The sequence below is a fragment of the Xanthobacter sp. 91 genome (assembly GCF_000702385.1).
Lineage (GTDB): Bacteria > Pseudomonadota > Alphaproteobacteria > Rhizobiales > Xanthobacteraceae > Xanthobacter > Xanthobacter aminoxidans.
In genome coordinates this window covers 3,033,235-3,148,577 of sequence record NZ_JNIB01000001.1, presented here as the reverse complement: position 1 = coordinate 3,148,577, position 115,343 = coordinate 3,033,235, and the positions used below count along the sequence as shown (strand labels likewise).

General features: G+C 68.6%; 93 protein-coding genes, 3 tRNA genes and 2 pseudogenes (1 of these 98 running past the window's edge). 51 read left to right on the top strand and 47 right to left on the bottom strand.

Features of this window, described 5'->3' with window-relative positions; genetic code table 11:
* Nucleotides 1-208: 208 nt before the first annotated feature.
* The 6 genes and pseudogenes from A37E_RS0114825 to A37E_RS0114800 form a co-directional block, all read right to left on the bottom strand.
* A pseudogene (locus tag A37E_RS0114825) lies at nt 209-490 on the bottom strand (MFS transporter); the annotation flags it as partial.
* Complete coding sequence (locus A37E_RS0114820; protein WP_051679047.1) at nt 469-1,878, bottom strand: NAD(P)-binding protein; 1,410 nt, start codon at nt 1,876-1,878, stop codon at nt 469-471. The pseudogene A37E_RS0114825 and the gene A37E_RS0114820, both read right to left, overlap by 22 nt.
* A 54-nt stretch (nt 1,879-1,932) precedes the next feature.
* A complete protein-coding gene (locus A37E_RS0114815) occupies nt 1,933-2,253 on the bottom strand; it encodes a metalloregulator ArsR/SmtB family transcription factor (protein WP_029557311.1) in 321 nt (106 codons plus the stop codon).
* 58 nt (nt 2,254-2,311) lie between these two features.
* Nucleotides 2,312-3,364, bottom strand: a complete 1,053-nt coding sequence (gene arsB, locus A37E_RS0114810) for an ACR3 family arsenite efflux transporter (protein ID WP_029557310.1) — start codon at nt 3,362-3,364, stop codon at nt 2,312-2,314.
* A gap of 24 nt (nt 3,365-3,388) precedes the next feature.
* Nucleotides 3,389-3,928 carry an arsenate reductase ArsC gene (locus A37E_RS0114805; RefSeq protein ID WP_029557309.1) on the bottom strand — a complete coding sequence of 180 codons (540 nt, stop codon included), beginning with the start codon at nt 3,926-3,928 and terminating at the stop codon, nt 3,389-3,391.
* Nucleotides 3,921-4,283 carry a metalloregulator ArsR/SmtB family transcription factor gene (locus A37E_RS0114800; RefSeq protein WP_029557308.1) on the bottom strand — a complete coding sequence of 121 codons (363 nt, stop codon included), beginning with the start codon at nt 4,281-4,283 and terminating at the stop codon, nt 3,921-3,923. Before A37E_RS0114800 ends, A37E_RS0114805 begins: the two co-directional genes overlap by 8 nt.
* A gap of 268 nt (nt 4,284-4,551) precedes the next feature.
* On the opposite strand from A37E_RS0114800, the gene A37E_RS0114795 reads away from it, so the two are divergent.
* The 6 genes from A37E_RS0114795 to A37E_RS0114770 all read left to right on the top strand — a co-directional run bounded on the left by A37E_RS0114795 (nt 4,552) and on the right by A37E_RS0114770 (nt 13,469).
* Nucleotides 4,552-5,265 carry a response regulator gene (locus tag A37E_RS0114795; protein ID WP_029557307.1) on the top strand — a complete coding sequence of 238 codons (714 nt, stop codon included), beginning with the start codon at nt 4,552-4,554 and terminating at the stop codon, nt 5,263-5,265.
* The gene (locus tag A37E_RS0114790) at nt 5,262-6,584 is read left to right on the top strand and encodes an ATP-binding protein (protein ID WP_029557306.1); all 1,323 of its coding nucleotides are present in this window, start codon (nt 5,262-5,264) and stop codon (nt 6,582-6,584) included. The genes A37E_RS0114795 and A37E_RS0114790 overlap by 4 nt, the downstream gene beginning before the upstream one ends.
* A gap of 78 nt (nt 6,585-6,662) precedes the next feature.
* Entirely contained in the window at nt 6,663-8,312 is a 1,650-nt protein-coding gene (locus A37E_RS0114785; protein ID WP_029557305.1) for an HlyD family efflux transporter periplasmic adaptor subunit, read from the top strand.
* Nucleotides 8,313-8,321: 9 nt separating this feature from the next.
* The gene (locus A37E_RS0114780; RefSeq protein WP_029557304.1) at nt 8,322-11,453 is read left to right on the top strand and encodes an efflux RND transporter permease subunit; all 3,132 of its coding nucleotides are present in this window, start codon (nt 8,322-8,324) and stop codon (nt 11,451-11,453) included.
* An 11-nt stretch (nt 11,454-11,464) separates the two neighbouring features.
* Entirely contained in the window at nt 11,465-11,854 is a 390-nt protein-coding gene (locus A37E_RS0114775; protein ID WP_029557303.1) for a hypothetical protein, read from the top strand.
* 70 nt (nt 11,855-11,924) lie between these two features.
* Nucleotides 11,925-13,469 carry a multicopper oxidase domain-containing protein gene (locus A37E_RS0114770; RefSeq protein WP_029557302.1) on the top strand — a complete coding sequence of 515 codons (1,545 nt, stop codon included), beginning with the start codon at nt 11,925-11,927 and terminating at the stop codon, nt 13,467-13,469.
* 212 nt (nt 13,470-13,681) lie between these two features.
* Here A37E_RS0114770 and A37E_RS0114760 read toward each other — a convergent pair whose 3' ends face one another.
* The 3 genes from A37E_RS0114760 to A37E_RS0114750 are packed head-to-tail and all read right to left on the bottom strand — an operon-like array spanning nt 13,682 to nt 16,050.
* Entirely contained in the window at nt 13,682-15,214 is a 1,533-nt protein-coding gene (locus A37E_RS0114760; RefSeq protein WP_029557301.1) for an IS66 family transposase, read from the bottom strand.
* Nucleotides 15,215-15,256: 42 nt separating this feature from the next.
* The gene (gene tnpB, locus A37E_RS0114755) at nt 15,257-15,613 is read right to left on the bottom strand and encodes an IS66 family insertion sequence element accessory protein TnpB (RefSeq protein ID WP_029557300.1); all 357 of its coding nucleotides are present in this window, start codon (nt 15,611-15,613) and stop codon (nt 15,257-15,259) included.
* The gene (locus A37E_RS0114750; RefSeq protein ID WP_029557299.1) at nt 15,610-16,050 is read right to left on the bottom strand and encodes a transposase; all 441 of its coding nucleotides are present in this window, start codon (nt 16,048-16,050) and stop codon (nt 15,610-15,612) included. The genes tnpB and A37E_RS0114750 overlap by 4 nt, the downstream gene beginning before the upstream one ends.
* 54 nt (nt 16,051-16,104) lie before the next feature.
* On the opposite strand from A37E_RS0114750, the pseudogene A37E_RS0114745 reads away from it, so the two are divergent.
* Nucleotides 16,105-16,503, top strand: a pseudogene (locus A37E_RS0114745) (DMT family transporter); the annotation flags it as partial.
* Between the two features lie 453 nt (nt 16,504-16,956).
* Here A37E_RS0114745 and A37E_RS0114740 read toward each other — a convergent pair.
* The 7 genes from A37E_RS0114740 to A37E_RS0114710 form a co-directional block, all read right to left on the bottom strand.
* Nucleotides 16,957-17,033: transfer RNA gene (locus A37E_RS0114740), tRNA-Arg, on the bottom strand.
* Between the two features lie 177 nt (nt 17,034-17,210).
* Nucleotides 17,211-18,695, bottom strand: coding sequence for a HAMP domain-containing sensor histidine kinase (locus tag A37E_RS0114735; RefSeq protein ID WP_081837602.1), 1,485 nt, complete (start codon nt 18,693-18,695; stop codon nt 17,211-17,213).
* Between the two features lie 183 nt (nt 18,696-18,878).
* Nucleotides 18,879-19,178, bottom strand: a complete 300-nt coding sequence (locus tag A37E_RS0114730) for an HPr family phosphocarrier protein (RefSeq protein WP_029557296.1) — start codon at nt 19,176-19,178, stop codon at nt 18,879-18,881.
* 52 nt (nt 19,179-19,230) lie between these two features.
* Nucleotides 19,231-19,632, bottom strand: a complete 402-nt coding sequence (locus A37E_RS0114725) for a PTS sugar transporter subunit IIA (RefSeq protein WP_024277703.1) — start codon at nt 19,630-19,632, stop codon at nt 19,231-19,233.
* 109 nt (nt 19,633-19,741) lie between these two features.
* Nucleotides 19,742-20,197 carry an HPr kinase/phosphatase C-terminal domain-containing protein gene (locus A37E_RS0114720; protein ID WP_029557295.1) on the bottom strand — a complete coding sequence of 152 codons (456 nt, stop codon included), beginning with the start codon at nt 20,195-20,197 and terminating at the stop codon, nt 19,742-19,744.
* Between the two features lie 2 nt (nt 20,198-20,199).
* The gene (locus A37E_RS0114715) at nt 20,200-21,960 is read right to left on the bottom strand and encodes a sensor histidine kinase (RefSeq protein ID WP_051679044.1); all 1,761 of its coding nucleotides are present in this window, start codon (nt 21,958-21,960) and stop codon (nt 20,200-20,202) included.
* 31 nt (nt 21,961-21,991) lie between these two features.
* Nucleotides 21,992-22,690, bottom strand: a complete 699-nt coding sequence (locus tag A37E_RS0114710; RefSeq protein WP_029557293.1) for a response regulator transcription factor — start codon at nt 22,688-22,690, stop codon at nt 21,992-21,994.
* Nucleotides 22,691-22,994: 304 nt separating this feature from the next.
* Here A37E_RS0114710 and A37E_RS0114705 point away from each other — a divergent pair, with 304 nt between their 5' ends.
* Nucleotides 22,995-23,711, top strand: coding sequence for a DUF2470 domain-containing protein (locus A37E_RS0114705; protein WP_029557292.1), 717 nt, complete (start codon nt 22,995-22,997; stop codon nt 23,709-23,711).
* A 185-nt stretch (nt 23,712-23,896) separates the two neighbouring features.
* The gene (locus A37E_RS0114700; RefSeq protein ID WP_029557291.1) at nt 23,897-25,510 is read left to right on the top strand and encodes a phosphoenolpyruvate carboxykinase; all 1,614 of its coding nucleotides are present in this window, start codon (nt 23,897-23,899) and stop codon (nt 25,508-25,510) included.
* Nucleotides 25,511-25,588: 78 nt separating this feature from the next.
* Here the strand turns inward: A37E_RS0114700 and A37E_RS0114695 are convergent, their stop codons facing one another.
* A complete protein-coding gene (locus tag A37E_RS0114695; RefSeq protein ID WP_024277697.1) occupies nt 25,589-26,002 on the bottom strand; it encodes a MucR family transcriptional regulator in 414 nt (137 codons plus the stop codon).
* Between the two features lie 513 nt (nt 26,003-26,515).
* Here A37E_RS0114695 and msrB point away from each other — a divergent pair.
* From msrB to rsmA, 8 genes are all read left to right on the top strand, one after another.
* Complete coding sequence (gene msrB, locus A37E_RS0114690; RefSeq protein WP_029557290.1) at nt 26,516-26,956, top strand: peptide-methionine (R)-S-oxide reductase MsrB; 441 nt, start codon at nt 26,516-26,518, stop codon at nt 26,954-26,956.
* Entirely contained in the window at nt 26,946-29,042 is a 2,097-nt protein-coding gene (locus tag A37E_RS0114685; protein ID WP_029557289.1) for a S9 family peptidase, read from the top strand. The genes msrB and A37E_RS0114685 overlap by 11 nt, the downstream gene beginning before the upstream one ends.
* Before the next feature lie 138 nt (nt 29,043-29,180).
* Nucleotides 29,181-30,518, top strand: coding sequence for an LptF/LptG family permease (locus A37E_RS0114680; RefSeq protein WP_029557288.1), 1,338 nt, complete (start codon nt 29,181-29,183; stop codon nt 30,516-30,518).
* Between the two features lie 2 nt (nt 30,519-30,520).
* Entirely contained in the window at nt 30,521-31,618 is a 1,098-nt protein-coding gene (gene lptG / locus A37E_RS0114675; RefSeq protein ID WP_024277693.1) for an LPS export ABC transporter permease LptG, read from the top strand.
* Nucleotides 31,619-31,728: 110 nt separating this feature from the next.
* On the top strand, nt 31,729-34,158 hold the full coding sequence (locus A37E_RS0114670) for an LPS-assembly protein LptD (protein ID WP_245279336.1): 2,430 nt from the start codon (nt 31,729-31,731) through the stop codon (nt 34,156-34,158).
* A 97-nt stretch (nt 34,159-34,255) separates the two neighbouring features.
* A complete protein-coding gene (locus tag A37E_RS0114665) occupies nt 34,256-35,164 on the top strand; it encodes a SurA N-terminal domain-containing protein (protein WP_029557286.1) in 909 nt (302 codons plus the stop codon).
* A 91-nt stretch (nt 35,165-35,255) separates the two neighbouring features.
* Nucleotides 35,256-36,341, top strand: coding sequence for a 4-hydroxythreonine-4-phosphate dehydrogenase PdxA (gene pdxA, locus A37E_RS0114660; RefSeq protein ID WP_029557285.1), 1,086 nt, complete (start codon nt 35,256-35,258; stop codon nt 36,339-36,341).
* Complete coding sequence (gene rsmA, locus A37E_RS0114655; RefSeq protein ID WP_029557284.1) at nt 36,338-37,216, top strand: 16S rRNA (adenine(1518)-N(6)/adenine(1519)-N(6))-dimethyltransferase RsmA; 879 nt, start codon at nt 36,338-36,340, stop codon at nt 37,214-37,216. The genes pdxA and rsmA overlap by 4 nt, the downstream gene beginning before the upstream one ends.
* A gap of 15 nt (nt 37,217-37,231) precedes the next feature.
* Here the strand turns inward: rsmA and metH are convergent, their stop codons facing one another.
* The 3 genes from metH to A37E_RS0114640 all read right to left on the bottom strand — a co-directional run bounded on the left by metH (nt 37,232) and on the right by A37E_RS0114640 (nt 43,045).
* On the bottom strand, nt 37,232-40,996 hold the full coding sequence (metH, locus tag A37E_RS0114650; protein ID WP_081837600.1) for a methionine synthase: 3,765 nt from the start codon (nt 40,994-40,996) through the stop codon (nt 37,232-37,234).
* A gap of 88 nt (nt 40,997-41,084) precedes the next feature.
* Complete coding sequence (gene metF, locus A37E_RS0114645) at nt 41,085-42,026, bottom strand: methylenetetrahydrofolate reductase [NAD(P)H] (RefSeq protein ID WP_024277687.1); 942 nt, start codon at nt 42,024-42,026, stop codon at nt 41,085-41,087.
* The gene (locus tag A37E_RS0114640; protein ID WP_029557282.1) at nt 42,026-43,045 is read right to left on the bottom strand and encodes a metalloregulator ArsR/SmtB family transcription factor; all 1,020 of its coding nucleotides are present in this window, start codon (nt 43,043-43,045) and stop codon (nt 42,026-42,028) included. The genes metF and A37E_RS0114640 overlap by 1 nt, the downstream gene beginning before the upstream one ends.
* 237 nt (nt 43,046-43,282) lie before the next feature.
* On the opposite strand from A37E_RS0114640, the gene A37E_RS25380 reads away from it, so the two are divergent.
* Both A37E_RS25380 and A37E_RS0114630 read left to right on the top strand, forming a co-directional pair.
* Entirely contained in the window at nt 43,283-44,476 is a 1,194-nt protein-coding gene (locus A37E_RS25380; RefSeq protein WP_051679043.1) for a L,D-transpeptidase, read from the top strand.
* Nucleotides 44,477-44,663: 187 nt separating this feature from the next.
* Nucleotides 44,664-45,245, top strand: coding sequence for an HdeD family acid-resistance protein (locus tag A37E_RS0114630; protein WP_024277684.1), 582 nt, complete (start codon nt 44,664-44,666; stop codon nt 45,243-45,245).
* Between the two features lie 124 nt (nt 45,246-45,369).
* On the opposite strand, the gene A37E_RS0114625 is transcribed toward A37E_RS0114630, so the two are convergent.
* From A37E_RS0114625 to A37E_RS0114615, 3 genes are all read right to left on the bottom strand, one after another.
* Nucleotides 45,370-48,489 carry an efflux RND transporter permease subunit gene (locus tag A37E_RS0114625; RefSeq protein ID WP_051679042.1) on the bottom strand — a complete coding sequence of 1,040 codons (3,120 nt, stop codon included), beginning with the start codon at nt 48,487-48,489 and terminating at the stop codon, nt 45,370-45,372.
* Entirely contained in the window at nt 48,486-49,718 is a 1,233-nt protein-coding gene (locus A37E_RS0114620; protein WP_051679041.1) for an efflux RND transporter periplasmic adaptor subunit, read from the bottom strand. Before A37E_RS0114620 ends, A37E_RS0114625 begins: the two co-directional genes overlap by 4 nt.
* A 102-nt stretch (nt 49,719-49,820) precedes the next feature.
* Entirely contained in the window at nt 49,821-50,438 is a 618-nt protein-coding gene (locus tag A37E_RS0114615; protein ID WP_029557278.1) for a TetR/AcrR family transcriptional regulator, read from the bottom strand.
* A 158-nt stretch (nt 50,439-50,596) separates the two neighbouring features.
* Between A37E_RS0114615 and A37E_RS0114610 the strand changes: the two genes are divergently transcribed.
* Together A37E_RS0114610 and A37E_RS0114605 are read left to right on the top strand one after the other, a co-directional pair.
* Complete coding sequence (locus A37E_RS0114610) at nt 50,597-51,682, top strand: sialidase family protein (RefSeq protein ID WP_029557277.1); 1,086 nt, start codon at nt 50,597-50,599, stop codon at nt 51,680-51,682.
* A gap of 3 nt (nt 51,683-51,685) precedes the next feature.
* The gene (locus tag A37E_RS0114605; protein ID WP_029557276.1) at nt 51,686-51,967 is read left to right on the top strand and encodes a MoaD/ThiS family protein; all 282 of its coding nucleotides are present in this window, start codon (nt 51,686-51,688) and stop codon (nt 51,965-51,967) included.
* A 60-nt stretch (nt 51,968-52,027) separates the two neighbouring features.
* Here the strand turns inward: A37E_RS0114605 and A37E_RS0114600 are convergent, their stop codons facing one another.
* Complete coding sequence (locus tag A37E_RS0114600; RefSeq protein WP_029557275.1) at nt 52,028-53,014, bottom strand: phosphoglycerate dehydrogenase; 987 nt, start codon at nt 53,012-53,014, stop codon at nt 52,028-52,030.
* 225 nt (nt 53,015-53,239) lie between these two features.
* Nucleotides 53,240-53,725 carry an Hsp20 family protein gene (locus A37E_RS0114595; protein WP_029557274.1) on the bottom strand — a complete coding sequence of 162 codons (486 nt, stop codon included), beginning with the start codon at nt 53,723-53,725 and terminating at the stop codon, nt 53,240-53,242.
* A gap of 265 nt (nt 53,726-53,990) precedes the next feature.
* Here A37E_RS0114595 and A37E_RS26005 point away from each other — a divergent pair, with 265 nt between their 5' ends.
* Nucleotides 53,991-54,500: a hypothetical protein gene (locus tag A37E_RS26005; protein ID WP_051679040.1), complete on the top strand. Its 510-nt coding sequence runs from the start codon at nt 53,991-53,993 to the stop codon at nt 54,498-54,500.
* An 87-nt stretch (nt 54,501-54,587) separates the two neighbouring features.
* On the top strand, nt 54,588-55,529 hold the full coding sequence (locus A37E_RS0114585; protein ID WP_029557272.1) for an alpha/beta hydrolase: 942 nt from the start codon (nt 54,588-54,590) through the stop codon (nt 55,527-55,529).
* A gap of 37 nt (nt 55,530-55,566) precedes the next feature.
* Here the strand turns inward: A37E_RS0114585 and hisN are convergent, their stop codons facing one another.
* Nucleotides 55,567-56,352 carry a histidinol-phosphatase gene (gene hisN / locus A37E_RS0114580; protein ID WP_029557271.1) on the bottom strand — a complete coding sequence of 262 codons (786 nt, stop codon included), beginning with the start codon at nt 56,350-56,352 and terminating at the stop codon, nt 55,567-55,569.
* Here hisN and A37E_RS26940 point away from each other — a divergent pair.
* Nucleotides 56,320-56,580: a hypothetical protein gene (locus A37E_RS26940; RefSeq protein WP_156026325.1), complete on the top strand. Its 261-nt coding sequence runs from the start codon at nt 56,320-56,322 to the stop codon at nt 56,578-56,580. The two genes, hisN and A37E_RS26940, sit on opposite strands and share 33 nt — an antisense overlap.
* A 947-nt stretch (nt 56,581-57,527) precedes the next feature.
* Here the strand turns inward: A37E_RS26940 and A37E_RS0114575 are convergent.
* Entirely contained in the window at nt 57,528-58,415 is an 888-nt protein-coding gene (locus A37E_RS0114575; RefSeq protein WP_029557270.1) for an N-formylglutamate amidohydrolase, read from the bottom strand.
* A 190-nt stretch (nt 58,416-58,605) separates the two neighbouring features.
* On the opposite strand from A37E_RS0114575, the gene A37E_RS0114570 reads away from it, so the two are divergent.
* The 3 genes from A37E_RS0114570 to hemH all read left to right on the top strand — a co-directional run bounded on the left by A37E_RS0114570 (nt 58,606) and on the right by hemH (nt 60,365).
* A complete protein-coding gene (locus A37E_RS0114570; protein WP_029557269.1) occupies nt 58,606-58,968 on the top strand; it encodes a response regulator in 363 nt (120 codons plus the stop codon).
* A gap of 86 nt (nt 58,969-59,054) precedes the next feature.
* Nucleotides 59,055-59,129: transfer RNA gene (locus A37E_RS0114565), tRNA-Val, on the top strand.
* Between the two features lie 177 nt (nt 59,130-59,306).
* Nucleotides 59,307-60,365: a ferrochelatase gene (gene hemH / locus A37E_RS0114560; RefSeq protein WP_029557268.1), complete on the top strand. Its 1,059-nt coding sequence runs from the start codon at nt 59,307-59,309 to the stop codon at nt 60,363-60,365.
* 23 nt (nt 60,366-60,388) lie between these two features.
* On the opposite strand, the gene A37E_RS0114555 is transcribed toward hemH, so the two are convergent.
* Nucleotides 60,389-61,291 (bottom strand): bifunctional helix-turn-helix domain-containing protein/methylated-DNA--[protein]-cysteine S-methyltransferase, encoded by a 903-nt coding sequence (locus A37E_RS0114555; protein WP_051679434.1) that lies wholly within the window; start codon nt 61,289-61,291, stop codon nt 60,389-60,391.
* 112 nt (nt 61,292-61,403) lie between these two features.
* Nucleotides 61,404-62,177, bottom strand: coding sequence for an SDR family NAD(P)-dependent oxidoreductase (locus A37E_RS0114550; RefSeq protein ID WP_029557266.1), 774 nt, complete (start codon nt 62,175-62,177; stop codon nt 61,404-61,406).
* A 301-nt stretch (nt 62,178-62,478) separates the two neighbouring features.
* Between A37E_RS0114550 and A37E_RS0114545 the strand changes: the two genes are divergently transcribed.
* Entirely contained in the window at nt 62,479-63,039 is a 561-nt protein-coding gene (locus A37E_RS0114545; protein WP_024277667.1) for a protease inhibitor Inh/omp19 family protein, read from the top strand.
* Between the two features lie 38 nt (nt 63,040-63,077).
* Here the strand turns inward: A37E_RS0114545 and bluB are convergent, their stop codons facing one another.
* From bluB to A37E_RS0114510, 7 genes are all read right to left on the bottom strand, one after another.
* A complete protein-coding gene (bluB, locus tag A37E_RS0114540) occupies nt 63,078-63,752 on the bottom strand; it encodes a 5,6-dimethylbenzimidazole synthase (protein WP_029557265.1) in 675 nt (224 codons plus the stop codon).
* Nucleotides 63,753-63,825: 73 nt separating this feature from the next.
* Nucleotides 63,826-65,313: a glycerol kinase GlpK gene (glpK, locus tag A37E_RS0114535; RefSeq protein WP_029557264.1), complete on the bottom strand. Its 1,488-nt coding sequence runs from the start codon at nt 65,311-65,313 to the stop codon at nt 63,826-63,828.
* Between the two features lie 21 nt (nt 65,314-65,334).
* Nucleotides 65,335-66,843 (bottom strand): glycerol-3-phosphate dehydrogenase, encoded by a 1,509-nt coding sequence (locus tag A37E_RS0114530; RefSeq protein WP_029557263.1) that lies wholly within the window; start codon nt 66,841-66,843, stop codon nt 65,335-65,337.
* 112 nt (nt 66,844-66,955) lie between these two features.
* Nucleotides 66,956-67,711, bottom strand: a complete 756-nt coding sequence (locus A37E_RS0114525) for an SDR family NAD(P)-dependent oxidoreductase (RefSeq protein ID WP_029557262.1) — start codon at nt 67,709-67,711, stop codon at nt 66,956-66,958.
* Nucleotides 67,712-67,737: 26 nt separating this feature from the next.
* Nucleotides 67,738-68,499 carry an SDR family NAD(P)-dependent oxidoreductase gene (locus A37E_RS0114520; RefSeq protein ID WP_029557261.1) on the bottom strand — a complete coding sequence of 254 codons (762 nt, stop codon included), beginning with the start codon at nt 68,497-68,499 and terminating at the stop codon, nt 67,738-67,740.
* 41 nt (nt 68,500-68,540) lie between these two features.
* Complete coding sequence (locus A37E_RS0114515; RefSeq protein WP_029557260.1) at nt 68,541-70,160, bottom strand: acyl-CoA synthetase; 1,620 nt, start codon at nt 70,158-70,160, stop codon at nt 68,541-68,543.
* A gap of 26 nt (nt 70,161-70,186) precedes the next feature.
* Nucleotides 70,187-71,071, bottom strand: coding sequence for an IclR family transcriptional regulator (locus tag A37E_RS0114510; protein ID WP_245279335.1), 885 nt, complete (start codon nt 71,069-71,071; stop codon nt 70,187-70,189).
* 221 nt (nt 71,072-71,292) lie between these two features.
* Here A37E_RS0114510 and A37E_RS0114505 point away from each other — a divergent pair, with 221 nt between their 5' ends.
* Nucleotides 71,293-72,324, top strand: a complete 1,032-nt coding sequence (locus tag A37E_RS0114505) for a TRAP transporter substrate-binding protein (RefSeq protein ID WP_029557258.1) — start codon at nt 71,293-71,295, stop codon at nt 72,322-72,324.
* 51 nt (nt 72,325-72,375) lie between these two features.
* On the opposite strand, the gene A37E_RS0114500 is transcribed toward A37E_RS0114505, so the two are convergent.
* The 5 genes from A37E_RS0114500 to A37E_RS0114480 form a co-directional block, all read right to left on the bottom strand.
* A complete protein-coding gene (locus A37E_RS0114500; RefSeq protein WP_156026324.1) occupies nt 72,376-74,007 on the bottom strand; it encodes an alpha-amylase family glycosyl hydrolase in 1,632 nt (543 codons plus the stop codon).
* Between the two features lie 111 nt (nt 74,008-74,118).
* Nucleotides 74,119-75,090 carry a HEAT repeat domain-containing protein gene (locus tag A37E_RS0114495; RefSeq protein ID WP_029557256.1) on the bottom strand — a complete coding sequence of 324 codons (972 nt, stop codon included), beginning with the start codon at nt 75,088-75,090 and terminating at the stop codon, nt 74,119-74,121.
* Nucleotides 75,091-75,095: 5 nt separating this feature from the next.
* Nucleotides 75,096-75,329, bottom strand: coding sequence for a ferredoxin family protein (locus tag A37E_RS0114490; protein WP_024277657.1), 234 nt, complete (start codon nt 75,327-75,329; stop codon nt 75,096-75,098).
* A gap of 31 nt (nt 75,330-75,360) precedes the next feature.
* Complete coding sequence (locus A37E_RS0114485; protein WP_197022979.1) at nt 75,361-77,109, bottom strand: fumarate reductase/succinate dehydrogenase flavoprotein subunit; 1,749 nt, start codon at nt 77,107-77,109, stop codon at nt 75,361-75,363.
* On the bottom strand, nt 77,106-77,447 hold the full coding sequence (locus A37E_RS0114480) for a DUF971 domain-containing protein (protein ID WP_051679039.1): 342 nt from the start codon (nt 77,445-77,447) through the stop codon (nt 77,106-77,108). The genes A37E_RS0114485 and A37E_RS0114480 overlap by 4 nt, the downstream gene beginning before the upstream one ends.
* A 130-nt stretch (nt 77,448-77,577) precedes the next feature.
* Here A37E_RS0114480 and A37E_RS0114475 point away from each other — a divergent pair, with 130 nt between their 5' ends.
* Nucleotides 77,578-78,681: an NAD(P)/FAD-dependent oxidoreductase gene (locus A37E_RS0114475; protein WP_029557253.1), complete on the top strand. Its 1,104-nt coding sequence runs from the start codon at nt 77,578-77,580 to the stop codon at nt 78,679-78,681.
* A 224-nt stretch (nt 78,682-78,905) separates the two neighbouring features.
* Here the strand turns inward: A37E_RS0114475 and typA are convergent, their stop codons facing one another.
* The gene (typA, locus tag A37E_RS0114470) at nt 78,906-80,735 is read right to left on the bottom strand and encodes a translational GTPase TypA (protein WP_029557252.1); all 1,830 of its coding nucleotides are present in this window, start codon (nt 80,733-80,735) and stop codon (nt 78,906-78,908) included.
* A gap of 268 nt (nt 80,736-81,003) precedes the next feature.
* On the opposite strand from typA, the gene A37E_RS0114465 reads away from it, so the two are divergent.
* The 12 genes from A37E_RS0114465 to A37E_RS0114410 all read left to right on the top strand — a co-directional run bounded on the left by A37E_RS0114465 (nt 81,004) and on the right by A37E_RS0114410 (nt 97,002).
* Nucleotides 81,004-81,429, top strand: coding sequence for a potassium channel family protein (locus A37E_RS0114465; protein WP_024277652.1), 426 nt, complete (start codon nt 81,004-81,006; stop codon nt 81,427-81,429).
* Nucleotides 81,430-81,600: 171 nt separating this feature from the next.
* Nucleotides 81,601-82,896 carry a SpoIIE family protein phosphatase gene (locus A37E_RS26000; protein WP_051679038.1) on the top strand — a complete coding sequence of 432 codons (1,296 nt, stop codon included), beginning with the start codon at nt 81,601-81,603 and terminating at the stop codon, nt 82,894-82,896.
* Between the two features lie 63 nt (nt 82,897-82,959).
* Nucleotides 82,960-83,280, top strand: a complete 321-nt coding sequence (locus tag A37E_RS0114455) for a hypothetical protein (RefSeq protein WP_029557249.1) — start codon at nt 82,960-82,962, stop codon at nt 83,278-83,280.
* A 90-nt stretch (nt 83,281-83,370) separates the two neighbouring features.
* The gene (locus A37E_RS0114450; RefSeq protein WP_029557248.1) at nt 83,371-84,507 is read left to right on the top strand and encodes an FIST N-terminal domain-containing protein; all 1,137 of its coding nucleotides are present in this window, start codon (nt 83,371-83,373) and stop codon (nt 84,505-84,507) included.
* A 388-nt stretch (nt 84,508-84,895) separates the two neighbouring features.
* Nucleotides 84,896-87,103, top strand: a complete 2,208-nt coding sequence (locus A37E_RS0114445; RefSeq protein WP_029557247.1) for an FAD-dependent oxidoreductase — start codon at nt 84,896-84,898, stop codon at nt 87,101-87,103.
* A gap of 141 nt (nt 87,104-87,244) precedes the next feature.
* Nucleotides 87,245-89,407, top strand: coding sequence for a heterodisulfide reductase-related iron-sulfur binding cluster (locus tag A37E_RS0114440; protein ID WP_029557246.1), 2,163 nt, complete (start codon nt 87,245-87,247; stop codon nt 89,405-89,407).
* A 3-nt stretch (nt 89,408-89,410) separates the two neighbouring features.
* Complete coding sequence (locus A37E_RS0114435) at nt 89,411-90,814, top strand: hypothetical protein (protein WP_051679037.1); 1,404 nt, start codon at nt 89,411-89,413, stop codon at nt 90,812-90,814.
* An 8-nt stretch (nt 90,815-90,822) separates the two neighbouring features.
* Nucleotides 90,823-91,617 (top strand): electron transfer flavoprotein subunit beta/FixA family protein, encoded by a 795-nt coding sequence (locus tag A37E_RS0114430; protein WP_029557244.1) that lies wholly within the window; start codon nt 90,823-90,825, stop codon nt 91,615-91,617.
* Nucleotides 91,617-92,588 carry an electron transfer flavoprotein subunit alpha/FixB family protein gene (locus tag A37E_RS0114425; RefSeq protein WP_029557243.1) on the top strand — a complete coding sequence of 324 codons (972 nt, stop codon included), beginning with the start codon at nt 91,617-91,619 and terminating at the stop codon, nt 92,586-92,588. Before A37E_RS0114430 ends, A37E_RS0114425 begins: the two co-directional genes overlap by 1 nt.
* Nucleotides 92,589-92,776: 188 nt before the next feature.
* Entirely contained in the window at nt 92,777-94,492 is a 1,716-nt protein-coding gene (locus tag A37E_RS0114420) for an APC family permease (RefSeq protein ID WP_029557242.1), read from the top strand.
* A gap of 19 nt (nt 94,493-94,511) precedes the next feature.
* Nucleotides 94,512-95,651, top strand: a complete 1,140-nt coding sequence (locus tag A37E_RS0114415) for an aminomethyltransferase family protein (protein WP_029557241.1) — start codon at nt 94,512-94,514, stop codon at nt 95,649-95,651.
* A gap of 271 nt (nt 95,652-95,922) precedes the next feature.
* Nucleotides 95,923-97,002 (top strand): helix-turn-helix transcriptional regulator, encoded by a 1,080-nt coding sequence (locus A37E_RS0114410; RefSeq protein WP_029557240.1) that lies wholly within the window; start codon nt 95,923-95,925, stop codon nt 97,000-97,002.
* 14 nt (nt 97,003-97,016) lie between these two features.
* Here A37E_RS0114410 and A37E_RS0114405 read toward each other — a convergent pair whose 3' ends face one another.
* The gene (locus A37E_RS0114405) at nt 97,017-97,811 is read right to left on the bottom strand and encodes an IclR family transcriptional regulator (protein WP_051679036.1); all 795 of its coding nucleotides are present in this window, start codon (nt 97,809-97,811) and stop codon (nt 97,017-97,019) included.
* Nucleotides 97,808-98,818, bottom strand: coding sequence for a 3-hydroxyacyl-CoA dehydrogenase (locus A37E_RS0114400; protein ID WP_081837597.1), 1,011 nt, complete (start codon nt 98,816-98,818; stop codon nt 97,808-97,810). Before A37E_RS0114400 ends, A37E_RS0114405 begins: the two co-directional genes overlap by 4 nt.
* Before the next feature lie 409 nt (nt 98,819-99,227).
* Here A37E_RS0114400 and A37E_RS0114395 point away from each other — a divergent pair, with 409 nt between their 5' ends.
* The 6 genes from A37E_RS0114395 (at nt 99,228) to pcaD (ending at nt 103,805) form a co-directional block, all read left to right on the top strand.
* Nucleotides 99,228-100,451, top strand: coding sequence for an ABC transporter substrate-binding protein (locus A37E_RS0114395; protein ID WP_029557237.1), 1,224 nt, complete (start codon nt 99,228-99,230; stop codon nt 100,449-100,451).
* 122 nt (nt 100,452-100,573) lie between these two features.
* Entirely contained in the window at nt 100,574-100,849 is a 276-nt protein-coding gene (gene catC / locus A37E_RS0114390; protein ID WP_024277638.1) for a muconolactone Delta-isomerase, read from the top strand.
* 23 nt (nt 100,850-100,872) lie between these two features.
* Nucleotides 100,873-101,181: a YciI family protein gene (locus A37E_RS0114385; RefSeq protein ID WP_029557236.1), complete on the top strand. Its 309-nt coding sequence runs from the start codon at nt 100,873-100,875 to the stop codon at nt 101,179-101,181.
* A complete protein-coding gene (locus tag A37E_RS0114380) occupies nt 101,178-101,897 on the top strand; it encodes an SDR family oxidoreductase (protein WP_029557235.1) in 720 nt (239 codons plus the stop codon). The genes A37E_RS0114385 and A37E_RS0114380 overlap by 4 nt, the downstream gene beginning before the upstream one ends.
* Nucleotides 101,898-101,953: 56 nt before the next feature.
* A complete protein-coding gene (locus A37E_RS0114375; RefSeq protein WP_029557234.1) occupies nt 101,954-102,988 on the top strand; it encodes a cyclase family protein in 1,035 nt (344 codons plus the stop codon).
* Between the two features lie 19 nt (nt 102,989-103,007).
* The gene (gene pcaD / locus A37E_RS0114370) at nt 103,008-103,805 is read left to right on the top strand and encodes a 3-oxoadipate enol-lactonase (protein WP_029557233.1); all 798 of its coding nucleotides are present in this window, start codon (nt 103,008-103,010) and stop codon (nt 103,803-103,805) included.
* 958 nt (nt 103,806-104,763) lie between these two features.
* On the opposite strand, the gene A37E_RS0114360 is transcribed toward pcaD, so the two are convergent.
* Nucleotides 104,764-104,837 (bottom strand) — tRNA-Gln (locus A37E_RS0114360).
* Nucleotides 104,838-105,093: 256 nt separating this feature from the next.
* Between A37E_RS0114360 and A37E_RS0114355 the strand changes: the two genes are divergently transcribed.
* Nucleotides 105,094-105,300 carry a hypothetical protein gene (locus A37E_RS0114355; RefSeq protein ID WP_029557232.1) on the top strand — a complete coding sequence of 69 codons (207 nt, stop codon included), beginning with the start codon at nt 105,094-105,096 and terminating at the stop codon, nt 105,298-105,300.
* 116 nt (nt 105,301-105,416) lie between these two features.
* Here the strand turns inward: A37E_RS0114355 and pbpC are convergent, their stop codons facing one another.
* Both pbpC and A37E_RS0114345 read right to left on the bottom strand, forming a co-directional pair.
* Entirely contained in the window at nt 105,417-107,504 is a 2,088-nt protein-coding gene (gene pbpC, locus A37E_RS0114350; protein ID WP_029557231.1) for a penicillin-binding protein 1C, read from the bottom strand.
* A 5-nt stretch (nt 107,505-107,509) separates the two neighbouring features.
* Nucleotides 107,510-112,828: an alpha-2-macroglobulin gene (locus A37E_RS0114345; RefSeq protein WP_081837596.1), complete on the bottom strand. Its 5,319-nt coding sequence runs from the start codon at nt 112,826-112,828 to the stop codon at nt 107,510-107,512.
* Nucleotides 112,829-113,391: 563 nt separating this feature from the next.
* Here A37E_RS0114345 and A37E_RS0114340 point away from each other — a divergent pair.
* Both A37E_RS0114340 and A37E_RS0114335 read left to right on the top strand, forming a co-directional pair.
* On the top strand, nt 113,392-114,453 hold the full coding sequence (locus tag A37E_RS0114340; protein ID WP_029557229.1) for an HAD family hydrolase: 1,062 nt from the start codon (nt 113,392-113,394) through the stop codon (nt 114,451-114,453).
* Nucleotides 114,454-114,805: 352 nt separating this feature from the next.
* Nucleotides 114,806-115,343, top strand: partial view of a phosphate acetyltransferase gene (locus A37E_RS0114335; protein ID WP_197022978.1) — the 5' portion only. 455 nt of this gene lie beyond the right edge of the window; only the first 538 of its 993 coding nucleotides appear in the window; its start codon is at nt 114,806-114,808; its stop codon lies beyond the right edge, outside the window.

The following is a 115,343-nucleotide window of genomic DNA, read 5'->3' as shown; positions in this document are numbered from 1 at the left end:
CAATCGCGTCGCTCTCCCGAAGGACACTTACCGTCATCGCCTCACTGAAAGAGAATACACAGCATGCCCAACGCCGGTCGCTGCTCACTTCAGTTCGGCTTTGCGCGTTGATGAGTGACTGCAAGCATCTCTTTTGCTCCCTCGCGACCAACTCCGCCCGGCGAGATCGTTAGGCAATGCCGCCGGGACCGACGTTCACCGTCCTTGCCAGACCGCAAGCCAGCAGCGCGCATCCACCCGCCAGCACCGGCCGCCCGCCGCGGGCGTCGATCAGCGCGCCCACCTTCGGCGAGACCAGCCCGGCCACCAGAAGCCCGACGGAGAGGCTGCCGACGATCCATTGCGGCGGCCAGCCCGTATCCCTAGAAGTCGGCCCAGCCAGCACCGTGAGCAGATAGAAGGACGAGCCCGAGGTGAGGATCTGCACCACGCCCAGCGCGGCGATGACCACCGGAGACGCCTGATCCTTCACGTCGCGCTTGCGCAGCAAGTGCGCGCAGGTGCCGGCATTGGTTCCGCAGCAGTAACTCGGCAGCACCCGCTCTTTTGGTCAGGTACTGCTCCGACTTCGCTGACGGCGGGAGGCGGCAGCGAAGAGGCGCTGTCGCAACAGGCGGCTGCAGCGGAAGGGTTGGCCCGACATACGCCGGTTTCCGGAAGGACGAGCCGAACATCGTCGGCAGCGTCCATGTCTCCGGCTATGGCGGCCACGACCGAGCGCACCTGCTCATAGCCCGTCAGCATGAGGAAGGTCGGGGCACGGCCATAGCTTTTGATCCCGATGGTGTAAAAGCCGGGCTCCGGATGAGAGACCTCGCGGTGCCCATGAGGGGGCACGGACCCGCATGAATGAAGGTTCGGGTCGATCATCGGGCCCAGTACCCGCACGCTTTCCAGCCAGGGGTCCAGATCAACGCGAATCTCGCGGGTGAGAGCAAGGTCTGGCCGCTGGCCGGTGCAGACGACGATGCGGTCGGCCGGGCCAATCGTCTGCCGGCCATACGGCGTAGTGCCCTCCACGTGGAGCCGGCCGCCTTCCTCGCGGATGGTCTCGGCAGCAAAGCCCGTGATGAGCGGAATCTGGCCGCCTTCAACCTGCTCCTTCAGGCACTGCCCGAGATCCGCCCGGCCGGAGAGCTGATCGTTTGAACCGCCTCCGTAGACACGAGAGAGGTCCGACCCGCGCGTGACCCAGATGGCCTGGGTGCCCGTCGCTTCCAGAGACAACGCTTGGAGGTCCAGGAGAACATTGGCGGCCGAATGGCCGGCGCCGAAGACCAGTGTCGTGCGCCCCGCATAGTCGGAGCGGTTCCGCCCCAGCACATCCGGTATCCCGTAGGCAATTCGCTTGGCGTGCGTGGCCTCTCCATCCGCAGGCAGCCCGCTTCCGCCGAGAGGGTTGGGCGACGTCCAGGTCCCCGAGGCATCAATGATGGCGCGTGCGAGATCACGCCGAACCACACCCGCACGGCTGGCAACACTGAGCAGGAAAGGGTTCCCGCTGCGGTCTCGGCTGGAAATCTTGTCGATGCCGCTCCGACCGATTGCGGTCACCCGGGCGCCGAACTCGATGGCGGACGCCATGGCGGGCACCTGCGACAGGGGCTCCAGATAGTCCGCCACGAGGTCGGCGCCCGTCGGGCACATATCCGCGTTCGGTTCGCGCCAGCCTGTGCCCACCAGGAGCATCCGGCTCACCGGATCGATATTGTAGCGCCACGGCGAGAACAGATGCACATGGCCCCAATCGCGGATGTTGGTCGCAACCGCATCGCCGGCCTCGTAGACCCTGACCGCGATGCCCCGATCGATGAGATGGGCCGCTGCAGCGAGCCCAATGGGGCCTCCGCCAATGACGGCAACTGGCATGTTCTCCATTTCATTCCTCCGATTATTCTAGAATTTTCGAATAATTGGGCAGAAAAAGGCCGTTCAGACGGCCCTTTCGGATGCTTCGGCAGCGCAGCCTTCATCAGCGCAGCACTCGTCTGCGAGGAACCCGATCAAGGCATTCATGGCCGGGTAGACGGCCCGGCAGATCAGAATCGTCCCGTGCCGCTCCTGTGACACCAGACCATTCTGAACCAGCCGTTGCAGGTGGTGCGAGAGAGTCGATGCGGGGATGCCAAGGTGCTCCTGCACCTGATTGACCGGGAGGCCGCCACGCCCTGCGCGGACGACCGTCCGATAGACCTTGAGCCTCGTCGGATTTCCAAGCGCCTCAAGCTGCTTGGCGGCTAATTCGATATTCATGGAATTAACCTATGGCCCGCCCCACTGCGGGTCAAGGGTTATTTCGGCAATTGTCGAATTAGTCGGCGGGACGGATTTTTCCGGTCGCGGCCGTTCGCTCGTACCAGCCCTTGGAGCGGTTCACGATCCACACCACCGAGAGCATCACGGGCACCTCGATCAGCACGCCCACCACCGTGGCGAGCGCCGCCCCCGAGGTGAAGCCGAACAGGGAGATGGCTGCGGCCACGGCCAGCTCGAAGAAGTTCGACGCACCGATCAGAGCCGAGGGCCCGGCGACGCAGTGCGCCTCCCCGGTTGCGCGGTTCAGCAGATAGGCGAGGCCGGCGTTGAAATAGACCTGGATCAGGATCGGCACCGCAAGCAGCGCGATGACGAGCGGCTGCGCGATGATCGCCTCGCCTTGGAAGCCGAAGAGCAGCACCAGCGTCGCCAGCAGCGCCACGAGGGAGAGCGGTCCGAGACGGGCCAGCAGGCCGTCCAGCGCCGCCTGCCCGCCGTGCGCCAGCAGCCGGCCGCGCAGCAGTTGGGCGACGATGACCGGAATGACGATGTAGAGCACCACGGACAGCACCAGCGTGCCCCACGGCACCGTGATGGCGGACAGGCCCAGCAGCAAGGCGACGATGGGCGCGAAGGCGACCACCATGATGGCGTCGTTCAGCGCCACCTGCGACAGGGTGAAATGGGGCTCGCCCTTGGTGAGGTTCGACCACACGAAAACCATCGCGGTGCAGGGCGCCGCGGCGAGGATGATCAGGCCGGCGATGTAGCTGTCGATCTGGTCCGCCGGCAGCAGGGGCCGGAACAGCCAGCCGATGAATAGCCAGCCCAGCAGCGCCATGGAGAAGGGCTTCACCGCCCAGTTGACGAACAGCGTCACGCCGATGCCGCGCCAGTGCCGGCCCACCTCGCCGAGGGCGGCAAAATCGATCTTGAGCAGCATAGGAACGATCATCAGCCAGATCAGCACGGCCACCGGCAGGTTCACCTGCGCGATCTCCACGGCGCCGATGGCGTGGAAGACCGACGGCGCCAGATGGCCGAGAAGCACGCCAGCGACGATGCACAATCCGACCCACACGGTGAGATACCGTTCAAACAGGGACATTTCCGATCTCCGTACTCAGCCGCCTCAGGCCACGTCAGAACGCGGATCGGTGCCACCTTCGAGGCGGCCGATCTCGCGCAGCCGGGTGCCGAGGGCGAGGCGGTCGAGCTTGGTGATCGGCAACGCTGTGAACACCGAGATGCGGTTCTTGAGATAGCGGAAGGCGGCGTTGAAGGCCGCTTCCCTAGCGATGTCGCTGCCCTCCACCGCGGCGGGGTCCTCGATGCCCCAATGGGCCGTCATCGGTTGCCCCGGCCAGATGGGGCAGGCTTCGCCGGCCGCGTTGTCACAGACGGTGAAGACGAAATCCATCACCGGCGCGTTCGGCTCGGCGAATTCGAGCCAGCTCTTGGAGCGAAAGCCATAGGTCGGGTAGCCGAAAGCATTCAGCGTGCGGATGGCGAGCGGGTTCACCTCGCCCTTGGGGGCGCTCCCGGCCGAGAAGGCGCGGAACCGACCGGCCCCGTCCTTCGACAGGATGCTTTCCGCGAGGATCGAGCGGGCGGAATTGCCGGTGCACAGGAACAGCACGTTGAACACGTGATCGGAGCTCGTGTCAGGCATGGGTGTCCTCGGTCTTGGGTTCGCAGGCGCAGGACAAGGCAGCAACGGCGGGGGCGCAGACCTCAGGATGCCCGTTGCAGCAATCGCGCATCAGGAAGGCCACGAGGTCGGAGAGGGCGGGGTAGACGGCGCTGTAGATGATGGACCGCCCGTCCCGCCGCGAGCGCACCAGCCCGGCCTGCTCCAGATGGTTCAGGTGGAAGGACATGCGGGAGGAGGAAGCGCCGCCCATGGCCTCGCCGATGGCGCCCGCAGGCAGCCCCTCCGGACCGGCCTGCACGAGAAGGCGCACCACGCGGAGACGGGTTTCCTGAGAAAGCGCGGCGAAGGCAGAGAGGGCATCGGATTCATCCATGAGTCAATATCTCAAGATTTATTGAGATATTGACTAGCCTAGTTCGCGGGAGCCGACAACTGGATTGTGACTGGAAACGGCCTGAGCTCTGGATGCCCGTCTAGCCTGTCCACGCACGATGGGGGGCAGACAGGAGCCGGGCGGCCGGCCCCATAGGTCGCCCGGCTCACCCGTCATACCCGCGGACGCCCTCGCTGATCGCCGGCCTGATGGCGGTTGCGCGGCATCGTCGAAACTATAGAAATGCGGCTCCGAGGAGCGAGCGACCGTGTCTCCTGAAGGCCACATCCTGATTGTCGACGACGACGCCGAGATCCGCCGGCTCGCCGGCAAGTTCCTGCGCGAGCACGGGCACAAGGTGACGTCGGCGCAGGATGCCCGCGAGATGCGGGAGGCCATGGCCGCCGGCCCCGTGGACCTCATCATCCTCGACATCATGCTGCCGGGCGTCAGCGGCCTCGATCTGTGCCGCGACCTGCGCCGTAGCTCCAACGTCCCCATCATCATGCTCACCGCGCGCGGGAGCGACGTGGACCGGATCGTCGGGCTGGAGCTGGGCGCCGACGACTATCTCGCGAAGCCCTTCAACCCGCGTGAGCTGCTCGCCCGCATCCACGCCGTCCTGCGGCGGACGCGGCCCTCGGACGCCGTCCCGACAGTGGGCGGTTCCAGCCTGAAGTTCTCCGGCTGGACGCTCGATACCCGGCGGCGGGAACTGACCAATCCAGAAGGCGCGGTGGTGGACCTTTCCACCGGGGAATACGACTTGCTGCTGACCTTCCTCGAGCACCCCCAACGCGTGCTGAACCGCGACCAACTGATGGACGCCGCCAAGAACCGAACCGCCACGGGCTTCGACCGCGCCATCGACATCCAGGTGAGCCGGCTGCGCAAGAAGCTCGAGTCCCACGGCGGTCTGGAGATGGTGAAGACGGTCCGCGGCGCGGGCTATTTCTTCGCCCCGGAGGTGGAGCGCTCGTGATCCGCGCCCTCGACAGCCTCGCCATGCGCACCGCCGTGGTGGCGGTGGTGGGCATCGTCGTGGTGCATGTGCTCAGCCTGTGGACCTACGAGCACGCCATGGAGCGCCAGCGCCACGCCGCCCATGCGGTGCGCCTCGCCGACCAGTTGATCTCTCTGCGCCGGTCGCTCGCTGCCGTGGCACCGGAAAGCCGCGAGGATGTGGCCCACGATCTGTCGGGCGGCGCCATCGACGCGCATTGGAGCCGGGAGGCGATGGCTGCCGCCGGTGCCCGCGCGACCGAAGCGGCCCAGCGCCTCGCCGAGGAGGTTCGCACCCTGGCGCCCGAGCTTCAGGCCGGCGATGTGCTGGTGAGCGCCGGGACCGATCCGCATCTCAGTCTCGTGGCGGTGCGCCTGCCGGACGGCAGCTGGCTGAACGCCCGCCTGTTCGCCTCCGCCCCGCAGGCGCCGGGGGCGCATGGATCCCTGCTCTCCACCACGCTCATGGCGGCGGGCGTGCTGCTGCTCTCGCTCGCCATCGCCGCGTGGCTCACCCGCCCGCTCCGGGCCATGGCGCGTACGGTTGCGGCCTTGCCGCCCGCCGCCCCCCTCGTGCGACTGCCCGAGACCGGCCCCAAGGAGGTTCGCGAGCTGGCCCACGCGTTCAACGGGATGCAGGCGCGCATCGCCGGGCTGGTGGAGCGGCGCACGCAGGCCCTGGCCGCCGTCTCCCACGATCTGCGCACGCCCATGACGCGGCTGCGCTTCCGACTGGAGGATGTGAGCGATCCGGCGCTGCGCCACGCCATGGCCGAGGACATCGCGGAGATGGAGCAGATGGTGGATGCCACCCTCTCCTACCTGCGCGGCGAGGCCAGCGACGAGCCGGTGCGGCCGCTCGATCTGGTGGCGCTGGTGGAGACAATCGTGGACGGGGCGCGGGACCGCGGCCTTTGCGCTGATCTCTCCGCCCCGCCGCGCTTCGTGGTGGCGGGACGGCTCGTCAGCCTGAAGCGGATGGTGTCCAACCTCGTCGAGAATGCCCTCACCTATGGCGGCTCCGCCCATGTGACGCTCACGGACGAGGGCGCCGCCGCCGTGCTGGGGGTCCGCGACCACGGCCCCGGCATTCCCGAAGACCAACTGGCCGCCGTGCTTGAGCCGTTCGTCCGGCTCGAGGCCTCGCGCAGCCGCGCGACCGGCGGCGTCGGGCTGGGCCTCACCATCGCGCGTACCGTGGCCGAGGCGCACGGCGGCACTCTGACCCTCGCCAACGCTCCCGATGGCGGCCTGATCGCGACGGTGCGCCTGCCCAAGGTCCAGGCTGAAACAAACTGATACAGAAGCGATACGCGGCGTGACGCGCCGCCCGCTATCGCTCACCCGTACCGGCATCACGAGCGGACGGGTTGAGGCATGGGGTCCCATTTCTTGCGGAACGTCGTGTCTGGCCTGCGCGGGCTTCTCGCCTGCGCGGCGCTGTCCGGCTCCGCTGCGGCCCATGGAGGCCACGACCATGGGACGCCACCGCCCCCTCAGGTGACGACGCTCGCTCCCCGCGTCGAGGCCGCCTCCGCCGATTTCGAGCTGGTGGCGGTGCTGCGCGACGGACTCCTGACGATCTATCTCGACCGCTTCGCCGACAATGCTCCGGTGGAGGGCGCTGCCGTCGAAGTGGACACGCCGGAGGGCTCACAGCCCGCAAAACCCGACGGCCCGGGCACCTATGTGTTGCCCGCGCCGTTCGCGGCGACGCCGGGCGCGCACGATATCGCCTTCACCGTCACGGCTGGCGACACGGTGGACGTGCTTGCCGGCACTCTGACCATTGGGCCGGCCGCACCTTCATCCGATGCGAGGCCGCCCGCGCCGGCGACGCTGGCGCTGATCGGCGGGACACCGTCCGGCGCGCTCGCGGGCGTTGCCGTGGGCCTCCTCATCGGTTTTCTCGCCGGGGCGCTTGTCGTATCGCGGCGGCGGGCGGGGAGGCTCCTCCTCCTCCTCCTTGGAGCGGTCGGCCTCGCGCTTGCCGGCCCACGCGACGCCCGGGCGGACGCGCCGAAGCCCGCTCCGCGCGACATGGCACAGCGCCTCCCCGACGGTTTGGTGATCGTGCCCAAGCCGACCCAGCGCATCCTCGGTGTGCGCACGCTCGTCACGGCTTCGGGCGCCTTCGCCGGCACGGTGGAATTACCCGGCCGCGTGGTGCCGGACGCCAATGCGAGCGGCCTGGTGCAAAGCGCAGTGGGCGGCCGCCTCGCGCCGCCCGAGGGCGGCTTCAAGCCGCTCGGAACGAAGGTCGCGGCAGGCGAAATCCTCGCCTACGTGCATCCGCCCATCGGCGCCTCCGACCTCAAGGACCTGGAGCAGCAGGGTTACGAGCTGGACCAGCAGATCGCCCTTGTGAAGCGCCGCTACGAGCGGCTCTCGGCCATTCCCAATGCCGTGACCCGCCGCGAGGTGGAGGAGGCCGAGATCGAGCTGAACGGCCTCAAGACCCGCCGGGCCAAGCTGGAGCGGGTGCAGCGTGAGCCGGAGGCCCTCCGCACGCCGGTCGCTGGGATCATCGCCACCGCCGATGCCGTGGCGGGGCAGATGGCGGACCCGAACACGGTGGTGTTCCGCATCGTCGACCCCGCCCGGCTCTGGGTGGAGGCGCTCGGCTTCTCGCCGGACGCAGGGCGATCGGGCGCCACCGGCCGGCTGCCGAACGGACGCACGGTGGACCTCAGTTTTCTGGGGGCGGGCATATCCGAACGCGCGCAGGCGCTTCCCCTCCTGTTCTCGGTCGCCTCGGATACCGGGGAGCTGCGCCCAGGCCAGTTCCTGACGGTATTCGCCGAGGCCGGCGCCCCGCGCATTGGCATCGCGATCCCCCGCTCTGCGGTGGTGCGCGGGGCGAACGGCCAATCGATCGTCTATGCGCACATCAGTGCCGAGCGCTTCGCCTCGCTCGAGGTGAAGACCCTGCCCCTCGACGCCTCCCGCGTGCTGGTGGTGGCGGGTCTCTCCCCCGGCCAGCGCATCGTCACCGATGGCGCCGAACTCATCGACCAGATCCGCTGAGGCCGGCCGATGTTCACCGTCCTCGTCACCCAGTCCCTGCGCCACCGCCTGCTGGTGCTGGCGCTCGCCGCCGTTCTGGTGGTCTACGGCGCCTATGCAGTGACGCGCTTGCCGGTGGACGTGCTGCCCGACCTCAATCGTCCCACCGTGACCATTATGACCGAGGCGGATGGGCTCGCCCCGGCCGAAGTCGAGCAACTCGTCACCTTCCCGCTCGAGACGGCGATGAACGGGCTGCCGGGCCTCATCCGCCTGCGCTCGGTGTCGGGCGTCGGCCTCTCCGTCCTCTATGTGGAATTCGACTTCGGCACCGACATCTTCCGCGACCGCCAGCAGATCGCCGAACGCCTTGCGCTGGTGCGGGACCGCCTGCCCGCGAACGTCTCGCCGCAGATGGGGCCGATCAGCTCCATCATGGGGCAGATCCTGATGTTCGCCGTGACCAGCGACACGGCCTCCCCCATGGCGGTGCGGGAGGCGGCTGATTTCGTCATCAGGCCCCGGCTCCTCGCCATTTCGGGTATCGCCCAGGTCATTCCCATGGGCGGCGACGTGCGGCAGTTCCGCGTCTCTCCGGACCTCGCCGCCATGCGGGCCAACGGCATCACGCTCGATGCGCTGGAAAAGGCACTCGCCCAGTTCGGCACCAATTCGGGCGGCGGCTTCGCCGACCAGAGCGGACGTGAGTTCCTGATCCGGAACATCGCCCGCACGCTCAGCCTCGACGACCTGAAGACCCTCGTGCTGCCCCGCCCCTCGGGAGGGAACGTCTTCCTCCACCAGATCGCGCAGGTGGACTACGCCGCGCGGCTGAAGCGCGGCGATGCCGGCTACATGGGGCGGCCGGCCCTGATCCTTTCGGTGGAGAAGCAGCCGGAGGCGGACACCCTCGCCCTCACGCATGCGGTGGAGGAGGCGGTAGCCGATCTCAACCGCACGCTGCCCGACGGCATCCGCATCTCCCCGCCCGTGTTCCGGCAGGCGGACTTCATCGCAGCCTCCATCGGCAATGTGGAGAAGGTGCTGATGGAAGCCATGGCGGTGGTCGCCGTGGTGCTGTTCGCGTTCCTGCTCAACTGGCGCACCACGCTCATTTCGCTCACCGCCATCCCGGTGTCGATCCTCACCACCGCCATCGTGTTTCACGCCTTCGGCCTCTCCATCAACACGATGACGCTAGGCGGCCTCGCCATCGCCATCGGCGAGTTGGTGGACGACGCCGTGGTGGACGTGGAGAACATCTTCCGGCGTTTGCGCGAGAATGCCGCCGCGGTCGCGCCCCGCCCCGTCTTCGATGTGGTGGTGGCGGCGAGCCGGGAGGTGCGCTCGGGCATCGTCTACGCAACGCTCATCATCGTGCTGGTGTTCGTGCCTCTGTTTGCGCTGCCCGGCATCGAGGGACGGCTGTTCGCCCCGCTGGGGCAGGCCTACATCGTCTCCATCCTCGCGAGCCTCGCCACCTCCATCACGCTGACGCCGGTGCTCGCCTTCTACCTGCTCCCGGCGATCAGCCGGCAGGCCGAGCGGGACGGCGCGCTGGTGCGCATGCTGAAGGGTGGGTACGCAGGGGTGCTCGCAAGCGCTTTCCGCCACCAGCGCCTCGTGATGGGAACGACGAGCCTGCTCTTCGTCGCAGCTCTCGCCGCTGCCGCCGGCCTGCCGCGCGCCTTCCTGCCGCCGTTCAACGAGGGTTCGCTGACCATCTCCATGTCGTTCCGTCCGGGGCTCTCGCTCGCCGAGAGCCACCGCATGGGGTTCATCGCCGAGGGCCTCATCCTGGAGGTTCCGGAGGTGAAGGCTGTCGGCCGGCGCACCGGGCGGGCGGAGCTGGACGAGCACGCCGAGGGCGTGCACGCCTCCGAGATCGAGGTGGACCTTTCCCCCTCCGCCCGCAGCCGCGCCGAGATCACCGCCGACATCCGCGACCAGCTCGCGGTCCTGCCAGCATCCTTCAACATCGGCCAACCCATCTCGCACCGGCTCGACCACATGCTCTCCGGCGTGCGGGCCGAGATCGCCCTGAAGCTGTTCGGCGAAGACCTCGACACCCTGCGCGCCACAGCGGACACTCTGCGCCAGCGCCTCGCCGCCATTCCCGGCCTCGTCGACCTGCAGGTGGAGCGGCAAGTGCGCGTGCCGGAGGTGACGGTGCGCGTGGATTATGGGCGCGCCGCCCTCTACGGCCTCCAGCCCGCCCAGGTGACGGACGCACTGGCGCGGCTCTCGAACGGTCGCGTGGTCTCGATCCTCGTGGACGGCAACCGGCGCTTCGACCTGATCATCCGCCTGCCCGACGCGACACGCAGCGCCGACGGACTGGCCGGCCTCCTCATCGAGACGCCTTCAGGCTGGATCCCCCTCTCGCAGGTGGCCGAAGTGAAGGAGACGGACGGGCCGAACCAGATCCTGCGTGAAGGCGGTCGGCGGCGCATCGTGGTACTGGCCAACACCTCCGGCGCACGGGACACGGCCGCCATCATCGCCGACATGCGCCGCGTCATCGGGGAGACGGCCCTTCCGACCGGAACTTCGGCCAGCCTTGAAGGCACCTTCGCCGCGCAGGAGGAATCCATGCGCACGATCGGCGGCCTTGCCGCTGTGTCCTTGCTGCTGGTCTTCGCCATCCTCTACAGCCGCTATCGCTCGGCGCTGTTCGCGCTGGTCATCATGGGCAGCGTGCCGCTGGCGCTCATCGGCGCGGTCCTCGCCCTGTGGCTGGCGGGTCAGCCGCTCTCGGTGGCGAGCATGATCGGTTTCGTCACGCTCACCGGCATCGCTGCGCGCAACGGCATCCTGAAGATCAGCCACGTCATCAATCTGGCCATAGCGGAGCGCCAGCCCTTCGGCCCCGCGCTCGTCATGCGCGGGAGCCTCGAGCGGCTGACCCCGGTGCTGATGACCGCGGTGTCCGCCGGAATCGCGCTGCTGCCGCTCATGAGCGGGGCCGAGGTGCCGGGCAAGGAGATCCTCCACCCTGTCGCCATCACGATCTTCGGCGGCCTCGTCAGCGCCACGCTGCTCGATGCGGTGCTCACCCCCGTGCTCGTCCTGCGATACGGCAGCCGTCCGCTCGAACGGCTGGTGACGGGCGCAGGCGAGACTTCCCCCATCCCCGACGCCGCCCGTGCGGACGCCTTCTGACGGAGCCTGCCATGATTTTCCGCCGCCTCGTTCCCGCAGCCCTCGCCCTTCCTCTTCTCGCCCTTCCCTTGCTTGCCACCCCTGTGTTCGCGCACGAGCCCGGTGCCGGAGCCAATGGCGGGGTGCGGGTGGATGCCGGGCGCTATCACGCCGAACTGGTGTCAGACGGTACCGCCACCGTCGCGCTCTATCTCAGCGACGGGTCCGACAAGCCCGTCGCGGCCGACGGCTTCAAGGCCAATGCCATCCTCGTGGTGGACGGCAAGGCCCAGCGCTTTCCGCTCGCTCCTGCTGGCGGCAACCGGCTGTCCGGCACCGCCGCCGTTGCCGTTCCCAAGGGGGTGAAGGGCGCCGTCCAGATCACCGCTCCGGACGGCTCCTCCGCCCAGGCCAAATACTGAAGACACCGTATCTCCCGGCCCGCCTTGTCTGCCCGGCGACGCGCCTAGGAAGCTGATCCAGAGGCTGACCATGACCCGACCGATTGCCTCCTCTCTCACTCGCCGCTCCTTCCTTGCGGGCAGCGCGGCAATGGGCGCGCTCGCCGTTTCCGGCGGGTGGAACCGCGCTCTCGCGGCTCCCCTTCTCAGCGTCGAGAGCGTGACGCTCGACGTGAACGGCAAGGCGGCCAAGGTGTTCACGGTGAAAGGCCCGGCTGGCGAAGGGATCTTCGCGAAGGAGGGCGAGCGCCTGACCGGAGCGGTCCTCAACGCCTCTGACACGCCCGCAGTGATGCATTGGCACGGCCAGCTCTTCGCTCCGGCGGACCAGGATCGCGCCCGTCCCGGCGGCGGCGAACTGGCGCCCGGTGAAACGGATCAGGTGGACTTCCTCCTGACGCCCGGCACCCACTGGATGCACTCCCACACGCTCAGCGAACAGCTGCTTCTCGCCGCCCCCCTCGTGACCCGGGAAGCCGATGCCGGGGATGTGCAGGATGTGGTGGTGATGCTGCATGACTTCTCCTTCCGGAGCCCGGAAGAGATCCTCGCCGATCTCGGCGGGAGCAGCACCCATGGCGGCCACGGCATGGGTGGCGCAATGCAGGGAATGGCCATGCCGGGAATGGGCCATTCAGGCCATGGAATGGGCGGCATGGGAGCTATGGGCGGGGGAGCTATGGGCGGCGGGATATCCGCGTCACCGCCCGCCGGCCAGATGAGCCACGGCATGGGTGGCGGGATGCCCGGAGGAATGGCCGGCGGCATGATGGCCCACGCCAACGATGTCGATTACGATGCCTTCCTCGCCAACCGGCGCACCCTCGCCGATCCGGAGATTGCGCAGGTGGAGAAGGGCAGCCGGGTGCGCCTGCGCATCATCAACGGCGGCACAGCCACCGTCTTCTTCATCACCGTGCCCGGCCTCAGGCCCAGATGCATCGCGGTGGATGGCTCGCCGTGCCTACCCGTTGAGGCGGATGTCTTTCCCCTGGCCCAGGGCCAGCGGATCGATCTCATCGTGGATATACCCGCGGGCGGCGGCGCTTTTCCCGTACTGGCCCATGTGGAGTCTTCGCCGCGCCGCACCGGCCTCGTCCTGGCGACCGCCGGGGCCTCCGTGGCGCGTATCGCCGAGAGCGCGGACCGGCCGCAGGGCCTTGTCGATCTCGCATTCGAGGCGCGCCTCGCGGCTGCGAAGCCGCTCGTGCCGCGCACAGCGGACCGGGTCATTCCCATCATGCTCGGAGAGGAGGCCGGCTACCGCTGGACCATCAACGGCCACATCTACGGCGAGGCCAAACCATTCCAGGTGAGCTCCGGCAAGCGGGTGGAACTGACGTTCATGAATCCCACCACCATGAGCCATCCCATGCACCTGCACGGCCATCATTTCCAGGTGGTCGGCATTGGTGGGAGGCGCTTCCCCGGGGCGGTCCGCGACACAGTGATGGTGCCCCCGCAAATGTCCGTCACGATCGCCTTCGACGCCGGGCCGAAGGGCGAATGGTTCCTCCATTGCCACCACCTCTACCACATGGCCACCGGAATGATGGCGGTAGTGAAGGTGGCCTGATCCCGCAGAGGAGAGACCGTCATGCACTACGATCAGATGATGAGCGGCGGCATGTGGGGGATGTGGCTCTTCGGCCTTCTCGTTCTGGCGCTTGTCGTGCTCGGCATCGCCGCGCTCATCAAGTATCTCGGGCGCTGAACGCGAAGCGCTGCCCGGAAAGGGCAGGGTCGAATTGTGAAGCTCGGAATTGTCTTCGCACGTAACCGTCGTTTTCAGGCCACGTTGCTGAGGGCGGGCTGTGCTGGGTAGGCCCATGGCATGAGGTCGTCGATGCGGCTGTTGGGGTGGCCGTTGAGGATGCGGGTGATAACGTCCGCGAGGTAGGCTTGGGGGTCGATTCCGTTGAGCTTGCAGGTCTCGACGAGCGAGGCGATGACGGCCCAGTGTTCGGCGCCGCCGTCGGAGCCGGCGAAGAGCGCATTCTTCCGGGTCAGAGCCAGAGGGCGGATGGAGCGCTCGACGATGTTGTTGTCCAGTTCGACGCGGCCGTCGTCGAGGAACAAGGTGAGGCCCTCCCAGCGCGAGAGCGCGTAGCGGATCGCCTCCGCGAGCTTGGTCTTCTGGCTGATCAGCGCCAGCTTCGCCCGCAGCCACGGCTCGAGAGCCTCGATGATCGGCTTGCTCTTCTCCTGGCGCGTGGCCCGGCGCTCATCCGAGGTTCGGCCACTGATCCCGACCTCGACGTGGTAGAGTTCCGCAATGCGCTGCAGGGCCTCGCTGGCGATCGGCGCGGGACCGCTCTGGGCGAGCTCGTAGAAGCGGCGCCGAACATGCGCCCAGCAGAACGCCAGGCTCACGGCGTTGCGTCCGGCCAGCGCCTTGTACCCGCCATAGCCATCGACCTGGAGGATGCCGCTGAAGCCGTCGAGGTGGGCGACGGGCCGCTCGCCCTTGCGGTCAGGGGCATAGACATAGGCGACGGCGGGCGGATCGGTGCCGCCCCAGGGCCGGTCGTCGCGGGCATAGGCGAAGAGCTGCCCGGTCTTGGTCCGGCCGCGTCCGGGATCGAGCACCGGCGCCGTGGTCTCGTCGGCGAACAGCTTGGGCGAGGTCTTGAGCACCGCCAGCAGCCGGTCATGCACGGGCCGCAGCAGGAAGGCCGCGCGCCCGACCCAGTCCGCCAGCGTCGAGCGGTCGAGCGCGATGCCCTGGCGCCCGTAGATCTGGGCCTGGCGGTACAGGGGCAGATGGTCGGCATATTTGGAGACGAGCACATGGGCAACGGTTGCCTCGGTCGGCAGTCCGCCCTCGATCAGCCGTGCCGGCGCCGGGGCCTGCACCACCACATCCGCGCAGGACCGGCAGGCATATTTCGGCCGGCGCACCACCAGGACGCGGAACTGGGCCGGCACCATGTCGAGCCGCTCGGCCACATCCTCGCCGATGCGGTGCAGCTTGCCGGAACAGCACGGGCAGAGGTCGCTCTCGATATCGACCACGGTCTCGATCCGCGGCAGATGGGCGGGCAGCGCTCCGCGGTTCGCACGGCGTTTGGCGACCCGCTCGGCCTTCTCGGCCGGCACCTGCGCCTCGGACGCAGCGAAGCCGGCGGCCTCGATCTGTTCGGCCTCTTCCAACGCCAGCAGCAGCTGGTCCTCAGGGAGGCTCTCCGCCCGCCGTCCGAAGCGGTGCCTCTGCAGCTCCTTGATGATCTGGCGCAGGCGCTCGATCTCCGCATCCCGCGCGATCAGCATCGCCTGGAGCGTCTCGGGATCACGGGGAAGCTCGGTGGAGAGCGAAGCCATGACCCGCAATGAATCATATTCGCCAGGCCCCTGCGAGCCTCTTCAACTGGCGGCGACCGGTGTCGTCGTACGCTGTGCCTCATGCACCCGCCGCCAGTCGAGGCCCTCGAGCAAAGCCTGGAGCTGGGCCGATGTCAGCTGCAGGATGCCGTCCTCTACCTTGGGCCAGCGGAACTCACCGTCCTCCAGCCGCTTCGCCACCAGCACGACACCGGTGCCGTCCCAGAACACCAGCTTCACCCTGTCGGCGCGCTTGGCCCGGAAGACGTACACCGTGCCGGAGAACGGATCGGCGCCCATGGTCTCACGCACCAAGGCCGCGAGCCCCTCCGCCCCTTTGCGGAAGTCCACCGGCCGCGTCGCCACCATGACGCGGACCGCGCCGCTCGAGCCGATCACGACCCGGCCTTCTGCGTGCCGATCACCGCCGCTATGGTGGCCGGCGAGGCCCCGTTCTCGATCATCACCCGGACCCCGGCGACGCCGACCTCGATCGTCGCCGCGCGACGTTGCCGGCCTCGCCGCTTCGGCCGTGACGGTGGGGCGGACGGCTCAGATGCGGGAGCCGGTTCCGGCGTGACAACGGCCGGCACGAACGCCGGGATCCTCTCGCTCGCCTTGCGCACCTCACGACGCCAGGTGAACAGCTGCTGTGGCGACAAGGCATGGCGCCGCGCCACGTCACTCACCGTCGCTCCAGCCTCGAAGCTCTCGGCGACAATCCGCGCCTTCTCCTCGAGAGCCCACTCCCGGCGACGCCCCGCTCCGGTGAAAACCTCGAATCGCCGCACCGGCTCCTCGGCACTCGATTTAAGCGTAAGCTCTGAAATCGTCATATGTCCAAGCCCTCCAGGCTCGGAACATCGCCCCCTCAGCCTCGACGGCGAAAGGTGGGCTCAGGGCTCCGCTTACCTTCGCACTCGTCTCGGCCGGGTCATTTTGGCGCCAGCACGCAGCTCGCCATGCTGCTCCTTGGCGCCATCGATCCGTGGATGATGGCCGGCCTGCTCTACCTCGGGGCAGGTGCTGGCCTCGCCGCCGTGCATCTGTCCCGGACCGCGCTCCGGCTGCCGGCGGTGGAAGCGCCGCTGCGGCGGACCGACGTGCCGTGGCTCGCGCTGGTGATCCTCACCGGCGGCGTCCTCGGCCCGCTGCTGCTCATGTTCGGCCTCGCCCGGACCGACGGCGCGAGCGCATCCCTTCTCCTCAAACTGGAAGGTGTGGCGACCATGGCCATCGCCTGGCTCGCCTTCCGCGAGAATGTGGACAGGCGCCTCCTTCTGGGCGCGTGATCCATGTCGCCTTTCGGCAGGTGGTGAGCCTGGACTGGGCACGGCATCGGGCCGGACCTGCCTCTGCTCTCCTCCACCGACTGGCGTGCGGCCGCGCTCTCGGCGATGACGCGGCTGGCCATGTTCAGGCTCGGGCTCGGGATGCTCACCACGCTCGCGGCCTTTGGCTTGCGGGCCGGCGGAGGTGGTGCTTTCGATATTGGGCTGAGGCCGCGCCCGATTGGCACGGCGGCGGCGTCCGCAGGAGAGGTCACGCTCGCCCCGCCCTGCCTCCCGATCGAGCGCGGGAGGAGAAGCGAGAATCTGTTGGCGTCTGCACGCCCAGTGTCATCCAGGAGAAGCCGACAGCCCGCCCGCGCGCACGCTGGTTCTGGTGATGACCCGACATCACGAATATGCTTTCCGCGACTCGACGGACGGCCGATTATCGTGTGTTTTCTTGGATTTAGGTGGCGCGCCGGGGAAGATTCGAACTCCCGACCCCCAGATTCGTAGTCTGGTGCTCTATCCAGCTGAGCTACCGGCGCCTGTGCCCGTGACCGGCGGACCGGTCGGGAAAGCGAGGAGCTTTCCGGGGCGTTCGCGGCTTGGAATTCCGCGAGGCCCGTCTGCTACCCCTTTTTATGGGAGGGTGCAAGGCCCCCGGCCCGCATCGCTCATGAGACCGGCCGGAAAGAGCGCGCCTTGTGGAAAACTCGGCCCGCTCACGCCCGGATGCGTTCCCGTCGGTGATGCCGGCTCTCCGGCTGGTCGGGGATGGTGATGCGGAAGGCGGTGCCGATCTTGGTGTCGAGCAGGCGGATGTGGCCGCCGTGGGCCCGCACCAGTTCGTCGGCGATGGGCAGGCCGAGCCCCGTGCCGCCGCGCCGGGCAGAGGAGACGAAGGCCTCGAACAGATGCTCTCGCCGCGCCGCGGGAATGCCCGGCCCGGTGTCGCTGAGCTCGATCTCCACCACCGGCCCCTTGCGGCGGGCGCGGACGCGGATCTGGTCGCGCTCGGGATCGAGCGGGGCGCGCGCCTCGAGCGCCTGGAGGGCGTTGCGGGTGATGTTGAGGATGACCCGGAACAGTTGATCAGGATCGGCATCGGCGGTGAGTCCGCGCTCCACGTCTGCCACCCAGCCGACCCCCGCGCTGCCACCGGGCGAGAGGCCGAGGGTTTCGCGCACCTCCTCGAACAGATGGGCGAGTTCCACGTCGCGCCGCTCCGGCAGGGGCTCCTTGGCGCGACCGTAGGACAGGGTCTGCTCGCAATAATGGATGGCGCGGTCGAGGGCAGCGAGCAGCTTCGGCGCGAAGCGCTGCACGGTCGGATCCGGCACCGATGCAAGGCGGTCCGAGAGCAGCTGCGCCGAGGACAGCAGATTGCGCAGATCGTGGTTGATCTTGGACACGGCAAGGCCCAGCGCCGCGAGGTGGCTCTTCTGGTGCAGGGTGTGGGAGAGCTCGCGCTGCAATTCCTCGAGCGCCTCCTCGGCGGTGCCGATCTCGTCGGAGCGGCCGGAGGGCACGATGATGCGCGAGGCGTCCTCCGGATCCTCGCGGAAGGCGGACATGCGCTCGGTGAGGCGGCGCATGGGCCGCACGAACAGCCAGTTGAGGCTCACATAGACCAGCACGCCCGCCACGACAGCCACGGCGAGCGAGATGAGCAGTACGGTCGCTGCGAAGCGCAGCAGCGCCACGCGCAGCGGGGTCTCGCTGAGCACGATCTCGATGAAGTCGGCCCCCCGCGGCGGTTCGCCGACGATGCGCAGGATGCGGCCGTTGTCGGCGACGAGCGTGTCGAAGGCATCATGCACCGCGCCCCAGAGCGTGGTCTCGCGCATGTCGATGTGCACGTCCGCCTCGGGCGGCATGTCGGAGGCAGCAAGGAGGCGCCGGGTGCCCTCCCGCTTCACCACGATCACCTTGGCGCCCACGCTGTCGAGAAGCTCGCGGGTCATGTCCACCGTCACGCCGTCCTGTGGCGCGGCGTCGAGCACGAGGGCGGCGGTGCGGGCGGCGGCGAGGCGGTCGGACAGCCAGGCGATGCGGTAATTGGCGATGGTGGGCACCAGCACGGCGATTTCCGCCGTGGCCACCACGGCCACCGTCAAGGCGAGCAGTTTTGCCGACAAGCCGAGGCTCCACCGGCGGCGCTTGGGCGCCGGTGCCTCCTCGGGCTTATGGCTCCTCGGCTCGAACATCGTATCTGATACGGGGGGAAGGCCCGTCCCGGATCCCTCGGGCCCATTGCACGAAGGGATCAGCGTTAAGACATAGGCAACCATCGGGGAACGGGCCAGAGCAACCTCAATTTGAGGTAAACGGCCGAAACGGCAGCGCTTTCGCTTGCCAGCCCGTCAGCATACGGGCGCGAGGCTTTCGCCCTACTCTTCCTCGCCGAACCGGTCGCCGACGAGGGTGCCGAGGGCGTCGAGCACGTCGGACGCCTCCCGGCCGGTGGCGGTGACGGTGACGCAGGTGCCGGGCCCGGCGGCCAGCATCATCAGGCCCATGATGGAATTGCCGCCCACCGCCTCGCCGCTGCGGCACACCGTGACCATGGCGTCGAAGCGCTCCACGGTCTGTACGAACTTGGCGGAGGCGCGGGCGTGGAGGCCGCGTTTGTTGATGATGGGAAGCACGCGCACCAGCGCCTCGGGCGCGATAGGCCGGCCGCAGGCGATGGCCGGATCGTCGGAACAGCCGCCCGCCGCGCAACCGGCGTCGGCGAAAAGCTCAGTTACCGGAGAGGACGCGGCTTGCGACATTGATGTATTTCCTACCGGCTTCCTGGGCGACGTCCACGGCCTGGGCCAGCGGCATCTCCCCACGCACCTTGGCGAGCTTGACCAGCATGGGCAGGTTGATGCCCGCGACCACCTCGACATCCGGCGTGTTCATCACCGAAATCGCGAGGTTCGAGGGGGTTCCGCCGAACATGTCGGTGAGGATCACCACCCCGTCGCCGGTGCGCACGCGATCCACCGCCTCGATGATGTCCTGGCGCCGCCGCTCCATGTCGTCTTCGGGACCAATGGTGACAGCGGCGATCTGGGCCTGCGGGCCCATCACGTGCTCCAGAGCGGAGCAGAATTCGTCTGCCAGACGGCCGTGTGTGACGAGGACGAGACCGATCATGCTTCCTCCGCCCTCATCTTCCCCCTGATGAAGGCCTCCCGCGCTGCGGGACGGCCATATTCAGAGCGGCTCAAAAATTACGCAAGGGGTGCAACGCACAAAAGCACATTTAGTTTTCGTAAGCTCGCGTCTTGAGAATGCAAGCGATTACGACAGGCGCCAGGTCCAGGCTGAAGATCGGAGTTCTAGGGATTTCAATGCCTTGAATCTGTTCCCGAAGCTCGGCCGGGTCGGGCATGCGGACCATTTCCGATGCCGCCAGATCGACCACATGCCGCACTGCGACGGAGGGACGGTGTTCCATCCGCCTCACACCAATACCGCGCAACTCGATCAGGCCTGCAAGTAAAGGAGGCGGTCGGGCGATCAGCATACCATCCTCCACCGCAAGCACCACCCGGTCGTCCGCCACCAGCTCGGCCGGCGGCAGGGCGCGGGGGGCATCGAGGATGAGCCTCAGCGCCAGCATGGACTTGCCGGAGCCCGAGGGGCCGCGGATGAGAAGCCCCACGTCCCCCACGGCGACGCAGCTTGCGTGGATGGTGGGTGGCGCGGCCCCGGTCACGGTCAGCTGGTGGGCAGGCGCACGACGAAGCGCGCGCCGGTGACGTGGGGGGTGCCATCGGGATCGGTGGCGGTGCGGTTCTCGGCCCAGATGCGCCCGCCGTGGGCTTCCACGATCTGCCGCGAGATGGAGAGGCCGAGGCCGGAATTCTGGCCGAAGCCCTGGTGCGGGCGATCCGTGTAGAAGCGCTCGAAGATGCGCGAGAGCGCATCTGGGCGAATGCCCGGCCCGTCGTCGTCCACGGTGATCTCCGCCCCGTCCTTGAGGCGGCGGCAGGTGACGCGCACCGAACCGCCCTGCGGCGAGAAGGAGCGGGCGTTGGAGACGAGATTGTCCACCACCTGGCCGAGGCGCGAGGAGTGGCCGGCGATGTTGTAGTCCTGCGGCGCCCCCGCCGCGCGATCGAAGGCGAGGGAAACGCTGACCCCGTCATCCTTGCGCACGTCCTGGGCGAGGCCCACCACCATCTCCAGAAGCTGCTTCAGGTCCACCGTAACCGCTTCCTGCCGTTGCAGCTCCGCGTCCAGGCGGCTGGCGTCGGAGATGTCGGAGATGAGGCGGTCGAGACGCTTCACGTCATGCTGGATCACCTCCAGCAGGCGCGAGCGGGAGGAATCGGTCTTCGCGAGGGGCAACGTCTCCACCGCGCTGCGCAGGGAGGTGAGCGGATTCTTCAATTCGTGCGCCACATCCGCCGCGAAGCTCTCGATGGCCTCGATGCGGTTGTAGAGCGCGCTCGTCATGTCGCGCAGGGCGCCGGAGAGGTGGCCGATCTCGTCGGCGCGGGCGGTGAAATCGGGAATTTCCACCCGGGTCTTGATGCGCCGGCGCACCCGCTCCGCCGCGGCGGCGAGCTTGCGCACCGGATCGGCGATGGTGCCGGCCAGCAGCACGGAGAGCAGTACCATCACCGCCGCCGCCACCAGGAAGACGCGGACGATGACGAAGCGCTCGGCCTTCACCGCCGCATCGATCTCGCCGCTCTGGGTGGAGAGCAGCAGCACGCCCAGGATGGCGCGGAAGCGCTGGATGGGCACGGCAACCGAGACCACCACCTGCCCGCGCTCGTCCACCCGCACCTCGCTGGCCTTGGTGCCGAGCGCGGCGGAGGCGACCTCCGGATAGTTCTTGCCGGCCTGCGGCCCCATCTCGCGGTAAAGCGGCAGGTCGCCACGGCCGAGCCAGAGCTGGATGCCGAGCCACGCGCGCTCCAGGAAGCCGGGCTTGGGCTCATTGGGCGAGGGCAGGTCGAAGCGCAGGATCTCGCCGCGGGAATAGAGCGAGCGCGAATCCAGCAGCAGTTGGCCTTCCCGGTCATAGATGCGGGCGCGGGTGCGGGTCGGGCCGACGAGGCGGCGCAGCACTGGGGCCACGCGCTCGGGATTGATGGGGAATTCCAGCGGCGCGAAGCCGTCCTCGGGGCCGTAGCTCTCGCCCGCCTGCAATTCCAGCAGGCGGTCGGGGTCGAGCGTGATGGCGTTGGTCTCGACCTGCGCGGAGGAAGCGATGGCGGCGGCGATGATCTCGCCCTGCACCAGAAGGCTCTGGATGCGCGCGTCGATGAGGCCGGAGCGGAATTCCGACAGATACAGGATGCCCGACACCAGCGCGCACAGGCCCGCAAGGTTCAGGAGCACGATGCGCCGCGTGAGCGACGAGAAGCCCTTGAACGCCACGAAGCGGCGCACGCGCCGAACGGTGGCGAGAATGCCCGCCGGCTCGCTCGGACGCTCCAGCGGCGCCTCGTTGGTCTCGACCGTCATGTGGTGCCGAACCTGCCGCGCGCGGCCCGGATCACTCCTTGAACCGGTAGCCGACGCCGTACAGGGTCTCGATCATCTCGAACGAATCGTCCACCGACTTGAACTTCTTGCGCAGCCGCTTGATGTGGCTGTCGATGGTGCGGTCGTCCACATAGACCTGATCGTCATAGGCCGCGTCCATGAGGGCGTTGCGGCTCTTGACCACGCCGGGACGCTGGGCGAGCGCCTGGAGGATCAGGAACTCGGTGACGGTGAGCGTCACCGGCTCGGCCTTCCAGGTGCAGGTGTGGCGCTCGGGGTCCATGCGCAGGTTGCCGCGCTCCAGCACCTTGGCGCTGTCCACCTCGCGCGGGGCGGCACCGTCCTTGGCGCCGGCGCGGCGCAGCACCGCCTTCACCCGCTCCACCAGCAGGCGCTGGGAGAAGGGCTTCTTGATGAAATCGTCGGCGCCCATCTTGAGGCCGAACAGCTCGTCGATCTCCTCGTCCTTGGAGGTGAGGAAGATCACCGGCATGTCGGTCTTCTGGCGCAGGCGGCGGAGCAGCTCCATGCCGTCCATGCGAGGCATCTTGATGTCGAGGATGGCGAGGTCCGGCGGGTTGGTCTTGAACCCGTCCAGGGCCGAGGCGCCGTCCGTGTAGGTGTCGATGCGGTAGCCCTCCGCCTCCAGAGCGATGGAGACCGAGGTCAGGATGTTGCGGTCGTCGTCGACGAGGGCGATCGTGGGCATGACACCTCTTTAAAGCCGTCCGGAAAGCGGACCGTTGAACACGGGCCTTCAAGCCAGCCATCTGTTGCGGCCTCTCACTGCGGTGAACCGCGTTCGCGTGGCCGAAATGTGACACACAAGACTCGATCGATGCAAAATAGCGGGATTCTCCACCGACACCAAATGGCGGCCGCCGAATACCCTTAATCAAGCTTTCCCTTTCCGTGTGTCCCTTACGGAAGGTTCGGGCGTCCGGTTGCGCCCCTCCCCTTGCGCCCGCCCGCCGCCCCGGAGCATCGTGGCACCGCCCCGCAGGAGGAGCCCCATGACCAAGCCGTCCGCGACCGCCGTCCGCCACCTCGTGCGCGAGGCCCGCTTCGGCGCCCTTGCAACGCTGGAGGGTGACGACGCGCCCTACGCCTCCCTGGTGGCAATCTCCACGGACCCGGAGGGCCGCCCGACCCTGCTCATCTCCCGCCTCGCCCGGCACACCCGCAACATCGCGGGCGATGCCCGCGTCTCCCTCCTTGTCTCGGCGGCCGGCGCCGAGGACCCGCTGAACGCGCCCCGCGCCAGCCTCATCGGCCGCATCGTCCCCGCCCCTGCCCCGGAGGTCCGCGCGCGCTATCTCGCCCGGCACGAAGCCGCGGCGGGATATGCGGATTTCACGGATTTCGCCTTTTACGCCATCGACATCACCGAGGCGCACCTGGTCGAGGGCTTCGGCCGCATCGTGGACGTGCCGGGGGAAAAGCTGCTCACCGGCTGGCAGGGGGCGGAGGCACTGGCCGAAGGGGTGGACGGCGTGATCGCGCACATGAATGCGGACCATGCCGATGCCGTCCGCCTCTACGCCACCGTGCTCCTCGGCGCGCCGGAGGGCGACTGGCGCCTGCTCTCCCTCGATCCCGAGGGGTGCGAACTGATCTGCGGCGATCTCGTGCGCCGGCTCGACTTTACCAGACGGGTGGAAGACCTTGCTGCAGTGCGGCAAGAACTGGTGAAGCTGGTGAACGACGCACGGCGTGGAACTGCGGCCTGAATTTAAACGTTTAGCCTCCGTTTGTCGGAGTTTCCTTGGCGCTCAACTCCCTCTAGCGTGCGCGACGCGGCTTCGAGGGATGCGCAAAGACGTCCCCGGCCCGACACCGCCCGCATAACTCTACGAGAGCGGGACGGCGGATGAATGCCGGCGTCACGCCGGCGGGAACTGTGGAGGAATCTTCCGTGCTCGAAACCGGTCACCGGAACAGCGCCTGCGGCGCGGACACTTTCGGCCTCAAGCATCTTACGGCGGTCCACTGGAATCTGCTCGAGCCCGAGCTCTACGAGCATGCGCTCGCGCACAAGGAAGGGCACCTGTCCTCCGGCGGCGCGCTGATGGCCGAGACCGGCGCCCACACCGGCCGCAGCCCCAAGGACAAGTTCGTGGTGCGCGACGCCACGACCGAGGGCGAGGTCTGGTGGGACAATAACGGCGCCATCACGCCGGAGCAGTTCGAGACGCTCTATCAGGACTTCCTGAAGGAGGCCGAGGACAAGACCCTGTTCGCGCAGGACCTCTATGGCGGCGCAGATCCGGCCTCCCGCATCAAAGTGCGCGTCTATACCGAGTTCGCGTGGCACTCCCTGTTCATCCGCACCATGCTGCGCCGCCCCGAACGGGCCGAGCTGGACGGCTTCGTGCCGGAGATGACCATCATCGACCTGCCGTCCTTCAAGGCCGACCCGGCGCGCCACGGGGTTCGCTCGGAGACGGTGATCGCGGTGGACTTCACCCGCGGCATCGTGCTCATCGGCAACTCGTCCTATGCGGGCGAAATGAAGAAGTCGGTGTTCACCGCCCTCAACTACATCCTGCCGAAAAAGGGCATCATGCCCATGCACTGCTCGGCGAACGTAGGCGACGCGGGCGATGTCTGCCTGTTCTTCGGCCTGTCGGGCACCGGCAAGACCACGCTGTCCGCCGATCCCAACCGCACGCTCATCGGCGACGACGAGCACGGATGGAGCCAGGACGGCGTGTTCAATTTCGAGGGCGGCTGCTACGCCAAGACCATCCGCCTCTCCGCCGAGGCCGAGCCCGAAATCTTCGCCGCCTCCAACCGCTTCGGCACGGTGCTGGAGAATGTGGTGCTGGACAAGGTGACGCGGGTGCCGGACTTCGACGACGGCAGCCTCACCGAAAACACCCGCTCCTGCTATCCCCTCGCCTTCATCCCCAATGCCAGCCCCACCGGCCGCGCGGGCCAGCCGAAGAATGTGGTGATGCTCACGTGCGACGCCTTCGGCGTGCTGCCGCCCATCGCGCGGCTGAGCCCGGCGCAGGCCATGTATCACTTCCTCTCCGGCTACACCGCGAAGGTCGCGGGCACCGAGAAGGGGGTGAAGGACCCGGAAGCCACCTTCTCCACCTGCTTCGGCGCGCCCTTCATGCCGCGCCATCCCTCCGTGTATGGCAATCTGCTGCGCGATCTCATCGCGGAACATGGCGTGGACTGCTGGCTGGTGAACACCGGCTGGACCGGCGGCAAGTTCGGCACCGGGCGGCGCATGCCCATCAAGGTCACGCGCACGCTCCTCACCGCCGTGCTGGACGGTTCGCTCAAGGGCGCCTCGTTCCGCACCGATCCTTATTTCGGCTTCGAGGTGCCCACTTCCGTGCCGGGCATCGAGCCGCACATCCTTTATCCGTCCAAGACCTGGGCCGATAAAGCGGACTTCGACGCCACCGCGCGGCGGCTGGTGAACATGTTCCGCGAGAACTTCGCCCGCTTCGAGACCCATGTGGATGCCGCCGTGCGCGACGCCCAGCCCCAGGTGCGCATCGCCGCCGAGTGAGCGGCGGTCTTCGCAGGCTCCAGACGCAAAAAGGCCCGGCGCGCTGCGCCGGGCCTTTCCGTTTGAGAGGGAAATGTTTCAGCCGCGACGGCGCTGCTGGCCGAGGCCCATCTGCTTGGCGAGCTCCGAGCGGGCGGCGGCATAGTTGGGGGCGACCATGGGATAGTCGGCCGGCAGGCCCCACTTCTCGCGATACTGCTCGGGGGTCATGTCGTAGCGCGTGCGCAGGTGGCGCTTCAGCGACTTGAACTTCTTGCCGTCCTCCAGGCAGATGATGAAGTCCGCGTTCACGGAACGCTTCACCGCCACCGCCGGCTTGAGCGGCTCGGCGTCGGCCGGCGCCTCGCCGGTGCCGAGGCGCGTGAGCGCGTTGAAAACGTCGTTGATGAGGGCCGGCAGCTCGGCCGCGGCAACCGTGTTGTTGCCGACGTAGGCGGAGATGATATCCGTCGCGAGCTCGATGAAGGCCGTCTGTTCCGTGGTGTCGCTCATGGGACCTGCTTCGCGTTGAGATGGCGTGAGATGACGAATGCGCGGTCGGTCAGGTTTCGCGCTTCCGAACAATCAGGACATGCAATCGGCGGGCGGATCGGGAGAACTCGGCGTATGCGATCAAGGTGGGGTCCAGTGCTGCCAAGGCGTCACCAAGACGCAAGGCACCACCAGGACGCTTTCGCCGCGCCCCGCTGCGCTCGTCCGCAGACACACAGTGTACGAACCTCGGACAGTGTACGTACCCTGAACAGTCGCCCGCGCACGGATGCTGCGAAGACGGCTATAAGTCCGTGTTAGTTTCGTGTTTTCAACTTTGCAACCGATATTTCCGCAATACGGCTCGTCTTCTTGATTTGTCGCAATATCGCAAATCTGCACTACCGGCCCGGCGTGCTGCCGCCCGGGCCATCCCGTCCCTCGATCCAGCCGCGCGCATGTGTGATCGCATGCAGCCTTGCCGTCGCCATATGGAATGCCTACCTCTGCGACAAATCAGACTGGGGTTCTTCCATGTCCACCTCTGCCCCTTCCGACGCGGACCACACCAAGGTCGTGAAGAGCGAAAGCGAATGGCGCTCCTGCCTCACGCCCGAGCAGTTCCGAATCGCCCGTCAGGCTGGCACCGAGCGCGCCTTCACCGGCCCCTACTGGGACGAGAAGCGCGCCGGCCTTTATTCCTGTGTCGCCTGCGGCACGCCGCTGTTCCGCTCCGAAAGCAAGTACAATTCCGGTACGGGCTGGCCGAGCTTCTTCCAGCCGGTGTCGCCTGAGGCGGTCGTGACCCATGAGGACGTCTCCCACGGCATGCGCCGCATCGAGGTGCGCTGCGCATCCTGCGACAGCCATCTCGGCCATGTCTTTCCGGATGGCCCGGCGCCGACCGGCCTGCGTTTCTGCATGAACGGCACCGCCCTCTCCCTGAAGCCGGACGAGGCAGACCGTGGCGTCTGAGCCCCCGCGCGCCCCTCGCCGTCCGTCGACCCGCACCGTCCACGGCCTTTCCCTCACCGATGACTACGCCTGGCTGCGCGCCGACAACTGGCGCGCCGTCATGCGCGACCCGTCCGTGCTCGACGGCGACATCCGGGCCTATCTCGAGGCCGAGAATGCCTATGCGGACGCCTGGTTCGCTCCGCTTGGCGACCTCAAGGGAAAGCTGGTCGCCGAGATGCGCGGGCGCATCAAGGAGGATGATTCCTCCGTGCCCGCGCCGGACGGCCCCTTCGCCTATTATTCCCGCCACCGGGAGGGGGGCCAGCATCCCCTCGCCTGCCGCAAGGCGCTGCCGGACGGGGCGGAGGCCATCCTCCTCGACGGCGACAGGGAAGCCGCGGGCAAGGCCTATTTTCACTTTGGCCACTGGCGGCACAGCGCCGATCACCGCCGCCTCGCCTATTCCGCCGACACCTCCGGCTCCGAACTCTATTCCCTTCGCGTCCGCGATCTCGCGACCGGCGCCGACCTTCCCGACGCCATCGAGGAGACCACCGGCGACCTGCTGTGGAGCGCCGACGGCAGCGTGCTCTATTACATCCGCCGGGATGCCGAGCACCGCCCGTCCCTCGTCTTCCGCCATGTCATCGGCACTGCGCCGGAGACGGACACGCTGATCTACGAGGAGCCGGACAAGGGCTTCTTCGTCTCGCTGGGGGAAACCCAGTCCCGCCGCTACGGGCTGATCGCGTGCGGCGACCACGAGACGTCCGAGGTCCACCTTCTGGACCTTCAGGACCCGAACGCCGCCCCGCGCTGCATCGCGCCGCGCACCGAGGGCGTGCGCTACGAGGTGGAGCACCACCCCGACCTTGGCGGCGTCGATACCCTGATCTTCCTGACCAATGCGGACGGCGCCGAGGATTTCAAGATCACCACGGCCCCCGTCGCCACGCCGGGGCGGGAGCACTGGAGCGATCTCGTCCCGCATCGCTCGGGCTGCATGATCCTGAGCCACACGGTGTTCAGCGGCCACATGGCGCGCCTTGAGCGCGAAGGCGGACTGCCGCGCATCGTCATCCGGGCGCTGGCCGACGGCGCGGAACACGCCATCGCCTTCGACGAGGAGGCCTATGCGCTGGGCATGTCGGCGGGATACGCCTTCGACACGACGCAGTTGCGCTTCACCTATGCGTCCATGACCACCCCGTCCGAGGTGTGGGACTATGACATGGCGAGCCGCCGGCGGGAGATGCTGAAGCGGCAGGAAGTGCCCTCCGGCCACGACCCGGCGCATTATGTGACGCGCCGCCTGATGGCCCCGGCGCCGGACGGCGAAACCGTGCCGGTCTCCCTGCTCTACCACAAGGACACGCCGCTCGACGGCTCCGCCCCGTTGCTGCTCTACGGTTATGGCGCCTACGGAATCACCATTCCCGCCGGCTTCGCCACCAACCGGCTGTCGCTGGTGGATCGCGGCTTCATCTATGCCATCGCCCATATCCGCGGCGGCACGGACAAGGGCTGGCGCTGGTATGCCGACGGCAAGCTGGCGAAGAAGACCAACACCTTCACCGACTTCGTCGCCGCGGCCGAGCATCTGGTCGCCGAGGGCTTCACCCGGCCCGAGCGCATCGTCGCCCAGGGTGGCTCGGCAGGCGGAATGCTGATGGGGGCGGTGGCGAATCTCCGGCCCGACCTGTTCGCCGGCATCGTCGCCGAGGTGCCGTTCGTGGACGTTCTCGCGACCATGCTGGACGACACCCTGCCCCTCACCCCGCCGGAATGGCCGGAGTGGGGCAATCCCATCGCCGACGAAGCGGCCTTTCACCGAATCCGGGGCTATTCGCCGGTCGATAATGTGAAGGCGCAGGCTTACCCCTCCATCTTCGCCCTCGCCGGGCTCACCGATCCGCGCGTCACCTATTGGGAGCCGGCGAAATGGGTGGCGCGGCTGCGGGCGGCGGATACCGGAGCCCGGCCGATCCTGCTGCGGACCAACATGGATGCAGGCCATGGCGGCGCCGCCGGGCGGTTCGACCGGCTGGACGAGGTCGCCCTCGTCTACCTCTTTGCCCTGAGAACGGTTGGCCGCGCCGGCTGAGGCGTGGCCATTCACAGGGGAAGAGCGAGCCTTTCCCCAAGGACATTTGCGCGGCGGACGGCTTCCGGCTATCCAGAGCGCGCTGTCGATCGACATGCGAGTGAGGGGGCGGCTCCGCGCATTTAAAGGCATGCTGTGATGGGCCGTCTGGATCGCTACATCTTCTCCACGGCGGCTGTCGCCTTCCTGGGGGTCGTGGTCGTGCTCGCCGGGATGATCTGGGCGACGCAGGCGCTGCGCCAGCTCGACCTGGTGACCAGCCAGGGCCAGACCATCATCGCCTTCATCGCCATCACCAGCCTCACCATGCCGACCCTGGTGCTGGTGATCGCACCCGCCGCTCTGTTCATCGCCACCGCCTACACGCTGCTGAAGCTCAACGGCGACAGCGAGATCGTGGTGATGGCGGCCGCCGGCATGGGGCCGTGGCGCCTGCTACGCCCGCTCATCCTGCTGGCGATTCTCGTCTCCCTGTTCTGCTCCTCCCTCGCCGTCCATGTGGTGCCGGCCAGCCTCACCAGCTTCCGCGAGCAGGTGACGAAGGTGCGCGCGGACGTGGTGTCCTTCGTCGCCCAGCCCGGCCGCTTCGTGAACCTGACGCAGGGCCTCGTCTTTCACGTGCGCGAGCGCTCCGCCAACGGCGTGATGCGCGGCATCTTCATCAATGACGCCCGCGAGAAGGAGGTTTCCACATACCTCGCGGATCGCGGCCAGATCGTCGAGAGCAAGGCCGGCATCTTCCTGGTGCTGGAGAACGGCTCCATTCACCGGCGTGGCGGCGACCTCTGGAAGACCGAGGCGACGCCCCAGCCGACGCCCGAGGAGGCCCGCGCCGCCGCCCGTGCCAAGCTCGCCGCCCGGAACGGGGGGGGACAGGCCACCAAACCCGCCGATTCGTCCGCGCCCGCCCCGGCGGCTCCCGCAACCCCGGCCGGTGACCAGAAGCAGGGACGCTCCGACAGCAAGGCCGCCAATTCCTCGGTGGTGGAGTTCCAGCGCTACGCCTTCGATCTGTCGTCGCTGGCGCCGGACAACAAGGGCGTGGACATCAAGCCCATGGAGCGGCCGCTGTCCTATGTGATGAACCCGCCGGCCGAGGACATGTATGTCCGCTTTTTCCCCGGACGATATCGGGAGGAGCTGCACAAGCGCCTCTCGGCGGGGCTCTATCCCATGGCCTTCTTCGCCATCGCCGCCGCGGCGCTGGCCCAGCCGCGCACCACCCGCCAGAGCCGGGGCGCGGCGCTCACCTCCATCATCCCCGCCATGGGGCTGGTGCAGATCGGCAATTTCGCCATCGCCGGTCAGTTGAAGGCCAACGCCGCCGCGGTGCCGCTGATCTATGCGCTGCCCATCGTCACCGTCATCATCTGCGCCATGGTGCTCCAGGGCTGGATCCGCCTCGCCCCGCCGGCGGCGCTGACGGCGCTCGGCGCCTCCATCCGCGCGCGATTCTCGCGGCGGGCAGCGGCCTGACGATGATCGGACGCATCCTCGGCTTCTATTTCGCGCGGCGCTTCGCGCACGCAGTGGCGGTCATCTTCCTGTCCTGCGTCACGCTGATCGTGCTCGTGGACTTCCTGGAGATGGCCCGGCGCACGGCGGACCGCGAGCAGGTGACGGTGAGTCTTCTCGCCCTGCTCACCCTCTACCGCGCCCCCGCCTTCACCGAGCAACTCCTGCCCTTCGCCGTGCTGTTCGGCGGCATGGTCACCTTCGTCATCCTGTCCCGCCGGCTCGAACTGGTGGTGGCGCGGGCGGTGGGGCTTTCGGTCTGGCAGTTCATCACCCCGCCGGTTCTGGTGGCCTTCCTGGTGGGCGTCTTCGCCACCTGCGTGTTCAACCCCATCTCTGCCGACTTCAAGGAGCGGGCCAACCAGATCGAGGGCGACATCTTCGCCAGCGGCGGCGGCACCCCCGGCTTTACCCAGGGGAAGAAAGACTTCTGGATTCGCCAGCAGAGCGTGGACGGCCAATCCATCATCCAGGCGCAGTCCTCCCGCCAGGGCGGCCGCGTGCTGTCGGGCGTGGTGATTTTCGAGTTCGATCCGGCCGGGAACTTCATGGAGCGTGTGGAGGCGAAATCTGCAACCTTGGGAGATGGTGCATGGATTCTTACCGGCGCCAAGGTGCTCGTTCCGGGCCTCGACCTTGCTTCCTATGATACCTACCTGATCGCCACGAAGCTGGACCCGAAGCAGATCCAGGATTCGCTGATCGCCCCGGAAACCGTGTCGTTCTGGCAACTCCCGTCGGCTATTCGCAGTGCAGAACAATCCGGCTTCGGCGCGGAAAAATACCGCTTGCAGCTCCAGAGCCTTCTCGCAAAGCCGTTTCTGCTGGTGGCAATGGTCCTCATTGCCGCGGTCGTGGGCCTCCGCGTGTTCCGCTTCGGCGGGGTGGGCCAGACGATTCTCGGTGGCGTGCTTGCGGGCTTTCTGCTTTATGTTGGGACCAAGCTCGCCGAGGATCTTGGTGAGGCTGGAATCGTTCATCCCGTTGCTGCTGCGTGGTTTCCTGCAGTGACCGGGATTTTGTTGGGGGCGCTCATTCTGTTGCACCGGGAGGACGGATGACGGTCGGGCATCCCCCCGCCGTAGGGATGACTGCCAAGGGCCTTCGCGCAGCTGCGCGGGGAACGGGTGGTCGCGCGTCTCGACGCGCCTCCTCGGCTGCCGCCTTCAGCTTGATCTTTGCCGGCCTCGTCGCCCTCCTCGCGCCGATGGGGAGCGCCCGTGCGCAGACCGCTCAGCCTGCCGCCAGCCAGAACACGGCGCCGGGCAGCAATCTCCTCGCCGCGCGCCAGCTCGACCCGAACCAGAAGATGCTGGTGACGGCCGACCAGCTTGAATACGACTACCAGAAGGACACCGTCGCGGCGGTCGGCAACGTCCAGATCTATTACGACGGCTCCTCCCTCGAGGCGCACCGCGTGGTGCTGGACCGCAAGGCCAACACCCTGCGCGCGGAAGGCAATGCCCGCCTCAAGGACAAAGATGGCAAGATCATCACCGCCGACACCCTGCAGCTGACGCAGGACTTCAAGCAGGGCTTCATCGATTCCCTGCGCCTCGACACGCCGGACAACACCCACTTCGCCGCCATCCGCGCCGACCGGACCGATGGCAACATCACGGTGTTCCAGAACGGCATCTACACGGCCTGCGAGCCGTGCAAGGACGACCCTTCCAAGCCGCCGCTGTGGCAGATCAAAGCCAAGAAGATCATCCACAACGACGACGAGAAGATGGTCTATTACGAGGACGCCTGGGTCGAGTTTTTCGGCCTGCCGGTGGCCTATTTCCCGTACATGTCGTCGCCGGACCCGACGGTGAAGCGCAAGACCGGCTTCCTCATGCCGGAGTTCTTCTCCTCCAGCCAGATCGGCTACGGCGTCGCCGTTCCCTTCTTCTGGAACATCGCGCCCGACCGCGACCTGACCCTGACCCCCGCCTTCCTGACCCAGCAGGGCGTGCTGATGCAGGGCGAGTGGCGCCAGCGCCTGATCAACGGCAGCTACACCATCCGCGCCGCCGGCATCGTGCAGCAAAACCCGCAGGACTTCATCACCACGTCCAACGGCATCACCGAGATCCTGCCCGGCTATCGCCAGGACCGCGGCTCGGTGGACAGCTCCGGCGCCTTCGCTCTGAACAAGTTCTGGACCTTCGGCTGGGACGGCACCATCGTCTCCGACCGCACCTTCCTGCGCGACTACAACCTGATCCCGGACACCACCACCACCAAGACCTCCACCGTCTACCTGACGGGCCAGGGCGACCGGTCCTATTTCGACCTGCGCGGCCTCTACTTCCTCGGCCTTGGCGTGACGGACGATCAGGCCCGCCAGCCCATCGTCGGCACGCTCAACTACGACAAGGTGTTCAACAACGCCCTGTGGGGCGGCGAGGCCGGCTTCAAGGTGAACCTCACCAGCCTGACCCGCCAGCAGGCCGACTTCATCGGCACCTCCGAACTCACCTCCGCCATCGGCAGCGTCGGCGTGCCCACCGGCGCGTGCACCCTGTGGAGCCCGAACGCCAAGGAATGCCTGCTGCGCGGCGCGCCGGGCGACTACACGCGCCTGTCCGGCGACGTCTACTGGAAGAAGACCATCACCGATCCCCTCGGCCAGCAGTGGACGCCGTTCGTCACGGCGCGGGTGGACGTGGCCTCGGTCAACACCTCCTACCTGCCCGCCAGCTACCAGTTCGGCCCCACCTTCCCCGGGCAGAACCCGCTCCAGTCCGGCAGCGACGACCTCATCCGCGCCATGCCTGCGGTCGGTCTCGACTACAAATATCCCTTCATCTCGGCCGAGAGCTGGGGCACCCAGACCATCGAGCCCAGGGCGCAGGTCATCATCCGCCCGAACGAGAGCAACATCGGCAAGTTCCCGAACGAGGACGCCCAGAGCCTGGTGTTCGACGACACCAACCTGTTCGAGGTGAACAAGTATTCCGGTTACGACCGGGTCGAGGGCGGCAGCCGCCTGAACCTCGGCGTGACCTACACCGCTGCCATCAACGGCGCGGGCCTGTTCACCGCCGTGGTCGGCCAGTCCTACAACCTGTTCGGCAAGAACTCCTACGCCTACGGCGACATGGCCAACACCGGCCTCGAATCGGGCCTCGAGACCTCGGCCTCGGACTACATCGCCAAGTTCGGCTACTCGCCCACCAAGTATCTCGAATTCGTGACCCGCTTCCGCTTCGACGAGCAGAACTTCTCCATGCAGCGCTTCGAGCTGCAGGCGCGGGCCGAGATCGACAGGTTCAATATCGCCGTCACCTACGGCCGCTACGAGGCCCAGCCGCTGCTCGGCTATTACGACCCGCGCGAGGGCATCTACACCAACGCCTCCTACAAGCTGAACGACAACTGGGCCATCCGCGGTGCCCTGCGCTACGACTTCGCCGCGGGCGAGGTGGACTATACCCTCGTCGGCCTCAGCTACATCGACGACTGCTTCACCCTCGCCCTGAACTACATCTCCGACTACACCCTCAACGGCCCCAACGCGCCGCCGGTGACAAAGGTGATGTTCCGCATCGGCCTGCGCACCCTCGGCGAAGGCGGCTTCTCCACCAGCTTCGGCTCCGAATCCTCGAATTGATGCCGGCTGCGGCGGCGAACGTTACGGCCACGCTCGCGAAGCCGCATTGCCGCCACAGGATGAAGACAAAAGTCGCAGGCAGCCCCCGGACAGGACCATGCCGCTCGTACGCCTTCTTCTCCTCGCCATCGCCCTCCTCGTGCCCGTGCTCACCTTGGGTACGCCGGCGCTCGCGCAGCAGGTCGTGGTCATCGTCAACGGCGATCCGATCACGAACTACGACGTCTCGCAGCGCCAGCTCCTCCACAGCCTCATCGAGCGCAAGCCCATCGGCGCAAAGGAAGCGCTGGAAGAGCTGATCGACGAGCGGCTCAAGATCCAGCAGGCCAGCCGCCTGAAGCTCGACGTGGATCAGAAGGACGTGGACCGCATGTTCGCCTCGGTGGCCGAGCGGTCGGGCCGCACGCCCGAGCAATTGTCCTCCGGCTTCAAGCAGCAGGGCCTCGACGACCGCACCTTCAAGCAGAAGCTGCTCGCCGATTATGTCTGGGGCCAGTATGTCCGCGCCCGTTCCGGCACGGTGAACATCCGCGATGCCGACGTGATCGCCGCCTTGCAGAAGCGTGGCGAGACCCAATTGGTCGCCACCGAATACACCCTCATGCCCATCGTCTTCGTGGTGCCGCGCAACGCCAGCACGCATCAGGCGCGACTGGCCGAAGCCAACGCCCTGCGTGCCCGCTTCACCGATTGCGACAGCGGCGCCCAGATGGTGAAGTCCATGAAGGAGGTGGTGGTGCGCCCCAAGGTGACGCGCCTGTCCTCCGAAGTCCCCGCCCAGCTCAAGCAGATCCTGGACAAGACCGAGATTGGCCGGCTCACGCCGCCGGAGGTCGCCCAGGCCGGAGTCGAGACCTTTGCCATGTGCGGCAAGCGGGAGGTGCGCGGTGAGAGCTCGCAGAAGCGCGAGATCAAGGACGAGCTGACCACCAGCCAGTTCACCGCCGAATCGAAGAAGTTCATCGCCGAGCTGCGCAAGCAGGCCCTGATCCAATACCGTCGCTGATCCGCGCGGCGGGACTTCGCGCCAGTTCCCGCGTGCTATGGTCGGCCCGCGCTCGCACCCGGCGCAGAACCGTACTGCTGACGAATCGCTGATGCCCGCCGTCTCCCCCCTTGTTCTCGCCCTCGGCGATCCGGCCGGCATCGGCCCCGACGTCACGCTCGCCGCCTTCCTGCGCCGTCGCGCGGCAGGTGGCGCGACAGGTGGCCTGGCAGGTGGCACCGCGGCCGTCCCGGCCTTCATCGTCGCCGGTGATCCCGCCGCGCTCGCCGCCCGCGCCGACCTCCTCGGCCTCGACGTTCCGCTTGTCGAGACGACACCCGAGGGCGCAGTCGCGCACTTTGCCAATGCCCTGCCGGTGCTCCCCGCCGGCCCTGCCTTCACCGGCCGGCCCGGCCGGCCTGACGCCTCCTCCGCCGCCTGCGTGGAGGCAAGCCTTGAGGCCGCCCTCGGCCTTGTGACAGCCGGGCGCGCCGCGGCCCTCGTCACCAATCCGCTCGCCAAGTCTGTCATGTACGAGGCGGGCTTTCCCTTTCCCGGCCATACTGAATGGCTCGCCGACCGCGCCGCCGCGCCGGGCCGGGCAGCGCCGCATCCGGTGATGATGATCTGGTCGGAGCAGCTCGCGGTGGTGCCGGCCACGATCCACGTGCCCTATGCCGAGGTGCCCGGCCTTCTCACCGTTGACCTGCTGGTGAAGACCGGTCGCATCGTCGCCCGCGACATGGCACGGCGCTTCGGCATCGCCCGCCCCCGCCTCGCCTTCTGCGGCCTCAATCCCCACGCAGGCGAAGAGGGAACGCTGGGCGGCGAGGACGAGGCCATCGTGCGGCCGGCTGTGGAGGCGCTGAAGCGCGAGGGCATCCTCGCCACCGGCCCCCTGCCCGCCGACACCATGTTCCATCCCGAAGCGCGGGCGCGCTATGACGTGGCGGTGGGCATGTATCACGATCAGGTTCTGATCCCGGCCAAGACCCTCGCCTTCCACGATGGGGTGAATGTGACCCTCGGCCTGCCCTTCATCCGTACCTCGCCGGACCACGGCACGGCCTTCGACATCGCCGGCACGGGCCGGGCCGATCCCTCCAGCCTGATCGCCGCCCTGAGGCTCGCCCGCCGCCTCGCCGACGCCGAGAGGGCGACGAGCCAAGCCCCGGCTCCTGCACTGGCGCGCGCATGAGCGCGCTCGACGATCTGCCGCCGCTGCGCGACGTCATCCGCAAGCACGGCCTCTCCGCGCAGAAGTCGCTGGGGCAGAACTTCCTGCTGGATCTCAACCTCACCGGCCGCATCGCCCGCGCCTCCGGGCCGCTGGAAGATGTGACGATTGTGGAGGTCGGCCCCGGTCCGGGCGGCCTCACCCGCGCGCTGCTGGCTCTGGGTGCGAAGCGCGTCATCGCCATCGAGCGCGACCGGCGGTGCATGGATGCGCTGGCCGAGGTCGCGGATCACTATCCGGGCCGGCTGGAGGTCATCGAGGGCGATGCGCTGAAGGTAGACGTGCGCCCCCTCCTCGGCGAGGGTGAGGCGCGGGTGGTGGCGAACCTGCCCTACAACATCGCCACCGTGCTGCTGGTGGGCTGGCTCTCCACGGACCCATGGCCGCCGTGGTTCTCCTCCCTCACCCTCATGTTCCAGAAGGAAGTGGCGGAGCGCATCGTGGCGGAGCCCGGCTCGAAGGCCTACGGCCGCCTCGCGGTGCTGGCCGGCTGGCGCACCAAGGGACGGATCGCCTTCGACGTCGCCCCCTCGGCCTTCGTGCCGCCGCCCAAGGTGACGTCCTCGGTGATCCACCTCGTGCCGCGCGCGGAGCCCCTGCCCTGCGCGCTGTCCGCTCTGGAGAAGGTGACGGAAGCCGCCTTCGGCCAGCGCCGCAAGATGCTGCGCCAGAGCCTGAAGACCCTTGGCGTCGATGCGATGGCCCTGCTCGCCGCCGCCGGCGTGGAGGAAACCGCCCGCGCCGAGGAAATCGACGTCGCCGGCTTCGTCCGGCTGGCCAACGCCTTCTCCGAAGGCATCGGCCGTCCGTTCGGCGCGCTGTCCGCGCTCAAGTGAGATGATGCGGCGGCGCTACTCCGCCGCCTCCACCCGCGCCGGATCATAGTTGAGGATGGGGGCGAGCCAGCGCTCGGCCTCCGCCACGGTCCAGCCCTTGCGCTTCGCGTAGTCCTCCACCTGATCGCGCTCGATGCGGCCGACGCCGAAATAGGCGCTCTGCGGATGAGCGAAATAGAGGCCGGACACCGCCGCGCCGGGCCACATGGCGAAGCTCTCGGTGAGGTGGATGCCCGCCTTGTGGGTGGCGTCCAGCAGCTCGAAGATCGTCGCCTTTTCCGTATGGTCGGGCTGGGCCGGATAGCCCGGCGCCGGACGGATGCCGCGGTAGCGCTCGGCGATGAGGTCGTCGTTGGGGAGCGCCTCGTCGGCCGCATAGCCCCACAGCCTGGTGCGCACCAGATGGTGCAGCCGCTCGGCGAAGGCCTCGGCGAGGCGGTCGCACAGGGCCTTGAGCAGGATGGCGGAATAATCGTCGTTGGCCGTCTTGAAGGCCGCCACCCGGTCCTCCTCGCCGATGCCCGCCGTCACCGCGAAGCCGCCCACATAGTCGGAGACGCCGCTCTCCAGCGGGGCCACGAAATCCGCCAGTGCCAGATTGTGCCGCCCTTCCCGCCGCGCAAGCTGCTGGCGCAGGGTGTGCAGGGTGGCGAGCGGGGTCTTGCGGCTGTCGTCGCGGAACAGGAGGATGTCGTCGCCCACGGCGTTGGCCGGCCAGAAGCCCACCACGGCGCGGGCCGTCACCCACTTCTCCGAGACCATCTTCTGCAGCATGGCTTGCGCGTCGGCGAACAGCGCGCGCGCCGGCTCGCCCACCACCGCGTCCTCCAGGATCGAGGGATAGCGCCCGGTCAGCTCCCAGGACTGGAAGAAGGGCGTCCAGTCGATATAGGGCACGAGGTCGGCGAGGTCGTGGTCCTCGATCACATGGGTGCCGAGGAAGGAGGGCTTTTCCGGCGCGTGGGCCGAGAAATCCAGCTTCAGGGCGTTCTCGCGCGCCTTGGCGAGCGTGAGCCGCTGCTTGTTGGCGTCGGCGCGGGCGTGGGCCTCGGCGAGCTTGGCATATTCCGCGCGCACGTCGGCCACATAGGCGCCGCGCGTCTCGGCGTTGAGCAGGTTGGAGACGACGCCCACCGCGCGGCTCGCGTCGGTGACATAGACCGCCTGACCGCGGTCATAGCGCGGCGCGATCTTCACCGCCGTGTGGACCCGCGAGGTCGTGGCGCCGCCGATGAGGAGCGGCACCGAAAATCCCTCGCGCTCCATCTCGGAGGCGACGTTCACCATCTCGTCCAGCGAAGGGGTGATGAGGCCGGAAAGGCCGATCACGTCCACCTTCTCGTCCTTGGCCACCTGCAGGATCTTCTGCGTGGGCACCATCACGCCGAGGTCGATGACCTCGTAATTGTTGCACTGGAGCACGACGCCCACGATGTTCTTGCCGATGTCGTGGACATCGCCCTTCACCGTCGCCATCAGCACCTTGCCGGCGGCCGAGGCGGAGGTGATGCCCATCTCCTCCTTTTCCTTCTCCATGAAGGGCATGAGATAGGCCACCGCCTGCTTCATCACGCGGGCGGACTTCACCACCTGGGGCAGGAACATCTTGCCGGCGCCGAACAGGTCGCCCACCACGTTCATGCCGGACATCAGCGGGCCTTCGATGACGTGCAGCGGGCGCGCCACCTGCTGGCGGGCCTCCTCCGTGTCGGCCTCGACGAAATCGGTGATGCCGTTGACCAGGGCATGGGCGAGGCGCTTGTCCACCGGCCAGGTGCGCCAGGCGAGGTCGGCCTCCTTCTTCTCCTTGCCGGCGGCTCCCCTGAAGCCCTCGGCGATCTCCAGCAGGCGCTCGGTGGCGTCGGGACGGCGGTTCAGCACCACGTCCTCGCACGCCTCGCGCAGCTTGGGCTCGATCTCGTCATAGACGGCGAGCTGGCCGGCATTGACGATGCCCATGTCCATGCCCGCCTTGATGGCGTGATAGAGGAACACGGCGTGCATCGCCTCGCGCACCGGCTCGTTGCCGCGGAACGAGAAGGAGAGGTTGGAGACGCCGCCCGAAACATGGGCATAGGGCAGGCTCTGGCGGATGAAGCGGGTCGCCTCGATGAAGGCGACGCCATAGCCCGAATGCTCCTCGATGCCGGTGGCCACCGCGAAGATGTTGGGATCGAAGATGATGTCTTCCGGCGGGAAGCCCACCTGTTCGGTCAGGATGCGGTAGGCGCGCTCGCAGATGGAGGTCTTGCGGGCATAGCTGTCGGCCTGCCCCTCCTCGTCGAAGGCCATCACCACCACCGCGGCGCCATAGGCGCGCACCAGCCGGGCCTTTTCCAGGAAGGCTTCCTCGCCCTCCTTGAGGGAGATGGAATTGACAATGCCCTTGCCCTGCAGTCGCTTCAGCCCCTGCTCGATGATCTCCCACTTGGACGAGTCGACCATCACCGGCACCTTGGCGATGTCCGGCTCGGCGGCGACGAGGTTGAGGAAGGTGATCATGGCGGCCTCGCTGTCGAGGAGGCCTTCGTCCATGTTGATGTCGATCACCTGCGCGCCGCTCTCCACCTGATCGCGGGCCACCGCGAGGGCGGCGGGGAAGTCGCCGGTGGTGACGAGCTTGCGGAAGCGGGCGGAGCCGGTGACGTTGGTGCGCTCGCCCACGTTCACGAAGGGGATCTGCGGCGTCAGCTCGAACGGCTCGAGGCCGGAGAGGCGCAGGCGCGGCTCCAGCTCCGGAACCTCGCGCGGGGCCTTGCCCTTCACCACCTCGGCGATGGCGCGGATGTGGGCGGGCGTGGTGCCGCAGCAGCCACCCACCACGTTCACGAGGCCGGAGGCGGCGAACTCGCCCACGAGGGCCGCCATGGCCTCCGGGCTCTCGTCATACATGCCGAATTCGTTGGGCAGCCCCGCATTGGGATAGGCGCAGACGAGGGTGTCCGCCACCCGGCCGATCTCGGCGATGTGGGCGCGCATCTCGCGGGCGCCCAGAGCGCAGTTGAGGCCGATGGAGAAGGGCTTGGCGTGGCGCAGCGAATACCAGAAGGCGCTCGGCGTCTGGCCCGAAAGCGTGCGGCCGGAGAGATCGGTGATGGTGCCGGAGATCATCACCGGCAGCCGGAAGCCCCGCTCCGCGTACAGCTTTTCGATGGCGAAGATGGCCGCCTTGGCGTTCAGCGTGTCGAAGATGGTCTCGACGAGAAGGATGTCGGCGCCGCCGTCCACGAGGCCGCGCGCCTGCTCGAAATAGGCGTCGGCCAGTTCGTCGAAGGTCACCGCGCGGAAGCCGGGGTCGTTCACATCCGGCGAGATGGAGGCGGTGCGGTTCGTCGGGCCGAAGGCGCCGGCGACGAAGCGGCGGCGGCCATCCTCCTTCTGGGCGATGTCGGCCGCCTCGCGGGCGAGCTTCGCGCTCTCGAAGTTCAGCTCGTAGACGATCTCCTCCATGCCGTAGTCGGCCTGGGCGATGGAGGTGCCGGAGAAGGTGTTGGTCTCCACCATGTCCGCGCCGGCGCGGAAATATTCGAGGTGGATGGCCCGAACTGCGTCCGGCTGGGTGAGGCTGAGAAGGTCGTTGTTGCCCTTCACGTCCCGCGGCCAGTCCTTGAACCGCTCGCCCCGATAGCCTGCCTCGTCCAGCTTCAACTGCTGGATCATGGTGCCCATGGCCCCGTCGAGCACCAGGATGCGCTCGGCGGCGGCCTTGGCGAGATCGGCGAAGATGGTGTCGGCGTGGGTTGAAGAGGCGGTGTTCGGGGTGGTCGTGGGCGCGGTCATGGGGCGGTCTCAAGGCTCGGGGCGACGCACGCGCGCGCCTCCGTGAAGGACAGGCCGGCGCACCGCGCCGGCGGGAATGGCGGCGCGCTCAGACCGCCATCGCCTGCACCGCCGGCGCTGCGTCCGGGCGCAGCCCGAGCAGGTGGCAGATGGCGTAGACGAGGTCGGCGCGGTTCAGGGTATAGAAATGGATATCGGTGACACCGCGATCAACGAGGTCCGTCACCTGCTCCGCCGCCACGGCCGCGGCGATGAGCTTGCGGGTCTCGGGATCGTCGTCCAGCCCCTCGAACCGCTTCAGCAGCCACGCGGGCACGCTCGCTCCGGTGCGGGTGGCGAAGTTCGACGCCTGCTTGAAGTTCGTCACCGGCAGCAGGCCGGGCAGGATGGGGATGTCGATGCCCCTGGCGCGCACCTTGTCGAGGTAGCGGAAATAGACGTCGTTCTCGAAGAAGAACTGGGTGATGGCGCGGGTGGCGCCGGCGTCCACCTTGGCCTTCAGATAGTCGATGTCCGCATCGAGGCTGGCGCTTTCCGGGTGCTTCTCGGGATAGGCGGAGACCGACACCTCGAAATCGCCGATGCGGCGGATGCCTTCCACGAGGTCACAGGCATATGGATAGCCGTCCGGATGCGGCTCGTACTTCGTCCCGACGCCGGTCGCCGGATCGCCGCGCAGGGCGACGATGTGCTTGACGCCGGCATCCTTGTAGGCGCGCACCACGTCGTCGATCTCGGCCCGGCTGGCCCCGACGCAGGTGAGGTGCGCCGCCGGATGAAGGTCCGTCTCCTTCACGATGCGCGCGACCGTCGCATGGGTGCGCTCACGCGTGGAGCCGCCCGCGCCATAGGTGACGGAGACGAAGCTCGGGGACAGGGGCGCCAGCCGGTGGATGGAGGCCCAGAGGGTCTTTTCCATCTCCTCCGTTTTGGGCGGGAAGAACTCGAAGGAGACATTCACCGGCGGCCGGTCCATCTCCCGGCTGGCCCGCACGGGCGCCGCGGCGGGACTGGGAGCGGGGGTGGTCATCAGGCAATCTCCCTGTGGGCGAGGTCGGCGTCGGCCACCACGTAGCGCGGATCGCGGGCGAGCCAGAGCGAGACGGTGAGGCCGTCGCCGGCGCCACCATCGGGGGTGAGGGTATCGAAGGAAACGAGCTCAAGGCCCGCGGCGGCGAGCCAGCCCTCCACCGTCGCCCGGTCGAAGCCGAGGTGGCGATGGGCATGGGCCTCGCGCAGGAATTCGAGGCCGTGGGGGGCGAAGTCCACCACCAGCAACCGGCCGCCTGGCGCCAGCACCCGCGCCGCTTCTTTCAGCGCGCGGCTGCCGTCGTCGAGATAGTGCAGCACCTGATGGACGATCACGGCGTCGAACGCGTCGCGCGGGACCGGGACGGCATAGATGTCGCTCTGGCGCAGCAGGCAGTTGCGGACGCCCGCGCGCTCCAGATTGGCACGGGCGACGCCCAGCATGTCCGGGGAGAGATCGACGCCCATGCCGCGCTCGATGTCGGGCGCGAACAGCTCCAGCATCCGCCCCGTGCCGGTCCCAAGATCGAGCAGCGCGCGGACGGGCATACCCGCAAACGCACGGCGCACGGCGGCTTCCACCGCCGCCTCGGGCACATGCAGGCGGCGAATCTCGTCCCACTGGCGGGCATGGGCCGCGAAATAGCCCTGCGCGGCCGCGGCGCGGGCGGCGCGCACCGCCTCCAGCCGCGCCCGATCGCCGACGAGAACCGGATCGTCCCGGTCGAGCAGGTCGAGCAGGCTCCGGGCGATTCGCCCGCCCGGCCCCTCCGACGCGCGGCGGTAGAAGACCCAACTGGCCTCCCGGTGACGATCCACCAGCCCGGCATCGGCCAGGAGCTTGAGGTGGCGGGAAATGCGCGGCTGCGACTGGCCAAGGATTTCAGTGAGATCGGAGACGGTGAGCTCAGCCTCCCCCAGCACCGCGACAAGACGCAGGCGCGTATCCTCCCCGGCGGCCTTGAGGCCCTCGAGGACGGCGGCGAAGGAGGAAGCTGCGGGCGCAGGCCGATCTGACATAAAGATATCTTTATATCCTTACCGACAGGCATTCAAGCCCGCGACCTATGCCCCGCGCGCCACAGTGCGATCACGATCGCGAGCCACCGGGAATCTCGCATTGCCGGGGATCTCTTGCAGGCCTAAAGGCGTTTCAGGACAAGAGCTGCAAAGCTGGAACAAGTTACCGCCGGACGGGCCAAATTTTTCCGCGACCCGTTTCCAATTTCGTCACGTTTCACGGTTAACACCTCAAGCATGACCCTTCGCAACACCCTCCTCGCCGCCGTCGGCGCGTGCGTTCTTGCCGCTCCGGCCTTCGCCCAGGGGCCGTACGGTGGCCCGAACTACAGCCTGCCCGGCGGGCAGCAGGACGATGCTACCGGCACGCTCCCGCCCGCGCCTGTCGGTGGCTATGGCGAGGCGCCTCCCGGCTATTCGGACCCCTATGCGCGCCAGCAGGCGCCGGTGCGCCGCGACCAGGTGGAGCGCACGGAGCTTCCCGCGCCGGGTCAGGCCTATCCCCTGCAGGCCTATCCCCAGCCGGCGCAGCAGGGCTATCCGCAGCCCGCGCCCGGCGGCCCTGTTGCGGTGGCCCCCGATTCCGGTCCCTACCCGACCGCCGTTCCGGCGCAGGGTCAGCAGGCCTATGGCGGCCAGCCGGTCTACAATTCTGCGCCCGACCTCTACGGCCGCCAGGCGACCCCCACCGCCTATGAGCCCCAGCAGCCGGCCTATGGCCAGCAGCAGCCCGGCTATTCCGGCTCCGGCCGCGGCGCGGTGGATCAGGATGCGCTCTATGCCAGCCTGAACAATGCACCGGCCCCCGCGGGCACCTACGGCCCCAACTCCGCCGTGGTGCCCGGCACCACCGAGGCGCCGTCCGGCCCCCGCATCGAGAATGTCGATCCGACCGAGCCCGTACCCGAGCGCTTCCGCCGCCAGACGGTGGATTACGTGACCACCCAGCCGGCCGGCACCATCGTCATCGATACGCCGAACACCTACCTCTACTTCGTCCTCGGCGGCGGCAAGGCCGTCCGCTACGGCATTGGCGTGGGCCGCGAAGGCTTCACCTGGGCCGGTACCGAGAAGATCACGGCGAAGAAGGAATGGGCCGACTGGCGCCCGCCGTCCGAGATGATCCAGCGCCAGCCCTACCTACCGCGCTTCATGGCCGGTGGCCCGGGCAATCCGCTCGGCGCCCGCACCATGTATCTCGGCGGCACCGTCTACCGCATTCACGGCACCAACGAGCCGCAGACCATCGGCAAGTTCGTGTCGTCCGGCTGCTTCCGCATGCTGAACGCGGACGTGGAAGACCTCTACGACCGCGCCAAGGTGGGCACCAAGGTGGTGATTCTCCCCAAGGGCAGCTCGGCCCCCCAGGCCAATGCCGCTCCGGCACCGGTTTCCACCGCCTCGGCCGGCAAGCCCGCAGCCCAGCGCTGAGCGCAGAGCGTCCCCACAGGGAAAAGACCTGACCGCAACGGCCCGGCCCACGCCGGGCCGTTTTGCGTTTGAGGGCCGTTCGTCCTCGGTCTTGGGCTCCGCAATCTGCCGGAGCCCAAGACCACTGTGCGTGACGTTCCGCTTCGATATGATGGCCCCGCAGCGATCAAGCTGACAGGAGAGGCCCATGTCCACGCCTGCATCTGCGCCCACCCCCGCTTCCGCCGTCGCCGACCAGCTGCACGCCATCCGCGCGAGCTGGGGCTGGTTCGCGGTGCTCGGCATCGCCTTCATCGTGCTCGGCTTCGTCGCCCTCGCCCATGTGCTCGCCTCCACGGTCGTCACCGTCCTGTATGTGGGCGCGCTGATTCTGGTGGGCGGCGTGGTGCAGGTCATCCACGCCTTCCGGGTGCAGGGCTGGGGACGCTTCTTCTACTGGCTGCTGGCGGGCCTGCTCTACGTCGTGGCCGGCGGCCTGATGATGTACAACCCGCTGCTCGGCGCCGGCGTGCTCACGCTGATGATCGGCGTGGCGCTCGCCGTCGAAGGCATCTTCCGCGTCTTCGCCGGTTTCGGCTCCCAGCACGGCAAGGGCTGGGGCTGGATCGTGGTGTCCGGCATCGTCACCCTGCTTTTGGGCCTCATCATCATCGCCCGCTGGCCGGTGAACTCCGTCTATATCCTCGGCCTGTTCCTCGGCGTGGACCTCATCGTCAACGGCGTCGGCACGCTGATGTTCGGCCTCGCCCTGCGCGACAAGAAGAACTGAGTCGCGGCACACCGTCCGAGACGAAAAACCGCCCCGCCCGTCCGCGGCGGGGGCGTTGCCGGGAACGGGCGAGGCGGACGGCCCCGGGGGGCGTCGGGGCGCGTCTTGATTCAGTCGAAGGGCATCATTCCGCCGGCTGCGGCAGGGCGGACGGCGCGGTCTCCCCGTCCATCACCTTCACGCGGAACCAGGTGGCGTACAGCGCCGGCACCACCAGCAATGTGAGCACGGTCGCCACCAGCAGGCCGCCCATGATGGTGACGGCCATCGGCCCCCAGAACACACTCTCCGCCAGCGGGATCATGCCGAGCACGGCGGCCAGCGCCGTGAGCACAACGGGCCGTGCCCGGCGCAGGGTCGCCTCAACGATGGCGCGGTGGGGCGTCGCGCCGTCGCGGATGTCGTGGTCGATCTGGTCCACCAGGATCACCGTGTTGCGCATGATCATGCCGGCGAGCGCGATGAGCCCGAGCAGCGCCACGAAGCCGAACGGCCGGTGCGCGATGAGCAGCGCCGCCGCCGCGCCGATGAGGCCGAGGGGCGCCGTCGCCAGCACGAGGGCAAGGCGCGAGAAGCTCTGCAGCTGGATCATCAGCAGCGTGAGCATGACGATGATCATCACCGGAAACACCGCCGCCAGCGAGGCATTGGCCTTGGCGCTTTCCTCGATGGAGCCGCCGGTCTCGATGCGATAGCCGGGCGGCAGCTCGGCCTTGAGCTGCGCCAGCTTGGGCAGGAGGCGGGTGGTCACGTCAGGCGGCTGCACGCCGTCCCGCACATCGCCGCGCACGGTGAGCACGAGGTCGCGGTCGCGCCGCCAGAGGATCGGCTCCTCATGGGCATAGCCGATGCGCGCCACCTGTCCGAGCGGCACGGCCAGCCCGTTGCGGGTGGTGACGGTGAGCGCTGCGAGGTGTTCCAGGTCCACCCGCTCCTCCGGCACGGCACGTGCCATCACGTCGATGAGCAGGTTGCCCTCGCGCAGCTGGGTGATGGCATAGCCCTGAAGCAGCGTCTGCAGCGTCTCGGCGATATCGCGCGGCGAGGTGCCGAGCGCACGGGCGCGGTCCTGATCGACGGTCAAGGTGATGGACTTGACCTGCTCGCCCCAATTGAGGTGCGGGTCGATCATGTCCGTATCGGAGGCCATCACGAGGCGCACCTTCTCGGCGATGTCGCGCACCGCGATGGGGTCCGGCCCCACCACGCGGAACTGCACCGGGAAGCCCACCGGCGGGCCGAACACGAAGCGGTCCACGCGCACCCGCGCTTCCGACAGCGCGCCTTCGGCCAGCTCCGCGTCGAGCCGGGCCTTCAGCCGCTCGCGGGCCGCCACGTCCTTCGCCACGATGACGATCTGCGCGAAGTTCGGATTGGGCAGCACCGGATTGAGGCCGAGCCAGAAGCGGGGCGCGCCGCGGCCCACATAGGTGGTGCTGGTGGCCACGTCGGGGTCCTCGCCCACGAGAGCCTCCGCCTTCTTCGCCGTCGCCTCGGTGACGGTGATGGAGGTGCCTTCGGGCAGGCGGATCTCCAGGAACAGCTCCGGCCGTGTGGAGGTGGGGAAGAACTGCTGCTGCACGAAGCCGAAGGCCACCACGGACCCGGCGAACATCACGACGGTCGTGCCGATCACCATGAAGCGGTGGCGCAGGCAGAATTCCAGCGTCCCGCGCAGCATGCGGTAGAGCCGGCCGTCGTGCATCTCGTGATGCCCGCCCGCCTTCTTCATGTCCGGCAGCAGCACGGTGCCAAGATAGGGCGTGAAGATCACCGCCACGAACCACGAGGCGATGAGCGCGATGCCCACCACCCAGAAGATGCCGCCGGCATATTCGCCCGAGGACGACTTGGCGAAGCCAACGGGGAGGAAGCCCGCCGCCGTCACCAGCGTGCCGGTGAGCATGGGAAAGGCGGTGGAGGTCCAGGCGAAGGTGGCGGCCGACATCCGGTCCCAGCCCTCCTCCATCTTCACCACCATCATCTCGATGGCGATGATGGCGTCGTCCACCAGCAGGCCGAGGGCGATGATGAGCGCGCCCAGCGTGATGCGGTGCAGGTCCATGCCCGCCGAGAACATGATGAGGAAGACGATGGCGAGCACCAGCGGCACCGAGAGCGCCACCACGATGCCGGTGCGGAAGCCCAGAGACAGGAAGCTCACCACCAGCACGATGACGAGGGCTTCGAGGAAGGTCTTCAGGAACTCGCCCACCGATTCGCCGACGATGTGCGGCTGATCGGCCACCTGCGTCACGTCGATGCCGTGGGGCAGCTCGGCGGTGGCCTCGGCCATGGCGGCCTTAAGCCCCTCGCCCAGCGTGAGGATGTTGGCGCCCTGCGCCATGGACACACCGATGCCCAGCGCCGGCAGCCCGTGCTGGCGCATGAGGAAGGCGGGCGGGTCCTCATAGCCGCGCCGGACGGTGGCGATGTCACCGAGGCGCAGCAGCGCGCCGTTCACCGCCACCGGCACCTCGGCGATAGCCTCGACGCCGGTGAAGGCACCGGTGACGCGCAAATTGATGCGGTCGGAACGGGTGTCCACCGCGCCGCCCGCCACCACGGCATTCTGCCGGGCCACGCTGTCGAACAGCTGCTGCGGGGTGATGCCGAGATTGGCGAGGCGGGCGTGGGAGAACTCGATGTAGATCTTCTCCGGCCGCTCGCCGATGAGGTCCACCTTCTCCACGTTGGGCACGCGGAGCAGGCGCTGGCGGATGAGTTCCGCCTGCCGCTTCAGCTCGGCCGGCGCCGCGCCCTGCCCGCTCAGGATGTAGAGGGCGGAATAGACGTCGCCATATTCGTCGTCGAAGCCCGGCCCGATGACACCGGCGGGAAGGTCGCCGCGCACGTCGGAGACCTTCTTGCGCACCTGGTACCAGAGGTCCTTCACCTCCTTCGCCGGCGTGTTGTCCCGGAGGAACACCTGCACGAAGGAGACGCCGGGGCGCGAATAGCTCTCCACCCGGTCGAGGTGCGGCAGGGATTGCAGCTTCTTCTCGATGGGATCGGCCACCTGCGCCTGCATCTCGGAGGCGGTGGCGCCGGGCCACGCGGCCTGCACCACCATGACCTTGATGGTGAAGGACGGGTCCTCGGCCCGGCCGAGATTGAAATAGGAATAGGCCCCCGCCGCGCCGAGCAGCAGGATGGCGAACAGGGTCAGCGCGCGATGGGTGATGGCCCAGCGCGAAAGATTGAAGCGCGAGGCGCCGTCCGGGGAAGAGCCGGCGGTGCTCACGGCCGCTGCTCCGCCAGGGTGGAAGCGCCGGCCGGCGCCTGTGCGCGGCGGGTTTCGACCGATGGCAGGCGCTCGGCGACCTCGGTCACGGAGGGGGCCTGAACGGTGCGCACCTTCTGGCCGGGCAGCAGCGTCTGGACGCCGAGGATGACCACCGCATCCCCCGGCGCGACACCGCCGGAGAGCAGCACCTCGTCGCCCGTATAGGCCGCGATCTCCACCGGGCGGGCGACGATGGCATGGGTCGCGCCATCCACCACGAACACCTGCGGGCCGTGGCCGCGATCGATGAGCGCGGAGAGCGGCAGGCGCGCCACCTGCTGCTGGTCCTTGGGGCGGAGCGTCACGGTGGCGGTCATGCCCAGCGCCACGGTCTCGTCCGCCCCGTCCAGCGTGAAGCGGGCAGGATAGGTGCGGGAGGTGGCGTCGGCCTGCGGCGACAGCTCCCGCAAGCGGGCGGGAATGCGCCGGCCGGGATCGGCCCAGAGGGAGACGACCGCATCAGCCGTGCGGGCGTCGGCAAGGGCAGTCTCGGGAAGGGAGACCAGCGCCTCCTTCTCATCGAGGCGGGCGACACGCACGATGGTCTGGCCGGAGGCCACCACCTGACCCGGCTCAGCCGAGGTCGCGACGACGACGCCGGCCGCATCGGTGACGAGGTCGGCATAGGACAGGCGGTTCTCCGCCAGCTCCAGCGAGCGCTTGGCCCGTTCGAGGCGGCCGACGGCCTCGTCCTTGGCGAGCGACTTGCGGTCGAGGTCGGCGTTGGAGGCGGCGCCCTTGGCGGTGAGCGCGCGATAGCGGGTGTCCTCGGTGGTGGTCTGGGCGAGGTTGGCGGTGGCCGCCTGCATCTCCGCCTTGGCGCTTTCCAGTTCCAGCTTGAGGTCTTCCCTGTCGAGGCGCGCCACCACGGTGCCGGGCTCGATGCGGTCGCCCACCTCCACCAGCCGCTGCACCACCTTGCCGCCCACCCGGAAGGCGAGGTCGATCTCGCGGCGGGCGCGGACCACGCCGACGAAGCTCTTCTGCGTCTGCCGCGGCCGGAAGCTCACGGTCGTGACCTGCACCGGCCGGGCGAGCGTGGCTTCCCGGGAGGCGGGAGCCTCGCCGGCGTTGGCGGGGTTTTCCTGCCCGCAGCCGGCAATCAGCAAGGCGGACCCGGCAAGGAGCAGCGCGGCCATCCCCTTCAGGTGGCGGCCGGATCGGATCGGAACGGCGAGGCGGGGCATGGGACGATCCTGTGGCTCGGGCCTGCGGAATACGAACTTAACACTGACGATTTTCGTCGATCATCACTTTTACGGCGCACGGAAGCGTTTCGCTCACTCCGATCAGGGGAGAGGCGAACGCTCGACCTCGATACTTCTCAGAATGAACTGGAGGCTCTCACGCAGAGCGCCCTCCTGGTCCTCGTCGATGTGCTGCGCCACCAGGACCGGATGGCAGAAGCGGATAAGCGCGCTCTGGATGTAGCGGCTGACCTTCGAGGGGTCGTGGGCCACAAACACCCCCTGCGCGATGCCCTCTGCCAGCACGCGCGCGGTCAGGTCGCACAGGCGTGCCTTGTGGGCCTCGATGGCTTCCCAATTGTTCTCGATGGCCACCAGCACCATGTCGTGCACACGCCGCTCCTCAAGGAAATTATCCTTGTGGTAGCGCATGATGGAGAGATAGGCGGTGAAGATGCGCTCCTGCGGGGAGCCCTCCCCCGCAGCCGCTTCGGCGAATTCGGCCTCGCTCTCGCACAGACAGCGGCCGCAGATGGTGGCGACGATGGCGGTCTTGGACGGGAAGAAGCGGTAGACATTGGCCGGCGACATGCCGAGCTCGGCGGCGATGTCGGCCACCGCCGTCTTGGCGAAACCCATGCGGCGGAACAATTCCTCCGCCGTGCGCGCGATGCGCTCCCGGGTCTCGTCCGCCGTCTCCTTCACCCTGACGTTCACCATGCACTCCTACAGACTGACGATTATCATAAATCGTCAGTTCTAAATTTCCAAGCCTGCGATTCGCCCGCTGCGCAAAATCTTATCCCTGCCGTGTCGGCGCGTCGCCTGCGTCCGCGTCCTCGTTGCGGCCCGAAGCCCCGGGGCCGTGGGAGGAAAAGATGGCGCAGAAGGTGCTCATCCTGATCGGAACGAAGAAAGGCGCGTTCATCCTGGACAGCGATCCCGCCCGGAAAAGCTGGTCGCTGCGCGGACCGTTCTGCGACACGTGGCCCACCAACCACGTGGTGGGCGACCGCGCCTCCGGCCGCATCTATGCCGGCGGCGGGAATGAATGGTTCGGGCCTGCCGTGTGGCAGTCGGACGATCTCGGCGCCACGTGGACCCATTCCTCCCGTGGCCTTGCCCATGCCGAAGGCGAGGCACCGGTGAAATCCGTCTGGAGCCTCGCGCCGGGGGCGGACGGCGTGCTCTATGCCGGCGTCGAGCCGGCCGGCCTGTTCCGCTCGGATGATGGCGGGCAGAGCTTCACCGCCCTCGACGGCCTGCAGAAGCACCCCTCCCGGTCCGAATGGAATCCCGGCGGAGCGGGCCTGATCCTGCACTCCCTCGTGCTTGACCCGGACGATCCGGATGCCCTGTGGGTCGGCATCTCCGCCGCCGGCGTCTTTCACAGCGCCGACGGCGGGCGCACCTGGAGCGCGCGCAACCGCGGCACCCGGGCGGACTACATGCCGGAGGACCTGCGTTATCCCGAGCATGGCCAGTGCGTGCATTGCGTGGTCAAGGCGCCGGGCCTGCGCCACCGCCTCTACCAGCAGAACCATTGCGGCATGTACCGCTCCGACGATGGCGGCGTGTCGTGGCAGAGCATCGAAAAGGGCCTGCCCTCCAGCTTCGGCTTTCCCGCCGCCGCCCATCCGCGCGATGCGGAGACGCTGTTCCTCGTGCCGCTCAACGGCGACACGGCCGGACGCTTCATGCCGGAGGCGAAGGCCGCCGTCTGGCGCACCCGCGACGGCGGCGCCTCATGGCAGGCGATGCGGTCCGGCCTGCCGCAGAAGGACGCCTATTTCAACGTGCTGCGGCAGGCCATGGCCACCGACACGCTGGAGCCGGCCGGCGTCTATTTCGGCACCGGCTCCGGCGAGATCTACGCCAGCGCCGACGAGGGGGAGAACTGGACGCGCCTTGCCGAGCACCTGCCCACCATCTCCTCCGTGGAGACGCTGGTGGTGGAGGCCTGACCGGTGACGGAGGAAGCCGCGCCGGTGAAGGTGCGCCTGCCGGCCCACCTCGTCCGGCTGTTCCCCGACGGGCAGACCTATCTGGAGCTTCGCGCCGCCACGGTGCGCGAGCTGATGGATGCGCTGGAGACGCGCTGGCCCGGCATGCGCGACCGGCTGTGCGACGAGCGCCCCGCCATCCGCCGCCACATCAACGTGTTCGTGGACGGGCGCCGGGCGCGGCTGGAAACGCCGCTCCCGCCCGGCGCGGACGTGTTCCTGCTCACCGCCATCAGCGGCGGGTGAAGCGTTTTCGAGCGAAGCGGGTACCGGTTCGCGTGAAGAAAACGCCTTGCAATGGGAACCTCAGCGCCCGTCGGCGATGAGGCAGCCGGGCGGGAAGTCCGTTCCGTCCAGCGCCGCCACCACGCATTGGGCGGAGATCAGGTTGCCGCGGGCCAGCGCCTCGGCGCTGGAGCCGGAGGCGTGGGCGGTGGCCACCACATCCGGGCGCGCGGCCAGCGCGGCGGCGACCGGCAGCATCGCGGCGTCCGCCTCTGCCTCGAACACGTCGAGGCCGGTGCCGCCGATGCGTCCCGCCTCCAGCGCGGCCAGCAGCGCGCGGTCGTCCACGAGGCCGCCGCGGGAGGTGTTGATGACCAGCGCATGGGGCTTCATGGCGGCCAGCGCGTCGGCGCCGATCAGGTGGCGGGTCTCGGGGGTGAGCGGCGCATGGACGCTGATGATGTCGCTCTGCGCGATCAGGTCGTCGAGCGGCACATAATCCACGAAGGGGAAATCCGGGTCGGGGGTGCGGGTCGCGACCAGAACCCTGGTCCCGAAGCCGTGCAGGCGCCGCGCCACCGCCTTGCCGATGCGGCCGAGCCCGACGAGGCCCACCGTCTTGCCCGTGAGGTCGAACCCGCTCAGCACCCGCCAATTGCCGGCGGCGATGGCGCGGTCACTCTCCTTCAGACGTCGCAAAAGCGCGAGGATCATCGCCAGCGTGTGATCCGCCACCGCATCGTCATTGGCCCCCGCCGCGATGGTGACAACCCGGCCGAGTGCCTTGGCGGCAGGCACGTCCACCCGCTCATAGCCCACGCCGCGACGGGCGATGACCTTGAGATCGGGATGGGCGGCGAGAATCTCCCGCGTCACCGCGCGCATGCCGACGATCCAGCCCTCGACGCCTTCAAGCAGCGCGCTCAGGGCGGCGTCGGAAATGTCGGCATCGAGCGCATCGCCCGGCAGGCCGGACGGCACCGCAACGCAGCCGTGCTCGGCGAGATATTCGGCAGCCGCGGCATCGAACAGGCGGGTGGTGATGAGAACCTTGCGGGGGGCGGACACGGCGGGCGACCTTTTCCGGAGGGAGCGAACGGGTGCGTCCCCCTCCTCTCCCGGCCGCGCGCCGAGATCAAGCCCGCACGCGACATCGGCGCCATGCAAAAGCGCCGTACAAATCCACCATGCAAAAGGGCGGCGCGTGCGCACCGCCCTCAAGTCCGAGGGGCGGAAGCCCGCCCCCGCGTCGAAAGGCAGGGCGGGCCTCGGCCCGCCCCTCATTCCCGCCGGTCAGGCCGCCTGGGCGGCGCCCTCTACGGTCGAGCCCTCGATGGTTTTCGGGGTCGACGTCGCACCCGCTATGGGGATGATGCGGGGCTTCTTGGCCTCGGGAATGTTGCGCACGAGATCCACGTGCAGCAGGCCATTCTCAAGCACCGCGCCCTTCACCTCCATATGGTCGGCGAGCTGGAAGCGACGCTCGAAGGCGCGGGCGGCGATGCCGCGATAGAGCACCTGTGCGCTCTCGGAGGCCTCGGACGACTTCTTTTCGCCCTTGAGGGTGAGGGTGTTTTCCTTCACCTCGATGCTCAGTTCGGCATCGGTGAAGCCCGCCACGGCCACCGTGATGCGATAGGCGTTCTCGCCCGTGCGCTCGATGTTGTAGGGCGGGTAGGTGGGCGCCGCATCGACGCCGCCGACGGAATCGAGCAGCGAGAACAGCCGGTCGAAGCCGACGGTGTTGCGGTACAGCGGAGCAAGGTCAAACGTACGCATGGCATATCCTCCTTTGAAGCGACATGCGGGACCCGCATAAAGCCGGGTCCGCTCAGGGCGCCGTCAGGTCTCTGCCCGGCGCCGTTTTGGATGTGGGTAGGCCCGTTTCTGGCGTCAAGGGGGAGCCACGCCGCCAATCTGAACGGGCGATGAACGCCTTTGCCGGTCGGCGTTCACCCGCCGCGGCTAGACTTTTCCCCAACGACATCTGCTCCGTCCGCGGCGTGATCCGGTGAGGAGGCGGGGGGCAAGGGGAGGTCGGGCGATGCGGGCCTGTGCGGCCGCCTGTGCGGCCTTCTTCCTGATGGCACTCGCGCCTCCGGCGACGCGGGCCCTCGCCCAGTGCGGCGCCGAGGCGCCGGCCCCGGCGGGTGTCCAGCCGGCCGTTCCGGCCAAGCCCCCGCCCCTGCACACGTATCATCCGCCGAGCGAAGCCGGGACGATCGCCCTGCCTGGCCTGCCACTCGCCCGCGCCGCCTCCGTCACCGCGACCCAGATGCCGGACGAGACCGCAGCGCTGCCAGGCGCCATCGCGCCCCGTGCCTACCGACCCTACCAGATCGCCCCCGCCGGCCCCCTTCCGCTCACCGCCGAGACCGTCGCGCCGAGCCTCGAAGCCCGCGGCTTCCGCCAGATCGACGCCGTGCGCCAGCGCGGCCAGAGCTTCCTCGCCGAAGCCACAGGGCCGCGCGGCGAGCGGGTGCGCCTCGTGCTGGACGCCGCCAGCGGCGACATCAGCGGCATGCAGGTCATCGGCTCCGGGGCGCCGCGCTGAGCGCTGGTCCCGCGCGAGACGGCGATTGTGAAGCGGGCGCCCGGCGTGTAACCCTCAGGCTGCCCGCCTTCCATCGCTGCGAGCCTCATGACGCTCTATTCCCTGCCGAATAATCCGGTGCCCGAAGGCGCGATCGAAGGCGAGATCATCGCCCGCGACGGCGTGCGCCTGCGCTTCGCCCGCTTCATGCCCGAGGGCAAGGCGAAGGGCACCGTCGCGCTGTTCAGCGGCCGCTGCGAGTTCATCGAGAAATATTTCGAGGTGGTGCGCGAGCTGAGATCCCGCGGCTTCGCCGTGGCGCTGCTCGACTGGCGGGGCCAGGGCGGCTCCCAGCGCCTGCTGCGCAACCGCCTGAAGGGGCATGTCACCCGCTTTTCGGACTATCTGCTCGACCTCGAGGCCTTCGCGCGCGAGGTGCTGCTGCCGGACTGTCCTCCGCCCCATTTCGCGCTGGCCCATTCCATGGGCGGGTCGATCCTGCTGTCCTCGGTGCTGGAGGGGCATCGCTGGTTCGATCGCATGGTGCTCAGCGCCCCCATGCTGGGGCTTGATTCGGTGCCGTTCGAGGGCATCATGCGGCCGACCGCCACCGTGCTCTCCCACATCGGCTTCGCCCGCGCCTTCGTGCCGGGCGGACGCGGGCGCACGCTGGCGCGGCTGAGATTCGAGGGCAATCCGCTCACCTCGGACCGGGCCCGATTCGACCGCACGCAGGCGATGGTCTCCGCCCATCCGCAGCTGGACCTCGGGGCACCCACCATCGGCTGGCTGGCTGGCGCCTATGCCACCATGGGAGAGTTGACCCATCCCGACGTGATCCCGCGCATCCGCCAGCCGCTGCTCATCATCGCGGCCGGAGGAGACCGGCTCGTCTCCAACAAGGCCATCGAGCACTTCTCGGCGCGGCTCATCGCCGGCGCCCATGTGGTGGTGCCGGCCAGCCGGCACGAGCTGCTGATGGAGCGCGACATCTTCCGCGCCCAGTTCTGGGCCGCGTTCGACGCCTTCATCCCCGGGACGCCAATCTGAGAAGTTTTACGTTGCTACGCTCAAGCGCCGCGTGGGCTTAGCCGCCGGAGAGCTGGCGCAGCGCCGCCTCGTGCACCTTGCGGCTGCCGGCGGCGACCACGCGCCCCCCCGCAACCGGCGAACCGCCTTCCCAGCTGGTGACGACGCCCCCCGCGCCCTCGATGATGGGCACGAGGGCGATCACGTCGTGATCCTGCAGGCCGGTCTCGATGACGAGATCGATAAGACCGGCCGCCACCATGCAATAGGCGTAGCAATCGCCGCCGTAGCGCGAGAGCCGCACGCGCTCCTCCACCGTGCCGAAGGCGGCGCGGTCTTCGTCGTTCATGAGGCGGGGGCTGGTGGTGTAGAGCACCGCGTCCTCCAGCCGCCCGCAGTCGCGGGTGGCGAGGGTGCGCTCGCCCGCCGGGCCGCGATAGCGCGCCGCGCCGCCGTCGCCGAAGAAGCGCTCGCCGATGAACGGTTGGTGCATCATGCCGTAGACCGGATCGCCCTCCTTCAGAAGGCCGATCAGCGTCCCCCAGGCGGGCAGGCCGGCGATGAATGACTTGGTGCCGTCGATGGGGTCGAGCGCCCACGTATAGGGCGCGCTCGCCGCCACATTCTCGAACTCCTCGCCGATGATGCCGTGGGCGGGGAAGGTGGAGCGGATGAGCTGCCGCATGGCCTGCTCGGCCGCCCGGTCCGCCTCGGTGACGGGATCGAAGGCGCGGCCCGCGCTCTTGTCCTCGATGCCAAGCGCCGTGCGGAAGAAGGGCAGGATGGCCTCGCCCGAGACGGTCGCAAGCTGATGGACGAAGGCGTCGAAATCGACGGCGGTCATGGAGACTCCGGAACGGTCGGGCGGGCCGACGATGCCCGCGCCGGCAAGAAAGCGCGGGTGGTGGCACCTGCCAAGGAAAATCTGCGAGGGAAATCTGTGCAGGAAGGCCGGCCGAATCCGCCAGGCCGCGATCCCTACGGCACAACCGCGGTGCGGGATGATCGCACCTGTGGCAGGCGTGGCGGGCAGGACGCGCAAAAAATGGGCAGATGGGCCGCAATGAGCTGAAAATAAATGGTTTTAAATGTTGGACAGTTGCACAAACTATCTGCCTGTCACGGACTTGATGCAGAGGGGGGCATTCGTCATATTGATGCAGCGCGGCATTGCTTGTTGCGGTGCCGCTGCCCTCCTTGGGCGTTTCCTCCCTAGACTTGGGCCGCTGTTCTCAGCGGCCCCTTTCTTTTTTCGGCCCCTCATGCCGAGGCAGGAAATGCGCGCCGCCCGGCAAAGCCCCGGAGCCTGCGCCAGCCTCCTAGCCCCCCTGCCCGCGCCCATTCCCTGCCAGATCCACTCTCCGCGCGCGTGGCGCCTGACGAGAATCTGGCGGCCGATGATGACCGGCGCCTGTCCCTGCCTGATCGACTGGCCGCCACGATGGGTCCCGGCACCGGGCAACACCCGGACATGCCGCATCCTGGCCATCCCCGGCACAGCCGAGTCGGACCAAGCGCACGCTTCTATCGATTTTTTTGAGCGGCCTGCTCTTAGCGGCCACAGCCCGGGCTTAGCCGGGAGAAATAAATCCCTATAAAAATCAATGAGTTACCGTGGTATACCAGACTGCGACAAACGCGCACTTGATTTATGGCACTGCACTCGGCTATTTGTGCATTGCGACACGGCGATTGGCGTCGCTGTGTCGCTGCCCTCCTTGGGCGTTTCCTCCCTAGACTTGGGCCGTCTGCTCACGCGGACGGCCCCTTTCTTTTTCGGGCTGGCCGATCCGGCATTCGCCGTCACCCGCCGCCCTGTCTAGGCCCCTCTCGTTCCATCCCTGGATGCGGTCTTGCGCCGCCATATTCGATCCCGTGTCTCGCGGGCGTCTTCGCGTTGCGAAGCCTGCCCGGGCCGGAATTCGATGGTGCCTGAGTAATTCCTCGGCAACCGTGCGCAATTGGTAGCCTTGCCATACGAAAAACGCAAGGCACCTTATGCAAAAATGCAGGGCTTTGTCATTCAGCTGCCGCACGGAGCGGGGCGAGGCCCTCCGACACCGCGATGAACAGATCCCCCATCAGGGCCCGAAGATCGGCCTGGGCGCTGGAAAATCCGCTATTCCGCTCATAGGCGGCCTCGTCCATGTAGAGGCTGCGGTTGAGCTCGATCTGCACGGCGTGCAGGCCGGCGGAGGGGTTTCCGTAGTGCTCAGTAATATAGCCGCCGGCATAGGGCTTGTTGCGCACCACCCGGTAGCCGCGGGCGGTCAGCGACCGCTCGATGGCGTCCGTGACCAGCTCGCTGCAGCTCGTGCCGTAACGGTCGCCGATGACGAAATCGGCGCGCGCCACCTCGTCCCGCGCTGAAGTGGACGGCATCGAGTGGCAATCCACCAGCACCGCCATCCCCCATTCGCGCTGGATGCGCCCCACGAGGCGGCGCAGGGTCTGGTGGTAGGGCTTGTAAAAGGTCTCGATGCGCTCCAGCGCCTCGTTCACCGCGAGGCGGCGGGGATAGATTTCCTGCGCGTCGCCCACCACCCGCGCGATGGTGCCGAGGCCACCGGACACGCGAATCGACCGCGTGTTGGCGAACGGCGGCAGCCGGCCGTCGAACATGCGCGGGTCAAGCTCGTAGGGCTCGCGGTTGAGGTCGAGGAATGAGCGCGGGAACAGCGCCCGCATCATCGGCGCGCCCAGCCCGACGCAATCGCCGAACAATTCATCGACGAACGTATCTTCCGATCGGCGCAGGGTCGAAAAGTCCAAGCGCGTCTGCTCGACGAAGCTGCGGGGATAGATTCGCCCGGAATGCGGGGAGTTGAAGAGGAAGGGCGCGCGCGCCTCGACCGGAGTGAGCACCTCGAATGCGGGTTCAATGGTGTCGGCGAGGCAGGCAGTCATCAAGAACCCAGCACCTTGGAATAGTTCCGGAATTCACACCGGCGGGCGGCGGAATGATGGCCCGGCGGGACACCTTTTGGAAAGAGGTGGCGCGGCTTTCACTTCGAATTTACCCGAATGCGGCAGACACGTCATATGAATCCCCTGCTCCGGCCGGGGCTGGACAGAACATGACATCAGGGGAAGCGGCGTGGCCAAGATCCTGCTCGCTGAAGACGACAACGACATGCGCCGCTTCCTTGTGAAGGCGCTCCAGAATGCGGGCTACTCCGTCGCCTCCTGCGACAACGGCCGCTCCGCCTATGAACGGATGCGGGAGGAGCCGTTCGAACTGCTGCTCACCGATATCGTGATGCCCGAGATGGACGGCATCGAGCTGGCCCGCCGGGCCACCGAGCTCGACCCGGACCTCAAGGTGATGTTCATCACCGGCTTTGCCGCGGTCGCCCTCAATGCCGATGGCGAGGCGCCGAGCGAGGCCAAGGTGCTGTCCAAGCCCTTTCACCTGCGCGACCTCGTGAGCGAGGTGGGCAAGATGCTGACCGCCGCCTGAGCAGTCATCCACAGGCCGGAATATCCTCTGACAGTCCTGCCTTGCCTCCGGCGTTTCGAGCCGATATAGAGGCGGCTCCTGCGAGGGGGCGCGTAGCTCAGCGGGAGAGCACTACGTTGACATCGTAGGGGTCACAGGTTCGATCCCTGTCGCGCCCACCATCCCTCACCTCATCATCCGGCGATCGATCCGTCCGGCGGCACCAGCCGTCCGGACCATCATCGTTTCCGCCGGGCGGCCATCCGGCGCGGCCGCAGTTGCGTAAAAGCCCGGCGCCCGCAGGCGCATTGACGCGCCCCGGCCAAGGCGCCATCTCACCGGCAGCAGCCGAGGACCTGATGATCGACGCTCCCGCCTTCTCTCCCGATGCCGCCCATCTTCCCACCGACCACCCCAAGGTGGCGTTCGGGCGCGTCGGCGTGCTCATCGTCAATCTCGGCACGCCGGAGGCGACGGACTACTGGTCCATGCGCGCCTATCTGAAGGAGTTCCTCTGGGACCGGCGGGTGATCGAGGTGAACCGGGCGCTGTGGTGGTTCGTGCTCAACGCCATCATCCTCACCAAGCGCCCCGGCCCCAAGGGCCGCGACTATGCCAGCATCTGGAACAATGAGCGCAACGAAGGCCCGCTCAAGACCATCACCCGCGACCAGACCGAAAAGCTCGCCGCCCATTTCGCCGGCATCGATGAGCGCATCGTGGTGGATTTCGCCATGCGCTACGGCAAGCCACCCATCGCCGAGCGCCTCGCCGCACTCCAGGCGCAGGGCTGCGAGCGCATCCTGCTGGTGCCGCTCTATCCGCAATATGCCGCCGCCACCTCGGCCACCGTCTGCGACAAGGCCTTCGACGCGCTGAAGGAGATGCGCTGGCAGCCGACGCTGCGCGTCGCGCCGCCCTGGCACGATGATCCGGTCTATATCGATGCCGTGGCCCGCGATCTGGAGCGGCATCTGGCGGCGCTGGACTTCGAGCCGGAGGTGATCCTCGCCTCTTTCCACGGCGTGCCGAAGTCCTACCTCATGAAGGGCGACCCCTATCACTGCCAGTGCGCCAAGACCGCCCGCCTGCTGCGCGCGCGCCTCGGCATGGACGAGAAGCGCTTTCGCCTCACCTTCCAGTCCCGCTTCGGCCGCGAGGAATGGCTGAAGCCCTATACGGACGAGACGGTGAAGGCCTTGGCCGAGAGTGGCGTGAAGCGGCTCGCCGTGTTCAACCCCGGCTTCGTCGCCGACTGCCTGGAGACACTGGAGGAGATCGGCGTCGAGAACCGCGAGATCTTCGAGCACGCCGGCGGCGAGAAGTTCGCCGCCATCCCTTGCCTCAATGCCGGTGATGAGGGCATGCGGGTGCTGAAGAGCGTGGTGGAGCGGGAGCTGCGGGGCTGGGTGGGGTAGCCCCGCCCTTCACTCCCCGCCCTTCACTCCGCCTTGGGCTCCACCTTCGCCGCTTCCCAGCCGAGTATGGCGCGCTTGCGCGTCAGGCCCCAGTGGTAGCCCGTAAGGTCGCCGCTCTTGCCGATGACGCGGTGGCAGGGCACCACGAAGGAGATGGGGTTCTTGCCGATGGCCGCGCCCACCGCCCGCGCCGCCTTGGGCCGGCCCACGTGCTCGGCGATGGTGGAATAGGTGGTGGCCCGGCCCATGGGGATGCGCAGCAGCGTCTCCCACACCCTTATTTCAAAATCCGTGCCGATGAAGACGATGCGCAGGGGCTGGTCGCCCCGGCAGGAGGCGGGATCGAAGATCTGCGCCACCAGCGGGGCCGTGGCGGCGGGCTCTTCCACATAGGTGGCGTTGGGCCAGCGCGAGCGCATGTCGGCGAGCGCGGCCGCCTCCTCCCCCAGATCCGCGAAAGCGAGGCCGCACAGGCCGCGCGGGGTGGACATGGCCAGCGCCTGCCCGAACGGGGACGGGTGGAAACCGAAGCGGATGACGAGGCCGGCGCCGCCGGTCTTCCACTCGCCGGGCGACATGGCCTCGTGCACCACGAAAAGGTCGTGCAGCCGGCCGGGGCCTGACAGTCCCAATTCCAACGCGGCATCGAGCACGTTGGGGCATTCGGCGACGATGCGCCGGGCCCGGTCCAGCGTCACCGCCTGCAGGAACGCCTTGGGCGTAAGGCCACACCAGCGGCGGAACAGGTCGGTGAGCGCGCGGGCGGAGACGCCGGTGGCGGCGGCGATTTCCTCCACCTCGGGCTGCCGCCGCACGTTGCAGGAGATGTACTCCACCGCCCGGCGCACCACGTCATAGTCGCGGGCGGCGATGTCGAGCTGCGCGGCAGGCGTCGCCGTCAGCGTCGGCGCCGCCGCGGACAGGATGAGATCGGGGGCATCGAGCGCCAGCACGGCACGTCTCCTTCTGATCGAGCGTTGCCCATCTCAGCAGGCGCCGCAAGCGCCGGCCACCCGATTTCCCCCGAGCCGACCGTCCTCAGGCCGGATCGCGCCGCACGGTGAGCCCGTTGAAGGTCTGCTGCCCGGCCATGCACTGGATGCGGTTGATGTTGACGTGGCGGGGCATGGTGCAGGCGAAATACACCTGCTCGGCAATGTCCTCGCCGGTCATGGGCGTATAGCCGGCATAGACCTGATCCGCCTTGCCCTTGTCGCCGGAGAAGCGGACCACGGAGAATTCCGTCTCCACGAGGCCCGGCTCGATGTTGGTGACACGCACCCCGGTGCCGGCCACATCCGCCCACAAATTCAGGGAGAACTGCTTCACGAAGGCCTTGGTGGCACCGTAGACGTTGCCGCCGAAATAGGGGTAGTCGCCGGCGACGGAGCCGGTGAACACCACATGCCCCTCCTTGCGCGCCACCATGGCCGGCAGGCTCGCGCGCACGGTGGTGAGCATGCCCGTGATGTTGGTCTCCACCATGGTCTTCCACTCGTCCAGGTCCGCGTTCTGCGCGGGCTCAAGCCCAAGCGCGAGGCCGGCATTCGCGAAGACGATGTTGTAGTCGGCGAACGGCGCCGGCAGGCTGGAGAAGGCGTCGAACGTCGCCTTCTCGTCGCGCACGTCAAGCTCCAGCGGGAGGATCAGGTCGCCGAACTCGGCCTTGAGACCTTCCAGCCGGTCGGCCCGGCGGCCCACGGCCACCACCTTCGATCCCGCGCTTGCAAAGCGGCGGACGGTGGCGGCGCCGATGCCCGAGGTGGCGCCGGTCACGACGAGGGTCAGCGTGCGGGGATCGAGCATGGCCATGGAAAGCTCCGAGCAAGGCAAGGACGGGAAAAGGGCGCGGAAGAGCGTGCCGCAAGGTGCGCCGGTGATTAAACCGCCTTAACCATCGCGTCCATCCGCCGCCGCGAAACGGTATCTTGATACATCACCAGCCTTGCTGCTGCCACGATCTCACGAAAGGGTGCGTTTACCCGCAGCCGGCTAGGGTTCGCGCCTGTCAGCTGTGGTCCGAACGTCGATGCGTCCCGTGCGAGCCACTCAGGGGCGGGTGGCGGTTTTCGCGTGAAGGCGCTAGGTTGCGGACACGTCCGGAGAACAATGGATGAAGGTGGTTCTGGTTTCGGCGGCTCTGGCGCTGGCCCTCGGCGGGTGCAGCACGGAGCTTGACGGCTTCGGGGCGAAGCCGTCCGCCATGGCGGCCAATCGCGTGCTCACGGCGCCGACGGGTGCGGTCGAATCCTCGCCCGTGCCCGGCAACGTGTCCACCGCTGCGGCCGATACCGCCACCGGCGCCATCACGCCGCGCACCACCGCTTCCAACGTGCCCCTCACCCCGCCTCCGGCCAATCCCGGCGCCACCGCCTTCGCCCCCAGCGCGGCGAAGGAACAGGTCTCCGGCGCCTGGAGCTTCTCGTGGGATGGCGGCAAGGCCTCCTGCCCGGTGCGCCTCGGCACCGACCGCGGCCTCAGTGGCCTTTCCGCCCAGGCCGACGTCTCCTGCCCCAGCGAGATCTTCATGACCAAGGGCTGGGACATGATGGGCTCGGACATCGTGCTGCAGAACCATCAGGGCAAGGTCACCGTCCGGCTCCAGCCGGATGGCCCCAACCATTACGTCGGCACCATCGCCGAGACCGGCCAGCAGGTCGCCCTCGCCCGCTGAGGCGGGCCAGCCCAACGTCCCGCTGAGGCGGCAGCCGCTTACGTCCCGGCCTTCTCCCGCGCCCCGAATCGCTCCGCGAACACCAGTTCCTCCAGCGGCAGGCGCTGTCGCCATCCGGCCCGCTCGAGGTCGGGCGTCGCCGCGAACCCATCCACATAGCCCACGCACAGCAGCGCGATGGGCACGATGTGATCCGGGATGGCGAGGATGCGGCGGAGATCGGCGAGGTCCAGGATGGACACCCAGCCGACGCCCAGATTTTCCGCCCGCGCCGCCAGCCAGATGTTCTGCACCGCGCAGACGGTGGAATAGATGTCCATCTCGCTCTGGTGGGTGCGCCCCAGCACCACCGGCCCGGCGCGATCCCGCTCGCAGGTGATGCACAGCAGAAGCGGCGCCTCGCGCAGGCCCTCCAGCTTCAGCGTGCGATAGAGCTGCGCCCGCTCGCTCTCGAACATCTCGGCCGCTTCCGCATTGGCGCGCGAAAAGGCGTCGTGCAGCGCCGCCTTGGTCTCGGCCGAACGCACCACGATGAAGTTCCACGGCTGCAGAAAGCCCACCGAGGGCGCCGCATGGCCGGCGGCCAGCACGCGGGCGAGCACCGCGTCGGGCACGGGATCGGGCAGGAAGTTCCGGCGCACGTCCCGCCGCGCGGCGATGCAGCGGTAGATGGCGGCGCGCTCGTCCGCCGAGAAACTGTCGTCCCGGACCATGGCGCTCTCCCCGTATTCATTCGGTCAATTCGGCGCCGACGTGCCGGCAAGGTCAATCCCGAACCCCGCGTCCTCACACCCCACCGATTAGCCGCCCCACCGCATCCCGCCACTGGGCGATGCGGCCGGCGCGCACCTCGGGCAGCATCTGCGGCGTGAACCGCCGCTCCAGCCGCCACTGGCCGGCGAAGACGTCCGGCGGCGGGAAGAAGCCACACTCCAGGCCCGCGAGATAGGCGGCGCCGAGCACGGTCGTCTCTTTCTGCACAGGCCGATCCACCGGGGCGCCGAGGAGGTCGGCGAGGCGCTGCATGGTGAAGTCGGAGACGGTCATGCCGCCGTCCACGCGCAGCACCGTATCGCCGTCCGGCCAGTCGGCGCGCATGGCGTCGATGAGGTCCACGGTCTGGAAGCACACGCTCTCCAGCGCCGCCCGGGCCAGTTCCGCCGGTCCGGTGGCGCGGGTGAGGCCGAACAGGGCGCCGCGCACCTCCGGCCGCCAATAGGGCGCGCCGAGGCCGACGAAGGCGGGGACGAGGATCACGTCCTGCCCCGCGTCCGCTTCCGCCGCGAGACGGTCGCTCTCGCTGGCGGTGGAGATGATCTTCAGCCCGTCGCGCAGCCATTGCACCGCCGCTCCGGCGACGAAGATGGAGCCTTCCAGCGCATAGGTGCGCCGCCCGCCGATCTGGTAGGCGATGGTCGTCAGCAGCCGGCTGGAGGAAGCGACCGGCGTCGCCCCGGTATTGAGCAAAGCGAAGCAGCCGGTGCCGTAGGTGGATTTCACCATGCCCGGCGCAAAGCACGCCTGCCCCACCATGGCCGCCTGCTGGTCCCCCGCCACGCCGCGGATGGGGATGGGCCCGCCGAACAGCGCCGGATCGGTGGTGCCGAAGTCGGCCGCGCAGTCATTCACTTCGGGAAGCAGGGCGCGCGGCACACCGAACAAAGCGAGGAGGTCATCGTCCCACGCGCCGCGATGGATGTCGAAGAGCAGCGTGCGCGCGGCATTGGTGGCGTCGGTGGCATGGACGCGGCCGCCGGTGAGGCGGTGGAGCAGGAAGCTGTCCACCGTGCCGAAGGCCAGCTCTCCTTTCTGCGCCCGCTCCCGCGCGCCGGGGACGGCATCGAGGATGTGGGCGATCTTGGTGGCGGAGAAATAGGGATCGAGCAGAAGGCCGGTGCGCGCGTTCACCAGCGCGCCGTGGCCGTCCGCCTCCAGCTGGGCGCAGGCCTCGGCCGTGCGGCGGTCCTGCCAGACGATGGCGCGATGGATGGCGCGGCCGGTCGCCCGCTCCCACACGAGGGTCGTCTCGCGCTGGTTGGTGATTCCGATGGCCGCAATGTCCGAGGCCATGGCGCCGGCCTTCGCCAGCACCGCGCGGCAGCAATTAAGCACGGTGCCGAAGATGTCCTCCGCCTCCTGCTCCACATGGCCAGAGGCGGGGAAATGCTGCGGCAGCTCCTCCTGCGCCAGCGCCGCGACGGAGCCGTCCTGCCGCACCAGAAGCGCGCGCGAGGAGGTGGTGCCCTGGTCGATGGCGAGAATGTAGGCGGCCACGGCGTCCTCCCTTGTTCTGTTTCAGGCGCGCCGCGCCGCCATATAGGCGTCGAGCGCCTCCACCGCATGCGGCGCGGTGCGCAGGCCGAGCTTGGAGCGCCGCCACAGCACGTCGGCGGCGGTCAACGCCCATTCCCGGTCCATCAGATAGTCCACCTCGCGGGCGCACAGGTGTGCCCCGAACCAGTCGCCGAGGTCGTCCTCCTCGGTGACGCCCTCCAGCACCTGGAAAGCCGCTGTGCCATAGGCCCGCGCGAGCCGCGCCAGCAAGGCGGGATCGAGCGCCGGGAAGGCGCCGCGCAGGGCGCGCACCAGAGTGTCATAGCCCTGCCGTGGGAAATCGCCGCCAGGCAGCGGTGCGCTGGCCGTGAAAGGCACGCCGAGATGGGGAAAATGCGGGGACAGCCGCGCCAGCGCCGCCTCCGCCAGCCGGCGATAGGTGGTGATCTTGCCGCCGAACACGGTGAGGAGCGGCGCCCCCTCCTCCGGCGCATTGAGGGCGAGCACATAGTCCCGCGTCGCCGACTGCGCGGCCCCGGCGCCGTCGTCATAGAGGGCACGCACGCCCGAATAGGTCCACACCACCTGCTCCGGGGCGATGGTGGCGGCGAAATATTCGCTCGCCGCCGCGCACAGATAGGCCACCTCCTCCGGCGTCGCATGCACGTCCTCGGGATGGCCTGAAAAATCCCGGTCGGTGGTGCCGATGAGGGTGAAATCGCCCTCATAGGGGATGGCGAAGATGATGCGGCCGTCCGCATTCTGGAAGATGTAGCAGCGCTCGTGCGCATAAAGCCGCGGCACCACGATGTGACTGCCCTGCACGAGGCGGAGCGGCGCGTGTGCCTCGCCCCGGCCGGTCTTCAGCACGTCGAGCACCTCGCCCGCCCACGGGCCGGCCGCATCCACCAGCGCCCGCGCCTTCACCGTCTCGGGCTTGCCCTCATGCTCGCTCTCGATCACCCACAGCTCCGCCTCCCGCCGTGCGCTGGTGACGCGCGTGCGCGGGCGGATGGCGGCGCCCCGGTCCGCGGCGTCGCGGGCGTTGAGCACCACGAGGCGCGCATCCTCCACCCAGCAGTCGGAATATTCGAAGGCCCGCCCATAGCCCGGCCGCAGCGGCCGGCCGGCGGGATCGTGCCGCAGATCCAGCGTGCGGGTGGGCGGCAGCAGGCGACGGCCGCCGATATGGTCGTAGAGCCACAGGCCGAGCCGCAGCATCCACGCCGGGCGCAGGCCCGGATGGTGCGGCAGCACGAAGCGCAGGGGCCAGACGATGTGCGGGGCGATGCCCCACAGCACCTCCCGCTCGGCCAGCGCCTCCCGCACCAGGCGGAACTCGTAATATTCGAGATAGCGCAGGCCGCCGTGGATCAGCTTAGTGGAGGCGGAAGACGTGCCGGAGGCAAGGTCCCCCTTCTCGAACAGCACCACGCTGAGGCCGCGCCCCACGGCATCACGGGCGATGCCGCAGCCATTGATGCCGCCGCCGACGATGGCGAGGTCGAAGACCTGACAGCTCTCCTCCATCTCGGCCTCCCGGCACCGGGAATCGGTTCGCTCCGCCAGACGATGCCCGAGACCTGCGGCAGGTCAACGGCAGCATCGCCGATCCATGTGGAGGAGCCGGTTCCCCACCGCCTCACACGTTGATGAGACCACCCGCCGAGAAGCCGCCGTCCACGGCGATGGTCTCGCCGGTGACGTAGGACGACGCCCGCTCATCCAGCAGGAAGGAGATGGCGCCGCACACCTCCTGCGGCGTGCCGTTGCGGCGGAGCGGCAGGGTCTTCAGCCACGCGGCGCGGGTCTCGGCCGTCAGCAGTTCGCGCACCAGCGGCGTCTCGATGGGGCCGGGCGCCACCGCATTCACACGGATGCCCAGCGGCGCGAATTCCACCGCGAGGATCTTCGTCAGCGTCACCACGCCGCCCTTGGAGGCGCCATAGGCGGAGCGGCCGAGATTGCCGCGCAAAGCGGAGATCGAGGCGATGTTGACGATGGAGCCGCCGCCCGTCTCCCGCATGGCCTTCGCCGCCTCCCGCGCCACGACGAAGCTGCCGACGAGGTTGATGTCCAGCACCTTGCGGAACAGCTCCACGCTCGTGTCGAACGCCGGAATGTCGCGGGCGATGCCGGCCGAGTTCACCACCCCCTTGAGCGGGCCGAAGTCCGCCGCCGTGCGCGCGACGGCCGCCACCACCGCGCTTTCCTCGGTAATGTCCACCGTCTCGAACCGCACCTGCGCACCATGCACAGCGAGGTGCTCCCGCGCCGTGGCGATGCTGTCGGCGGCGAGGTCCAGCGCGACGACGCGCCAGCCCTCGGCGAGCAGGTTTTCCACCACGGCGAGACCGATGCCGGAGGCACCGCCGGTGACGATGACGCTGCCCTTCATCTCGCGCCCCTTTATCTCCTGCCCCGTCACGGCCGGATCAGCCCGCCGGCGGTGAAGCCGCCATCCACGTTGATGGTCTGGCCGGTCACGTAGGAGGATTTCTCGGGGTCCAGCAGGAAGGCGATGGTGCCGGCCATCTCCTTCGGCTGCGCATAGCGGTTGAGCGGCACGCGGGCGAGCCACGCGGTGCGGGCCTGATCGGTATGCACCGCCTGCACCAGCGGGGTATCCACTGGCCCCGGCGCGATGGCGTTGACGCGGATGCCGAGGGCCGCGAACTCCACCGCGAGGACCTTGGTGAGCACCACCACCGCACCCTTGGACGAGCCATAGGCGGCGCGGCCGAGATTGCCCTGGATGCCCGAGACGGACGCGATATTGACGATGGAGCCGGCGCTGCGCGCCTGCATCACCTTCGCCGCCTCGCGCGCCACCAGGAAGGTGCCGATGACGTTCACGTCGAGGATCTTGCGGAAGATGTCCGCCGACGTGTCGAGGGCGGGGATATCGCGGGCGATGCCGGCGGAGTTCACCACGCCCCACAGCGGCCCGAACCCGCTCTCCGTATCGGCGACGAGCTTCACCACCTGCGCTTCGTCGGAAATGTCGGCCTGGACGACCCGCACCGTGTCGCCATGGGCGGCGAGGGCGGCCCGCGCCTTCTCGATACTCTCCGGCACGAGGTCGGCGGCGACGACGCGCCAGCCCTCGGCCAGAAGCTCCTCCACCACGGCAAGGCCGATGCCCGAGGCACCACCCGTCACGATCACGCTTCCCGGTCTCGACACGGCACTCTCCCTGAGGGTGATTGTTGGTTTCCGTCGGCGGCTCAGATGAGCCCGCGCTCGGCCAGGGCCTCGCGCACCATCTTCTTGGTGATCTTGCCGTAGGCGGATTTCGGCAGGGCATCCCAGAAATGCACGCGCCGGGGCAGCTTGTAGCGGGCAACCTTGCCGTCGAGGAACGCGACCAGGTCCTCCTCGCTCACGCTCTGCCCGTCTCGCAGCACGCAGACGGCGACGCCCACCTCGCCCCACATGGGGTCCGGCACGCCGAGGATGGCCACCTCGGCGATGGCGGGATGGGTGAGCACCTTCTCCTCCACCTCCCGCGGATAGACGTTGGAGCCGCCGGATATGTACATGTCCGAGGCGCGCCCGGTGATGTAGACGAAGCCCTCATTGTCCATGTGGCCGAGATCGCCGGTGCGGAACCAGCCGTTGCGGAACGCCTTCGCATTGGCCTCGGGATTGTCGTAATAGCCCGCCAGCACCGCAGGGCCGCAGACGCAGATCTCGCCGGTCTCGAAGGGCGCGACCTCGCCGCCCGCATCGTCCTGGATCTGGACCTGCATGCCGGTGCGCTCGAAGCCGCAGGTGCCAAGCTTCACATGCGGGCCGTCCTCGGGATCGTGCAGGTAGGGCGGCAGGACGGTGATGTTGCCCGTCACCTCGCCGAGGCCGAAATACTGCACCAGCACCTTGCCGAGCTTCCTCAGCGCGAACTTCTGGTCCTCCCGGTACATGGGCGCGCCGGCATAGATGACGTAGCGCAGGGAGGAGTGGTCGAACTTGTCCACCGAGGGATGCTCGGTGAGCAGTTTGGTGATGGTCGGCACGGTGAACATGTTGGTCACGCGCCATTGCTCCACCAGCCGCCACGCCTCGGCGGCGTCGAACCGCTCGGAGGGCATGAGGATGGTCTTCACCCCGCGCGCCACCTGCACCAGCTGATGCACGCCCGCGCCGTGGGAGAGCGGCGCCACCACGAGGGAGGCGTCCTGCTCGGTGGTGCCGGGCATCAGGTCGCAGAGGTGGTTGGTGATGACGAAGGCCATCTGGCCGTGGGTCAGCACCGCCGCCTTGGGCCGCCCGGTGGTGCCGGAGGTGAAGAAGAACCAGCAGGGGTCGTCATGGTCCACATCCGCCACCGGCACCTTTTCGCCGAGGCGGGCGGCGACGATTTCGCCGTAGTCCGCTCCGAAGTCCGCCGCGCCGATGGCGATGACCTCGCGGATGTCAGGCGCCTCGGCGCGTGCGGCTTCCACGTGCTCGGGGAAGTCGCGGTGGCAGATCATGAGGCTCGCGCCCGAGGCGGAGGCGAGATAGGCGACCTCCCCGGGCGTCTGGCGGAAATTGGTGGGCACCCACACCGCGCCCAGCCGGAAGGCCGCGAACATGCTCTCGAACATTTCGAGGCAATTCTTCGACTGCACGAGGATGCGATCACCCTTGACGACGCCGCGGGCGGCCAGCTCCGCCGCCATGGCATCCACGCGGGCATCCATCTCGGCCCACGTCACGGTGCGCTCGCCCTCGACGAAGGCGATATGGGCCGGCAGCCGCCGCGCCGCCTGGCGCAGGAAATGGGAGAGGTTCATCACCCGGCGGCTGGTGCGGGCCACGCCGCCTCGCGGGGCCTCGGCGACGGTCTGGGCAGGTGCGGACATTCACTTCACTCCGGGATCGGAAACAATCAGGGGGCCGGGCGGGCCAAAGGACGAGCCGAGCGCGGCGGTGGCCCGCGCTCGCTGCCGCCGAGCTTCGCCTCCAGCGCGGCGGCTTCTCGCTGAAGCAGCGGCACCAGCTCCTTCTGCCGCTCCGCGCCCAGCCGGCTCTCGATGGCGGCGAGCGAGAGGGCGCCGAGCGGGCGCCCGTCCGCCCCCCGCACCGGCACGCCGATGCCCCAGGAGCCGGCGACATAGAGGCCGGGATTGAGCGCATAGCCGCGCGCGCGGGTTTCGCCCATGGCGGCGCGCAGCAGATCGGGGGAATAGCCGGGATAGGCCGCGAGCGCGGCCGCATTGGCCTCGATGATCCGCGCCGCGTCGGCCTCGGGCAGCGCGGCGAGGAGGGCGAGGCCGCCGGCACCGATGCCGAGGGGGTGACGGTCGCCGGCCTGGAGCACATGGGTGCGGATGGGCCAGGTGCCCTCTTCGCGATGCAGACACACGGAGAAGATCCCGCGCGGCACCGAGAGGAAGGCGCAGTCGCCGCTCTGGCGGGCGATGCGGGAGAGACCGTCGAGGGCGAGGGCATGGATGCCGAAGCGCGGCGCGGCCAGCGTGCCGAGCACATAGGCCTCCGGCCCCACATGATAGCGGCGGCTCGTCTCGTCCTGGTCCACCAGCCCGGCGCGCACCAGCGCCAGCAGGACGCGCCGCACGGTGGGCTTGGAGAGGCCGGAACTGGCGACGAGATCGGCGAGGCGGGCGCCCTCCGTCCCCGCGCGGCCCACCAGCATCAGCAGCGCCATCGCGCGCGCGATGCTCTGGGTGCCGCCGCCGGCTTCCGACGCGCCATCGCGCGCAGGCTCCGGCCCGCCCATTCGGGCGGCGGGCGCATCCGATCCCCGTCCCACGCGCGCTCCCTTGATCCAGAATATGGACCTGATTTATCTGGCGAATTGGGACTGCCGTCGCGCGGCGTCCTCTGGAACCATAATCTGCTTGCGAAATCGCCACAAGCGGGCCAGCATGGGCGGCGGGAAAAGAGGTCCATATATTGGACCCAAGGAAACCAGTCGGGCCGGAGCGGAGCCAGTCGGGGCGCCGCGCGAAACGGCCGCAAGGAGGAGCACCGATGACCCTGACCCGTCGCACCCTCATCAAGGCGAGCGCCGCCACGGCGCTGACCGGCGCCATCGCGCCGGCCCTGTTCGCCCCCACCGTCGCGCGGGCCCAGAGCGCCGAATTCTCCTACAAATACGCCAACAACCTGCCGGTCACGCACCCCATGAACGTGCGCGCGCAGGAAATGGCGGCGAAGATCAAGGCCGAGACCAAGGGCAAGGTCGAGATCAGCATCTTCCCCTCCAGCCAGCTCGGTGGCGACACCGACATGCTGAGCCAGCTGCGCTCCGGGGCCATCGAGTTCTTCACCCTCTCGCCGCTGATCCTCTCGACGCTGGTGCCCAACGCCTCCATCAGCGGCATCGGCTTTGCCTTCCCGGACTATGCCAGCGTGTGGAAGGCCATGGACGGGGATCTGGGCACCTACGTGCGCGGGCAGATCTCCAAGGCCGGCATCGTCGCCATGGACAAGATCTGGGACAACGGCTTCCGCCAGATCACCACCTCCACCAAGCCCATCGAGACCGCGGCCGATCTCAAGGGCCTGAAGATCCGCGTGCCGGTGTCGCCGCTGTGGACTTCCATGTTCAAGGCGTTCGACAGCGCTCCCGCCTCGCTCAACTTCGCCGAGGTCTACACCGCGCTGCAGACCCGCGCCGTGGATGCGCAGGAGAACCCCCTCGCCATCATCTCCACGGCGAAGCTGTACGAGGTGCAGAAATACTGCTCCCTCACCAATCACATGTGGGACGGCTTCTGGTTCCTCGCCAACCGCCGCGCCTTCGAGAAGCTGCCCGACGACCTGCGCGCCATCGTGGCGAAGAACATCAACGAGGCGGGCCTCAAGCAGCGCGACGACGTGTTCGCCCTCAACAACTCCCTGCGCAAGGAACTGGCGGAAAAGGGCCTCGCCTTCAACGAGCCGAAGGTGGACAGCTTCCGCGACCAGCTGCGCAAGGCCGGCTTCTATGCCGAGTGGAAGGGCAAGTACGGCGATGAGGCCTGGGCCACGCTGGAGAAGTATACCGGCAAGCTCTCCTGAGCCGGCCATCCACCTCACGTTCAAGGGGCGGCTTCGGCCGCCCCTTTTCGTTCAGGGCGCCAGTTGCACCACGATGCCCTCGTTGGGCCTGAGGTCGATGGTGTCGCCCACCTGTTCGCCCGCGCGATCGCAGAAGGTGGAGAGGAGCAGGCGTCCTCCCCCCGTAGCTTCCGGCAGCGTCGCCGACAGCGGGTTGCCGCCCAGATTCAGCGCCACCAGCAGCCCCTCCCCCTCCCCCTGCCTGAGATAGGCGACGAGATCGCCCACCGCCGCCACCGGGGACCACAGCCCCACGGACAGGGCCGGATGCGCCCGCCGCAGGGCCAGCAGCGCGCGGGTGAGGGTGAGCAGGGAGGCCGCCTCCCCGCGCTCCCGCTTCACGTTCACCTCGGTGAAATCATCCGCCAGCGGCAGCCACGGCTCCACCGTGGAGAAGCCGGCGAACGGGCCGTCGTCCCACTGCATGGGCGTGCGCGCGCCGTCACGGCCGAGGCCGAGGCCGGGCACGTTCTTCTCGAACGGGTCCTGCACCCGCTCGGGCGGGATGGGCACCTGTGCCATGCCGATCTCGTCGCCGTAATAGAGCGTCGGCGTGCCCCGGAGCGTCAGCAGCAGCATGGCCGCCACCCGCGCCTGATCGGGACCGAGGCGGCCGACGACGCGCGGGCGATCGTGGTTGGAGAGCACCCAGTTGGGCCAGCCGCCCTCGGGGATGGCGGCCTCATAGGCGGCGATCAGCGGCGCCAGGTCCGCGGCATTCCACGGCGCCGCGAGCAGCGTGAAGTTGAACGGCAGATGCACGCCGCGCCCGTCCTCGCCGTAATAGGCGGGGATGCGGTGGAGCGGCAGATAGGCCTCGCCGATCAGCACCCGGTCGCCCTCATAGGACTCGACGAGGTCACGGAAGCCCGCGATCACCTCCATCACCTCCGGCCGGTCGCCGGTATAGAGCTGGCTCAGGGCGGAATGCGGGTTCATGCCCTCGTGGAAATCGGGGTTCGGCGGATTGTCCCGGAACTCGGCATCCTTGATGACGTGCCAGAGCGCATCGATGCGGAAGCCGTCCACGCCCCTGTCCAGCCAGAAGCGCAGGACGTCGTGCATGGCTTCGACCACGTCCGGATTGCGCCAGTTGAGGTCCGGCTGCTCCTTCAAAAAGGCGTGGTAGTAATACTGGCCGCTCGCCGCATCATATTCCCAGGCGCTGCCGCCGAATTCCGAGAGCCAGTTGTTGGGCGGGCCGCCATCCGGGCCGGGATCGCGCCAGATGTACCAGTCGCGCTTGGGATCATCCTTGCCCGAGCGGGAGGCCTTGAACCAGGGATGATCCTGCGACGAGTGGTTGGGCACGAAATCGAGGATGATCCTCAGCCCCAGCCCATGAGCCTCCTGAACCAGCCGGTCGAAATCTTCGAGCGTGCCGAACAGGGGATGGATGGCGGTGTAGTCGGCCACGTCATAGCCGAAATCCGCCATGGGAGAGGGATAGATGGGGGAGATCCAGATGGCGTCGATGCCGAGGTCGGCGAGATAGGCGAGCCGGGAGATGATGCCCTTGAGGTCGCCCACGCCATCGCCGTTCGAATCCTGAAACGAGCGCGGATAGATCTGGTAGACCACGCCGGACTGCCACCACAAAGGCCCGGTCTTCAGCCGCTCGCGTTCCTGCTCCGCCATTGGCATCTTCTCCCGCTCTGCCGGAGCACTCTGGCGCTCCGACTCAGATTGGAGAAGTACGGCCGGCCCGGTTCGGTTTCATGACCGGCCATTTGGGAGGGCTGGAACGCCCTCCCCTCAGGCCGCGCGGCAACGGTCGATGGCCCAGCGCACCAGCTTGCGCACGTCCGGGTCCGGGTCGTCATAAACGGCTTCGAGCGCGGGCACGGCGGCGGGATCGGCGATCTCGCCCAGCGCCGCGGCGGCCTCCTTGCGCACGTTGGACAACTGGTCGCCCAGCGCCTCCGACACCACCGGGACGGCCGCGCGGGCCTTCAGCTTGCCGAGCGCGTTCACCGCCTTGGCCTTCACCTGCCAGGCATCGTCATTGGCAGCGACGATCAGCGGGTCCACCGCCTCGAGAATCTTCGCCTTGCCGATGGAATAGGCGGCTTCCTCGCGCACCTGCCAGTGGCCGTCCTTGAGCCCGGCGATGAGCGCAGGGACACCAGCCGTACCGCTCTTCACGAACACGAGGGCCGCCATCACCGCCCGGCGCACCGCCGCTTCCGGATCGGTGGCGGCGAGCAGCAGCGCGGGCAGCGCGGCATCCGCCTTCAGATAGCCCAGCACGCCCAGCGCCTCGCGCCGCACGGCAATCTCCGGGTCAGTGAGGGCGGCGAGAGCCACCGGCATGGCCGAGGGGTCCTGCATGTCGCGCAGCGCCCGGAGCGCTGAGGCGCGGACGAAGGCCGAGTACGCATCGCCCGTCTCCTGCGCCCGCTCGATGAGGCGGGGGGCGGAGGCCGGCTCCTTCTTGTCGGCGAGGCTCTCGGCAGCAGCGAGGCGCACCGCCTCCTCCGCGTCGTCCAGCGCATCGATGAGGCCGAGGGCGGCCGGCAGGCCGGAATGCTCGTCCAGGGACTTGGCGGCGGCTTCCCGCACGCCGGCATCCTCATCCTTCAGGCCGGCGAGCAGCAGGTCCACGGCGCCCGGGTCCACGCTCTCGGCAAGGCCCAGCATGGCGACGCGGCGGATGCCGGGATCGGCGTCGCGGGCACGCTCGGAGACCGCATCGAGGTCGTCGTCGAAATCGTCGAAGATGGCCATGGCGCTCACCGCAGCAGATAGGGGATTTCGACCTTCACCGCGCCGGTGGGGCAATCCACCTCGCACGGCATGCAGTACCAGCACTCGTCATACTTCATGTGCGCCTTGCCCGAGGCCGGGTTGATGGCGAGCACGTCGAGGGGGCACACGTCGATGCAGACGCGGCAGCCCTTCTCGGCGATGCACTTGTCGTCATCGACGGTCACGGGCACGGAGGTGGTGTGATTGGCGAAAGGCATGGGGGCAGCTCCGGAATTTCGTGTGAGGGGCTCACTCGGCGGCGATGGCCGGGGTGCGCAGCTGGTGGTAGGCGCCCATCTCGTCCTCATCGATCTCGACGACATAGGGGTCCACCGCGCGCTTCTTGTGCGCCATGCGGCCCATCTCGTCCTTGTAGAGGAGGGTGTGGCAGAACCAGTTCTCGTTGTCGGTGGCGGGGTGGTCGACGCGCCAGTGGTAGAGACCCCAGCGGCTTTCGGTGCGGTAGAGCGAGGCGGCGGCGGCCATGTCGGCGCAATCGAGGATGGATTGCAGCTCCAGCGCCCGCATCAATTCATGCGGATCCTTCACGCACAGGGCCGAAAGATCGTCGCGCACCTCGGCGAGGCGGGCCTGGCCGATCTTGTACTTGGCGGTCACCTTCGGCGGCTGGAGATAATCGTTCACGAGGCGGCGGGCCTTGTATTCCATCTCGAAGGGGGTGAGGCCATCGTCGCGACGGGTGGGCGCCATCACGCGGGCCTGCTCGCGGGAGATATCGGCGGCGTCATAGGCCGGCAGGTCGGTGGAGGCGCAATAGTCGGCCGCATCCTCACCGGCGATGCCGCCGTTCACGAAGGCGCCCAGCATGTAATTGTGCGGCACGCTCGCCATGTCGCCGGCGGCATAGAGGCCGGGCACGGTGGTGCGGGCATTCTCGTCCACCCACACGCCCGAGGCGGAGTGGCCGGAGCAGAAGCCGATCTCGGAGATGTGCATCTCCACCATCTTCTCGCGGTAGTTCGTGCCCCGCTTCTCGTGGAAGCGTCCGCGCGAGGGGCGCTCGTTGGAGTGCAGGATGGTCTCGATCTCGGAGATGGTCTCCTCGGCGAGGTGGGTCATGTTGAGGAAGACGGGGCCGTTGCCGCTCAAGAGCTCGCCGTAGAACTCCTTCATCATCTGGCCCGACCAGTAGTCGCACTCGATGAAGCGCTCGCCCTTGTTGTTGGCGGTGTAGCCGCCGAACGGGCCGGTGACGTAGGCGCAGGCCGGGCCGTTGTAGTCCTTGATGAGCGGGTTGATCTGGTAGCACTCGAGGTTCGCGAGGCCCGCGCCGGCATGGTAGGCCATGGCATAGCCATCGCCGCAGTTCGCCGGGTTCTCGTAGGTGCCGAAGAGATAGCCGGAGGCCGGCAGGCCGAGGCGGCCGGCGGCGCCGCAGGCCAGCACCACGGCCTTGGCGCGGATCACCAGGAACTCGCCGGTGCGGGTGTTCACCCCGATGGCGCCGGCGATGCGGCCGTCCGTGCCGGTCAGCAGGCGGGTGGCCATGTAGCGGTTGGTCACCAGCACCTGGTGCTTGCGCAGCTGGCGGTAGAGCGCCTTCTTGACGTGGTGACCTTCCGGCATGGGCAGTACATAGGTGCCCATGTGGTGCACCTTGCGCACATTGTATTCGCCGGAGCCGTCCTTCTCGAACTTCACGCCGATGGAATCCAGATACTGGATCATCGGGTAGGAGCCGGTCGCGTAGGCCATCACCGCCTTCTGGTGGACGATGCCGTCATTGGCGACGGTGATCTCCTTCACATACTGCTCGGGCGTGGCGTAGCCGGGAATGACGGCGTTGTTCAGCCCGTCCATGCCCATGGAGACCGCGCCGGAGCGCTTCACATTGGCCTTCTCCATGAGGACCACCTTGAGGCCGGGATTTTTCTCCTTGGCCTTGATGGCCGCCATCGGGCCGCCGGTGCCGCCGCCGATGACAAGGATGTCGGTCTCGACGATCTCGGTCTTCATCTCGCTGTCGAACGCGCTCATGGGTTCATCTCCGGAAGGTCGTTGGCGGCCTCGGCGGCCAGCGCCGCGAGATAGGCGAAGGGATAGACCCCGCGCTTGTGGCCGTCGGAAAAGGTGAGGTTCAGGCCGTGCGCGCCGAACGGCTCCACGCCGGTGAGGGCCACGCCGGGGAAGGCTGAGGGAAAGCGGTCGCGGGCGCGGTCCGCCGTGCAGGCGGCGCAGCGGCAGGCGGAGCGCAGACGCTCGGCGGAGAATTCCGCCCGCGTCCCGCCATAGGCGAGGGTCAGGCGGCGCCGGTCCCGATCGAGGCGGATTTCCTCGACTTCAAGGGGGAGGGGTGCGGGGGCGGACGTCATCATGGCCCCGATTGGACCTCGCGGGCCCTCCGGCCGATAGCAACTAGTTGCTGGCTGGAGCACTTCCAGGAAGCCGCTCCCCGCAGGCCCGGCCTGCGCTATGGTACCGGTCGCGGATCACGGGAAGAGCGGCATGGATCAGGTCGAGTGCATCGTCGCCGGAGCGGGCGTGGTCGGCCTCGCCGTCGCCCGCGCGCTAGCGCTGGCGGGCCGGGAAGTGGTGCTGGTGGAGGCGGCGGACGCCATCGGCACCGGCACGTCCTCGCGCAATTCCGAGGTGATCCATGCCGGCATCTATTATGAGCCCTTAAGCCTCAAGGCCGAGCTGTGCGTGCGCGGCCGGGCGCTGCTCTACGCCTTCTGCGAAAGCCACGGGGTGGGGCACAGGCGCATCGGCAAGCTCATCGTGGCCGCAGCGCCTGAAGAGGTCGCCTATCTGGAGAAGCTGGCGAGGATCGGGGCAGCCAACGGCGTCGATGACCTCAGGATGTTGAGCGGCGCGGAAGCGCGGGCGCTGGAGCCGGCCCTCTCGGCCCACGCGGCGCTGCATTCGCCCTCCACCGGCATCGTGGATTCCCACGGCCTCATGCTGGCGCTGCTCGGCGACATGGAGGCGGCCGGCGGGATGCTCGCCCTCTCCTCCCCCATCGTGGCCGCCGAGGCGGGGGCGGACGGCGTCGTGCTCACCACCGGCGGGCCGGAGCCCATGACGCTCGCCTGCCGCCTGTTCATCAACGCGGCCGGGCTCGATGCCCCCGCGCTCGCCCGCGCCATCTCGGGAATGCCGCCCGATCTGGTGCCGCAGGAGACCATGGCCAAGGGCAATTACTTCACCTGCCTCCGGAAGGTGCCCTTCTCCCGCCTGATCTATCCGGTGCCGGAGGCGGGAGGGCTCGGCACCCACCTCACCCTCGATCTCGGCGGGCAGGGCCGCTTCGGGCCGGATGTGGAATGGGTGCGCGAGCGGCGCTACGAGGTCGATCCCACCCGCAAGACCACCATGATGGCCTCCATCCGCCGCTACTGGCCGGACGTGCGCGAGGAGGATCTGGCGCCGGGCTATTCCGGCATCCGGCCGAAGATCCCCGGCGTGGATGGGCGGGCGCCGGATTTCGTCATCCAGGGGCCGGCGGTGCACGGCGCGCCGGGGCTGGTGAACCTGTTCGGCATCGAATCGCCGGGGCTGACGAGCTGCCTCGCCATCGCGGAGCGGGTGGTGGAGGTGGCGCGGGGATAGGGCGGCCGGCGGGCACCTCCCCTCTCCCCTTGCGGGAGAGGGGCCGGGGGTGAGGGGGCTACCCGAACCCATCACCAGCCAACGGGCAAAAGGCGCCATACCCCTCACCCCAACCCTCTCCCGCAAGGGGAGAGGGAGCGACGCCGGACGCAAGGCGACAACACAAACAAAAAGGGCAGCGGCCGGAACCGCTGCCCTTTTCAAGATCCGAAGGCGGGCGGCCGTCAGGCCAGCTCGGTTTCCTTCTTGCGCTCCTCGCGCTTGCGGTCGTTAGGGTCCAGCAGGCGCTTGCGCAGGCGGATGGACTTAGGCGTCACCTCCACCAGCTCGTCGTCCTGGATCCACGCCAGCGCTCGCTCCAGCGTCATGCGGATGGGCGGGGTCAGGCGCACCGCCTCGTCCTTGGAGGTGGTGCGGATGTTGGTGAGCTGCTTGCCCTTCAGCACGTTCACTTCCAGGTCGTTGTCCCGGTTGTGCACGCCGATGAGCATGCCCTGGTACACCTTCCAGCCGGGCTCGATCATCATCGGGCCGCGGTCTTCCAGGTTCCACAAAGCGTAAGCCACCGCCTCGCCCGCCGCATTGGCGATAAGCACGCCGTTGGTGCGGCCGGCGATCTCGCCCTTGTAGGGCGCGTACTCGTGGAACAGCCGGTTCATGATGGCCGTGCCGCGGGTGTCGGTGAGCAGTTCCGACTGGTAGCCGATAAGGCCGCGGGTGGGCGCGTAGAAAACGAGGCGCTGGCGGTTGCCGCCGGAAGGCCGCATCTCGATCATCTCGGCGCGGCGCTCGCTCATCTTCTGGACGACGGTGCCGGAATATTCCTCGTCCACGTCGATCAGGACTTCCTCGATGGGCTCCAGCACCTGGCCCGTCGCCTCATCCTTCTGGAACACCACGCGGGGACGGGACACGGCGATCTCGAAGCCCTCGCGGCGCATGGTCTCGATCAGCACCGCGAGCTGCAGTTCGCCACGGCCGGAGACGAAGAAGGAATCCTTCTCGGTGGATTCCTCGATCTTCAGCGCCACGTTGCCTTCCGCCTCGCGGAACAGGCGGTCGCGGATGACGCGGCTCGTCACCTTGTCACCCTCGGTACCTGCGAGGGGCGAATCGTTCACGATGAACGACATGGTGACGGTGGGCGGATCGATGGGCTGGGCCGCCATGGCCTCGGTCACTTCGAGCGCGCAGAAGGTGTCGGCCACCGTGCCCTTGGAGAGGCCGGCGATGGCGACGATGTCGCCCTGCACGCCTTCCTCGATGGGCTGACGCTCAATGCCGCGGAAGGCGAGGATCTTGGAGACGCGGCCCTGCTCGACCAGCGAGCCGTCCTGCGCCAGCACCTTGATGGCCTGGTTCGGCTTGATGGAGCCGGAGGTGATGCGCCCGGTGATCATGCGGCCGAGGAAGGGGTTGGCCTCCAGCAGCGTGCCGATCATGCGGAACGGGCCGTCGTCCACGGTGGGCTCGGGCACATGCTTCAGCACGAGATCGAACAGGGGCGCCATGCCCTGGTCCATGGGACCTTCCGGGCTGTCGGCCATCCAGCCGCTGCGGCCGGAGCCGTAGAGGATGGGGAAGTCGAGCTGGTCGTCGGTGGCGTCGAGCGCCGCGAACAGGTCGAACACCTCGTTGATGACTTCGGTGGGACGGGCGTCGGAGCGGTCCACCTTGTTGATGGCGACGATGGGCTTGAGGCCGATCTTCAGCGCCTTGCCGACCACGAACTTGGTCTGCGGCATGGGGCCTTCCGCTGCGTCCACGAGCACGATGGCACCGTCCACCATGTTCAGGATACGCTCCACCTCGCCGCCGAAGTCGGCGTGGCCGGGGGTGTCCACGATGTTGATGCGCGTGTCCTTCCAGACCACCGAGGTGGCCTTGGCGAGGATGGTGATACCGCGCTCCTTTTCCAGATCGTTGGAATCCATCACGCGCTCGGCCACGCGCTGGTTCTCGCGGTAGGACCCCGACTGCTTCAGCAGCTCGTCCACCAGCGTGGTCTTGCCGTGGTCGACGTGGGCGATGATGGCGATGTTCCGCAGCTTCATGGAGGGTCCAGCACGAAAACGCGGGTCCGAATGGTTCGGGCCCGCCGGGAAAGGGGTATTTTGCGGCGCAAAATACACACAAACCGATCAAGATCAATGTGCCGGCGCTGCGGCCATGTCACCGGGCCCCCTAGGAACCGCGCCGGCACCACGCCGCAAAGCCCTTGAACGCAACGCCTCGGCGCCCCTTGCTGCCACGTCCGCGCGGGTCCATCACGCAGGTTGGCGGGTGCGCACCCACCTGATGCGGAGAGCGATGGGGATGTTGATGGACGGAGCATTCGCTGCGGGCCTTCTGGTGAGCATCATCACCATCGCGATCCAGGCCCTGGGTACCGTCGTCGTCATCAAGATGGTGCGGATCGCTGCGCAGCACCTCAGCGGACGGCGCAAGATCGAGACACTCGTCGTCGTCATGGCGGCCTCGGGAACGCTGCTCACCGTCTTCCACCTCGTGGAGGTGATGGTGTGGGCGCAGCTCTACGCGCTCACCGGTGCCACCGAGCCCGACAACATCTATTATTTCGCCTTCGTCAATTTCACGACGCTCGGCTACGGCGACCTCATCCCGGCCCGGCCCTGGCGCATCCTCGGGCCGATGACGGCGGCCAACGGCATGCTGCTGTTCGGCTGGTCCACCGCCGTTCTGTTCTCCGTGCTGTCGCGGGCCATCGCCCAGCTGCACATCAAGTAGCGCCAGCGCCGTCCCGCGTTTGAGGTAAGAGCGTCCCGCCCCGGCTGCGCTATAGTGGTTCATCGTGAGGGGCGCACGCGGACCATGGTACCAGGAGCATCACAGCAGCAGAGACCGGACCCGACGGTTCCGGCAGGAACGGCGCCGGCCGCCCTGGCGGCCGCACAGGTGATGGCGCGTCATCCCTATTTCGCCGGCTTTCCGCTGGAGGAGCTCAGCGCCCTCATCGCCGGTGGTGAATGGATGGACGTGGCGGCCGGCACCCGCCTGCTCTGCCGGGGCGACATCGGGACCTTCGCCCTGCTCGTCTTCGAGGGCACGGCGGTCGTCACCATCGACACGCCCTACGAGCACGTCCAGCTCGCCCAATTGCAGGCGCCGGCGGTGATCGGCGAGATCGCCGCCTTCACCGGCGTCGCCCGCACCGCCCATGTGGATGCCCTCACCCCCATCCGCGCGGTACGGCTGTCCGCCGAGGCCCTGGAGGCGGCGGGGCGGGTGCATCCCGATCTCCTCTCCGCCGTCATGCGCCAGTTCGGCCGCCGCTTCGAGACCTTCAACCAGGTCTTCGGCTTCTACGCCAACGCCCTGAATGCGCTGGAACGGCGCAACTTCGACCTCGCTTTGCTCGACGACCTGCGCAATCCGCTGCCGGAGATGGTGGATTTCTCCCACTCCTTCCGCCGTCTCGCCGAGGCGATCATGAGCCGGGCGGCCGAGCGGCGGGAGATGGCCAACGCCGCCGCCATCCAGCGCGCCATGCTGCCCCCGCCCCTGCCGGCGGAGACGCTCGCCGGACAGGCGGACATTTTCGCCGCCATGCGTCCGGCGAAGGACGTGGGCGGCGATTTCTACGACTACTTCCTCATCGACGGCCGCCGGCTGGTGGTGACGCTCGGCGATGTCGCCGGCAAGGGCACCCCCGCCGCTTTGTTCATGAGCGCCACCCAGACCGCGCTGCGCATGGTGCTGCGGAGCGAGCCGGACCTGGCCGTCGCGGTGGCGCGGGTGAACGAGCTGCTCTGCGCCACCAATGGCGAGGACATGTTCGTCACCCTGTTCTGCGGCGTCATCGACCTCGACACGGGCCTCCTCACCTACTGCAATTGCGGCCATACGGACTGCATGATCCTGCGCGCCGACGGAGGGCTGGAGCGGCCCGCCGCCACCGGCCCGGCCCTTGCCATGATGGAGGGTGCCCGCACCCGTGCCGCGACCGTGTCCCTCGCCCCCGGGGATCGCCTGTTCCTGTTCTCGGACGGCCTCACCGACGCGTTCAACCCGGCGGAAGAAGCATTCGGCGAGGCGAGGCTCGAAGCCGCCGCGCAGGCCGCCCTTGTGGCAGCGCCCGATCTTCCGGCCGCGACCTTCATCACCGGCCTGCTCGACACCGCGACCCGCTGGGCCGACACCGCCCCCCAGTTCGACGACATGACCGCGCTGGCGGTGACGCTCGGCCCGCGCTGATCGCGGAACCTCGCCCCCGCCCTGCGTGTTGCCCAAAGGGGGCCGAGCGAGCGGAGGACGGCCATGGCCCATGAAGAGAGCACGCACCCGGCGGCTTTGGACGGCCTGCCGGCGCGAACGCCGCTGGAACTGGACATCGCCACGGCGGCCCACCGCAAGCTGCTGGTGCTGGCTCTGCAGCTGATGGCTGGGGACGAAACCCTCCGCCTCGCCCTTATGGAGGCCGTCAGCCAGACGCTGACCTTCCACGATTCCCACGAGGACGCCGGCCTCGAGGCCGATGCCGCCTTCGCCTTCGAGCGGCGGGTGGACGCGGAATTCCGCCGCATCCTGACCGACGTGCAGGCGGTGCTCGGCGACGGGATGCGCTCCCCCGTGGTCTGAGCGGGACGGCACGGCACGCCGATTGCTTCGTTCGGCGCACGATCCTCAGTTCCGTGTCCGCATCCGGACGCATTGCGCGGAAACCCGCCCATGAGCCAGTTCTCCTTCGCCCACGCCGGCAATACCGACTGGCAGGCCGCCCTTGGCTCCTGCTGGAGCCAGCTGCACGCTCAACTGGCGGACAAGCCGCCGCCGACGCTCGGCTGGTGCTATCTCTCCGACCGCTACACCGGTGCCGCCGGAAACATCATGGAGGCGCTGAAGGCGGGCCTGCCGGCGGTGCGCTGGGTCGGCACCATCGGCGTGGGGGTCGCGGCGGACGATGTGGAATATTTCGACGCGCCCGGCATCGCGCTCATGCTGGCCGACATTCCGCCCGACGACTTCCGCGTCTTCTCCGATCTGGCACCGCTCGGCACGGACGGGTTCGAGCCCTTCACCGCCCTCGTCCATGCCGATGGCGGCACGCCGGACCTGCCCGAGCGGCTCAAGTCCCTGGCCGGACAGACCCTCACCGGCTACCTGTTCGGCGGCCTGTCCTCCGCCCGCAACCAGCCTCTGCTGTTCGCCGACGACGTGATGCTCGGCGGGGTGTCGGGCGTCGCCTTCGGACCCGAGGTGCCGGTGCTGTCCCGCGTCACCCAGGGCTGCCAGCCCATCGGCCCCAAGCGGACCATCGACCGCGCCGAAGCCAGTTACCTCGTCACTCTCGATGGCGGACGCGCCCTCGACTGCGCGATGGAGGACCTCGGCCTGCCCGCCGACATCCCCGACGAGCAGCTGCGCCTCGAACTCGGCCAGACGCTGGCCGGGCTGATCGCGCCGGGTGAGGACACAAGCTCCGCGCCGGGCCGCTTCGGCACCGACACGCAGGTCCGCCACCTCTTGGGCGTCGGCCGCAAGGCCGGGGTGCTGGTGGTGGCGGAGCAATTGGAGGCCGGCACCAGGCTCGCCTTCTGCAAGCGCAACGCGGAGGCTGCGCGCCACGATCTCCTGCGCATCGTCGCCGAGGTGAAGGCCCAGGCCGAAGCCGCCGGCGGCGCCCGTGGCGCGCTCTATGTGAGCTGCTCCGGCCGCGGCGGCCCGCATTTCGGTGCCCCCAACGCGGAGTTCGCCATGGTGCGCGAGGCCCTCGGCCCGGTGCCGCTCGTCGGCTTCTTCGCCGGCGGCGAGATCGCCCGCCACCATCTCTATGGCTATACCGGCGTGCTCACGCTCTTCGCCTGAGGGCCACGCGCGCCGCCCCCCAGAGCATCCCGACGAATGAAAGCCGCAGCGCGGAACCCTTGGCAAAGGCCGGGTTTCGGCTCGCGCCCGCGCGCCCGGCACCCCGATATGCCTTAGCGTCAGCCCGGCCGCCCTATAGCAGACCCGCCGGATTTTGCAGTGCCGCATGTCACGATAGTGCCATTTGGCACTATTGCCGGAGACATGGCCCGGCGCGTTAGAGTTATCCCAATAAGAAAACGACCGGGAACAGACAAGCAAGCTCTTCATCGAGAAGCGACAGTCTTGATGTGCGCATCCGTGCGCGCAGAGCCTTCTGTTTGTCTTTTTCGGCGAAGAGATCCGGTCGTCACACGCCTGCCTTCCGGATTATTTACGGGGAGTTGAGATGACGCACGAAACGCTGGGTGTCAGCAAATACGATATTCTTTTCGAGCCCATCAAAATCGGGCCGAAAACCCTTCGGAACCGCTTTTACCAGGTGCCGCACTGCATCGGCGCCGGTTCCGACAAGCCCGGCTTCCAGGCCGCGCACCGCTCCATCAAGGCCGAAGGCGGCTGGGCGGCCCTCAACACGGAATACTGCTCCATCCACCCGGAATCGGACGACACGCACCGCGTCTCCGCCCGCATCTGGGACGAGGGCGACGTGCGCAACCTCGCCGCGATGACCTCGGAAATCCATAAGTACGGCGCGCTCGCGGGCGTCGAGCTGTGGTACGGCGGCGCCCACGCCCCGTGCATGGAGACGCGCCAGACCGCGCGCGGCCCGAGCCAGTATGCCTCCGAGTTCGAATCCCTCACCTACTGCCACGAGATGGACTACGACGACATCCGTCGCGTGCAGGGCTTCTACGTGGAGGCGGCGCGCCGCGCCCGCGATGCCGGCTTCGACATCATCTATTGCTACGGCGCGCACTCCTACCTGCCGCTGCAGTTCCTCTCCAAGTATTACAACAAGCGTACCGACAAGTACGGCGGCAGCTTCGAGAACCGCGCCCGCTTCTGGGTCGAGACCCTGGAGCAGATGAAGGCGGCCGTGGGCTCCGAATGCGCCATCGCCACCCGCTTCGCCGTCGACACGCTGATCGGCGAGGACGGCATCGAGGTGGAGCGCGACGGCCTCAAGTTCGTCGAGCTAGCCGACGACCTCGTCGACCTGTGGGACGTGAACGTGGGCGACATCGCCGAATGGGGCGAGGACGCCGGTCCGTCCCGCTTCTACCGTCAGGGCCACCAGCTCTCCTGGCAGAAGTTCGTGAAGCAGGCCTCGAAGAAGGTCGTGCTGGGTGTCGGCCGCTTCACCGATCCGGAGAAGATGGTCGAGGTCATCCGCAACGGCGAGCTCGACGTCATCGGCGCCGCCCGCCCCTCCATCGCCGATCCCTTCCTGCCGGAGAAGATCCGCGACGGTCGGCTCGACGACATCCGCACCTGCATCGGCTGCAACGTCTGCATCTCCCGCTGGGAGATCGGCGGCCCGCCCATGATCTGCACCCAGAACGCCACCGCCGGCGAGGAATTCCGTCGCGGCTGGCATCCCGAGCGCTTCCCCAAGAAGGGCTCGGACGATGCCATCCTGGTGGTGGGCGCCGGCCCCTCCGGCTCCGAGTGTGCCCGCGTGCTCATGGAGCGCGGCTATGTGGTCCATCTCGTGGACAGCGCCGAGAAGGTCGGTGGCTATGTGAACGAAGTCGCGACCCTGCCGGGCCTCGGCGAGTGGAGCTATCACCGCGACTATCGCGAGGTGCAGCTCGGCAAGCTGGTGAAGCGCAACCGCGACAGCCAGATCGCCCTCGGCGGCAAGAAGCTGTCGGTGGAGGACGTGCTCTCCTACGGCGCCGACAAGGTGGTGATCGCCACCGGCGCCCACTGGGTCACGGACGGCACCAACTGCCTCACCCACGCGCCCATCCCGGGCCTGGAAGGCACGCCGCGCGCCAATGTGCTGACGCCGGAAGACGTGATCCTCGGCACCAAGCCCATCGGCAAGCGGGTGATGATCCTCAATGCCGACCCCTACTACATGGCGCCGAGCCTCGCGCAGAAGCTGGCGGAGGCAGGGCATCAGGTGACGGTGGCATCGGGCGTGGAACTCGGCCGCTACATGCACTTCACGCTGGAAGCGCCGAACATGCACCGCATGCTGCACGAGCTGCACATCAACGTGCTCTCCAGCACCTGGGCGAGCCGCGTGGAAGACGGGCGGATCGAGCTCTACAACCTCTGGGGCGACGGGCATAAGCGCGTCTATACCGGCCCCGGCAAGATGCCGCGCAGCGCCAACACCACCCACGCCTGGCACGAGTACGACACCCTTGTGCTGGTCACCGCCCGCCGCTCCGAGGATGCCCTGTTCCGAGCCCTCAAGGCGCGCTCCGGCGAGTGGGACGCCCGCGGCATCAAGGGCGTGTACGTGATCGGCGACGCCTGGGCGCCCAAGCTCATCGCCGATGCCACTTTCGACGGGCAGCGTCTTGCCCGCGAGATCGAAGAGGCGAACCCGCAGGAGCCCAAGCCCTACCGGCGCGAAGCTGCCGTCTACGGCTCGCCCTACCAGCCGGGCGGCTCCTACGAGATCCGCTACCAGGGCTAGTTCCCCTCGTCCTGGTCAGAGCGGGCGGGGCGCGGCAGATCACGCGCCCCGCATGCCCGCCGTCGTCGGGGTCCAATCCCTCGGCCGGCACGGGCATTCGCATGAGCACAGCCAAGAAAAAAATCAGAGGGCGAGCAGCACATGATTCCGAACGGCATCGATCCATCCAAGGTCACGCGCATCCTGTTCCAGGATTTTTCGCCCTGGATGCTCGCGATCTTCTATGTTTATGCCATCGGCTGCATGGCGGCGTTCGCCTGGGGCGTCTATGCCCAGGTGCACAAGTATCGCGCTGGACGCCGGGGCGCGCGCCTCGCCTGGGGCGACATCGGCCGCAGGCTTCTCGATACCGCGAAGACCATCGCCTCCCATCGCACGCTGCGCCGGCGCGACACGACCGCCGGGCGGCTCCATGCCTTCATCTTCTACGGCTTCACGCTGCTGTTCATCGGCACCGCGACCATCACCCTGCAGGAAGACATTCTCGGCCCGCTCATCGGCCTCGAATTCTGGCACGGCCACTTCTATTTGCTGTTCAAGCTCACGATGACGCTCGCCGGCACCGGCTTCATCTGCGGCCTCCTCTACATGATGTGGCGGCGCGGCTGGCTGAAGCCGCCGAAGCTCGATTATGCGCGGCCCGACCGCACGCCGCAGGACGCCGACTTCTCCCGCGAGCGCTACCGGATCGAGGACTGGGCCTTCCTGTGGACCCTGCTGCTCATCGGCATCACCGGCTTCCTGCTCTCCGGCGCCCGCATGGTGTGGCTCCAGAATGATCCGGCGGTGTGGGACACGCGCTGGTGGGCCCCGGTGGGCGCGTCCATCGCCGCCGGCCTGAAGGCGGTGGGCTTCACCAGCGCCGGCGCGGGCGCCCTGCGCATGGGGCTGTGGTGGCTGCACGGCGTGCTGGCGCTCACCTTCATCGCGCTCATTCCCTACACCAAGGCGAAGCACATCTTCACCGCCGCCGCCTCGTGGCTGCTGCGCAATCCCGACGCCATCCGCCACCTGCCGCTGGGCGATCTCGATGCCGACCGCATCGGCTATCGCGAGCTGGGCGATGTCGCGAGCCGCTATCTCGTCCAAGCGGATGCCTGCACCAAGTGCGGCCGCTGCCACGAGGCCTGCCCGGCGCGCGCCGCCGGCTATCCGCTCTCCCCGCGCGACGTGGTGCTGACACTGCGCGAGCAGGCCAACACCCATCTGGGCGAGGTGCTGCCCAAGCCCCGCGCCGCCGGCTGCGCCACGCCCCTCATCGGCCTCGCCACCGGAGAATACCGGCCGGAGACCCTGTGGTCCTGCCGCCAGTGCGGCGCCTGCACGGAGATCTGCCCGGTGGGGGTGGAGCACGTGCCGCTCATCAACATGCTCCGCCGCACGTTGGTGGACGAAGGCGAGATGGACCCGGCCCTCCAGCGCACCCTCGGGGCGGTGAACAAGACCGGCAACTGTTTCAACGAAAGCCGCCGCAAGCGCCCCAACTGGACCAAGGACCTGCCGTTCAAGATCAAGGACGCGCGCAAGGAGCCCGTGGATGTGCTCTGGTTCGTGGGCGACTATGCGAGCTTCGACCCGCGCAACCAGAAGGTCAGCCGCGCCTTCGCCCGCATTCTCCATTCCGCAGGCATCGACTTCGGCATCCTCTACGAGGGCGAGACCACGGCCGGAAACGACGTGCGGCGCGTGGGCGAGGAGGGCCTGTTCCAGCAGCTCGCGGAAGGCAACATCTCGACGCTCGGCGATTGCAGCTTCAACCGCATCGTCACCACCGATCCGCACTCCTTCAACACGCTGAAGAACGAGTATCCCGACCTCGGCGGCACCTATGACGTCAGCCACGCCAGCGCCTTCCTGAAGGAGCTGATGGCGGACGGGCGCATCACCCCCGCCCGCAAGCTGGACTTCACCGTCACCTATCACGACCCCTGCCACCTGGGCCGCCTCAACAAGGGCTATGACGCGCCCCGCGAGGTGCTCGCGGCCACCGGCGTGAAGCTGGTGGAGATGGGCAAGAGCCGCGACAATTCCTTCTGCTGCGGCGGTGGCGGCGGCCGGGTGTGGGTGCCCGATCCGCCCGGCACCACCAAGGTGGGCGAGATCCGCGCGCGGGAAGCGGCCGAGATCCATGGCCTCGATGCTCTGGTGGTCAACTGCCCCAAGTGCATGACCATGCTCGAGGACGCGGTGAAGACCACCGGCAACGAGCGCAATTTCCGGGTGCTGGAGCTGACCGAGCTGCTCGCCGAGGCGCTGGAGCCCGAGGAGCCTGCCGTCCTTCCCGCCCACGCCGAGGTCGGCTGAGCGATGCGCGCGCCCGCCAACATCGCCGCGCTGACGGGGGCGCTGATCGCCCGGGGCGACGCCTATCTGGCGCTGCCGGCCTACGGGGCGGAGGGCGCGGAGTGGGCGCAGGCGGCGCTGGCGCGGCTGCTGCTCTCGAACGCGCGGCTGAAGCTGGTGTTTGCCGCGCTGCCCTTCGCGCCTCCGGCCTTCCTCGCCCTCCTCGCCGGCGAGGACCGGCCCGCCATCCTCCAGCGCATCGTGCGCAACCCGGCCACCTCAGGCGCGACGCTGCTGCGCCTGGCGCGGCAGAGGGACGATGCGGAGACCCGCAAGGCGCTGGCCGCCCATGCTCACACGCCGGCCGTGGCGCTCATCGGCCTCGCCATGCATGCGGACGCCGACGTGCGCGCCGCGCTGCTGCGCAATGCCGGAACGCCGGCCGTCGCCCTCCATGCCCTGCTGGACCATGCGGATGCCGCGGAGCGTGCCGCCCTCGCCCGCCATCCGCAGGCGGACGCTGACCTGCTGCGCACTTTGCTCGCAGGCGGCGACGCCGTGGTGCGCGCTGAGGCGGTGGCTCATCCCCATTGCCCGCTCACGCAAGTCGCCGATGCGTGCGTCGATGCCGATGCCGCCATCCGCCGCCGGGCGGCCTCCAATCCCGTGCTACCGCCGAGCCTGCGTCAGGCGCTGATGGGTGATCCCGATCCGGCCGTCCGCGCGGAGGCCCTGCGCCTTCATGCGGAAGGCCAGGAACCGGCTTTGACCGATGACGGCGACGTCCGGGTGCGCCGCGCCCAGGCCCGCCATGTGGCCCTGCCGGAGGATCTGGCGGAAGCCCTCTCCCGCGACGGCGACGTGTGGGTGCGGGTCTGGCTTGCCCGCAATCCCGCGCTTCCCGCCGGCCTTATCCAGCGGCTGGGCGGCGATGCCGAGGCGCGGGTGCGCCATGCCGCCGGCCGCAATCCGGCCTGTCCGGCCGACGTGCTCGCGACCCTCGCCCGCGATGGCGACGAATGGGTGCGCGCCGCCGTGGCCTGCCGCCCCGACCTTCCCGCCGAGGCCTTGCGCGCGCTCGAACAGGAAGACGCGGTGGATGTCGCCTCCGCCGTCGCCCGCAACCCGCAGGCGCGGGACGCCGCGCTCCGCCGCCTCGCCCGGCACGGACAGGCGGACGTGCGCCGTGCGGTGGCGCTCAATCCCGATGCCCCGGCAACGGCCCTGCGCCTGCTGCTGGACGATCCCTATCCCCTCAACCGCGCTTTTGCCGTCCGCCATCCGAACCTTCCGGTGGCGGATGCCTGGGGCTCAGCCGACGACGACGCGCCGCAGGTGCGCTTCGCGGTGGGCAAGCGCGCCGTTACCCACGCCGCGGCCGCAGGGCGCGCCGCACGCAGGCACCTCGAAACCTTCCCACAGCCGTGAGGGCACCCATGAAAATACTCGTGCCGGTGAAACGCGTCGCCTCGCTCGATGACGAGTTCGAGCTGCGCGACGATGGTCGCGACGTCGACCCGGATTTCTGCGAGTTCGACCTCAACGAATTCGACGAATACGCGCTGGAAGCAGCGGTCCAGATCAAGGAAGCCGCGCCCGAGGGCTCGGTCGAGGTGGTGGTCCTGACCATCGGCCCCGACGATGCCGACGACGTGCTGCGCAAGGCCCTCGCCAAGGGGGCCGACCGCGCGATCCGCGTGGACGATGCCGGCCTTGAAGAGGCGGACCGCGTGGCCATCGCCCGCGTCATCGCCAAGGTGGCGGAGAACGAGGAGCCCGGCCTCGTGCTGTGCGGCGCGCAATCCGCCGACCAGGGCAACGCCCAGACCGGCATGTCGGTCGCGGCGCTGCTCGGCTGGGCGCGCACGGCGGTGGTCTCGAAGCTCGACTTCACCCCCGGTGCCGCCACCGCGCAGGTGGAGCGCGAACTGGAAGGCGGTCTGGTGGAGCGCATCGAGGTGGAGACGCCCGCGGTGCTCACCATCCAGCTCGGCATCAACACGCCGCGCTACGCCTCCCTGCGCTCCATCAAGCAGGCCAACGCCAAGCCCATCGAGTGCCTGACGCCCCACGACGTCGGCCTTGCCGACGCCGAGATCGGCGGCGCCGGCGCGCTCAGCCGGGTGCGGCGCGTGTTCGTGCCCGAGCGCGGGCGCGGCGAGATCATCGCGGGCACACCTTCCCAGCAGGTGGCCCGTCTCCTGGAGATCATTTCGGAGGTGAACGGCTGATGTCCGGAATTCTCATCCTGGCCGAGCACCGGCGCGGCACCCTGCGCGACGCCACGCTGGAGGCCATCGGCGCCGCCGGCACGCTCAAGGCGGCCCTCGGCGGTCCCGTCACGGTCCTCGTCATCGCGGCCGATCCCGCCCCCCTGGTGGCGGCCGTCAGCGTCGGTGCGGTGGACGAGGTCATCACCGTCGCCCGTCCCGACGCGGCGACCTACGAGCCGCACGTCTACGAGGCGGTGCTGCGCGCCGTCATCGCCCAGCGCTCGCCCGCGCTGGTGCTGATGCCGCACAGCGTGGACAGCTTCTCCCTCGCCCCCGCCGTCGCCATCGGCGAGGGCCTCGGCTTTGCCACCGACGTGTTCGGTGTCGCGGTCGAGGACGGACAGGTGGTGGCGACGCGCGCCGGCTACAACGAGAAGGTCTTCGTGGAGATCGACTTTCCCGGTCGCTCCGGCGTGCTCCTCACCCTGCGCGGCGGTGCCTTCGCGCCGGAGACGGCGGCGGCCAGCCCCACCGTGTCCGCGCTCGACGCGGATGCGGGCGCGGCCCGCAGCAAGCACCTCGACTGGCGCGATCCGCCGGCTTCCGGTGGCATCGACATCCCCGGCTCGCCCTTCATCCTCTCCATCGGCCGCGGGGTCGGGGACGAGGCGAACGTGGCGCAGTTCCTGGAGCTGGCGGAGGGCCTCGGCGCGACGCTCGGCTGCTCGCGGCCCATCGCCGACAACGGCTGGCTGCCCAAGGCGCGTCAGGTGGGCCAGTCCGGCCAGCTGGCGGCCAAGTGCAACCTCTACATCGCCATGGGCATCTCCGGCTCGGTGCAGCACCAGTGGGGCATGAAGCACGTGGAGAACATCGTGGCGATCAACAAGGACCCCGAGGCCTCCATCTTCACCATCGCCCGCTACGGCATCGTCGGCGACATGCTGGAGATCGCCGAGGAGCTGCGGAAGCAGAAGGGCATCCAGTAGAGCACAGCTGAAAATCCGGGCCGGGACCGAGCGCCAAATCGGTCCCGGCATCCGGCCATGACGATCGCGTCCAGAGGCAAGAAGAGCGACCTCCGATTTCGTCGGAAGCGCCGCAAGGGTGACGACAGACACCATCCGGGCCGGGCACGCATGCCATCGCCCCGAAGCACCGGGCAAGGGAGGACACCGTGACGACGATAACCAACATTCACGCGACAACGGAGGGTGACGGGAAACTGCACCGCTCCATCAGCTGGACCGGGGCCTTCTGGGTGGCGAGCGGCGTGCCCGCGCTCGTGCTCTTCTCCATCGGCGGCATCGCCGGCACCACCGGCACGCTCTCCTTCCTCGTCTGGGCCATCTCCATCGGCATGGGCTTCATCCAGTCCTTCATCTATGCCGAGATCGCCGGCCTGTTCCCGAACAAGTCGGGCGGCGCCTCCATCTATGGCGCGGCCGCCTGGGTGCGCTACGTGAAGCTGGTGGCGCCACTCTCGGTGTGGTGCAACTGGTTCGCCTGGAGCCCGGTGCTCTCGCTCGGCTGCACCATCGCCGCCGCCTACATCCTCAACGCCTTCGCCCCCATCCCGGCGGTGAACAGCGCGGAGGTGGCGCAGTGGATCGCCGCCCATGCCACGACCCTCACCGGCACCGATGCCGAGAAGGCCGCGGCGGCCGTCGCGGCGCTGACGCCGGCGGTGCGCGACTGGACGCTGTTCTCCCACGCCATCGGCCCCGTCTCCTTCTCGCTGAATGCCTCCTTCTTCGTGGGCGCGACGCTGATGCTGGTGGTGTTCGCCATCCAGCACCGGGGCATCATGGGCACCGCCAGCGTGCAGAAGTGGATCGGCCTCTCGGTCATCATCCCCATGATCATCGTCGGCCTTGTGCCGATCCTCACTGGCAAGGTGGACTGGGGGAATTTCTCGCCGCTGGTGCCGCTCGCCGCCGCCGGCGCGGCCGATCCCGGCAGTTGGAACATCCCGGGCTGGACGCTGGTGCTCGGCGGCCTGTTCATCGCCGCCTGGTCCACCTACGGCTTCGAGACAGCCGTCTGCTACACCAGCGAGTTCCGCAATCCCGAGAAGGACACCTTCAAGGCCATCTTCTACTCGGGCCTCCTGTGCCTCGCGCTGTTCATCCTCGTGCCCTTCACCTTCCAGGGCGCGCTGGGACTGACCGGCATGCTGGACCCCGCCATCGTGGACGGCTCGGGCGTCGCCCAGGCGCTGGCGCACATGGTGGGCGGCGGCAAGATCGTCGAGAGCGCCCTCGTGATGCTCATGATCCTCGCGCTGATGCTGTCCATCATGACGGCCATGGCGGGCTCCTCGCGCACCCTCTACCAGGGCGCCGTGGACGGCTGGCTGCCGCGCTTCCTCGGCCATGTGAACGAGCACGGCGCGCCCACGCGGGCCATGTGGACGGACCTGTGGTTCAACCTCGTGCTGCTCGCCATCGCCTGCGCCGATGCCACCAGCTTCTTCTTCGTGCTGGCGGTGGCCAACGTCGGCTACATCATCTTCAACTTCCTGAACCTCAACTCGGGCTGGATCCACCGCATCGATTCCGGGCATGTGGCACGGCCCTACAAGGCCCCCACCTTCCTGCTCGTGCTCGGCACCGTCTTCGCCTTCGCCAATGCGGTCTTCATGGGCGCGGGCGCCAAGGTGTGGAACCCGGTGGCGCTGTGGGCGGGTCTCATCACCGCCGCCCTCATCATCCCGGTCTTCATCTTCCGGCACTATGTGCAGGACGGCGGCAAGTTCCCGCACGAGACCTTCGAGGACCTGCAGGTCGGCGACGGGACGAAGACCCAGAAGCGCGCCGGCATCCTGCCCTACCTCGCGCTCATCGCCGGCATCGCGGTGGTGATCCTCTCCGACCTCTTCTTCCACCTCTGATCCGCAAGGAACATGCAGGATGACACAGGGACTTTCCGCCTTCTCGCGCCTCTCCGCGCTGTCCGACCGCCACCGCGCGCTCGGCACCGCCTTCGAGGCTTCCTGGAACGACATGCCGGTGCCGCAGAACTACGCCACCGACACCTATGACGAGGTCATCGCGGTGCGCACCGCCGCAGGCCTGTTCGACGTCTCCGCGCTGCGCATGATCGACGTGGCGGGCAAGGAAGCGCTCGCCGTGCTGAACGAGATGTGCACCTCGGACATCTCGAAGATCGCGCCCGGCGCCTCCTCGCTCACCAGCGTGGTGGACGAGAACGGCTCGCTCATCGACGACGTGCTGATCTATTGCGACGGGCCGAATGCCTATCGCATCTCCCACGGCGGCGGCTCGCTGGAGGACATCCTGCCCGGCGTCGCGGCGGGGCGGGACGTGACCTTCACCAAGGACAACGACGTCCACATCATGTCCCTGCAGGGGCCGAAGGCGCTCGACATCCTCAACCCGAACACCCCGTTCGCGCTGGAGACCCTGCCCTATTTCGGGCACCAGCGGACGACGCTGTTCGGCCGTCCGGTGTCCATCGCCCGCGGCGGCTATTCCGCCGAGCGGGGCTATGAGGTGTTCTGCGCGGCGGCGGATGCGGTCGCCCTGTGGGACGCCATCCTCGCCGCCGGAAAGCCGGTCGGGGCCATGCCGGTCTCCTGGTCCTGCCTCGACGTGGTGCGGGTGGAGGGCGGCCTGCTGTTCTTCCCCTACGACATGCCGCAGGGCGACACCACCCCGTGGGAAGTCGGCCTCGGCTGGACGGTGGACCTGTCCAAGCCCGCCTTCCGCGGCCGCGACGCGCTGGTGCGCCGCAAGGGGCAGGAGCGGGTGGCGCAGGTGGGGGTCGAGATCGACCACCACGCCGCCGTGGAACCCGGCGCCAAGCTGTTCCGGGACGGCAAGGAAGTGGGGCTCGTGAACTCCACCGCCTACAGCCGCTACCTCATGCGCTCCCTCGCCCTCGCGCATGTGACGCCGGACCTCGCCGCCGTCGGCACCGAGCTGGAGGTCCGCGGTGCCGACGGCACGTTCGCGGCGCGGGTGGTGAAGACGCCCTTCTACGACCCGCTGCGCCTGCGCACCCATCCGCTTGAAGAACGTACGGCCTGAAACCTTAGCCACCTCAGGCCGTCGTGCCCCAGGGTTCTCTCCGGGCTTCCTCCGAGGAGCTTCCCCCTGGGCGCTCGCCGGAGAGCGTTCCGTCCCAATCGCGCTCTCCGGCCCTTCCCCTTGGGGCCGGCTTCGGCCGGCCCCATTTTTCTGAAGCGAGTCCCACGATGGTCCCTTCGCGCGCCCCCCAGAATTGCCAAGCACCGAAGCTTGGGCTTTATTCGCCGCAACAAGAATTTCGCGCGTGGCGAATCCGTTGGGGCATGTTGCGATGGTCGACGCCGATCAACCCCGGCCCGCTGCCAAACCTGCCCGCTACAGCGCCGTGCGTCTGAACAGCCCGGAATGGTTCGCGCGCGTGGGCGAGGTGGCCCGCGTGATCGGCTCGGACCGCTTCCACCGGGAACTGGTGGAACTCGCCGGCGCCGCCATCAACCACGATGCCTGCTGGATCATCCGCTATTCGCGCGTGGCGCCGCCGGATGTGCTCTACACCAAGGACGTGGCGAGCGACGTGGTCGCCTACTACACCAACCTCTATTCGTCGGTGGACCCCTTCTCCGAATACTGGAGAAAGAACGGCAGTCCCGGCGTGCTGATGCTGAACGACGTGGGCTCGCCCGGCCGCTCGTGGGACATGTACCACAAGGTATTCCAGACGCTGGCCAGCATCTCGGACGAGCTGGGCATGTTCTTCTCCACCGTCGGCCATTGCTGCTTCGGCCTGTTCCTGGAACGGGAGACCGGGCGCTTCTCACCGACCGACATCGAGCGGGCGCGGCTGATCTTCCCCATGCTGGAGGGCTTCCACCGCTCCCACCTCGGCGCCCTGTTCAACGACCTGCGCAACCCGCGCGGGACGCAGGTGGAGGGCTTCATCACCCGCCCCACCCTCATCGAGGACCGCTTCGGCGTGGATGTCTTCGCCAATGACGCCTGGCGCGACGCCGTCCGGCGCGCGCCTGCCCTTGGCGACGCGGTGGAGGCCCTGCGCGTGGCGCCGGGCGGGACGATCCATGCGGCAGGCCCGCTGACCGTGAAGGTGGAGGTCTTCGACCGCGACTTCCCGCTCGCGCCGGGCGGACGCATGTATGTGCTCGATGCGCCGCAGCGCGGGGTCGAGGACGATCCCGACCGCCTGCTGGAGGACGCCCTCGGCATCTTCACGCCGCGCGAGCGCGAGATCCTGCTGCTTCTAATGAACGGGCAGACCACCGGCGAGATCGCCCAGAAGCTCAGCCTCAGCAAGGGCACCATCAAGAACTGCCGGCTGCGCATGTATCGCAAGACCGGCGTCGGCTCCGAGCGCGCGCTGGTCAAGCACGTGATGCAGTCCATCGGGGCGCGCTGAGGCCCCCGGGCCAGCTATTGCGACAGGGCGGCCGAGATGCGCTGGGCGGCGTCGAGCAGCACCGGCAGGAACTGGCTCCGCATCGCCTCGATGGAGGAGCGGCCCTCATGGGTGGAGACGTTGAGCGCCGCCAGCACCTCGCCGCGCCGGTTGCGCACGGGCACGGCGATGGAGCGCAGGCCGAGTTCCAGCTCCTGGTCCACCAGCGCCCAGCCCTGCCGGCGCGCATTCTCCACCGCCTCCTTCAGGGCCACCATGGTGGCGACCGTACGGGGCGTGCGCTTCTCGATCCGCACCCGGTCGTAGAAGACCGCGAGTTCGGCCGGCGGCAGGCCGGCGAGCAGCACCCGGCCCATGGAACTGCAGAAGGCCGGCAGGCGCGAGCCGATGGACAGGCCGATGGTCATCACCCGCGCCGTGGGCACGCGGGCCACATAGACGATGTCGTCCCCGTCCAGCACCGAGAGGGAGCAGGATTCCTGCAGCGTGTTCACCACGTCGCGCATGACCGGCTGCGCCACCTCCCACATGGGCAGCGAGGAGAGATAGGCGAAGCCCAGCTCCAGCACCTTGGGGCGCAAGGCGAAGAGCTTTCCGTCCGTCTCCGCATAGCCCTCGCGCACCAGAGTGAGCAGGAAGCGGCGGGCGGCGGCGCGGGTCAGGCCGGTGTGCTGGGCCACCTCGCTGAGCGTCATGCGGGGCTTGTACTGGCTGAAGGCGCGGATCACCTCGAGGCCGCGCACGAGGGACTGGACATAGTCCTTGTCCTCGCCCGCTCCGGCGCGCTCCAGCACCTCGCCCGTCGTCATGCGCCCTCCCCGCCGGCGGCGGTCGCTCCAGCCGGCGCATTATAGGGGGCGACGTTGGCCTGCCCAGCCGCCTTGTGTTCCGCCCCGCGGGCCGCCATCAGGCGCTCGTCGCGCCAGGCGACGCGCGCCTCCCAGTCCTCCAGCGGCAGCAGCGCCCGCCGCTCGGCCGTGGCGCGGGCGACGAGGGCCTCGCTCCAGCCTTCCGGCTGGCCGCGCTCGGCCCCCATCTGCCGGTAGCGCTCGCCCATGCGGCGGGCGTGCTCGGCGAGGCCGCCGCGATAGTTGAGATCCGACGTCTCGAACGGCCCGACGATGGACCAGCGGAGCCCCAGGCCGGACGTCATCACCCGGTCGATGTCGGCCACATCCGCGATGCCCTGCTCCAGCATCCAGTAGGCTTCGCGCAAGACGGCGCCCTGCAGGCGATTGTAGATGAAGCCGTTGACCTCGCGCTTCAGCACCACCGGCACCTGCCCGGCGCGCGCCATGAGCACGCGGGTGCGTTCGGCGGCGGCAGGATCGGTGAAGGGCGCCGGCACGATCTCGACGATGGGAAGCAGATGGGGCGGATTGGCCGGGTGGGCGACGAGGCAGCGCGCACGCCCGGGAAGATCCTCCGCGAATTCGGAGGCCGGCAGCGAGGAGGTGGAGCTGGCCAGCACCGCATCGGGCGGCGCCATCTCGTCCATCGCGCGGAACAGCTCCCTCTTCAGGTCGAGCCGTTCCGGCACGCTCTCCTGCACATGGATGGCGCCGTCGAGCGCATCGGCCAGGGTATCGACCACCCTCACCCGGGCCATCACCGCCCGTGGCGCTTCGTCGAGGAGACCATGGGCCGCGAGCGCGGCGAGGCGCTCGGCCACGGCGGGCAGCACCCCACGGCGCACATCCGCGGAGGCGTCGTGCACCCGCACATCGAGCCCCGACCGGGCGAACACGATGGCCCAGCCCACCCCCATGCTGCCGCCGCCCACCAAGGTGACGGGACCGCTCCGGCCTTCGGTCATGACGCGCCCCTTCCGTGCGTATACGACATCATTAGTTCGTAATGCGAACAAAATTGGAAGGCAAGCACGCTCGGCAGGCTCAAATCCGGAACGATCGGTGCGATCGCCGAGACGCCAGAGACCAGAACAGGAATCATTCAAAATCCAAGCCTTCGTTAGCAGGTGCAGCATGGAATCTGCTTGACGCTGGAGGCGCCCGCGCCGTACGAATTGCCGCATAAAAGTTCGCTATTCGCACAAATTCTGATCCGGATGCACGCCGTGGCGGAAGCCCTCATTCGCGATGACGCCCAGCTCCTGCCATCCGGCACTTCGGGTTCCTTTGGCCCGCCAAATCCCGTGGGAGCCCCGTCGCGCCTCGCCATCCGGACGCCCTGACCGGCGCGCCCTTTCACCCTCAGGAGGAAACATGAAAACCAAGGCCCTCGCGGCGCCCTTCGCAGCCGCGCTCCTCGCCAGTGCCATGATGGTCGCCCCCGCGGCCGCCCAGTATGCCGGCGGCGGCGTGAAGATCGGCGTGCTGACCGACATGTCGGGGGCCTATTCGGACCTCGCCGGCGCGGGCTCGGTGGAAGCCGCGAAGATGGCCATCGAGGACTTCGGCAAGCCCATCAACGGCAAGCCGGTGGAGCTGGTTTCCGCCGACCACCAGAACAAGGCGGACATCGCCTCCGCCACCGCCCGCAAGTGGTATGACACGCAGGACGTGGACGCCATCTTCGACATCAACGGCTCCGTGGCGGCGCTCGCGGTGCGCGAGGTGGCCAAGGAGAAGGGCAAGGTCGACATCAATTCCGGCGCGGCATCCATGTCGCTGACCAACAAGGCCTGCTCGCCCACCGGCCTGCACTGGACCTATGACGTCTATTCGCTGGCCGCCGGCACCGGCAACGCGCTGGTGAGCGAAGGCTTCAAGACCTGGTACTTCATCACCGCCGACTACACCTTCGGCCACGACCTGGAAAACCAGGTGGCCAAGATCGTGAAGGAGAAGGGCGGCACGGTGAAGGGCGCGGTGGCCCATCCGTTCGGCACCTCCGACGTCTCGTCCTATCTGCTCCAGGCGCAGGCCTCCGGCGCCAAGATCATCGCCATGGCGAACGCCGGCTCCGACACCATCAACACCATCAAGCAGGCGCGCGAATTCGGCATCACCCAGGGCGGCCAGACGCTCGCGGCGCTGCTGCTGTTCCTCACCGACATCCACTCGGTGGGCCTCGACGCCGCCCAGGGCATGGTGCTGACCACCGGCTTCTACTGGGACACGGACGAGAAGACCCGCGCCTTCTCCAAGCGCTTCGCCGAACGCATGAAGGGCAAGATGCCCACCATGGTGCATGCGGGCGTCTATTCCTCCGTGCTGCACTATCTGAAGGCCGCCGAGGCCGCCGGCACGGACGAGGGCGAGAAGGTGATCGCCAAGATGCGCGAGCTGCCCATCGACGACATGTTCGCCAAGAACGGCAAGATCCGTCCCGATGGCCGCATGGTCCACGACATGTATCTCGCCAAGGTGAAGTCCCCGAAGGAGTCCAAGGGCCCCTGGGACTATTATGAGATCGTCCGCGTGATCCCGGGCGACGAAGCCTTCCAGCCGCTCAGCGAGAGCACCTGCCCGCTGGTGAAGAAGTAAGTCTCGCGCGCGCCGGGCCGTCTCCTCCCCGGTTCCGGCGCGCCCTCGGGCGCCTGCGCGCACTTGCAGCGCGGGCGCCCGAGGTCTTTCCTCAGCTCCGTGCCGTCCAGAAGGCGAAGACCATGCTGTTCCATGTCGAGATGCAGGTGAACATTCCCCACGACTTTCCGGCCGAGAAGGCGGATGCCATCAAGGCGGCGGAAAAGGCCTATGCGCAGGATCTCCAGCGGCAGGGCAAGTGGGTGCACCTCTGGCGCATCGCCGGGCGCTACGCCAACGTCTCCATCTTCGACGTTGAGAGCGTGGACGAACTGCACACGCTCCTCTCCTCCCTCCCCCTCTTCCCCTTCATGGACATCAAGGTGACGCCGCTGGCGCGCCATCCCTCCGCCATCTGAAGCCGCGCCCGAAGGACCGCCGCATGCCCTACATGATCGAGACCTTCGACAAGCCCGGCACGCTGGATCTGCGCACGCAGGTGCGTGACACGCACCTCGCCTTCCTCGATGAGCACAAGCACCTGCTGCTCGCCTGCGGCGCCAAGCTGGACGACGACGGCAACGCCGCCGGCGGCGGGCTCTACGTGGTGGCGCTGGAGACGCGGGCGGAGGCGGAAGCCTTCATCGCATCGGACCCCTTCTTCACCGCCGGGCTGTTCGAGCGCGTCCAGATCCAGCGCTGGCGCAAGGCCTATGTGGACGGCGTCTGCTACCTGCCGGAGACGAAATGAGCCCGCGCACCCTCGTCACCGGCGGCGCAGGCGGCATCGGCCTCGCGGTGGTGCGGCAGGAGCTGGCCGCCGGCCGCGCCGTGGTGGTGCTGGACCGTGAGCCGCCCCCCGCCGACCTCGACGCCCGCTTCGTTCCCGTCAATCTCATGGACGAGGCGGCGACCGCCGCCGCCCTTGTGGAGGCCCTCGCGCACGGCCCCGTCACCCGCCTCGTGAACAACGTCGGCATGGTGCGGCCCGCCAGCCTCGACGACACCACCGGCGCGGATTTCGCCGCCGTCATGCGGCTCAATCTCGGCGTCGCCATCCAGGCCACGCAGGCCCTTCTCGCAGGCATGCGGGCGGCGCGCTTCGGGCGCATCGTCAACGTGTCGAGCCGCGCCGCCTATGGCAAGGAGCTGCGCACCGCCTATGCCGCCAGCAAGGCAGGGCTGCTCGGCGCCACCCGCACCTGGGCGCTGGAACTGGGCAAGGACGGCATCACCGTGAATGCGGTCGCGCCCGGCCCCATCGCGACCCCCCTCTTCACCGCCGCCAATCCGCCCGACGCGCCGCGCACCCGCGCCATCGTGGAGGCCATCCCCGTCGGCCGCATGGGCACGCCGAAGGATGTGGCGCAGGCGGTTTCGTTCTTCCTCTCGGACGAGGCCGGCTTTATCACCGGCCAGACGCTGCCGGTCTGCGGCGGCATCACGGTGGGCAAGGGCGCGGTCTGAGCGCAGCGGCAGCTTCGCTCCGGCGCCGCCCGGGCTTCACCCCAACGGAGACTTCCATGCCGTCCAATCCCCGCTGGGCCCGCCGGCCGGAAGGCTCCACCTGGGGCGATTTCGGCCCGGACGACGAGCTTGGCCGCCTCAACCTCATCACCCCGGACAAGGTGCGCGCCGCCGTGGCCGAGGTGAAGGAGGGCCGCACCTTCTGCCTCAGCCTGCCCCTCGACCGGCCCGGCGGCAACGTGCTGAACCCGCGCCGTGTCCCGCCCGTGCTGACGCCCACCGGCACCCCGGAGGCGCCGCGCTTCAACGCCACGCTCTGCGCGGAAGACGCCAGCCTCGTGGACGTGGTGAGCGACGACAAGGTGGAGATCTGCCTGCAATACTCCACCCAGTGGGACAGCTTCGCCCACGTGGGGGCGCTGTTCGACGTGAGCGGGGACGGCCGGCCCGAGCCGGTCTATTACAACGGCTTCCGCGCCGGCGCCGACATCGTGGGCCCGCGCGACGCCGAGGCGCGCGGCATTGCCTCCGGCGCGCACCGGCTGGGCATCCACAATGCCGCCGTCCACGGCGTGCAGGGCCGCGGCGTGCTGGTGGACCTGCTCTCCCTGTTCGGCCGGGAGCGCCACCTCGTCGGCTATGACGATCTCATGCGCGCCATGGACGCGCAGGCCGTGACGGTGGAAGAGGGAGACATCCTCTGCCTCTATACCGGCTTCACGCAGGTCGTCATGGAGATGAACGGCACCCCTGACGGCGCGGTCCTCGGCAAGAGCTGCGCCGCCCTCGACGGCCGCGACGCGCGCCTGCTGCAATGGATCTCCGACAGCCGCATCTCGGCCCTTGTTGCCGACAATTACGCGGTGGAGCATCTGCCGGCGAAGCGCCTCGCCGCCACGACCCAGGCGGCCATGCCGCTGCACCACCACTGCCTGTTCCGGCTCGGCGTGCCGCTGGGCGAATTGTGGTGGCTCGCCGATCTCGCCGCTGACCTGCGCGCCGCCGGGCGCAGCCGCTTCCTGCTCACCGCCCCTCCCCTGCGCCTGCCCGGCGCCGTGGGCTCTCCCGTCACCCCCATCGCCACCGTGTGATCTTCCACAGGAGACCCGGATGCCCTTTATCGCCGTCGACGGCCGCACCACCCATTACGCGCTCGAAGGGGCGGAGGGGGCGCCGGTCCTGCTGCTCGCCAATTCGCTCGGCACCAATTTCCTCGTGTGGGACGCGGTGATGCCGGCGCTTACCGCCCGCTTTCGCGTGCTGCGCTACGACATGCGCGGCCACGGCCTCTCCGACGCCGCACCGCTGCCCGACGAGAACACCGGCTATTCCATCGCCGCCCTCGCCGGAGATGCGCTGGGGCTGCTCGACGCGCTGGGCATCGAGAAGGCGCATGTCTGCGGCCTCTCCATCGGCGGCATGGTGGCCCAGCATCTGGCGGCCCATGCGCCGGCGCGGGTGGATCGGCTCGTTCTGTGCGACACCGCCATGCAGATCGGCCCCGCCTCGGTGTGGAACGATCGCCTCGCCGGCATCCGCCGCGACGGCCTCGCCGCCATCGCCCCCGGCGTGATGGCCCGCTGGTTCACCGATGGCTTCCGCGAGCGGGTACCTCACATCGTCCGCGGCTACGTCAACATGGTGGCCCGCACCACTTTGGAGGGCTACGTGGGCTGCGCCATGGCCGTGCGCGACGCCGACCTCACCGCCTCCGCCGGCACCATCTCCGCACCGACGCTGGTCGTGGTGGGCGACAAGGACCCCGCCACCTCCCCCGCCTCGGCCGAGGCCATGACGGCAGCGATCCCCGGCGCACGGCTGGAGGTGATCGCCGACGCCTCGCACATCCCCTGCGTGGAACAGCCGGAAGCGCTCTCCCGGCTGCTGATCGCGCATCTGGCGGGGTGAGCAAGGCTCCCCTGAACGGTCTTCCGGGCGCGCTTCGCAAAAGCGCGCCCGGCGGCGGCCTAAACGCGTCAGGGCCCCGTTTTGTCGCCCTTCGCGTCGGACTTGGGCCGGCTGACCGCCATTTGCTCCCTACGCCTACGCTGCGGCGAATGCGGGAGCCGGCGCGTTCGGACGGCGGCTCCCCGCGACATGGCCGAGGCGGGATGGTTCGCGGCACGGTGTGATAGCGTTCCCCAAACGTTCCGCGAGCTGTGGATGACGGGCATGGCGGTGATGAGCGCCCGACACATAAACGCTTAAATCACCAAGCTCGGTGCTTGTATCGGCCATACGGAAATCTAAGCGCAGCAACGCCCATTAGGAATTCGATAACCTCGGCATCTGCACCATATGTAGTAGCAAGCCGGGTTCGAAGGCCCCAAGTAGTGGCACACTGGGGTTTGACCCGCCTCGCGGACTCACACTAGCGTGTTTTTGCACGCTGCAAGTGTGCGTTTCCCGGCCGCTGCCGGAGATGAGGAGGTGAGGTTATTGCGCTGCACGTACCCTAAGTCCGTCGCCGTCCGCAACTACACGCGGTTCCGGTTCGGGAAATGGGAACATGTGTGTGCTCACTGTCGCGGGCTGCCTCGCCGCTAGCGACCAAGCAGCCCACTCAGTGCGACAGGAAAGGCCCGGTCTCGACAACTAGCCTTATGCCTGCCCCCGACGGCGCCGACGCAAGTTGGCGCCGTTTTCATATGGTGGCTTCCAGCGATCTAGCCACCGAAGTCGTTAATGAACCGTAGCGCAGCCGAACCGAGTCCCCAAGCGAGGAGAGACTCGTTGTGCATCACAATTTCCAACACCTCACAGAAAAAACGGCGCAGCGAGCTACGGACGATGGCCCCGCCAGAATCTTACGAACTGCTACGCTCGCAAAAGCTTAAGCCATTGATTTTATTGAAAAAATTCAGATTGGCTGGGGGACCTGGATTCGAACCAGGATTAACGGAGTCAGAGTCCGCGGTTCTACCGTTGAACTATCCCCCAACACCCGGCCGGCGCAGGAGCGGGGCGGGTGGGTCTGCCGAGGCAGGTGGGCTCTATACGCAATTCGATCGCCGGGTTCAACTCCCGTTTCGCGCCATTCACAGGCCCGTTTCTGTCGGGCCTATCCGGGGTGGGACGACACCCCTGCGACCGGCCGGCTCCGTGGTATACGACATACGCAATGGTGCCATGCACAATCCGCTATATTGCATCGCACGCGAATGGCCTATCTTGCCTTCATCAAATGGAGGCGAAAATGGTCACGATCACTGCACATGCTCCCCGCGGAACCGGCTTCTTCGGTCGCATCGGCAATGCGGTGTGCGACTTCCTCGACGCCGTCGCCGAAGCCCGCGCCATGTCGGAGCGCTATGAGTACCTCTCGCGCCGCTCCAACAGCGAGCTCGCCGAGATGGGCCTCGACCGTCAGCGCATCACCCAGGCCGTTGCCCGCGGCTTCTGAGAATTCCTGAAGGCCCGACCGCGCGGTTTCGCGGCGGCCGGTCTCAAGTTCCTGTCTTCCGCGTTTCCTCCCAGTGCCCTCCACCCGCTGCCGCAAGGCAGCGGGTTTTCTTTTGCTCACTCCACCTTCACCGTCACGCTGTCGCTGCGGCCATCCGCATCGATGACCGTGAGGCGGGCGAAGCCGCGGCCGGGCGGGGTCCAGAACAAAGTGCGGCGATCCTCCACCCGCGCCACCGGGCGGCCGTCCATGAGCAGGGTCAGGGGGAAGGTGCCGCCGTCCACCTTGAGGGCCAGCGTCTCCGCCCCCTCGGCCGCGACGCGCGCGCCGTCGGGGGGATAGACCACCTCCAGCGCCTGCTCCTGACGCGCCCGGCCGAAATGCCGCTGGGGCGGGGGCAGCCTTGCGTTGCCGGCCATCACCGCCCCCCGCGGGGCGGCCGCGAGGCTCGCGGGGGTGCGGACGATGCGGGCGAAGGCGTCGAACAGCAAAGGCGCCGCCGCCGCGCGGCCGGTGAGGTCCGGCACCGCCTGCCCGTCCGGCCGGCCGACCCAGACGCCCACCGTGCGCCGCCCGTCGAAGCCCACCGCCCAGCTGTCGCGATAGCCGTAGGATGTGCCGGTCTTGAAGGCGATGCGCCCGCCCAACGCATTCTCCGGCGCCGGTGTGCCGAGCAGGCACTGGCCCACATACCAGGCGGCCACCTCGTCCACGAGCCGGGCCTTGCGCGGCGCCGCCACCGCCCCGTCGCCGCGACGGAAGACCGGGGCATGGGCCTCCCCGCCCCGCGCCAGCGCGGCATAGAGGGTGGTAAGGTCGATGAGGCGGATGCCCACGCCGCCGAGCCCCATGGGCAGGGCAGGCGCGGCGCCGGGAGGTAGCTCCAGCCGCCCGCCCGCCTGCTGCATACGGCTGGCGAGGCGCTGTGGCCCCACCGCCTCCAAGAGCCGTACCGCCGGCACGTTCAGCGACATCTGGAGCGCCTTGCGCACGGAGAGGGTGCCCTGAAAGGTGCGGTCGAAATTCTCCGGCCGCCACGCGCCGAAACGGGCGGGCCGATCCTCGATCAATGTCTCGGGGTGGGCGATGCCGTCCTCGAAGGCGAGGGCATAGATGAAGGGCTTCAGCGTGGAGCCCGGCGAGCGCACGGCGCGGGCGAGGTCCACGGCGCCGGCGCGGTCCTTGTCGAAATAGTCGGCGGCCGCCACATAGGCGCGCACCTCGGCACTGTCATTGTCCATCACCACGATGGCGGCGGAGAGCCCGCGCCCCAGCGTGCGGGTGCGCTCGCGCACCAGTTCCTGCAGCCGCTCCTGCAGGGGGGCATCGAGGGTGGTGAGGTGGCGGGGAAGGTCCGGCCGCTCGGCCGCCATCTCCTCGGAGAGGTGCGGCGCGATCTGCGGCAACGGCCGGCGGGCCGTGGGCACGGCCTCCGCCTTGGCGACGCGCACCTCGTCCGGCGCGATGATCCCCTGCGCGGCGAGGCGGTCCAGCACGCGGTCGCGGGCCGCCTTGGCGCGAGCGGGATAGCGGTCCGGCCGGCGCGTCTCGGGCGATTGCGGCAGCGCCACCAGCAGCGCCGCCTCGCCCAAAGTGAGCCGGCGGGGCTCCTTGCCGAGATAGGTGAGGGAGGCCGCGCGCACCCCCTCGATGTTGCCGCCATAGGGCGCGAGGGTGAGATAGAGCGAGAGGATCTCGTCCTTGGAGAGCCGCGCCTCCAGCTCCAGCGCGCGGCGCATCTGGGCGAGCTTGGCGCCCATCGTGCGGGCGCGCGGCGGCAAGGTGAGCCGCGCCACCTGCATGGTCAGCGTCGAGCCGCCGGAGACGACCCGTAGGGACCCGGCCGCCTGCCCGGCCGCGCGCAGCAAGGCGAGGGAATCGATGCCCATGTGGTCGCGGAAGCGCCGGTCCTCATAGGCGAGGATCATGGCGACGAGGCGCGGGTCCACGTCCGTTGCCGACGCCGCCAGCCGCCACCGCCCGTCCGGCAAGGCGAAGGGGCGCAGCAGGCGGCCCTCCTTGTCCACCACCTCGGCCGAGACCTTGGGCTCGGGCGGCGGCGGCGCATCGGCGCGGATCACCGCAAGCCCCGCCACGCCGGCCCCGAGCGCCAGCACGAGGCCGAGCCCCGCCGCGCCCGCCATCCAGCGCCAGCGGCGCGAGAAAGCGGAAGGCGGGACAGGAGGCGGGAGGGGCGCGGGCATCTCGCTCATCGGGCGGGCGCGACCTCCATGCTGCCGGCCGCCGTGCGGGCGAAGCGGTCGGGGCGATACATGTCTTCCACCATGGCCGGCGGATGGGCATAGCGGCCGGGCGACACCGCCCGCACCGTGTAGGCGACCACGAAGGGCTCGTCGCCCTCCTGTCGCGTCACCGAGGCGACGAAGCGGTCGTCGCGGAACTCCACATGGCCGGCCTCGCTGGTCTCGTCGAGCCAGGTGAAGCCGCCGTCGCCGCCCTTGATGAGGTTGGGGTTCTCGATTTCGAAGCCCGCCGGCAGGAAGTCCACCAGCAGTACGTCGGCGAGCGCGCTCTTCTCCTCGGAGAAGGTGAGCACCACCGCGAAGCGCTGGTTCTGCACCGCCTTGGTGGGGTCCGCCGGCTTGCCATCGAGGGTGAAATACTTGCGGTCCAGCGAGAAGCCCTTGGCAATGGCCGGCTCGGGAGCGACCGGCGCGCCGTTGACGCCGATCACCACCTTCACCGCCTCGGTGCCGGCATTGCGCAGCGTGAGCGGCCCGCGCTCCAGATCGGCGCGCGAGAGCTTGCTGCCGAACGGGCCGCGCACGAGCCCGCCATCCACCTCCAGCGTCATGTTGGCGGCGCTGGCGGCGAGCGTTCGGGCGGCCAGCAGCATCCACGCATTTTCCTGCGTGGAGGTGCGCTCCGTGCGCACCCGCGCCGCATCCACGCGGGCGAGCGCCACGGCGGCCACCTTGTCCAGCCCCGCCTCGCGGGCGAGCACGGTCAAAGCGGCGGCGTCGCGCAGCACCGAGCCGAAATCGGAACGGCCGATCTCCGGCGCGGTGGCGCTGGCGGGGATACCCTCCAGCGCCACGTTGAACGCCCGTTCCGCACGGGTGCGATCGCCGAGCAGCGCGAGGGCCGCGCCCACCTGCCCGCGGGCCAGCGGCGAAGAGAGATCCTTCAGCCGCGTGTCGGCGATGTAGCGCAGGTCGCCCAAAGGCGCGCGGCCGTTGCGGGCCAGCACGTAGAGGGCATAGGCGAGGCCCTCGCTGGCGGATCGCATGTCGGCCCCCGCGAGGTTCACCGTGTTGCGCAGCCGGTCGAGGGCCAGCGAAAAGGCCTGATCGGGAACGGTGAAGCCCTTCTCCTTCGCGCGGGTGAGGAAATCCACCACATAGGCGTCGAGCCAGGTGTCGCTGCCACCCGCCGACCACAGGCCGAACGAGCCGTCCGACCCCTGCCGCGAGAACACGCGGACGATGGCGTCGCGGATGCGCTGGTCGGCCTCCGGGTCTTTCGCCCGGCCCACGAGCACCGAGAGGTCGTTGTAGGAGAGCAGCGGCAGGGCGCGGCTCGTCACCTGCTCGGTGCAGCCATAGGGGTAGCGGTCCAGCGCCGCCAGCAGCGCCGGTACGTCGATGGCGCTGGAGGGCGACACGCTCACCGCCACGCTGCCGGTGCCCGGCAGCAGATCGGCGAGGAGATCGCGCGACACGCTGATGCTCTCGCCGGGGGCGAGGTTGCGCACGGTGCGCCGCTCGATGTCCGGATAGGCCGGGCGCACCTGCATCTGGAACGAGCGGGTGATGTCGATGCCCTGCCCCGTCAGCCGCGCGGTGAGGGTGGCGGGGCCGACGCCCCGGCCCTCCAGCGCGAGGCGCACGGACTGGCGCTGCTTCTGGGCCAGCGTGATGGGCGGCACCGCGCCGGTGACGGCAGCGGCGCCGGTGGCCGTCACATCCAGCCGATACTCGCCCGCCGGGCCTTCCACATTGGTCAGGTCCAGATTGACGCTGGAACGGTCGCCGGAGGCGAGAAAGCGCGGCAAGGTGGCGAGCATCACCACCTTGTCGCGCACCACCACATCGGCCGAAGCGTGGCCGAGCCGGTTCTGGCTCCAGGCGATGGCCATCACGCGGAGCGTGCCGTCGAAGGCGGGCACGGGGAAGGAGACGGTGGCGGTGCCGTCCGCCCCGACGTCCACGAGGCCTGAGAACAGCGCCACGGGCGGGCCCTGCGGCGGGCTCGCCATCATCGCCGTCTCGCTGCCGTCGCCGCCGGAGCGCAGCCGGCCGGCAGCGCCCTGCATGCCGTCGATGAGCGCGCCGTAGAAGTCGCGGATCTCGGCGGCGAGCCGGCGCTGGCCGAACACCACATTGTCCGGCGCGGGCGGCTTGTAGCCGGTGAGGTTGAGGATGCCCACATCCACCGCCGCCACCGTCACATAGGCTTTCTCACCGGGCGGGAGATTCGACACCTTCACCGGGATGGCGAGCGTGGTGTTGGGGCGCATGTCGGAAGGCGGGGAGAGCTCCACCTTCAGGGTGCGCGCCTCCTTGTCCACCGAGAACCACGAGAGCCCCATGGCGCGGCCAGGCATGCGGCTCGCCTGAACATCCAGCGGGCGGTGGAGGAAGGCCACCACATAGGCCCCCGGCCCCCAGCCGCCCTCCACCTTGAAGCTGACCTTGGCGGCGCCCGGCTGCACCTGCAGCACCTTTGAGGCGCGCACGCCGTCATTCACCACCATCACCGTGGCGGTGCCGGCGGTGCGCGCGGTGAGGGTGGCTTCCAGCGTGTCGCCGGCGGCGTAGGCGGGCTTGTCGAGGGTCAGTTCCAGACGGTCCGGCGTGTCGGCATTGCCGTCGCCGCCGAAACCGGCCTCGAAGGTGAGGGAGGTGAGCGGCAGGCCGTCGCCGGTGAGGTCGAGGCGGTAGCGGCCGTATTGGGTGGGCACGGAGAGGCGGGCCGGGCCATCGGCGGTGGTGGCGATCACGCCTTCGCCGACGCGGGTCACGGTCTTCACCGGCTCGTAGTCCCACGAGCCGCTCACGCGGTACCACTGGTAGCGCGTCTCGATGCGCGAGAGCTTCCAGGTGAGGCCGGGCGAGGCGAGCAGCTTGTCGTCCACGCCCGCCACCACCACGTCGAAATTCGCCGTCTCGCCCTCGCGGACGCGATCGGCGAACAGCGGCTTCACGCCGATCTGGCTGCCGGCCGGCGCGAGCGGGAGCACGATGGTGCGCTGGACGGCGCGGCCGCCGGCCTCCACGAGCCGCACGAAGGCTTCCATCTCCAGCGGCCGGGCGGTCTTGGGCAGCTGGCCCGCCAGCAGGCGGATCGTGGCGCGGCCACGGGCGTCGGTGACGGGGGCGTCGGCCGTGGGCTGGCGCTCGGCCAGCACCTCGTCCTGCGCATTGCCGAAGGCATAGCCGGCGAAGCCGGGCCGGTTGGCGGCGGCGCGCAGCTCGGTCTCCGCCTCCACGTCGAGGCCGGAGGCGGGGGCGCCGAACAGGAAGCGGCCGTCCACCAGCACCTCCACCGCCTTGTCACGCGGCAGGCGCGGCGTGCGGGCCGTGAGGTCGAACTCCACCCGATCAGGGACGTAATCCTCGACCAGGAACGTCACCTCGCCGATGGGGGGGGCCTTCAGGTCGGTGAACGCCTTGGCCCGCCAGGTGCCGGTCATGGCGCCCTTGAGGATGGGCAGATCGAGCGTGCGCCCGCCCGCGCCCTGGTCCTGCACCACCACGCGGCGGTCGGCGACGCCGTCCGGGCGCACCAGTTGCACGGTGAGGGGCACGTTGGGCGCCGCATTGCCCGCCGCGTCGCGCAGCAGGACGGTGACATGCACCGTCTCGCCGGAGCGGTAGACGCCGCGCTCGGTGGCGAGGAAGGCATCCAGCGCGCCCGGCGCCTCGCGGCCAGAGACGCCCCGGTCGGTGAGGTCGAAGGCATTCTCCTTCATGGAGAGGAAGGCGTAGTCGCCATTGGCGGCGCGCGCCGTCACCACCTCCGGCCCCATGCCGGCGGGGCCGCGCGAGAGGCCGGCATCGAAGCGGGCATAGCCGTTGGCGTCGGTCTTCGCCGTGCCCAGCACCTCATTCGAACGCGCAACAAGGGTAACGTCCGCCCCGGCCACCGGCTCGGCGCTGCCCAGCGCGCGCACCAGCACATGCACGCCGTCCGGGCCGGCCAAGGCGGTCATGCCGAGGTCGGAGACGATGAACCACTGGGTGGCGAGGCTGCCGTAATCGTCGTCGCCGGAGGTCTCGCGCGGCTCGGCGGTCATGGCGTAGACGCCGGCCTCCAGCTTGCCCACCGCCTCGTTGACGGGGATGGCCGTGACCACATCGGCATTCAGCGCGCCGTCCACCTCCAGCGTGCCGGAGAACACCTCGATGCCGGCGCCCTCGGCGAGACGCTCGCGCACATAGCCGTCGAGGCCCTGGCGGAACTCGCCCTGGATGGCGGTGGGCACGAGGCCCCGGTCGCCGATGCGCAGCACCTTGATCTTCAGCTCGCGCGAATTGACCGAGGTGACGGGGATGCCCTTCTGCCCGGTGCGCGGCAGCACATAGTTGCGGCCGGAGAAATGAGCCGAGGGCTGGCGATCCCGCACATAGATGGAAAGCTCGGTGGCCTTCTTCAGCTTCTCGCCATTGGCCGAGGGCACGCCGGGCCGCACCGCGATGGTGTAGCGGGAGCCGTGCTTGAGGCCCTCCACGCAGATCTGCCGCGCCTCGCCGGTGATGGCGGGCTTGTCCATGCCGCCCACCTGCACGAAGGCGGAAAAGTCGGTGCCCGGCGCGATATCGTCGGAGAATTGCACGCAGGCGCGGGGCGTCACCACGTCGGACTCGACGGAATAGTCCACCAGCCGGAAGCCGTGCTCGTCCTTCAGCTTGTCATAGAAGGCGCGGTCGGCGGGGGTGTCGCGCAGGTCGAGCGCCAGCTTCATGGTGTCGATGGCCGGCTGCCACAGGCGCCGGTCGGCATAGACATGGCCGATGAAGGAGAGCGCCTCGCCCTCCTCCACCCGCGTCGTGGCGCGGCGGTAGGCGATGAAGGCGGCAGCCAGCGCATTGTCGATGAAGGTGGAGGCGTCCTCGTCGTCGGTGGGCTTGATGGCGGCGAGGGAGCGGGCGAGGCGCATCCAGATGCCCGGGTCCTGCGCCTGCGCCAGCGCGAGGCCGGCGTAAAGCTCGGCGGCGACGCGGGCGTCATTGCGCTGGAAGGCCTGGGCGGCGTCGCGCCGGGCCTTGTCCAGCGGACCGCTCGGGGCGGTGGCCTCGCGGCGCAGCAGCCGCTCATAGCGCCGGGCGCCGGCGATCAGATCCTGCCGCTGGAACGTCTTCTGGCTCGCCGCGCGGGGCGGCAGCGGGGTCGCCGGCTGGGCCGGCGCGGGCTGGGCGGCGGGCGTTTGGGGCCGGGCCTGCTGGGCGAAGGCGGGCGCGAGGGCCGAAACGGGCGATAGGGTCACGCCGGCCGTCAGGGCGACGGCAAGACCAAGGCGCGCGCCCATAGGACGGAAGCTGAGGAGACGACGGCGAAGGTCCATGGACCGCTCCCTCGGTGCGCAGCACCGTTGCGGGAGGCGAGGCGTGCGACGCGGCGGGATGGCTCCACAGAGCGGCCCCTGCCCGCAGATCGTTCGACCGGCCCCCTCACGAGAAATGACCGACCGGTGCCCGTCGTCCCCATTCCGGAACGACGTGGCCCGCCCCCGCACCGCCATCTATGCGCAAGGAGGGCCGCTCGCCAAGAGGGACGTTTGCGGAACGTCAGTTATTCGCTGTGCGGATGTTCCCCGGACAAGCGACGGCGAACGCCGGAGCGCAGATCCGGGATCCAGCGCAGATCGGTGTGAACATCCCTATCGAGCGTCATGCCCGGCCTTGTGCCGGGTATCCACGTGGAGTGGCCGGGAATACATCTCTGGACAGGGACTCGATCGGCCCGACGTGGATGGCCGGGACGAGCCCGGCCATGACAGCCTGTGAAGGGGGAGCCATGGCGGGAGAGGAGGTCCATGCGGCGGCAACCGCTTGAAGCCGTCGCGCAGGCGTCGCAGAATCGGGCAACTGCGGGGCGCAGCGTTCCGTGCGCGAGGGGGCGTGATCCATGGTGTCGTTGAGATTTTCCGCCGGCCTGCGGCCGTTCGCGCGTGCCGCTGTCCTCGCCGCGGGTCTTCTCTGCGCCGGCCTCGCGCACCCCGCCTTCGCGCAGGCGGTCGATCCCCTCCCCTCCTGGAATGCGGGGGCGACCAAGACCGGCATTCTTGATTTCGTGAAGGCCGTCACCACCCCCGGCGGGCCGGATTTCGTGCCCCCCGCCGACCGCATCGCCACCTTCGACCAGGACGGCACGCTCTGGGTGGAGCAGCCGGTCTATACCGAGGTCGCCTTCGCCGCCGCCCGCGTGCGCGCGATGGCGCAGGCCAATCCGGCGCTGAAGACCGAGGAGCCGTTTCGCACGGCCATTTCCGGCGACGAGAAGGCCAGCGAAGAGGCCCTGGGCAAGCTCTCCTCCGGCGATTTCATGAAAATCATCATGCTCACGCTGGAATCCCTCACGGTGGAGGAGCTGCGCGCCGCGGCGCAGGACTGGATGGCCACCGCCCGCAATCCGGTGCTCAACCGCCCGCACACCGAGCTCACCTACCAGCCCATGCAGGAGGTGCTGCAGCTGCTGCGGGCCAACGGCTTCCGCACCTATATCGTCACCGGCGGCGGGCAGGATTTCGTGCGCGCCTTTTCCGAGAAGCTCTATGGCATCCCGCCCGAGCAGGTGGTGGGCACGCCGGACGCGGTACGCTTCGGCTACGACGCCGCGGGCCGCCCGGTGCTGCGGCTGGAGCCTGCCGTTCTGTTCGAGGACGTGAACGGCGGCAAGCCGGAGGGCATCCACCTCGTCATCGGCAAGCGCCCCATTGCCGCCTTCGGCAATTCCACCGGCGACCGGCAGATGCTGGAATATACCAAGGCCGGCAAGGGCCTGCGCTTCGCGGCCCTGGTGCTGCACGACGACGGCAAGCGCGAATTCGCCTATGGCCCGGCGCAGGGCCTGCCATACTCCGAGGTCGGCACCTTCACGCAGAAGCTCTATGACGAGGCGAAGGCGCGCGGCTGGTACGTCATCTCCATGAAGGACGACTGGAAGAAGGTGTTCGCCTTCGAGCCGTAAGGGTCCTTCGCGGCCCCGTTGCGTCCTCCTCCATTTTGGGGATGCGGCGCCCGGAGCTTCCGTGGACGATGGCGACGCGCTCAACCGAGACCTCCCGGAAAGCGCCGGCCGGGCCGCCGCTTCCCCGCAGGCGCCCGGCCGGATTTTTATCCGGATACCGCCGAGCGCCCATTCGGCACCTCCCTGGTGGCGACTTTTCCCGCTGCGCCGGACAGACACGCGACTGTCACCGCCGTCCGCTTGATTTGCATCATGGAAGGCAGGACGCTGCCGGCCGACAGGTTGGGGCGAGCATCCGTCCGGAGGCCCTGCCCCCTGGCCGGCCCGGACGGCGGCACGAGGGAGAGCGCACATGACCGCTCATTTGGCCGCAGCGGCGGCCCAGGACGCCCAGCACAATCGACATGCCAAGTATGATCGCCTGATCTCGGCAGCCCAGGCGCTGCCGAAGCTCAAGGTGGCGGTGGCCCACCCCTGCGACGACGTTTCGCTCCGCGCCGCGCTGGAGGCGGCGGACCTCGGGCTCATCGAGCCCATCCTCGTCGGCCCCCCGGCCAAGATCGCGGCTGCGGCCGCCGCCGGCCAGCTCGACATTTCCGGCGTGCGGCAGGTGGCCGCGGCGCACAGCCACGAGGCGGCGGAGAAGGCGGTGGCGCTGGTGCGCTGCGGCGAGGCCGACGCCTTGATGAAGGGCAGCCTTCACACCGACGAGCTGATGAGCGCGGTGGTCGCCCGCGACACCGGCCTGCGCACCGCGCGGCGGATCAGCCATTGCTTCGTCATGGACGTGCCGAGCCATCCGGACGCGCTCATCATCACGGATGCCGCCATCAACATCGCCCCCTCGCTGGAGGACAAGGCGCACATCGTCCAGAACGCCATCGAGCTGG

Bases quoted from the DNA above. Each gene is read 5' to 3' on its own strand.
- A37E_RS0114710 (WP_029557293.1), bottom strand. From the start codon at position 22,690: ATGCCCACGATCGCCCTCGTCGACGACGACCGCAACATCCTGACCTCG.
- rsmA (WP_029557284.1), top strand. From the start codon at position 36,338: ATGAGCGCGCTCGACGATCTGCCGCCGCTGCGCGACGTCATCCGCAAG.
- A37E_RS0114545 (WP_024277667.1), top strand. From the start codon at position 62,479: ATGAAGGTGGTTCTGGTTTCGGCGGCTCTGGCGCTGGCCCTCGGCGGG.
- A37E_RS0114355 (WP_029557232.1), top strand. From the start codon at position 105,094: ATGGTCACGATCACTGCACATGCTCCCCGCGGAACCGGCTTCTTCGGT.
- typA (WP_029557252.1), bottom strand. From the start codon at position 80,735: ATGAAGCTGCGGAACATCGCCATCATCGCCCACGTCGACCACGGCAAG.
- pbpC (WP_029557231.1), bottom strand. From the start codon at position 107,504: ATGCCCGCGCCCCTCCCGCCTCCTGTCCCGCCTTCCGCTTTCTCGCGC.
- arsB (WP_029557310.1), bottom strand. From the start codon at position 3,364: ATGTCCCTGTTTGAACGGTATCTCACCGTGTGGGTCGGATTGTGCATC.
- A37E_RS0114815 (WP_029557311.1), bottom strand. From the start codon at position 2,253: ATGAATATCGAATTAGCCGCCAAGCAGCTTGAGGCGCTTGGAAATCCG.
- msrB (WP_029557290.1), top strand. From the start codon at position 26,516: ATGTCCACCTCTGCCCCTTCCGACGCGGACCACACCAAGGTCGTGAAG.
- A37E_RS0114640 (WP_029557282.1), bottom strand. From the start codon at position 43,045: ATGTCAGATCGGCCTGCGCCCGCAGCTTCCTCCTTCGCCGCCGTCCTC.
- A37E_RS0114465 (WP_024277652.1), top strand. From the start codon at position 81,004: ATGGACGGAGCATTCGCTGCGGGCCTTCTGGTGAGCATCATCACCATC.
- A37E_RS0114475 (WP_029557253.1), top strand. From the start codon at position 77,578: ATGGATCAGGTCGAGTGCATCGTCGCCGGAGCGGGCGTGGTCGGCCTC.
- A37E_RS0114500 (WP_156026324.1), bottom strand. From the start codon at position 74,007: ATGCCAATGGCGGAGCAGGAACGCGAGCGGCTGAAGACCGGGCCTTTG.
- A37E_RS0114665 (WP_029557286.1), top strand. From the start codon at position 34,256: ATGCCGCTCGTACGCCTTCTTCTCCTCGCCATCGCCCTCCTCGTGCCC.
- metH (WP_081837600.1), bottom strand. From the start codon at position 40,996: ATGACCGCGCCCACGACCACCCCGAACACCGCCTCTTCAACCCACGCC.
- A37E_RS0114680 (WP_029557288.1), top strand. From the start codon at position 29,181: ATGGGCCGTCTGGATCGCTACATCTTCTCCACGGCGGCTGTCGCCTTC.
- catC (WP_024277638.1), top strand. From the start codon at position 100,574: ATGCTGTTCCATGTCGAGATGCAGGTGAACATTCCCCACGACTTTCCG.
- A37E_RS0114445 (WP_029557247.1), top strand. From the start codon at position 84,896: ATGACGCACGAAACGCTGGGTGTCAGCAAATACGATATTCTTTTCGAG.
- A37E_RS0114495 (WP_029557256.1), bottom strand. From the start codon at position 75,090: ATGGCCATCTTCGACGATTTCGACGACGACCTCGATGCGGTCTCCGAG.
- A37E_RS0114550 (WP_029557266.1), bottom strand. From the start codon at position 62,177: ATGGCCATGCTCGATCCCCGCACGCTGACCCTCGTCGTGACCGGCGCC.
- A37E_RS0114345 (WP_081837596.1), bottom strand. From the start codon at position 112,828: ATGGACCTTCGCCGTCGTCTCCTCAGCTTCCGTCCTATGGGCGCGCGC.
- A37E_RS0114455 (WP_029557249.1), top strand. From the start codon at position 82,960: ATGGCCCATGAAGAGAGCACGCACCCGGCGGCTTTGGACGGCCTGCCG.
- bluB (WP_029557265.1), bottom strand. From the start codon at position 63,752: ATGGTCCGGGACGACAGTTTCTCGGCGGACGAGCGCGCCGCCATCTAC.
- hisN (WP_029557271.1), bottom strand. From the start codon at position 56,352: ATGACCGCCGTCGATTTCGACGCCTTCGTCCATCAGCTTGCGACCGTC.
- A37E_RS0114705 (WP_029557292.1), top strand. From the start codon at position 22,995: ATGACCAAGCCGTCCGCGACCGCCGTCCGCCACCTCGTGCGCGAGGCC.
- A37E_RS0114425 (WP_029557243.1), top strand. From the start codon at position 91,617: ATGTCCGGAATTCTCATCCTGGCCGAGCACCGGCGCGGCACCCTGCGC.
- A37E_RS0114415 (WP_029557241.1), top strand. From the start codon at position 94,512: ATGACACAGGGACTTTCCGCCTTCTCGCGCCTCTCCGCGCTGTCCGAC.
- A37E_RS0114585 (WP_029557272.1), top strand. From the start codon at position 54,588: ATGACGCTCTATTCCCTGCCGAATAATCCGGTGCCCGAAGGCGCGATC.
- pdxA (WP_029557285.1), top strand. From the start codon at position 35,256: ATGCCCGCCGTCTCCCCCCTTGTTCTCGCCCTCGGCGATCCGGCCGGC.
- A37E_RS0114395 (WP_029557237.1), top strand. From the start codon at position 99,228: ATGAAAACCAAGGCCCTCGCGGCGCCCTTCGCAGCCGCGCTCCTCGCC.
- metF (WP_024277687.1), bottom strand. From the start codon at position 42,026: ATGACCACCCCCGCTCCCAGTCCCGCCGCGGCGCCCGTGCGGGCCAGC.
- A37E_RS0114715 (WP_051679044.1), bottom strand. From the start codon at position 21,960: ATGACGGTCGAGACCAACGAGGCGCCGCTGGAGCGTCCGAGCGAGCCG.
- A37E_RS0114525 (WP_029557262.1), bottom strand. From the start codon at position 67,711: ATGAAGGGCAGCGTCATCGTCACCGGCGGTGCCTCCGGCATCGGTCTC.
- A37E_RS0114435 (WP_051679037.1), top strand. From the start codon at position 89,411: ATGCGCGCGCCCGCCAACATCGCCGCGCTGACGGGGGCGCTGATCGCC.
- A37E_RS0114800 (WP_029557308.1), bottom strand. From the start codon at position 4,283: ATGGATGAATCCGATGCCCTCTCTGCCTTCGCCGCGCTTTCTCAGGAA.
- A37E_RS0114410 (WP_029557240.1), top strand. From the start codon at position 95,923: ATGGTCGACGCCGATCAACCCCGGCCCGCTGCCAAACCTGCCCGCTAC.
- A37E_RS26005 (WP_051679040.1), top strand. From the start codon at position 53,991: ATGCGGGCCTGTGCGGCCGCCTGTGCGGCCTTCTTCCTGATGGCACTC.
- A37E_RS0114505 (WP_029557258.1), top strand. From the start codon at position 71,293: ATGACCCTGACCCGTCGCACCCTCATCAAGGCGAGCGCCGCCACGGCG.
- A37E_RS0114630 (WP_024277684.1), top strand. From the start codon at position 44,664: ATGTCCACGCCTGCATCTGCGCCCACCCCCGCTTCCGCCGTCGCCGAC.
- A37E_RS0114805 (WP_029557309.1), bottom strand. From the start codon at position 3,928: ATGCCTGACACGAGCTCCGATCACGTGTTCAACGTGCTGTTCCTGTGC.
- A37E_RS0114485 (WP_197022979.1), bottom strand. From the start codon at position 77,109: ATGAGCGCGTTCGACAGCGAGATGAAGACCGAGATCGTCGAGACCGAC.
- A37E_RS0114380 (WP_029557235.1), top strand. From the start codon at position 101,178: ATGAGCCCGCGCACCCTCGTCACCGGCGGCGCAGGCGGCATCGGCCTC.
- A37E_RS0114695 (WP_024277697.1), bottom strand. From the start codon at position 26,002: ATGAGCGACACCACGGAACAGACGGCCTTCATCGAGCTCGCGACGGAT.
- A37E_RS0114405 (WP_051679036.1), bottom strand. From the start codon at position 97,811: ATGACGACGGGCGAGGTGCTGGAGCGCGCCGGAGCGGGCGAGGACAAG.
- A37E_RS0114440 (WP_029557246.1), top strand. From the start codon at position 87,245: ATGATTCCGAACGGCATCGATCCATCCAAGGTCACGCGCATCCTGTTC.
- A37E_RS0114620 (WP_051679041.1), bottom strand. From the start codon at position 49,718: ATGCCCCGCCTCGCCGTTCCGATCCGATCCGGCCGCCACCTGAAGGGG.
- A37E_RS0114820 (WP_051679047.1), bottom strand. From the start codon at position 1,878: ATGGAGAACATGCCAGTTGCCGTCATTGGCGGAGGCCCCATTGGGCTC.
- A37E_RS0114575 (WP_029557270.1), bottom strand. From the start codon at position 58,415: ATGACTGCCTGCCTCGCCGACACCATTGAACCCGCATTCGAGGTGCTC.
- A37E_RS0114775 (WP_029557303.1), top strand. From the start codon at position 11,465: ATGATTTTCCGCCGCCTCGTTCCCGCAGCCCTCGCCCTTCCTCTTCTC.
- A37E_RS26940 (WP_156026325.1), top strand. From the start codon at position 56,320: ATGGACGAAGGCGTCGAAATCGACGGCGGTCATGGAGACTCCGGAACG.
- A37E_RS0114450 (WP_029557248.1), top strand. From the start codon at position 83,371: ATGAGCCAGTTCTCCTTCGCCCACGCCGGCAATACCGACTGGCAGGCC.
- A37E_RS0114725 (WP_024277703.1), bottom strand. From the start codon at position 19,632: ATGATCGGTCTCGTCCTCGTCACACACGGCCGTCTGGCAGACGAATTC.
- A37E_RS0114385 (WP_029557236.1), top strand. From the start codon at position 100,873: ATGCCCTACATGATCGAGACCTTCGACAAGCCCGGCACGCTGGATCTG.
- A37E_RS0114610 (WP_029557277.1), top strand. From the start codon at position 50,597: ATGGCGCAGAAGGTGCTCATCCTGATCGGAACGAAGAAAGGCGCGTTC.
- A37E_RS25380 (WP_051679043.1), top strand. From the start codon at position 43,283: ATGACCCTTCGCAACACCCTCCTCGCCGCCGTCGGCGCGTGCGTTCTT.
- hemH (WP_029557268.1), top strand. From the start codon at position 59,307: ATGATCGACGCTCCCGCCTTCTCTCCCGATGCCGCCCATCTTCCCACC.
- pcaD (WP_029557233.1), top strand. From the start codon at position 103,008: ATGCCCTTTATCGCCGTCGACGGCCGCACCACCCATTACGCGCTCGAA.
- A37E_RS26000 (WP_051679038.1), top strand. From the start codon at position 81,601: ATGGCGCGTCATCCCTATTTCGCCGGCTTTCCGCTGGAGGAGCTCAGC.
- A37E_RS0114490 (WP_024277657.1), bottom strand. From the start codon at position 75,329: ATGCCTTTCGCCAATCACACCACCTCCGTGCCCGTGACCGTCGATGAC.
- A37E_RS0114430 (WP_029557244.1), top strand. From the start codon at position 90,823: ATGAAAATACTCGTGCCGGTGAAACGCGTCGCCTCGCTCGATGACGAG.
- A37E_RS0114480 (WP_051679039.1), bottom strand. From the start codon at position 77,447: ATGATGACGTCCGCCCCCGCACCCCTCCCCCTTGAAGTCGAGGAAATC.
- A37E_RS0114750 (WP_029557299.1), bottom strand. From the start codon at position 16,050: ATGACGATTTCAGAGCTTACGCTTAAATCGAGTGCCGAGGAGCCGGTG.
- A37E_RS0114400 (WP_081837597.1), bottom strand. From the start codon at position 98,818: ATGACCGAAGGCCGGAGCGGTCCCGTCACCTTGGTGGGCGGCGGCAGC.
- A37E_RS0114770 (WP_029557302.1), top strand. From the start codon at position 11,925: ATGACCCGACCGATTGCCTCCTCTCTCACTCGCCGCTCCTTCCTTGCG.
- A37E_RS0114595 (WP_029557274.1), bottom strand. From the start codon at position 53,725: ATGCGTACGTTTGACCTTGCTCCGCTGTACCGCAACACCGTCGGCTTC.
- lptG (WP_024277693.1), top strand. From the start codon at position 30,521: ATGATCGGACGCATCCTCGGCTTCTATTTCGCGCGGCGCTTCGCGCAC.
- A37E_RS0114515 (WP_029557260.1), bottom strand. From the start codon at position 70,160: ATGTCCGCACCTGCCCAGACCGTCGCCGAGGCCCCGCGAGGCGGCGTG.
- A37E_RS0114615 (WP_029557278.1), bottom strand. From the start codon at position 50,438: ATGGTGAACGTCAGGGTGAAGGAGACGGCGGACGAGACCCGGGAGCGC.
- A37E_RS0114375 (WP_029557234.1), top strand. From the start codon at position 101,954: ATGCCGTCCAATCCCCGCTGGGCCCGCCGGCCGGAAGGCTCCACCTGG.
- A37E_RS0114780 (WP_029557304.1), top strand. From the start codon at position 8,322: ATGTTCACCGTCCTCGTCACCCAGTCCCTGCGCCACCGCCTGCTGGTG.
- A37E_RS0114785 (WP_029557305.1), top strand. From the start codon at position 6,663: ATGGGGTCCCATTTCTTGCGGAACGTCGTGTCTGGCCTGCGCGGGCTT.
- A37E_RS0114760 (WP_029557301.1), bottom strand. From the start codon at position 15,214: ATGGCTTCGCTCTCCACCGAGCTTCCCCGTGATCCCGAGACGCTCCAG.
- A37E_RS0114340 (WP_029557229.1), top strand. From the start codon at position 113,392: ATGGTGTCGTTGAGATTTTCCGCCGGCCTGCGGCCGTTCGCGCGTGCC.
- A37E_RS0114735 (WP_081837602.1), bottom strand. From the start codon at position 18,695: ATGTTCGAGCCGAGGAGCCATAAGCCCGAGGAGGCACCGGCGCCCAAG.
- A37E_RS0114530 (WP_029557263.1), bottom strand. From the start codon at position 66,843: ATGGAGGAGAGCTGTCAGGTCTTCGACCTCGCCATCGTCGGCGGCGGC.